The following is a 115,343-nucleotide window of genomic DNA, read 5'->3' on the forward strand; positions in this document are numbered from 1 at the left end:
CAGCCCGCCCCCTTGCGCATACCGCATGAAGACGTCGTACCGCAGGGATCACGACCCGTCACCACAGCCCGGACATCCCCGATTCAACCTGAGTAGAAGCCGGGAACCTGGAAGAGGCCGAAGATCTCGCTCGGCATGCCGCCCAGACGTCCTTGGACAACCGTGAGAACACTGCGAGGGGGACCCGACTCCCTGTAACCTTTTCGCGCGAGTGATAGCCAGGGGGGGGCCGATGCCAGCATCACCACTCGGCAGCGTTGCGGATTTGCTGCTTGCAGAGATTACTGACAACAACTCACCCGCGGCCACCCTGAGACTTCTCCAGGAGAACAGTGAGCGGCGGCTCGCCAAAGCCACCGTGACAGTCCTGCGCGATATTCTCGATCACATAACAAATTACGAATTTGATCACCCCGGGGAGAGCTTTACAGACGCATGCAAGGCGGCGCGTAGGCGCGTCCGCTCACACCCGGCAGGGAACAACGCTCCTGTGGTGGGTTTCATATCATTGATCTGTTTAAATGTGGTGCTCCTTGAGCGTCGCTTCAGATCGCCGGACATGGCAGAGCAACGAAGGGCCGACGGCTACTGTCGCTGGCTATTCCGCGCTGCGGGAGTCGGGCGGGCAATCGGATTGGTGTATGGCCCTGTCGGTAGCCGAACGGTTACCGCCGAAGAGGGGAGATACTGGTCACAGATTGACTTCTCTAGTCTTCGATACCACAAGGCTGGCACCACTTCTTTTATTCTGCGTGGTTTCTCGACGGTAGCGGACAATGAAGCCGGCTCCTACAGCCCGCTGGCCCTCAAATGTGTTCTGTTCCCGTGGAATAAGTTGGCGGCCATAACCAGAGCCACCGACCAGTACGCCCAGACCTACGGCCGGACGGCCGTCTCCCCAAGAGTCGTTAAGCCGAAAGCGTCTTCGGGGCAGTGGGTTATCATGCCGTTTCAGGACGGGCAAACACTGAGTGAGGTGATCGCGGATTTTGAGGCATCGCGTCCCAAAATGGCCGATAGGATAGCGATGGCCGAAGGTGTAGCACGTAAAATATCAACGGCTCTGCACAAGCTGGCCCGCGACACTGCCGTGGATGCTTCTGACCCAACAAGCCAGCACCTCGACCTGTCCCCAAGCAACCTGATCATCGACAATACCGGGACGGTCAATTTCATTGACCTGGGCGTCAACCACCTATACAGCCGCCAAGTCGGCATATCAGAGCATGATGATGCCGTATATATCGCTCCCGAGATAAAGAACCAGCGAAACGCGTCCGCCACGGCAGACGCCTATTCTCTCGGCATTATCCTCATCCAGATCCTCGCCGGGGCCCCGCCGCGGGACGGAAGGGTTCCCGAGATGATCTGGACAGCCAGTCCCAACCTGGGACGCCTGCTGGAAGACTTCATCGAGGAAAGACCGGAGAATCGCTTTCTACTCCTGCCGCAGCCTGATGGATTCAAGTTCGACGAACTGCTCACGCATATCGAATCCTACTTCAAGGTCGCGCGCAAGGAACCAGTAGCCAGTGAGGGGAAGTACATTTATGTGCTGGCACGGCTGGGACCGGCTTCTCGAGAGGCTCGGACCCAGTTTTCCCAATGGTGGCTCCGCCGACGTAACGGGAGCCAGGGGACGGCGCGATATGAATCATACCTGCTGTTCTTCTCTGCCCTTTCCACGCTCGGATGGTGGTTCATTGTCTCCAAGACCGCATTGGTGACCGTTTCCGATTTCGTGACCGGGCAGGCAGACGGTCTCCCTGACGGCTTGGAGTTGTACGCGAAGGCCATCGCGCTGTCCCAGGGGCTGGTGGCGTCCAAGTTCTATCAGACGATTCTGGCGCGCCTGACTACTCGCGGAATACCGGGCCTGCGGGCTCGATTTGCGGAAGTCGTCATGCGTAGCATGTCCGTAGTAGCAGTTCCCACCACAGCCCTGTCCACATTCTCCCCCAGATTTTACTGGGTATGGCCATGGACGTGCGCGGCCGGTGCCGTAGCGGTAGCATTGAGCAACTGGGCCACTTGGTATACCGCGAATCGAGTTCTCGTCGAAGCTGAATCTACGCTTTCCACCACGCCCGCCCATGATCGTCGTTTCGCGCGGGGCTACGAACAGTGGTGGTGGACTATGTTGCTCTACTCATTGATTATTACCATTATTGGCTGGGGTATCCAGATCCGAGTGCTGAAGGATCTACCGGCCTACGTATTCATACTCATAGCCATCACTGTCGGCGTGCACTACGGTTCCAAGTGTGCAGCCGCCGGCCCGGCAATTTGCGGAAGTATCGCCAGAGCCTTCTTTGCAGGGCAGCGGCTCGAGATCATCCGTCATCGCAGGGGAATGCCTTAGGGCTTGCCGGGTACTAAGTTGCGGCTTCGGGCTGCGGGACCACAGGATCGCGATCGAACACCGCGTGGGGCAGATCCTCCCGACGGAGATGTACCACTCCGGCCGTCCGGCAACGGTCAACGGGAGTTCGGCGGCTGGATCTGGCGTCACGACCTGGTGCCGCCCGGTCCGTCCGAGACCGAGGGCATGATCAGCCACGACGGGTCCGCGGTGCCGCGGTTCATCCGCGAGCACGGCATCCGGTTCCCGCCGTTCGGCCCCGAGCATCGCACCCATGCACCGCATCACCTCGCCGAGCTCGCCGCACCGACGTCCCTGGCCTGAACGCCGGGCGGCCGTGGTGAGAGACACCCCTTCCGTGCCGAAGCGCCGACTGTCCCGTCGTAGCGTCAGACGCGGGAGCCCGTCATGCGGATCGCGGCGATGTCGAACTGGAGGCGGACCTTCTCGCTGACCATGGCGCCGCCCTCGGCCAGCTTCTGGTTGTAGGACAGGCCCCATTCGAGGCGGTTGATGGTGGTCGTGCCGTCGAAGCCGACCCGCTCGTCGCCGAACGCGTCGGTGACATGGCCGATGTAGGTCAGCTCCAGGTCGACCGGGCGGGTGACGTTCTTGATGGTCAGGTCGCCGGTCATGCGGTAGACGTCGCTGTCCACGAGACGCACCTTCGTACTGACGAAACGCATCTGCGGATAGTTGCGGGCGTCCAGGAAGTCACGGCCGACCAGATGGGCGTCGCGCTGTTCCACGCCGGTGTCGACGGACCCCGTGGACAGCACGATCTCGGCGCGCGAGCGGGACGGGTCGCGGCCGTCGAAGTAGAGCCGGCTGTCGTACTCCAGGAAGGACCCGCGCACGGTGGTCACCAGGGCGTGGCGGACCGAGAAGCCGATACGGCTGTGCGCCGGGTCGATGATCCATTCCCCGGTGAGTGAGGACAGCGCGGGATCGAGCACGCCGGTCGGCGCGAACTGCTTTTGTCCCGGCCGGTGTTGGGGCTGGGAAGGAGTGGGGGCGATGGGGGCGGTGGGGGGAGCCGGGCGGCGCAGCGTCGACGCAGCACGGGTGAACAGGTTCATGATTCACGTACTTACGTCATGACAAGAACGACCGCAAGACTCCTTCGACACCCGCGCACACGGTCGTCACGAATTGCCCCAGGTACCGGCCTCCGACGGGCACCGGATGGACATCTCGTGGTCAGATGTAGCCTTCCCGCAGGGCATGGGCCACGGCGTGGGCGCGGTTGCGCAGGCGCATGCGTGTGGTCAGGCCGTGCATGACGTTCTTGACCGTGCGTTCGGAGTAGGACAGCTTGGCGGCGATCTCTGAGGTGTCGAACCCCTCGGCGACCAGCCGCAGCACGTCCACCTCACGCTGTGTCAGACCCGGGGCGTGGCCCGCACCGGTGCCGCCGGCCGCGGTGCGGTGCAGCGTGCCGACCTGGTTGATCAGCCTGCCCAGCAGATCGGCGGGCAGGTCGCCGTCGCCGCGGGCGGCCGCGCGGACGGCCTGTAGCAGACGGGGTGCGGTGGCCTCGTGCCGCCATACGACGGCGCCCACCCCGCACCCGATCACGTCGAGGAGCTCGGACTCCCGTAGCGACCGCACCACGAGCACCGCCCGCACGCCCTCGGTCCGCGCCAGTCGGCGCAGCCGGGTCAGCGCGGTCTCGTCCAGTACGTCGTCGACGAGCAGCACGACGATCCCGGGGGCCGGGTCGCCCTCCTCCCTGAGGTCGACCTCCGGGTACCGGCGCAACTGGCCGCGCACCCCTTCCCGCAGGATCGGGTCCGGGGCGTGCACCGCCACCGGTATGCGGCCGCCGGTCCCGTCCGGACCGGGGCGCGTGGTCCGTGAAGTGCTGAGCAAAGGCATTCCTCGATGTCCTTGTGCGCGCCGCCGTTGTGGGGTCGAGGGCGGGCGCGGTTTCCTCACCCTGCGGGGGAGGGCGGGGCAGGGGCAACCGTGGAACACCACGAGCAGGACCACGAGATCGGGGGTGGCGGAGAACCACGAAGGGGGGCGTTCTCGATGAGGGATACGGGGGCGTGGGTGCGGAAGGCACCGGACCGAGAACGCCGAGAATGTGGGGGCTCAGGGTGGTGAGCGCGCAGGGCGCGGGGCCGAGAAGGGGCGGGGCCTGATGGGCGGAGCGTGGGGTGGACCGTCGCGTGCGCACCGGGAGGCCGTCGGGCTGCTGGCGGCCGGGGTCGCGCGGGCCCGGGGCGGTACGGGTGGGCTGGTGCTGCTGCGGGGGGCCACCGGGACCGGGCGGACCACGGTGCTGGAGGCCGCCGCCGAGGACGCCGTCGCACACGGCATGCGGGTCCTGCGTGCCCGGTGCGCTCCCGGGGACCTCGCCGTCCCCTTCGCGGCGGCCCGCCAACTTCTGGGGCCCATACCGGAGTTCGAGGTGCCGTGCGGTGAGCGCGAGCGGACCGACCTGCTGTGGCGGGCGTTCTGCTCCGACGCCGACCGGGCGCCGCTGCTGATCGCCGTGGACGACGTCCATCTCGCCGACGGGCCCTCGTACCGCTGGCTGGTGGAGTTCGCCCGGCATGTCGACCGTTCACCGCGGCCGGTGCTGCTCGCCGTCACGGAACGCAGCCAGTACGACGTCGACCCACCCGCCCCGGGCTTCGCCCACACCCTCTCGCGGGCCCTCGTACAGACGTACACCCTCCCGCCGTTGACCGCGGAGACGACGGCCGCACTGGTCCACGAGCGCTTCCCGTCGGCGCCCCGAGCATGGACCGACCACTGCGCACGGGCCACCGCGGGCAACCCACTGCTGCTGCGGGCGCTGCTGGAGGATCTGGGGGCGCCGGAGCAGTCCGAGGAGCCGGAGGACCTGGGGGACTTCGGGGGGCCCGGCGAGTCGGAGGGCCTGGGGGACCCGCGGGGGACGGGGGAGTCGGACGACCCGGGGCCTGCGGACGGCGCCCCGGCCACCCGCCGTACCCACCCCACCCTCCCGGACACCTGCGCCGCCCTGTACCCCGGCGCCTACCTCGCCGCCGTCTCCTGGTGGCTCGACAGTGCGGGGCCCGGTACCGCCGAGGTCGCTCGGGTGCTTGCCGTGTTGGATGAGGGGTGGGACGGGCCGGCGGGCGGCGGCTCCGGCTGTCCGGTCGACGGACTGGCCGCGCTGCTGGCCGAGTTGGCAGGGGCCGATCCCGCGCGGGTCGCGGGGTGGCTCACCGCGATGACCGGACTGGGGGTGCTGCGGCTGGACCCGGACGGGCGGCCACGCTACGCCCACCCCCTCCTCCGGGACGCCGTGCTCACCGGCGTCCCCGCCGCCCGGCGCCGCGCCGCGCACCGTCAGGCCGCCGAGGCGATGGTCGAGCGCGGCGCCCCGACGGAGACGGTGGCCCGGCAACTCCTGCTGTCCGAAACGGTGGGCGCCGAGTGGGCGTCCGGCGTGCTTCAGGACGCCGCCTCCCTCGCCGTACGCGACGACCGTCCCGGCGACGCCGTCGCCTACCTGCGCCGGGCCCTGGACGAACCGTCGAGCGACGCGCGCCGACTGCGGCTGCTGACCGAACTCGGTTCCCTGGAGTACGCCGTCGAGGAGGCGCTGGCCGGGACCCTGCGGCTCGCCGAGGCGTTGCGACAGCCCGGCGCGGCGCACGACCGGGTGCGCGCGGCGGTGGCCCTGGGCACCGCGCTGGCCGGACTCGGCAAGGCGCGCGTGGCGGTCGACGTGCTGCGCGGGGTGGACGGCCATCTCACCGACCGCCCCGACCTGGTCCGCGCTCTCCAGACCGCCTCCGCTCTCCTGTCCGAACAGGACCAGGCGGTACGACAGGAGGTCTACCGCCGGCTGTCCGACACCGCCGAGCACTCGCCCGACCTGGTCGGCGCGGCCGGGCAGGCGCTGCTGGTCCGCCATGCCGCCGCGGCCGGCCTCGTCTCCGCCGAGGACGCGATGAAGCGCGTACGCGGCCTGCTGGCCGAGCCCGCCGACCCGCTGACCGAGCCCTTCCTGCTGGGCACGGCCGCGGTCGTCGCGCAGTGGGCCGACGAACTCGACGAGGCGGAACGGCTCGTGGAACGCGGCCTGGCCGGCCAACGCCCCGACCTGCTGCACCCCATGCACCACGCCCTGCTGATGACGAGGGCCGACATCGCCGCCGCCCGCGGCGACCACGCGTTCCTGCTCGCCGACCCGCGCACCCGCGCCCTCCTCGGGCCGGTGGCGACCGACCGCCACTCCCTCGCGTCCGCACCCGGCGACCTGGACGCCCCCGGCGATCACGCCCGCCGCGGACCGACGGAGCCCGGCCACCCCACCGCCGCGGCGCCCGGCCCCTCCAACCTCCACGCCCACACCCTCCTCGCCCTCGTCGAGACCGGCCGGCTCCCCGAGGCCGCCCGTCTCGCGGCCACCGTTGATCTCCAACACGCCTTGGACAACTGGGAGTTGAACCGCTTCCTGTATGCACGAGGCGTCTTCCGGGCCGCTGCCGGCGACCCGGCGGGCGCGCTGCACGACTTCCTGGAGTGCGGGCGCCGGCAGTCCGCCCGGGAGGTCGTCAGCCCGGTCGTCACCCCGTGGCGCACGGCCGCCGCCGAGTGCCGTATCGCCCTCGGCCGCCCCCGCGAGGCCCTCGTGCTCGCCGAGGAGGAGCTGCGCCTGGCCCGCGTCTGGGACACGCCGCGCACGACGGGCCGAGCGCTGCGTGTCCTCGCCGTGGCGACGGGCGGCCACCGAGGTGCGGAGCTCGCCGAGGAGGCCGTACGACTGCTGCGGTCGGCCCCGGCCGGTACGGAACTGGCGGCCGCGCTGATCGCACAGGGCCGGCTGCTGACCGCCGCCGGGGAGCGCGCGCGTGCCCGCGCGTGTCTGCGCGAGGCGGCGTCGCACGCCGAACGCCTGGGCGCCGTACGGCTGTTGTCGCTCGCGGAACAGGCCCTGCGCGAGGGCGGCGCCCGCCGTACCGCCACCGCCCGCACCGGCTCCGGCTCCCTCACCGACAGCGAGCGGCGGATCGCCGAACTCGCCGCGGACGGCCGTACCAACACCGAGATCGCCGCCCTGCTGCACCTCGCCCGGCGCACGGTGGAGACCCATCTCACCAGCACCTACAAGAAGTTGGGGATACGGCGGCGGGCCGAGCTGCGCGAGGCGATGAGCGGGGACTGACCCCCGGCACGGACACCCCTCCCGCGACTTTGCCAGCTCTTTACAACCTGCCCTGCCTCCGCCTCGTCTCTCCGCTCGATCCATCACACAGCCCGCGGCCGATCGACCACCGGCCGGGCGGACCGAACGAAAGAGAGAGACTCATGCGCCGAACTGGCCTCAGTGCCCTGGCACTTGCGTGCACCGCCGTGCTGGCGGGCGCCGTGCCCGCGTTCGCCGACGGGGGTGCCTCCCAGGCCCCCTCGCCCGTCCCCTCGGCCGCGACGCCCAGTGAGCGGCCGAGCGCCAGCACCGAACCCAGCGCCGTCCCGTCCAAGGTGCCGAGCACCGAGCCGACCCGGGCGCCGTCCGGGGACCAGGTCTCCGTCGTGCCGAGCGGTGCGCCCAACACCGGTGTGACGGAGCCGTCTTCGGGCTCCGGGGGCACGTGGATCGGCGGGGGTGCCGCCGCGGCCGTCGTCGTGGGCGGCGGCGCCGTCCTCCTCGTGCGCCGCCGGCGGGCGACCGGGGCATGAGGTCCCTCTCCGGGCGCGCCTTCGCCGCCGTGGCGCTCGCCGCGCTGCTCGTGGGCTGCGGCGGAGGCCAGGGGAGTACGGCCGCGGGACATCGGGCCGGTGCGACCCCTTCGTCACCTCCCGCCTCCTCGCACGCGCCTGCCGCCAGGTCGGTGTCCGCGGTGGGGCGATCGACCCCGGTCGGGCTCCGCATACCGGCCATCGGGGTCGACACCCCGGTGATGCGGCTGGGCCTGGCCGGCGACGGCACGGTGCAGGTGCCGCCGGTCCAGGCGCACGACCGCGCGGGCTGGTACCGCCACTCGCCGACGCCGGGCCAGACCGGTCCGTCGGTGATCCTGGGCCATGTCACGGTCGGCGCCTACGGGGACGGAGTCTTCCGGCGCCTGGGGGAACTGCGCCGGGGCGAGAAGGTCGAGGTGCGCCTGGAGAACGGCACCGATGCGGAGTTCGCCGTCACTGACGTACGGACCGTCGCCAAGGCCCACTTCCCGACGAAGGAGGTCTACGGCAACGTGAACCGGCCCGAGCTGCGGCTGATCACCTGCGGCGGAGCCCGCACCGGAGAGGGTTACCGGGACAACGTGATCGTCTTCGCGAGGCTGACCTCGGCGAGTCCTTGAGCGACGACTTCCCGAACCAGCCGAATCCCGGGCCGGCGGAACCGCGAGCCGCCGGTCCGGGCTCTTCCCCCACGCACCCCCCACGACCATGGAGAACGTTGAAACGCTCCCGCGAGAAGGCCGCGTCCGAGCTGTTCGCCGCCCTCTATCCGCGCCTCGCCGGCTGGTGCCGCCGGCTGGTCGACGACGACGAGACGGCCCATGAGATCGCCTCGGAGGCGTTCACCCGGCTGTGGGCCCGCTGGACCGCCGTCGCGGAACCGCGCGGCTTCCTCTACGTCACCGCGGCCAACCTCGTCCGCGACCACTGGCGCAAGCTGGAGCGCGAGCGGCGGGCGGTGCGCCGGGCGACGACGGAGGCGGCGGTGGCGCCCCACCCCGAGCAGGCGGACCCTTCGGTACGCCTCCTCGTCCAGTCCCTGCCCGAACGCCTGCGCGTCCCGATCCTTCTCCACTACTACGCTGACATGCCGATCCGGGAGGTGGCCGTGCTGACCGGACGCAAGGAAGGGACCGTCAAGGCCGACCTCCACGCGGCCCGCGAACTGCTCCGCGCCCACCTGAGGAGAAGCGTTGATCACACACTCTGACGAGGGCCCGGACCACGACCCCGAGGACCCCCTCACGGTCCTCCTCCGCCCCTCCGCCGACTACCTCGGCGCACCGCCCGGCCGCTACGAGGCGATCCGCCGCGGCGCCACCCGCCGCCGCCTCCTGAAGGCAGCGGCCGGCGCGGCCCTGACCTGCGGTATCGCGGCCCTGGCCATCCTCCCGCTACGCCTCTCGGCCACGGACACCCCCGGCACTCCGGCCGTCCCCATGGCCCCACCCCCGGCGAGCACCCCGTCAACACTCCCGTCCGAGCCACCCACGCCCCGCCCATCGGACCCGGTCCCCACGCCGGACGCCCGAACCACCGAACGGTCCGGCGCCCCGACCAAGGCCCCCAGCTCCGCCCCGCGGACGACCTCGCCCCTCCCCGAGACCCGCGCCCCGAGCCAGGCCCCGACGGCCTCCGCCTCGGTCACCCCGTCAGCTCTCCGGAACACCGCCGAGCCGACACCCGCAACGGGCACCGGACGCTAGGCAGCTCCGCTGCCGGTGCGGCGATGTGTGGTCGGTCGTCCGCGGCGCCGTCGTGGCTGGTCGCTACGCGGCGGAGCCGCACATGGGCCGATACCCGTTTTGAACGTGTTCAATTACGGGCGTAGGCTGACCCCCATGAGCGACAGAGCCGCCCTGCTGAAGGGCATCCGCGCCTGGCTGGTCCTCTTCGTCGTCTGTCTGGTGCTCAGCGGCGCCACGGCCTTCCCGCTGGTGCACGAACTGCGCTGGACCGAGGACCTGCTGGGTCACCTGCCGGCCCCGGACGCCCTGACGGACTGGATCGTGCGTGTCCGCCGCGGCCTCGACACCGCCGACACCGACTACCCCTTCCTCCTCTATGGCACGGACTGGCTCGCCTTCGCCCACCTCGTCATCGCGGTCGCCTTCTACGGCCCCTACCGCGACCCGGTCCGCAACATCTGGGTCGTCGAGTTCGCGATGATCGCCTGCGCCGGGATCATCCCGCTCGCGCTGATCTGCGGGCCGATCCGGGGCATTCCCTTCTGGTGGTCGGTGATCGACATGTCGTTCGGGGTGTTCGGGGTGATCCCGCTGTACGTCGTCCGGAAGAAGATCAAGCGGCTGGAGACCCTCACCACCCCGAACCCCGCCCCGGCACTCGCCGGTTGAGACCGGCGGCCGCTACGTGAGCGCGGAGAGCACGATCCGCTCGGCGACCTTGTTCATCGACGTGCCCTTGGCGTCGGTGGAGGTGACCGAGTAGACGAGGGTCCGCCGAAGGTCGCGGCTCCCGCCGACCGCCGTGCTGTAGCCGGGCCGGGCACCCGACTTGAACCAGTAGACGCGGCCATCGACCTCGAACCGCTGGAACCCGGCGCTGTACGTGGCCCCCTCGATGCCCGCCGGCACGGTGAACATCTCCTCCAGCTCCGGCCCGGGCGGCACGATCCGCCCCCCGAACAGCGCCGTCACCAGCCGCTCCAGATCGGCGGTCGTCGAGATCATGTCCCCGGCCGCCCAGCGGTCCGCCACGTTCCACTCGGTCACGTCGACGAGCCTCGTTGCCCCGTCGGCCCGAGTCACCGCCTGGTAGCCGTGGTTGTGCGGGCCGCGGATGCGGGGATCGGCGCCGGGGAAGTACGTGTCCCGCATGCCGGCCGGGCGCAGTACCAGACGCGCTGCCTCCTCGGCGTACGACCGCCCCGTCACCTTCTCGATCAGCAACCCCAGGATCGTGTAGTTGATGTTGAGGTAGTCCTGCTTCTCGCCCGGGCAGAACTCGGGCCCCTTGGCCACCGCCGAAGCCACCACCTGCCGCGGGGTGAGCGTGTCGAAGCGGTGCGCGTACTGCTCCTCGAAGGAGTCCCCCCAGCCGTCCCCCGCCTGGATGCCGCTGGTGTGGTTCAGCAACTGCCGTACGGTGATCGGCTTGAAGGCGGGGGTGAGCAGGCCGGGGAGATAGTGCTGGATGGGCGTGCCCAGGTCGACCTTGCCCTGGGCCGCCAGCTTCAGTACGGCCGCCGCCGTCACGACCTTCGTCGTCGAACCGGCCCGGAAGCGGGCGTCAGGGTCCGCGGCCCGCCCGCTCGCCAGATCGTGCACACCTGAACTCCCGCGCCAGACGCCGTCGGTGCCGCCGACCCTGACCAGCGCGGCAGTCGCGTCCGCGGCCGGGAGCCCGGCGATCGCTGCGCGCAGGGCATCGGCGTCGGGCGCGGAGGTGGTCCGCGCCGATGCCGTGACGACGGGTGCGGCGAGTGCGGGTGCGACCAGGGGGCCGGCGGTAAGGGCGAGGACGAGGGAGGCGGCGAGGACGGTCGAGGCGCGGGCGCGCATGGCTGCTCCTGAGGTGGTCCGGCGGATTCGTGATCATCCTCGGGCCGGGCGCGCCTACTGGAATCACCGGCGAGGAGGGCACCTGCCCCTGACCGTTCCCCGACAGCGCCCCTACGGGATACGGGCTCACGCCCCTGAGAGAACCGGCGTCAAAAACTGTTATCGACCCCGGCTTCACCCCGTCTCCCCTCGCATCCCCCATTCCCCTCACACCCGGGAGCCCCCACATGCCCCGCTCACACCGGGACCCCACTGTGACCTCCGACATAGCCAACAGCCCTGCTCGGGGTGAGAAGGTGCGTCTGTGCGGCAAGTGAGGGCAAAGAGGGCGTCCGGGATGGACGGGCAGCAGTGGCGCGGCACCATCGCGGCCGCGCAGGCCGGTGACCGGCAGGCGCTGGACGACCTGGTCGCGGGCTGGCTCCCGCTGGTCTACAACGTCGTCGGGCGCGCTCTGAACGGCCACGCCGACGTCGACGACGTCGTCCAGGAGACGATGCTGCGCGCCGTCGACAACCTCGGCTCGCTGCGCGACCCGGACAGCTTCCGGTCCTGGCTGATCGCGATCGCGATGCGCCAGATACGGGACCGGGCGCGCCGCAGGACCCCGCAGCAACTGGACGAGAGCGCCGCCCGCGAGGCCACCGACTTCGCCGAACTCACGGTGCTGCGGCTCCAGTTGGAGGGCCAGCGGCGCGAGGTCGCGGAGGCCGTGCGCTGGCTGGACGACGAGGACCGGCAGCTGCTGTCGCTGTGGTGGCTGGAGGTCGCGGGCGAGCTGACCAGGCGCGAGCTGGCGGCGGCCGTCGGCGTCAGCAGACAGCACGCCGCCGTCCGCGTCCAGCGTATGAAGGAACGCCTGGAGACCTCGCGCGGCATCGTGCGCGCCCTCGACGGCGCCTGCCCGGACCTGCGCGAGCTGACCGCCCGCTGGGACGGCGGCCCCGACTCGGTCTGGCGCAAGCGGCTGGCCCGGCACATCAGGGGCTGCGTCTACTGCGGCGACACCCGCGAGTCCGTCGTACCGGCCGAACGCCTGCTCGTCGGTATCGCCCTCGTCCCGCTCCCCGTCGGCTTCACCCTCTCCCTGGCCTTCGGGGGCAAGACGGCGGTGGCCGCGACGTCCGTCGGTTGGTCCACCAAGCTCCTGGGCGTCCTGGCCAAACCGGCGGTGGCGGTGACGGCGGGGGCGACGGTCGTGGCGGGCGGCGCGTACGTCGTCACGCAGACCCCCGGCACCCCACCACCGCACGCGGCCGTGACCCCGACAGCGGCGAGCACCCACCGAGCACCGCCGCCCAGGCCGTCCGCCTCCCCGTCGTCCTTCCCGTCCCCTTCCGCCACGAAGGAGAAGAAGGAGCTTTACGGCAGTGTGGTCGACGCCGTCGACACCGCACCGGATCCGAACACCCCGCCCGCCGCCCTCCCGCACCGCCCCGCGTCCGGCATCACCAGCACCGGTGGCGCGCACGCCACGATGAACCACCGCGGCGACAGTGTGACCCTCACCGGCCAGGGCTATGTGCTCGTTCGCTGGCAGATCTCCCCGCAGTACCGCTCCGGCAGCCTGGTCCCACCGTCCTGGACCGGCCTGAAGGGCAAGCTCTTCCACGTCGCCTCGGGCGGCGGCCGCCGCATGGACGACCCCGTCAGCACCACCGACACCACGGCGACCGGCATGGGCAGCACGACGACCGGCTACGACGTCCTGCCCTCCGGCACCCAACAGATGTGGCAGAACGAGTACTTCTACCTCGACGGCGGCGTCACCCTCACCGTCAACGAACGCGGCGCCGACTACGGCCTCAGCGTCTTTCCCACCACCTGGGACGCCGTCGAGAAGGACATCACCACCGGCCCCGCCGACGGCGCCAAGCGCTACGGCCTGGTCCGCGACACCGGCAAGGACGACACCCCGGTCCCGCAGTACGCCACCCGCACGACCCCGACCGACCCGGCGACGGTGGCTCAGCACTCGCGCCTGTAGCGGTCCTGTCCGGCCGCAACGTCGGTCCGAGGACGGTGAGTTCGTAGTGGACCCGGGGCCGTGAGCCGGTTCGGGCGTGCGGGGCTGTGGGTGGGAGAGGGAGCGGACGCGCAGGCGATCGCGCCCCGCTTGGAGTCCGCCGGTCCCGCGGCTAGCCGCTCTTGCGTATGTCGCAGAGGGTGTCGATGCGGTTGGTGGTGATCGCGTCGACGCCCAGGTCGATCAGGCGACGCATGGAGCGGCGGGTGTCGGGTGTCCAGGCGGAGAGGAGGTAGCCGTCGTGGTGGACCTGGGCCGCGAGGTCGTGGTCGACCAGGGAGAAGCGGTAGTTGAGCCAGCGGGGGCGTACCGCGTCCAGGAGGGCGGGGCGCGCGGGGGCCAGCGTGGTGCGGGTCAGCGCGATCTCCGCCGACGGGTCGGCCGCCCGCACGGCGAGCATCTCCTCGGCGCCCGCGCAGTAGTACACCCGGTCCTGCGCCCCGGCCGCGCGCACGGCGTCCACGACCCGCCCGGCCTCCCGCGCGGTCCGGGCGCCGGGCAGGTCGATCATCAGCCGGCTGCCGTGGGTCGCCGCCAGGGCCTCGACGAGGGTCGGCACCCCGCCGTCGGTGAGGCCGCGCACCTCCGCCGCCGACAGGGACCTCAGCGGCCGGTCGTGCCCCCACAGCCGCTTCAGCGTCTCGTCGTGCAGCAGCACGGGGACGCCGTCCTTCGTCAGTCGTACGTCGATCTCGACGGCGTCCGCGCCCAGGTCGAGCGCGGAGCGCAGCGAGCCGATCGTGTTCTCACGGACACGGTAGGGGTCGCCGCGATGGGCCACGGCGGTCACGTTCTGCATGGGCCCATTGTGGTGGGCCCGGGCGACGGTGGGGTGACTCAGGGGGCCAGCCACGTCGAGGTGTAGGTGTCGATCTCCTCGCGGATGCGGGCCTTGCCGGGCTCGTCGAGGAAGGACGCGTCCACCGCGTTCCCGGCGAGGGCGGCCAGGCCCCGTTCGTCGAGGTCGAGGAGACGGGCGGCGACCGCGTACTCGTTGTTGAGGTCGGTGCCGAACATCGGCGGGTCGTCGGAGTTGATCGTCACGAGGACGCCGGCCTTCACGAACTCCTTGATCGGGTGCTCGTCGAGGGTGCGGACCGCGCGGGTGGCGATGTTGGAGGTAGGGCAGACCTCCAGCGGGATGCGGTGCTCCGCGAGGTGGGCCAGCAGCTTCGGGTCCCGGGCGGAACTGGTCCCGTGCCCGATGCGCTCGGCGCGGAGGTGGGTGAGCGCGTCCCAGACCGTCTCGGGGCCCGTCGTCTCGCCGGCGTGCGGCACGGAGTGCAGGCCCGCGGCGATCGCCCGGTCGAAGTACGGCTTGAACTGCGGCCGCGGCACGCCGATCTCGGGACCGCCGAGCCCGAACGAGACGAGCCCTTCGGGGCGCAGCCGGTCGTCGGTCGCGAGCCGGGCCGTCTCCTCGGCCGACACCAGCCCGGCCTCGCCCGGGATGTCGAAGCACCAGCGCAGGACCGTCCCGAACTCCGCCTCCGCCGCCTTGCGGGCGTCCTCGATCGCGTCCATGAAGGCGCGCTCGTCGATGCCGCGGCGCGTGGAGGAGAACGGGGTGATCGTCAGCTCGGCGTAGCGGACCTGCTGCCGGGCCAGGTCGCGGGCCACCTCGTACGTCAGCAGGCGTACGTCCTCCGGGGTGCGGATGAGGTCCACGACCGAGAGGTACACGTCGATGAAGTGGGCGAAGTCCGTGAAGGTGAAGTAGTCGACCAGGGCCTCGGGGTCGGTGGGGACCTTGGAGTCGGGGTGGCGGGCGGCGAGTTCCGAGACGATGCGGGGGGAGGCCGAGCCGACGTGGTGGACGTGGAGCTCGGCTTTCGGCAGGCCGGCGATGAAGGTGTGCAGGTCGGTCAAGGGTTCCTCCCCGGGAGTGAGTCCAGAGCATCGTAAGCAGATCGCCCAGGAGCTCGGGGTGCGGTGTGGGTTGACGGGTGCTCAGGGCGTTGGTGGTGAGGTCAGGCCTAGGCTTTACCATGGGCTGACGATCGACTTAGGGGGACGGGGACGTGGTGGATCAGGCACATCCGGGTGGGGGCGCGGCGGACCGGGATCCTTGGGCGCCGCCCGAGCACAAGACCTCGTTGGACAAGGGGCACCAGTCCTCCCCGCAGGATCAGCCGCCGAACGTGCACGACCAGGCGACCGTGACCTCCGTGCCGCCCGAGGGGTTCGCCCCACCCGGAGTCGGCGCGCCCGGCTACGGCTACCCCGCCCCGGGCACGCCCCAGACTCCCGGCTACGGCACCCCCGGCTACCCCCCGCCCGGCGCGACCCCCGCCCCGAACGGCTGGGCCGAGTCCGCCGTGCCGCCTCCGCCGATGGCGCCCGGCGGTCCGGGCCCGCAGGGCGCCGGGATGCCGCCCGGTGGGTACGGCTACCCCGCCTACCCACAGGGGTACGGCTGGCCGGGTATGCAGGCGCCCCCGCAGAACGGGCTGGGCACCTCGGCGATGATCCTGGGCATCCTGTCCTGCTGTCTCTTCTGCATCTACGGCATCGTCTCCCTCGTCCTCGGCGTCCTGGCCGTCGTCCTGGGTGTGAAGGGAAAGCGGAAGGCCGACCGCGGTGAGGCCACCAACCGCGGTCAGGCGCAGGCGGGCTTCATCACGGGCATCGTCGGGATCGTCCTCGGCATCGCCACGATCGCCCTGATCGTCATCGCGATCGTGGTCGCCTCGCACGAGGAGGACACCGTGGACAACGGCCCGTCCTACAACTCGGCTCCGAGCGTGTCGGCCCCGCTGGTGGTCGAGGGCTGAACGGCCGGTCCCGGCCGACTCACCCCTCCCGCAACCGCTCCCGCGCCTCCATCAACGCGAACCCCAGCAGATTCGGCCCCCGCCACCGCTCCGGGTCCCCCGCAGCCTCTTCGGTCGCCGCGAGGCCGATGCCCCACACCCGGTCGACCGGGCTCGCCTCCACCAGCACCCGGTCCCCGGTGTTCAGCAGGAACTCCCGCAGCTCCGGGTGCGCGGCGAACTTGTGGACACTGCCCTCGACGACTGTCCCGAAGCGCTCGCGCTCCCAGGTCGCGTCGTCGAAGCCCCGCACCAGCCGCCCCGCCTTCTTGGCCTGTGAGGGGTGTGCGGCGGCGAGGATCCGGTGTTCGGCCTCCGCGTCGGAGAAGAGCCGAGCCTTGCCGGCCATCATCCAGTGCTCGGCCGTCCGGTACGTCACCCCGCCCACCGTGAACGGCGACGGCCACCACTGACTCAGACAGCTCGCCCCGATCCGCCCGCTCGGCAGCGGGCGGTGCCCCCAGAAGTGCAGATACTTCGGCCGTGCACCCTTGCGGACCGCGCTGACCAGCGCCTCCCGCGTGTCGATCTTCCCCGTGCCCTCGCCCATGCATCAGAGTCTCGCAGCCACCACTGACACTCCGTCCTCCCTTTTCGAGGCTCACTCGACACCTGGTCGACAGATTCCGTCGCGTAACCGAAAGGCAACAACGGAATCACTTGTAGGAGTGCCTTTGCTCTGTCAGGATCGGCACTCAAATCGAGCTGGAGCTACGCCACCCGCCCCCCGGAACCGCGGGGCGACGGCGGAGGAGAGCGACATGCAGAACCCGGGCACCGCCACCCCGGAACGATTCCCGGCGCAGGACCGCTTCGCGGACGGCGCGCAGTACATCGCGGGCCGCCTCACCAAGGGCACCTCGGGCCGTACCCACGCGGTCGTCGACCCGTCGACCGGCGAGGAGGTGTACACGTACGAGCTCGCCGGTACGGATGACGTGGATGCCGCCGTCGCGGCGGCTCGCGAGGCCTTCCCGGGCTGGGCGGGCCTCACGCCCGGCGAACGGTCGGACGCACTGCACCGCTTCGCCGCCGTGCTCGCCGACCGTGCCGAGGACTTCGCCCGCGCCGAGTCCCTGCAGTGCGGCAAGCCCCTGAAGCTGACGCGCGAGTTCGACGTCCCGGGGACCATCGACAACACCGCCTTCTTCGCGGGCGCGGCCCGGCATCTGCAGGGGCAGTCGGCCGGCGAGTACTCCGGGGACCACACCTCGTACGTCCGCCGCGAGCCCATCGGTGTCGTCGGCTCCATCGCGCCCTGGAACTACCCCCTCCAGATGGCCGCCTGGAAGATCCTCCCGGCGATCGCCGCGGGCAACACCATCGTGCTCAAGCCCGCCGAGCTGACGCCCCTGACCTCGCTGCTGTTCGCGCAGGCCGCCACCGACGCGGGGATCCCCGACGGTGTCATCAACATCGTCACCGGCACCGGGAAGGAAGCCGGTGAGCACCTCGTCGGCCATCCCGACGTGGCCATGACCTCCTTCACCGGGTCGACGGCGGTGGGCAAGCGGGTCGCCGAGATCGCGACCGCCACCGTCAAGAGGCTTCACCTGGAGCTCGGCGGCAAGGCGCCCTTCGTGGTCTTCGACGACGCCGACCTGGAGGCCGCCGCCAACGGCGCGGTCGCGGGCGCCCTCATCAACACCGGGCAGGACTGCACGGCCGCCACGCGCGCGTACGTACAGCGGCCCCTCTACGACGCGTTCGTCGAGAAGACGGCCGCCCTCATGGAGACCGTCCGGCTCGGCGACCCCTTCGCCGCCGGCATCGACCTCGGCCCGCTGATCTCGCACGTCCAGCGCGACCGGGTCGCAGGTTTCGTCGAGCGGGCGCGTGCCTACGCGCGCGTGGTGACCGGCGGCGAAGCGCCGAAGGGGGAGCTCGAGAACGGCGCGTACTACCGGCCGACGCTGGTCGCGGGCGCCGCCCAGGACAGCGAGATCGTCCAGTCCGAGATCTTCGGCCCGGTTCTGGTGGTCCTGCCCTTCGACAGTGACGATGAGGGAATCGGGCTCGCCAACGACACCCCGTACGGTCTCGCCGCGTCCGCCTGGAGCCGGGACGTCTACCGGGCGAACCGGGCCACGCGCGAGATCAAGGCGGGCTGTGTGTGGGTCAACGACCACATCCCGATCATCAGCGAGATGCCGCACGGCGGGTACAAGGCGTCCGGCTTCGGCAAGGACATGTCGGCGTACTCGTTCGAGGAGTACACCCAGATCAAGCATGTCATGTTCGACAACACCGCGGTGCCGAGGAAGGACTGGCACCGCACCATCTTCGGGGACCGCTAGCGACCACCGGCCGCCGACCACGGTCGGCTCGACCCTCCCGAAAGGGCATCACGAGCATGGAGCAGTACGAGCCCGAGCGCCTGTCACCGGTCGTGGCGGCCGCGATGCGGCGCAGCCTCACGAGCGGCCGGGCGGCGATGACCCGCCGGTCCCTGTTGCGCGCCTCCGCCGGCGGCGCGCTCGCCGTCGGCGGCCTCACGACGCTGAGCGGCTGCGGCATCCCCGCGGCCGGCAAGACGCAGGGCGGCCAGTCCGCCGACGACCACTCGGCCAAGGAGAAGGAGATCAACTTCTCCAACTGGCCCGAGTACATCGACGTGGACGACAGCGAGAAGCACCACCCGACGCTGGACCAGTTCCGCAAGCGGACCGGCATCTCGGTCAAGTACACCGAGGACATCAACGACAACGACGAGTTCTTCGGCAAGATCCAGCCGCAGCTCGCCGCGGGGCAGGACACCGGCCGAGACCTCATCGTCCTCACCGACTGGCTGGCCGCGCGCATGATCCGCCTCGGCTACGTCCAGAAACTGGACGCGTCCAACCTGCCGCACGCCTTCGCCAACCTCTCGGACCAGTTCCGCAGCCCCGACTGGGACCCGGGCCGTGCCTACTCGTACGTGTGGCAGGGCATCTCGACCGTCGTCGCGTACAACAAGAAGGCGCTCGACGGCGTCGAGGTGAAGTCGGTCTCCGACCTGCTCGACAACCCCAAGCTCAAGGGCCGGGTCGGCTTCCTGACCGAGATGCGCGACACGGTCGGCATGACCATGCTCGACATGGGCAAGGACCCGGCGAAGTTCACCGCCGACGACTACGACGCCGTCATCGCCCGCCTCCAGAAGGCCGTCGACAAGGGCCAGATCCGTCGCTTCACCGGCAACGACTACACGTCCGACCTCACCAAGGGCGACTTCGCCGCGTGTGTCGCCTGGGGCGGCGACATCGTCCAGCTGCAGGCGGACAACCCGGACGTCGGCTACGTCATCCCCGAGAGCGGCTACATGACGTCGACCGACAACATGCTGATCCCCAACAAGGCCCGTCACAAGGCGAACGCCGAGCGGCTCATCGACTACTACTACGAGCTCGAGCCGGCCGCCGAACTCGCCGCCTACATCAACTACGTGAGCCCGGTCGCGGGAGTGGTGCCCTACCTTGCCAAGATCGACAAAGAGGCGGCGACCAACCCGTTGATCGTCCCCGACAAGGCCATGCAGGCCAGGTCCCATGCCTTCCGCTCGCTGAGCTCGAAGGAAGAGACGGCCTACCAGCAGAAGTTCGCGAAGCTCACAGGGGCGTGACGAAGATGACGACGACAGACAGCAGCGGCGACGTCCGCCTCTCCGGTATCAGCAAGACGTACGACAACGGCTTCACCGCCGTGCAGCCGCTGGACCTGACCGTCCCGCAGGGCTCCTTCTTCGCCCTGCTCGGCGCCTCCGGCTGCGGCAAGACCACCACCCTGCGCATGATCGCCGGTCTGGAGGAGCCCACCATGGGCACCGTCCACCTCGGCGACCAGGAAGTGACCCACCTGCCGCCGTACAAGCGGCCGGTGAACACGGTCTTCCAGTCCTACGCCCTCTTCCCGCACCTCGACATCTTCGAGAACGTCGCCTTCGGTTTGCGCCGGCGCGGCATCAAGTCGGTGAAGAAGCAGGTCGAGGACATGCTGGAGCTCGTCCAGCTCGGCGAGCAGGCCCGCAAGAAGCCGCACCAGCTCTCCGGCGGCCAGCAGCAGCGCGTCGCGGTGGCCCGTGCCCTGATCAACACCCCCAAGGTGCTCCTTCTCGACGAGCCCCTCGGCGCCCTCGACCTCAAGCTGCGCCGCCAGATGCAGCTGGAGCTCAAGCGCATCCAGACCGAGGTCGGCATCACCTTCATCCATGTCACGCACGACCAGGAGGAGGCCATGACCATGGCCGACACGGTCGCCGTGATGAACGCGGGCCGCGTCGAGCAACTGGGTTCGCCCACCGACCTCTACGAGAACCCGAACACCACCTTCGTCGCCAACTTCCTCGGCACGTCGAACCTGATCGAGGCCGAGGTCGACACCAAGAACGGCGACGACATCGTCCTCAAGGCGGGCGGCGGCAAGCTCGTCCTGCCCGAGGCGCGATGTTCCGCCCCCACGTCGACTGGCGGCAAGGTCCTGGTCGGCGTACGCCCCGAGAAGATCTCCCTCACTCACGCGGATGACGCGGGCGAGATAGCCGAGGGCCGCAACCGCATCACCGGCAAGATCGCCGACTCCTCCTTCATAGGCGTCTCCACGCAGTACGTCATCGACAGCCCGGTCTGCCCCGAGTTCGAGGTCTACGCCCAGAACATCGACCGCGACGCCCGCCTGGTGCCCGGCGCCGACGTCGTCCTGCACTGGAACCCGGCCCACACCTTCGGCCTCGACGCGGCACAGGACATCGACGCCGGTGTCGCCGAGGTCGAGGAGGACGCCGCCTGATGGCCGCCGTCACCGAGGCGCCACCCCTGGCGCCCGCCCCCGAGACGAAGCCCCCGCGCAAGCGGGGCCGCCTGGTGCCGTACTGGCTCCTGCTCCCCGGCATCCTCTGGCTGATCATCTTCTTCGCCCTGCCGATGATCTACCAGGCCTCCACGTCCGTGCAGACGGGCTCCCTGGAGGAGGGCTACAAGGTCACCTGGCACTTCGCCACCTACTGGGACGCGCTGTCCGAGTACTGGCCGCAGTTCCTGCGCTCGGTCTTCTACGCCGCCGCGGCGACCGTGCTCTGTCTGCTGCTGGGGTATCCGCTGGCGTACCTGATCGCCTTCCGCGCGGGCCGCTGGCGGAACCTGATCATGATCCTGGTGATCGCGCCGTTCTTCACCAGCTTCCTGATCCGCACGCTGGCCTGGAAGACGATCCTCGCCGACAACGGTCCGGTCGTGCACACCCTGAACAACCTGCACATCCTCGACCTGACCAACTGGCTCGGCTGGACGGCCGGCGACCGCGTGCTGGCCACACCGCTCGCGGTGGTCTGCGGACTGACGTACAACTTCCTGCCGTTCATGATCCTGCCGCTCTACACCTCGCTGGAGCGCATCGACGGACGCCTGCACGAGGCGGCCGGCGACCTGTACGCGCGGCCGTTCACCACCTTCCGCAAGGTCACCTTCCCGCTGTCGATGCCCGGCGTGGTCTCCGGCACGCTGCTGACCTTCATCCCGGCGGCCGGCGACTACGTCAACGCGGACCTGCTCGGCTCGACGGACACCCGGATGGTCGGAAACGTCATCCAGACGCAGTTCCTGAGAATTCTGGACTATCCGACCGCCGCCGCCCTCTCCTTCATTCTCATGGCCGCGATCCTCATCATGGTCACTCTCTACATCCGCAGGTCCGGGACGGAGGATCTGGTTTAAATGGCCTTCGTCAACTGGCTCAAGCGCAATCTCGTCGTCATCGCGGGACTCCTGACGCTCGGGTATCTCCTGCTCCCGAACGTCGTCGTCACGGTGTTCTCCTTCAACAAACCGAAGGGCCGCTTCAACTACGAGTGGCAGCAGTTCTCGCTGGACGCCTGGAAACAGCCGTGCGGTGTCGCCGACATGTGCGGCTCGCTCTCCATCAGCCTGCAGATCGCGGTCTGGGCGACGATCGGCGCGACCGTCCTCGGCACGATGATCGCCTTCGCGCTGGTCCGCTACCGCTTCCGTGCCCGCGGCTCCGTGAACTCGCTGATCTTCCTGCCGATGGCGATGCCCGAGGTCGTCATGGCCGCCTCACTGCTCACCCTGTTCCTCAACATGGGCGCCCAGCTGGGCTTCTGGACGATCCTGATCGCCCACATCATGTTCTGCCTGAGCTTCGTCGTGACGGCGGTGAAGGCACGTGTGATGTCGATGGACCCCCGGCTGGAGCAGGCGGCGCAGGACCTCTACGCCGGCCCGGCGCAGACCTTCCTCCGGGTCACACTCCCGATCGCCGCTCCCGGAATCGCGGCGGGTGCGCTGCTCGCCTTCGCGCTCTCCTTCGACGATTTCATCATCACCAATTTCAACGCGGGCTCGACCGTCACCTTCCCCATGTTCGTCTGGGGTTCGGCACAGCGCGGAACGCCCGTTCAGATCAATGTCATCGGTACGGCCATGTTCCTGGTCGCCGTAGTGTTGGTCCTTTCCTCGATACTCATCGGAAATCGCCGCAACAAGCAAAAGGCGTAATCGCAAAGCCCCTGTAGGGAGTTGAAATCATGGCCCCGAGCGCCATGAACCGCTGGACAAAGTCTCTTTCCGACGCACAGCCGGTCCCGTACTGGCTCGAAGACCCCGGCAAGCCCCACCCCGAGCCCGCGCTCACCGGCGCCGAGACCTGCGACCTGCTGGTCGTCGGCGGCGGCTACAGCGGACTGTGGACCGCGCTGATCGCCAAGGAGCGCGACCCCGCACGGGATGTCGTCCTGCTGGAAGGCCGCGAGGTGGGCTGGGCCGCCTCCGGCCGCAACGGCGGCTTCTGCGCCGCCTCCCTCACCCACGGCCTGCCCAACGGCCTCGCCCGCTGGCCCGACGAGATCCACAGGCTCCAGGAGCTGGGCGCCCGCAACCTCGACGAGATCGAGAAGGCGGTCGCCCGGCACGACCTGGACTGCGAGTTCGAGCGCACCGGCGAGATCGACGTGGCGACCGAGACGTACCAGGCGTGGGAACTGCACGACTGGTACCAGGAGATGGAGCGCGAGGGCCTCGCCGAGGGCGTCGAGTTCCTGGACGCCGACGCGGTGCGGGAACAAGTCGACTCACCGACATTCCAGGCGGGCCTCCACGACCGCCGAGGCGTCGCCATGCTCAACCCCGCCAAGCTGGCCTGGGGTCTGAAGCGGGCGTGCCTCGCGCTCGGCGTCCGCATCCACGAGAACACCCCCGCCCTCACCCTCAGGCCCTACGGCGCCGGAATGGCCGTACGCACCCCGTACGGCTCGGTCCGCGCCCGCAAGGTCGCGCTCGGCACCAACATCTTCCCGAACCTGATCAAGCGCGTCCGGGCGTACACCGTCCCGGTCTACGACTACGCGCTGATGACCGAGCCGCTCAGCGCCGAGCAGCTGGCGTCGATCGGCTGGAAGAACCGCCAGGGGCTGGGTGATTCGGCGAACCAGTTCCACTACTTCCGGCTCTCCGCCGACAACCGCATCCTGTGGGGCGGTTACGACGCGGTCTACCAGTACGGCGGCCGGGTGCGCCGCGAGTACGACGACCGGCCGGAGACCTACGCCAAGCTCGCCGGGCACTTCTTCACCTGCTTCCCGCAGCTGGAGGGAGTGCGCTTCACGCACGCGTGGGGTGGCGCGATCGACACCTGCTCGCGCTTCTCGGCGTTCTTCGGCACCGCGCACCAGGGCAACGTGGCCTACGCGGCGGGCTACACGGGCCTCGGTGTCGGCGCCACCCGCTTCGGTGCCGAGGTGATGCTCGATCTGCTGGCGGGGGAGGCCACGGAACGCACCTCCCTCGAAATGGTCCGCAAGAAGCCGCTGCCCTTCCCGCCCGAACCCTTCGCCTGGACCGGCATCGCGCTCACCAAGTGGTCGCTCGCGCGCGCCGACTCGCACGGGGGCCGTCGCAACCTCTGGCTGCGGACGATGGACAGGCTCGGGCTCGGATTCGACAGTTAGCCGAAGCCGGCCGACCGGATGTGACCCAGTTCACTCCGAAGAGTGAACGAAACCCGCGTAATGCAGGCCGGGAGACCTCCGTCTCTCCCGTGACGCGACCAGCGTCCACGAGAGACAGGGGGTCTTCTCATGACTGGGGCCAAGACGGCGGTCGAGTGGCTGGCATCCGTTGCTCCGGATCCGGAGGCCAGCCGCCGGGAATGGGAGCGCAACCCCCTCGGGGTCGCGCTGCTGCCCGCCGGCAAGGCCTGGGACGTACTGATCCTGCCGGGCGAGCTCGGCTATCCCACGCTCGACATCCTCACCCGCATCCTCGACCGGCCGGGACCGGTCCTGGTCGACTTCGGGGACGCGCGCATGGGGTTCTTCGTGCCGCCCGGCACCGCGGCCGGCTGGCTCGGCACCGGCATCCGTACGGCCGGCGCCGGCACCTGGATCGTGGTGCCGTATCCGGGCCGCTCCACCGGCGGGGTCCGCTGGCTGGTCCCCCCGGACGGCTCGGGCACCCTCACCGACCCGGTGCTCCTCGAACTGGCCATGCACGAGGCGGCGGCGGTACTCGCGAGCGAGGAGGGCACATGACGGACGGCTGAGGGCCAGAGGTCTGAACGAATCCGCGCTCGCGTCGGCCACCCTTAAGGCCGACGCGGACCTGGTCCTCACTCTTGTGAGTGCGTCAGAAACAGCCACAGAGCGGTGAGCAGCACCGTGCACAGGCACCAGCTCGCGACCACGTCCAGCGGCCAGTGATAGCCGCGCTTGACCAGCCCGAAGCCGACCCCGGCATTGACCACGGCACAGAGGACGACCAGTTCACGGCGGGAGTACGCGGACCGGAGCCAGGGCAGGAGGAGCAGGGCCGCCGCTCCGTAGGCGACGGCGGCCGTCGCCGTGTGGCCGGAGGGGTAGTAGCCGGTGGCCGGGGGCATGGCAGGGGTGCCCGGCCGGGCGACCAGCTCCTTGATGGGCACCACCAGCGCCGGGACCAGGGCCATCAGGACGGCGGCCGCGAGCGGCGGCAGCCACCAGCGGTGCGTCCCGGCCGCACGGCCCCGCAGGCCGACGTAGACCAGGACGACGGCGAGGACAGGCACCGCGACCTGGATGCTGCCCAGGTCGGCGAGGAGTTCGGAGAAGCGGTCCGGGTGGACGAGCGCGCGGCTGACCCGCTCGTCGACGCGCACCAGCGGGCCGTCGGAGACGACCTGCCAGGTGATGACCGCGAAGAGAAGGGCCGGAAGCCCGAGGAGAAGGAAGAAGGAGGCCGGCCGCCCCGGAACAGGGGGGGTAGTTCCGAGGCGGCCGATCAGATCGGATCGACGCCCACCCCGGGGGGTTTGGGGCGGGCGACTGTCCGATCGGTGAGGAGATCCGGAGCCGGAAGCTCCGGGTGTGTGCGCGAGGGCACGACCAGGTCGTAGCTGGGGAGGCCACGGCCTGATGTCGCCCACAGTCCCCTGTGGGCGGGGTGTATCTCTCATCTGGGTAGAACCTACGGCAGTGGAGTGGCCGAAGACAGACGCATTCCCGTCCCTCCGTCCACCCCGCACACGTTCTTCACACAGCCTGTCCCTCGCCGTGCGAAACGGCTCAGATACGAGCGAAAGCCTGCTCGATGATGTCGAGGCCCTCGTTCAGGAGGTTCTCCCCGATGACCAGCGGGGGCAGGAAGCGGAGGACGTTGCCGTAGGTGCCACAGGTCAGGACCAGCAGGCCCTCCTGGTGGCAGGCCTTGGCGAGCGCGGCGGTCGCCTCCGGGTTCGGCTCCTTGGTCGTACGGTCCTTCACCAGCTCGATGGCGATCATCGCGCCACGGCCGCGGACGTCGCCGATGATGTCGAACTTCTCGGCGATGGCGGTGAGGCGGGCCTTCATGATCGCCTCGATGTTCTTCGCCCTGGCGTTGAGGTCGAGCTCCTTCATCGTCTCGATGGAGCCGAGCGCACCGGCGCAGGCGACCGGGTTGCCGCCGTAGGTGCCGCCCAGGCCGCCCGCGTGCGCGGCGTCCATGATCTCCGCGCGACCGGTGACGGCGGCCAGCGGCAGACCGCCGGCGATGCCCTTGGCAGTGGTGATCAGGTCCGGGACGATGCCCTCGTCCTCGCACGCGAACCACTGGCCGGTACGGCAGAACCCGGACTGGATCTCGTCGGCCACGAACACGATGCCGTTGTCCGCGGCGAACTTCCGAATGGCCGGGAGGAAGCCCTTCGCGGGCTCGATGAAGCCACCCTCGCCCAGCACCGGCTCGATGATGATCGCGGCCACGTTGTCCGGGCCGACCTGCTTGGTGATCTGGTCGATGGCCTGCGCGGCGGCCTCCGGACCGGCGTTCTCCGGACCGGTCGGCCAGCGGTAGCCGTACGCCACCGGCACCCGGTAGACCTCGGGCGCGAACGGCCCGAAGCCGTGCTTGTAGGGCATGTTCTTGGCCGTCAGCGCCATCGTCAGGTTCGTACGCCCGTGGTACCCGTGGTCGAAGACGACCACGGCCTGCCGCTTGGTGTACGCACGCGCGATCTTGACGGCGTTCTCGACGGCCTCGGCACCGCTGTTGAACAGGGCCGACTTCTTGGCGTGGTCACCCGGGGTGAGCTCGGCGAGGGCCTCGGCGACCTCCACGTAGCCCTCGTACGGGGTGACCATGAAACAGGTGTGGGTGAAGTCCGCGAGCTGCGCGGACGCCCGGCGTACGACGGCCTCGGCGGACGCGCCGACGGACGTCACGGCGATGCCGGAACCGAAGTCGATCAGACGGTTGCCGTCGACGTCCTCGATGATCCCGCCGCCCGCGCGCGCGGTGAACACGGGCAGCACGGAGCCCACGCCCTGCGCGACCGCGGCGATACGGCGGGCCTGCAACTCCTGCGACTTCGGGCCGGGGATGGCGGTGACGACGCGGCGCTCCTGAGGAAGTGCGCTCATGAGGGGCTCCTGGGGAATGCGGGGTTCTACGGATGGGCTTTTCGGACTCTTGCCTTCTTTTCTCGCAGGCTAGGGCCGGAGGCGGGGGGTGGGCATGCTCCATGTGGGCGGTGTCGCGAGACGGGATTGTCCGCGGTGGACATGGCGTCCGTGACGAGGCGCGGCCACGTACGCGGTGAACTCCCCGGGCGGGGCGTTAGATTGACCGCTGATGGTGGACGGAACGGCTGGTCAAGGGGCGAGGGCGATGGACAGCGACGGGACGCAGGACGCGCGGGGTACGCATGCGAATCCTGTGCCGCGTCCGGCGAGGCCGGCGGAGGTGCCGGCGATGCCGCCCAGGCCGAGGGAGGCGCCCCTGGTGCCGCCGCGGCAGGACGGGTCGGCGTTCCTCACCTGGCTGCGCACCCCCCGGCCGGAGGCGGCCCCCGGCATCTGGCGCTTCGGGTACCGGCCCCGGCCGACCGAGGCGCCCGAGGAGATCCCGACCAGGCAGCTGCTGAGCGGAGCGCTCATCGCGTTCCTGGTCGGCTGGCTCGTGTGGTCGCTCCTGCAGAACGGGTATCTGGGCGAGTGGTGGTGGCTGCCGTTCAAGCTGCTCGTCCCCGATTCCTGGCGCGGCACCAGCAGCGAGGTCGGCAACACCCTCCTCTACCAGGGGTATCAACTGCTGGTAGCCCTGGCCATCATGCTGACGGTCGGCAAGCTGGGCCGCTGGGGCGAGGTCTGGCGGCGTTTCGTGGTGCCTCTGGTGAAGCGCCCCGGGCCCCGGCAGGCGCCCGCGCCGGCGGCGGAGGAGGACCCCGCCCACTGGAACCAGCTCCGTGCCGCCGGTGCCCATGACGCCGCCGACCGGCTCACCTCGGCGGCACAGTCCGGACAGATGCGCGACGTCGACCACGCCCGCATCGCCCGCGCCTGGCAGGGGGTGCGTACCGGCCGGCACAGCCTTGCCGCCTTCACCGGTGCCGTGCTCAAGGACGGCGCCGCCGCCTGTCTGCATCCGTCCGGCGAGCGCGACCTGCCCGCCCGGCTGGCCCGGCACGATGTGATCACCGGCCAGGTACGGCTGGGCAGCACCGTCGACGATCCGCGCAACCCGTACGGCTATCGGGGCACCGGCCTCGGGCTCGGCCCCGAACTCCTGGGGACGTCGCTCGTCGCCGTCGGACCGGCCGGCTCCGGCAAGACCGGCTCGGTCGTACGGCCGCTGGCGGAGTCCCTGTGTCTGCAGGCCCTGGCCGGCCGGGCCGCGGTGGTGGTCGTCGGCACGCCGGGCGCCGGGCTCGGCCCCACCGACGCCTACGACGTCGTCGTACGCATCGGGAACCCGGAATCGGTCTACGACCTCGACCTGTACGGCGGCACCACGGACCCGGACGAGGCGGCGGCCGTGCTGGCCGAGGCCCTGGTCGGGGATCTCGCAGAACCGCACGCGGGCAGCGACAGCCGCCGCTCCACGACCGTGCTCGCCCAGCTGCTCGGACCGTTCCGCGCGGTGCACGGCCGCTGGCCCTCCGTACCGGAGCTCCGGCAGCTGCTCGACGGCGCGGCCGGACCGCTGGCCGCGCTGCGGCAGGCGCTGGAGGACTCCGGGCAGGAGTCGCTGCTGAGGGAACTCGACGCGCGAGATCGGCAGGCGGGGCACGGCGGCGACGTGGGCGGCATCCTCGCGGACCGCGTCGCACTGCTCGACCGGCCCGCCTTCGCCGGCTTCTTCGACACCTCCGGGCAGTCGAAACCCTTCTCCCTCAAGGCACTCGACCACCCGGTCCGCGTCCGCATCGACCTCCCCGAACGAGGTCACGCCGACGCCTCCCGCATGCTGGCCCGGCTGGTGCTGGCGCAGTTCACGGCGAGTGTGGCGGTGCGGGAGGACAGGTCGCTGTTCGCCTGTCTGGTCCTGGACGACGCCACGGGGGTCGTCACCCCGGAGGCGGTGCGCGGGATTCAGCGGCTGCGGTCGACGAACGCGGGGGCCGTGCTGACGCTGCGGACGCTGGACGACGTACCGAGGCCGTTGCGCGGTCCGTTGCTGGGGGCCACCGGGTGCCGTATGGCGCTGTCCGGGCTCACCCCCTGGGACGGGCAGGACTTTGCCGAGGTGTGGGGCAAGGAGTGGATCGAGGCGCGGGACGTCACCGACCGGCAGATCATCGCCGAGACCCCGGCCGGGAAGGCCCTGCACATGCTGCGCCGCGTGATCACCGGCAAGGCGCCGACGCAGCGGGCGGTGACCGTCCGGCAGGTCGAGCGTGAGCGGTGGTCGGCGTCCGAGCTGGCGCACGGGGTGCCGCCCGGGCATGCCGTGTTGTCGCTGACGAATGTGAAGGGTGAGCACGCGCCGCCGTTGCTGGTGGATCTGAGGGGATAGGGGGACAGGGGGGATAGAGGGGACAGGGCGGGACTTCACGGCGCGGGGTGACCGTACGGTGAGGCAGAATCGGCACAGGCCGTTCATACTCGGCGGCCAAAAGATCACAAGGTTCGCCCGATCTCCGCTGTCCTGACCTGAAGGCCTCATGCCCCCGACCCTCGCCTCGCTCGTCCACCACTCCGCGCTCAAGCTGACCGTGCGGGCGGGCGAGGACCGCCTGGACGTGCCCGTGCGCTGGGCGCATGTCAGCGAACTCGCCGATCCCGTGCCGTACATGGAGGGCGGGGAGCTGCTGCTGATCACCGCGCTGAAGCTGGACGCGGAGGATCCGGAGGCGATGCGGCGGTATGTGAAACGGCTGGTGGGCGCGGGGGTCGTCGGGCTCGGCTTCGCCGTCGGGGTCAACTACGAGGAGATCCCCGAGGCCCTCGTCGACGCGGCGCAGGAAGCGGGGCTGCCGCTGCTGGAGGTGCCGCGCCTGACGCCCTTCATCGCCATCAGCAAAGCGGTCTCGGCCGCCATCGCCGCCGACCAGTACCGCGCGGTCACGGCCGGCTTCGCCGCCCAGCGCGAACTGACCAAGCAGGCCATCGCCGAGGGGCCGGAGGGGCTCCTCTCCGCGCTCGCCTCACAGGTCGACGGCTGGGCGGCGCTCTACGACGCCTCGGGCGCCGTCGTCGCCACCGCGCCGGAGTGGGCGGGGCGGCGGGCCGCGCGGCTGACCGCGGACGTGGAGCGGCTGCGGGAGCGGCCGGCGCCGGCGTCCTCGGTGGTCGGCGGGCCCGAGAACGAAGATCGCGTAGAGCTGCATTCACTGGGGACCGGGCGGCGGGCGCGGGCCGCGCTGGCCGTGGGGACGGCCGCGGCGCTCGGTACGGCGGAGCGGTACGCGGTCCACTCGGCGATCGCGCTGCTGACGCTGACCACGGAACGGTCGCGGTCCCTGCAGGCCGCCGAGCAGCGGCTCGGGGCTGCGGTGCTGCGGATGCTGCTCGCCGGGGAGCCGGATCATGCGCGGGCCGTGGCGGGGGATCTGTACGGGGGGCTGCTGGACGCGCCGTTCCGGATGATCGTCGCCGAGGCGGCTTCGGCGGCGGGGCCCGTGCGGATGTCGGTGGACTCGCATGCGCCTGTGGCGGGCGGGAAGCCGGCCGCCGGCGCGGATCGTGATCCTCTCGCCTCGCTCGCCGAGATCGTGGACTCGGCCGGGGCGCGGGCGGGGGAGGCCGTGCTGGTCGTGCCCGAGGGGGACGGGGAAGGGGCGCGGCTGGTGGTGCTCGCGGCGGACGGGGGTGCGGCGGTCGCCGCGTGCGGGGAGTACGCGGCGGCGGTGGAGGCCGCGCGGGCCGGGGCGTCGGCGGGGGGCGGGGGTGACGAGGCGGAGCTGGTCGTGGGGGTCTCGGCGCCGGTCGGGCCGATCGCGGCCGCGGCGGCGTACAAGCAGGCCGAGCAGGCCCTGTCGGTGGCTCGGCGGCGGGGGCGGGTGTACGTGGAGCATGAGCAGTTGGCGGCGGGGTCTGTACTGCCGTTGCTGGCCGACGACGCGGTGAAGGCTTTTGCGGACGGGTTGCTGCGGCCGCTGTACGAGCACGACGCGACCGGGCGGGGGGATCTGGTGGCCTCGTTGCGGGCGTGGTTGTCGCGGCACGGGCAGTGGGATGCGGCGGCCGCGGATCTGGGGGTGCATCGGCACACCTTGCGGTATCGGATGCGGCGGGTGGAGGAGATTCTGGGGCGGAGCCTGGACGATCCGGATGTGCGGATGGAGCTTTGGCTGGCACTCAAGGCGACGTCGGCCGACTAGGCACCCGGTGCCGGCGCCGTCCTTGCCGGGGGCTGCCGCCCCAGACCCCCGCTTCGGCCTGAACGGCCTCGTCCGTGAACTCCCCCGGAGGGGGGCACCCCCAACGGGCTGGATTTCCCGAAGCCTGCCAAACAGGCGCCTTCAGTCGTGCGACTACTCCACCCCGGCCAAACACGCCCCCACCCCCACCCGCCTACCGTGGACCCGAAAGCCCTGCACACACCCCTACCGCCGAAGGGCCGGGACTCGCACATGACCTCCACCACCGCCTTCTGGCTCGCCGGCCGCCAGGCCACCGGCGAGGACACCTTCGACGTCAGCTCCCCGTGGGACGGCCGGCTCGTCGGCACGGTGAGCGTGCCGACGGACGCTCAGGTCGAGGAGGCCGTCGCCGCCGCCCACGCCGTACGGGACGAGTTCGCCGCCACCCCCGCGCACGTCCGCGCCGCCGCCCTCGACCACGTCAGCCGGCGTCTCGTCGAGCGCACCGAGGAGATCGCCCAGCTGATCTCCGCCGAGAACGGCAAGCCGATCAAGTGGGCCCGGGGCGAGGTCGGCCGTGCCGTGTCCGTGTTCCGGTTCGCCGCCGAAGAGGCTCGTCGGTTCAACGGCGGTGAGGCCCAGCGGCTCGACACCGACCTCGGCGGTCAGGGGCGCCTCGCCCTCACCCGGCGTTTCCCGAAGGGCGTCGTCCTCGGTATCGCGCCCTTCAACTTCCCGCTCAACCTGTGCGCCCACAAGATCGCGCCGGCGATCGCCGCCGGTGCGCCCATCATTCTCAAGCCGGCCCCGGCCACCCCGCTCTCCGGGCTCATCATCGGCGACCTCCTCGCCGAGACCGACCTCCCGGCCGGTTCCTGGAGCATCCTCCCGGTCGCCAACGACAAGATGTCCGCCCTCGTCCAGGACGAACGCCTGCCGGTCATCTCCTTCACCGGTTCCGAGAAGGTCGGCTACGCGATCATGGACTCGGTGCCGCGCAAGCACTGCACCCTGGAGCTGGGCGGGAACGGCGCCGCGGTCGTCCTCGGCGACTACGCCTCCGACGCCGACCTCGACTGGGCCGCCACCCGCATCGCCACCTTCTCCAACTACCAGGGCGGCCAGTCCTGCATCTCCGTGCAGCGGGTGATCGCGGACGCGTCGGTGTACGACCGGCTCCTGCCGCGTGTCGTCGCCGCCGTCGAGGCCCAGGTCACCGGGGACCCGGGTGACGACAAGACCGACGTCGGACCGCTGGTCAGTGAGGACGCCGCCAAGCGTGTCGAGTCGTGGGTGAAGGAGGCCGTCGAGGCCGGCGCCACGCTGCTCACCGGTGGCGACCGTGACGGCGCCTCCTACGCGCCGACCGTCCTGACCGACGTACCGGCCGACACCACCATCTCCTGCGAGGAGGTCTTCGGACCCGTCCTCACCGTGCAGAAGGTGGACGGCGAGGCGGCGGCCTTCGCCGCCGTCAACTCCTCCAAGTACGGCCTCCAGGCAGGCGTGTTCACGCACGACCTGCAGGTCGCGTTCCGGGCACATCGGGCGCTGGAGGTGGGCGGAGTGGTCATCGGCGACGTCCCCTCCTACCGCGCCGACCAGATGCCCTACGGCGGCGCCAAGCAGTCCGGTGTCGGCCGCGAGGGCGTGAAGTTCGCGATGGACGACTACACGTACGAGCGGGTGCTGGTGCTGACGGGGCTGGCGCTCTAGCCGCCCCCCTAGTAAACGACAATCGTTTTCAGTTAATCTACCCTTCTCGAAGAGGCCCGGCACCGATGCCTTCCGGTGCCGGGCCTCTTCACTGCGTCGGCCTCGTCCGGACCCTCAACCGGAGAAGCCGACGTGCGCGAGCCGCAGCGGGCCGCGCAGTCCGAGGTGTACGTCGTGCACGCCCTCGGCGACGATGTCGGCGGTGAGGGTGGTGTAGTGGTACGGGGAGGGCGTGGCGTCCTTCAGGTCCAGTACGGCCAGTACCACGCCGCCGTCCAGGGAGAACTCGACCGTGCCCTCGCCCGCGACCGTCACCCGCACCTCCGTGGCACCGTCCCCCAAGTCGCAGTCGCGGTAGATCAGTTCGGCCACCCGGTCCGGCTCCGGCGTCACCGCGTCGCCCGCCGCCTTCGTCCGGTCGACGATCGCGGCACCGCTCTGCTCGTCGAAGTCGGCCGCGTCCAGGCCGCGTCGGAGAACCGGGCGCGGGGCGTGGGACTCGCCGTCCAGCAGGATCGTCGTACGCAGGCGGACGTCCTCGCTGGAGGCGCCGACCAGGATGTCGTACGGGCCCGGCTCCAGGCGCCGGCCGCCCTGTGCCACGTCCCAGAACTCGAAGGCGGAGAGAGGGACTTCGTAGGAGAGGGTCGTCCTCTCGCCGGGAGTGAGAGTGGTGCGGCTGTGGGCGAGGAGTTCGCGGCGGGGGCGGGGGACCGTCGGTTCCACGGCGCGGGTGTAGAGCTGGGGGACCTCGTCGGCCGTGACGTCTCCGGTGTTCGTGACCGTGAAGGTCACGTACAGCGTGCCGCCCTCCACCCGTGTCGTCAGGTCGCCGTAGGAGAAGGCCGCGTACGACAGGCCGTGTCCGAACGGGAACAGGGGCGTGCCCTCGAAGTACAGATACGTCTGGCGGGCGCCGATCACGTCGTAGTCGAGGAGGTCGGGCAGATCGCCGTCGCTCTCGTACCAGGTCTGCGGGAGGCGGCCGGCGGGGGAGACCTCGCCGGACAGGACCCTCGCGAGCGCGGTGCCTGCCGCCTGGCCGCCGTGGGACGTCCACAGGACCGCCGGGAGTGCGGAGGTCCCGACGGTGTACGGGTAGGCCGAGACCAGCGCCAGGACCGTGCGCGGGTTCGCGGCGCGGGCCGCGCGCAGCAGGCGTTCCTGGTGGGCGGGGAGGCGGAGGGTCGTACGGTCCTCGGTCTCGCGGCCGTTGATGTGCGGGTCGTTGCCCGCCACGACCACGACCACGTCGGCCTGTGCGGCGACCCTGGCCACCGCCTCCTCGCCGCGCTCGGCGATGATCGGCGCGAAGATTTCCGGCTGCGCCTCGTGTTCCGGATTCACGTCGGCAACCTTCACTCCGTCGGCGGCGACAGAGACGTGGCGACCCGTACCGATGTGCCGGAGGAGGTGACCGTTCTCGTGGGGTTCCAGGCGGAAGGTCTCCTGGACGACCCATCCTCCGGGCTGGTCGGCGGAGGCGCGTACGTAACCGTCGTCGGCGACCGAGAGATAGCGGCCGTCTGGTGCGCGGAGGGTGAGGACGCCCCCGCCCCAGTCGATCAGGGCGAGCTCGGTGCCGGTCGGGTCGGTGGTCAGGGGCGGGAGGTCCGTGCGGCCGGCGAGCAGGGCCGGGTCCAACGCGCCCTCGGCGCCGCGTACCTGGTCGTCGGCGTCCACCGCGGGCACGTGGAGGAAGTCGCCCGACGACGTCCTCAGTCGGATACGGTCCACGCCCTCCGCGAACTCCACGCGCTCGGCGCCGAACTGCTCGTACAGGCCCTCCAGGGGAGTCGAGCGGTGGATCAACGTGCCGCTGTACCAGTCGAGTTTGCACTCGTCGGCCAGCAGGCCGACCACCGCGACACGGGTGTCGGGGGCGAGGGGCAGCACGCCGTCGTTCTTGAGGAGCACGATCGACTGCTCGGCGGCCTCCTGCGCGAGGGCGCGGTGGGCCGGGGTGTCGAAGTCGTGGATGCCCGCGTGCGGGTCGTAGCGCGGGTCGAACTCGCCGAGGCGGAAGCGAACGGAGAGCTGGCGGCGGACGGCGGTGTCGATGTCGGCCTCGGTCAACAGGCCTTGCTCGTACGCCTCCTTGACCCGCGCGACGATCTGCGAACTGTCGGTGCCGTGGTCGGTGAAGCTGTCGACGCCGGCGATCAGGGCGGCCGCCGTCGCCTCCTCGTGGGTGTCGTAGTAGTGCTCGTGATCGACCAGGTTGGAGGGTGCCCCGGCGTCCGAGCAGACCAGCAGATGCTCGTCCGTCCAGGCGCGCAGATGCTCGCGCAGGTACGGGGAGACGTGGTTGGGGCGGCCGTTGACCAGGTTGTACGCAGGCATCACCCCCGCCACCGAGCCCGCCTCGACCGTCTCGCGGAAGGCGCGCAGGTCGTACTCGTGCAGCACGCGCGGGCGGACCGAGCTGGACGAAGTCGCCCGGTCCGTCTCGTTGTTGTGGGCCAGCCAGTGCTTGAGGACCGGGGCCGTGCGCCAGTACGTGGGGTGGTCGCCGCGCAGGCCGCGGGTGTAGGCCGTGGCGATGGCGGAGGTGAGCTTCGGGTCCTCCGAGTAGCCCTCCTCGTTGCGGCCCCACAGGGGGTGGCGCAGGAGGTTCACCGTGGGGGACCAGACGTTGAGGCCGACGCGGTCGTCCTTCGCGTGCATGGCGCGGGTCTCCTTGGAGACGGCCTCGCCGACGCGGCGTACGAGATCCGTGTTCCAGGTGGCGCCGAGGCCGACCGCCTGCGGGAAGACGGTCGCCGGGCCCATCCAGGCCACGCCGTGCAGGGCCTCCTGGCCGGTGCGCCAGGCGGTGATGCCGAGGCGGTCGACGGCCGGCGCGTACTGGTGCAGGAAGGAGATCCTCTCGTCGAGCGTCAGCCGCTCCAGCAGGTCGTCGATGCGCTTCGCGAACGGCAGCTGCGGGTCGCGGAACGGCGGCGTGGGCGGCGTCTGTTCGGTCACGTGGGGATCCCCTTGCGATGGAGCGACGGAGCACTTTCGAAGCGCTTCGATGCTCATTCGACGGATGGGCGGGTGTCAAGAGACGGACACGGTTACTTCATGCGGCGCATAAGAACAGGTCGGGTGTGAGAGCCCGCAGGAATCTTGGAATCGACCCTTGTGCACCCCCAGGCGTTCACTTAACCTCACAGCAACATCGAAGCGCTTCGACTACGGATCCAGCCGGTATGCGTCGGAGGACCGCTTCAGCTCAGCACGTTCCACTCGAGACACCGCAGCCGACGGCCACCGCCGGGTGTCCTGGTGCGCCATGAAGGGTTGACGCAATGACGCCGAACGCCGCTTCCGCCTCTTCCGGACCGAGCCGGAGAAGCTTCCTCGCATCAACTGCCGTTGCCACGGCGGCGGTTGCGGGCGGGATACCGTTGCTTGCCGCCTGCGGGGGCTCGGAGAGCGGGTCGGGCGGGGGCACGACGTCCGGCAAGAACGCGAAGAAGATCCTCCCGGCCTATGTGGCCAGCAACGTGGTGACGCCGGACATCCCGTCGAAGAACGGCTCGGCGATGGGCTTCACCAGCAAGCTCGACGTCGCCACCCTCAAGACCTCGGTCCCGAAGAAGCTCGGCAAGGGCGGCAAGGTCACGATCATGTCGCCGTTCTGGGGCTCGCCGCCGAAGCAGAACAACCCCTACTACACGGGGATGAACAGCCTGATCGGAGTCGACGTCGAGTGGCGTAACCAGGACGGCAACACCTACGACCAGAAGCTCGGCGCGGTCCTCGCCTCCAGCGACATCCCTGACGTGGTGGTGATCCCCGGCTGGAACATGACCGGCCGGATACCGAGCGCCATCGCCGGCAAGTTCGCCGACCTCGGCCCCTATCTGACCGGGGACAAGATCAAGGAGTACCCGAACCTCGCGGCGATCCCCAGCGACGCCTGGCAGCGCTCCATCTTCGGCGGCAAGCTGATGGGCCTGCCGCAGCCCACCGAGCCCGCCGCGAACATCGTGCCTCTTTACCGCCGGGACATCTTCGACAAGGAGGGCTACGAGGTCCCGAAGTCCGCCGACGAGTTCATGGCCCTGTGCAAGGAGATCACCAACCCCAAGGCCAATCGGTGGGCCTGCGATGACATGAAGTGGACCGCGTTCAACAACTTCGGCGTGCTGGGGGGCGGGGAGAAACCGCTCGGCTGGAACCTGGTCGACGGCAAGCTGATCTACCGCATCGAGACTCCGGAGTACCTGGAAGCGCTGGAGTGGGCGCGCAAGCTGATGGCCGCCGGATACGTCCACCCCCAGTTCAAGCTGGGCAAGAGCCAGATCGGCGACCCGGCCCCCCTGTTCGCCAAGGGTGAGTTCCTGATCTGGAACAACAACATCGTCAACTGGTACGGGCAGCAGGCATCCCAGGCCACCCAGAACCCCGACTTCAGAGTCTGGGGCATGGACATCTGGAACCACGACGGCGGCAATCCGACGCTGTGGGCCGCGAACCCGGCCGGCATCTTCGCCTTCGTCAACAAGAAGGCGTCCGAGTCCGTCATCCGCGACACGCTGGCCGTCGCCAATGTCACCGCGGCGCCGTACGGCACCAAGGAGTGGATGATGACCAACTACGGCGTCGAGGGCACGCACTACACCATCAAGAACGGTGTGCCCGTCAAGAACGACAAGGGCAACAACGAGGTCGTCAACGCCTTCGTCATGGTCGCGAGCCCCGCCCCGACCTTCGCCCACCCCGACTACCCGGACATCACCCGGGCCATGGTCGAGTGGGAGCAGCGGATGGGCGCCTTCACCAAGAAGTCGACCTTCTGGGGCCTGCAGATCGCCGAGCCCAACCGCTACACCAATCTGGCCGACAACTTCGAGCAGCTCGAGGACGACATCATCCGCGGCCACAAGAAGATCAGCGACATGCAGCAGGCCGTCTCCGACTGGAAGAAGAAAGGCGGGGATCGGTTGCGTGACTGGTACAAGAAGCTTCTCGACGAGAACGGCTCGGCGGCGAGCTGACCAGGCTCTGAGGCAAGGAGAACAGCCGTGTCCCACAGCACGGTGCCTCGGAGCAGCGCCGAGGCCAGCACGCCGGTGAAGACCCCGGTGGCGTCCGCCGACCCCGCCGGCGCCCGGGAGGCACGACGAGGCCCGGACAAGCTGGGCTTCCGGCTCAGGTTCAGACGCGACCGCACCCTGATCCTCATGACGCTGCCGGCCATCGTGCTGCTCCTGGTCTTCAACTACCTGCCGATCCTCGGCAACGTGGTCGCCTTCCAGGACTACGACCCCTACGTCAGCGACAACGGCATCGTCGCCATGCTGCACAGCCCCTTCGCCGGCCTGGAGAACTTCCAGGAGATCTTCGGGGACTCCGCCTTCTGGAACGCCGTGCAGAACACATTCGTGCTGTTCTTCGTCCAGCTCGTGCTGTTCTTCCCGATCCCGATCCTGCTCGCGCTGCTCATCAACAGTGTGGTCCGGCCCCGGGTGCGGGCGGTCGCGCAGGCTGTGCTCTACCTGCCGCACTTCTTCTCCTGGGTGCTGGTCATCGCCGTCTTCCAGCAGATGTTCGGCGGTGCGGGCATGCTCTCCCAGCTGCTGCGCCAGCACGGGTACAACGGCATCGACATCATGACCGACCCGAACACCTTCCCCTTCCTGGTCACCGCGCAGAGCGTGTGGAAGGACGCCGGGTGGGGGATCATCGTCTTCCTTGCCGCGCTGGCCTCGGTCTCCCAGGACCTCTACGAAGCCGCCGCGATGGACGGCGCCGGCCGCTGGCGCCGCATGTGGCACGTCACGCTTCCCGCCCTGCGGCCGGTGATCGCTCTGCTTCTCGTACTGCGTGTCGGCGACGCCCTGACCGTCGGGTTCGAACAGATCCTGCTGCAACGTGACGCCGTCGGGCCGGGCGCCGGAGAGGTTCTCGACACCTTCGTGTGGTGGAACGGCGTGCACAACCAGGACTTCGGCTATGCGGCCGCCGCCGGTCTGATCAAGGGCGTGGTCAGCATCGGCCTGGTCCTTGCCGCGAACAAGGTGGCCCATCTCTTGGGCGAGCAGGGGGTTTACAAGAAGTGACCACCGTCGTCGACAAACCCGCGAGCAAACCGTTCCGGTGGGCCTCACCCGAGCGCCCGGCGTGGGAGGAGGAGCCGTCGAAGGCCGGCCTCGCGAGCAAGGGCCTGGTCCTGGCGTTCGCCTGTCTGGCGGTCCTGATCCCGCTGTGGATCGTGATCGTCACCAGCCTTTCGTCGCGCAAGACCATCGACGAGGCGGGCGGCCTGGTGATCGTGCCCAAGGGCCTCACCCTCATCGCCTACAGGGAGTTGCTCGGCGGCGGCCAGGTCACCCGGGCCATGGTCATCAGCATCCTCATCACCCTGGTCGGCACGCTGTTCTCGATGACGGTGTCCGTCCTGTGCGCCTACGGCCTGTCCCGCACCGGCTCGCTCGGGCACCGCTGGATCCTGATGACGCTGCTGGCGACCATGTTCTTCAGCGCGGGCCTCATCCCCACGTATCTGCTCGTGCAGTCCCTCGGGCTCACGGACACCTATCTCGCACTGATCCTTCCCAGTGCGATCAGCGTCTTCAACATCCTTGTGCTGCGCGGGTTCTTCATGGAGATCTCCCAGGAACTCATCGACAGCGCGCGCATCGACGGCGCCGGGGATCTCCGCATTCTCTGGACGATCGTCATGCCATTGTCCCGGGCCGTCCTCGCGGTGATCACGCTGTTCTATGCCGTGGGGTACTGGAGTGCCTGGTTCAACGCGTCGCTCTACCTGAACAACCAGGACATGATGCCGTTGCAGAACGTCATGATCCAGCTCGTCCAGCGGCAGCAGCAGCCGGTAGGCCTGGGACAGGCCATCAGGACCGGCCAATTGTCGGGGTTGGCCATTCAGATGGCGGTCATGGTGATGGCCCTGCTGCCGGTCGCCGTGCTGTCGCCGTTCGTGCAGCGGCACTTCAAGAAGGGCATGCTCACCGGCGCGATCAAGGGTTGATCCGACGCCTCCTTCTCCACTTGCCCCACGTTTCCAGAACGAGGTGTGTCATGCTCACGTCCCGTCCGAGCCGTCGGGTCGTTCTCGCCGGTACCGCGGCTGCTGCCGCTGTCACCGCCGTACCGTTTCTCCCCGGGCCCGCGCACGCCGCGGAGAGTGAAGCCGCCGCTCCCGCCTACCGCTGGCGCAACGCCGTCATCGGCGGTACCGGATTCGTCACCGGCGTTCTCTTCCACCCCTCCGTCCGCGGGCTCGCCTACGCCCGTACCGACATCGGCGGCGCCTACCGCTGGGACGACCGTGCCGCGCGCTGGACTCCGCTCACCGATCACCTCGGCTGGGACGACTGGAACCTTCTCGGGGTCGAGGCGATCGCTGTCGATCCCGTTCATCCAGACCGGCTCTACCTCGCCCTCGGCACCTACGCCCAGTCCTGGGCCGGGAACGGGGCCGTTCTGCGGTCCGATGACCGGGGTGCCACCTGGAGCCGCACCGACCTGAGCGTGAAGCTCGGGGCCAATGAGGACGGGCGGGGGGCCGGGGAGCGGTTGCTCGTCGATCCGCGGGACAGCGACACCCTGTGGCTCGGGACCCGGCATGACGGGCTGCTCAAGTCGACCGACAGGGGCGTCACTTGGGCAGCCGTCAGTGGCTTCCCGGCCGCATCCAGCGCCACCGGCCAGGGGGTGGTCTTCCTCGTCGCCGTCGGGCGGGCCGTGTACGCCGGGTGGGGTGACGGGGGCGGGACCTCGGCCAACCTGTTCCGGACCGCCGACGGGACGTCGTGGGAAGCCGTGCCCGGGCAGCCCGGCGGCACCTCCGCCAAGGTGCCGATCCGGGCCGCGTACGACTGCCTCGCCCGCGAGCTGTACGTGACGTACGCCGACGCGCCCGGACCCAACGGGCAGTCCGCCGGCGGTGTGCACAAGCTCGCCGTCCACACCGGCAAGTGGACCGAGGTCACGCCTGTGAAGCCTGGCGGGACCACAGGTGACGGCTCCGCCGACACCTTCGGGTACGGCGGGGTCGCCGTCGATGCCCGGCGGCCCGGCACGGTCGTGGTGTCCACCAACAACCGGTGGGCGGACGGGGACACGGTGTTCCGGACCACCGACGGCGGCCGTACATGGGCGCCCCTCAAGGACGCCGCTGACTTCGACGTGTCCGAGACCCCCTATCTCAAGTGGGGCGCCGATGCACCCAAGTTCGGCTGGTGGATCCAGGCCGTCGCCGTCGACCCGTACGACTCGAAGCACGTGGTGTACGGGACCGGCGCGACCCTCTACGGCACCCGGGATCTGACGCACTGGGCCCCGCAGATCCGCGGCCTGGAGGAGACCGCCGTACGCCGGCTGATCTCGCCCCCGGTCGGGGAGGCGCACCTGATCAGCGGGCTCGGGGACGTCGGCGTGATGTACCACGAGCGGCTCACCGCCTCGCCCTCCCGCGGCATGGCGACGAACCCCGTGTTCGGGTCGGCGACGGGACTCGCGCAGGCCGCGGGCAGGCCGGCGTATGTCGTGCGGACGGGGTGGGGCGACCACGGCAACGGGGCGTACTCGAACGACGGTGGGCGGACCTGGGCGCCCTTCGGGGGCCAGCCCGCCATCGCCAAGGATGCTCCGGGGCCGATCGCCGTCAACGCCGACGGCAGTGTGCTGCTGTGGTCCTTCGTGCACTGGGACGGCACCAAGTACGCCGCCCACCGGTCCGCCGACGGCGGGGCCACCTGGACCGAGATCTCCTCCTTCCCGAAGGGCGCCACGCCGGTCGCCGACCCGGCCGACCCGACGCTCTTCTACGCGTACGACACCGATACGGGAAAGGTACTCGCCAGCACTGACAGTGGCCTCTCCTTCACGGAGCGTGCGGGCGGGCTGCCCGCCGGGGACAGTCAGTTCGAGCTGGTCGCGGCGCCCGGCAGATCCGGTGACCTGTGGCTCTCCGGCAAGTGGAACGGGCTCTATCGGTCCACGGACGGCGGGGCTTCGTTCTCGAAGGTCGCCAGTTGCTGGGCCTCGTACACACTCGGCTTCGGCAAGGCGGCCGACGGTGCCGACTATCCGGCGGTCTACATGGTCGGCTCGACCGAGACCATCACCGCCGTGTACCGGTCCGACGACGGTGCGAAGAGCTGGGTGCGGATCAACGACGACCGGCATCAGTGGGGGTGGATCGGGGAGACCATCACCGGTGACCCGCGTGTGTACGGGCGGGTCTACCTCGCCACCAACGGGCGCGGCATCCAGTACGGGGAGCCGGTGTAATGCCGGACCTGGGCGACGCCACCCGCGGCCGCATCCTCTTCGGCGGCGACTACAACCCCGAGCAGTGGCCCGAGGAGACCTGGCACGAGGACGTCCGGCTGATGAAGGCCGCCCGCGTCAACTCCGTCACCCTCGGCGTCTTCTCCTGGGCCAAGCTCGAACCCCGGCCGGGGGAGCGGGAGTTCGGCTGGCTCGACACCCTCATGGACCTGATGCACGACAACGGCATCGGCGTCGTCCTCGCCACGCCCACCTCCTCGCCACCGCCCTGGCTGGGCCGCCTGCATCCCGAGACCCTGCCTCGCGACGAGGACGGCCGCACGGAGTGGTGGGGCGGGCGGCAACACTTCTCGCACTCCAGCGCCGTCTACCGCCGCTACGCCGCGGCCATCACCGAGGACCTCGCCGCCCGTTACGGCAGCCACCCCGCCCTCACCATGTGGCACATCAACAACGAGTACTGCACCTATGACTGGGGGGACGAGGCCGCCGTCCGCTTCCGGACCTGGTCGAGGGAGAAGTACGGCAGCCTCGACGCCCTCAACTCCGCCTGGGGCACCGCCTTCTGGAGCCAGCGCTACGGCGACTGGGCGGAGGTCCTGCCGCCGCGCCACGCGCACTATCTGAAGAACCCCGGTCAGGTGCTGGACTTCAAACGGTTCACCTCCGACATGCTCCTGGAGTGCTACGTCGCCGAGCGGGACATCGTCCGCCGGCACACCCCCTCCCACATCCCGGTGACCACCAACTTCATGCCGCTGTGGGTCGGTCAGGACGCCTGGCGGTGGGCCGAGGAGGAGGACGTCGTCTCCGTCGACCTCTACCCCGATCCGCGTGATCCGCTGGGTGCACAACACGCCGCTCTCGTGCAGGACATGACCCGCTCGCAGGCCCGTGGGCCCTGGATGCTCATGGAGCAGGCGGCGGGACCGGTGAACTGGCGAGGTGTGAACCACCCCAAACCCCGTGGCCTCAACCGGCTGTGGTCCCTGCAGGCCGTCGCCCGTGGCGCCGACGCCGTCTGCTACTTCCAGTGGCGGCAGTCGAGGCAGGGCGCCGAGAAGTTCCACTCGGGGATGGTCAGCCATGCGGGGGAGCAGGGGCGGACGTACCAGGAAGTGAAGCGGATCGGGGCCGAACTCGCCCGGATCGGCGCCGAGGTGACGGGCAGTCACTCCACCAACGACATCGCGATCCTCCACGACTGGCACTCCTGGTGGGCCGGCGCCCACGAAGGCCGCCTCTCCACCCGCGTCGACCACACCCAGGTCCTCACCGCCTGGCACCGCGCCCTCTGGCAGGCCCACCTCACCACCGACTTCGCCCACCCCGAGCACGACCTCACCGGCTACAAGCTGGTCGTCGTCCCGCAGTCGTACGCCCTCACGGACGCGGCGATCGACAACCTCCTCTCCTACGTCCGCGCCGGCGGCACCCTCGTCAGCGGCTTCCTGACCGGCATCGCCGACGAGGACGACCGGGTGCGCACCGGCGGCATGGACGCCCGGCTGCGCGAGCTGTTCGGCATCCGCACGCTGCACGAGTGGTGGCCGCTGGACGCGGACGAGAGCGTCGAGACCGACGGGTTCCTCGGGACCCTGTGGTCGGAGGAGATCGAGAAGGACGACGACGCCTCGGCGGAGGTCACCTACAAGGGCGGCGAACTCGACGGACTGCCCGCCGTGTTGCGCAAGGGTCGGGCCCGGTATCTCTCCACGCTTCCCGAGCCGGACGCCCTGCGCACCCTCCTCGCCGGGATCGCGGCCGAGGCCGGCGTCCGCCCCGTCCTGCGCGGGCTGCCCGACCAGGTCGAGGCGGTGCGCCGCGGCGATCTGCTGTTCGTGCTCAACCACGGGCGCGAGCCGGTGACCGTCGAGGTGCCGGGCGGTCGTCGTGATCTGTTGACGGGCGCGGTTGTCGCAGGCCAACTCACCCTCGACCGATACGGCGTGGTGGTGTTGCGCCCATGAACACCCCCGCGAACAGTCCGGCGAACGCCCCCGCGACCATCGTCCACGGAACCTGGGAACCCGCCCCCGCCGCCCGCTGGGAGGACGGCTTCCTGAGCGGCAACGGCCATCATGGCGCCCTCGTGTTCGGTGATCCGAACGACGAGCGGGTCGTCGTCACCCACCACACCCTCGTCCGCCCCAACGGCGGCGAGAACGCCCGTCCGCCCCGGCTCGCCGCTCAACTACCGCTGCTGCAGGACCGGTTGCTGGCCGGCGAACTGCATGCCGCCGAGACCTTCACCGACGGCCGCGACCTGCAGTGGGTGCAGCCCTTCCACCCCGCTTTTCAGGTACGGCTGCGCAGAGCGCCCGGCGAGGAGCCGCGCCGCTACCGCCGGTCCGTCGACTTCGCCACCGGCGTCGTGAAGGAGGTCTGCGAGGGCTGGAACAGCCGGGTCTTCGTCTCCCGCGCCGATGACGTGATCGTCCAGCACGTCACCGCCCCCGACCTCGACATCGCCCTCGACCACCGCCTGCCGAACGCCCCCACGGGCCTCGCCGTCGGCGACGGCGCCGTCCTCACCCCCGAGGGCGCCCTGCTCACCCTGCGCGTCCGCTACCCCGGCAGCGACACGGCGTACACCGGCCTGACGCTCGTCGCGGTCACCGGCGGCCGTACGGCACTCACACCCCCCGGCCTCAAGGTCACCGGCGCCGAGTCCGTGCTCCTCCTCACCCGCGTCCTGCGCCACACCGGCGAGCAGGACACTGCCCCCCACGGCCACGCCCTGCGCCAACTGGCCGCCGCGGGCGAGGAGTCGTACGACCGGCTGCTGGCCCGCCACACCACCCTCCACCGCACCGCCTACGAGCGGGTCACCCTCGACCTCGGCGCCGACCCCGCCCAACGCGCCCTCCCCGGCTCCGAGCTGCTGGAGAAGCACCCCGAGGACCCCGCCCTCCTGGAACGACTCTTCGCCGCCGGCCGCTACCACCTGCTCTCCGCGAGCGGCCTCAACCCGCCCCGTCTCACCGGTCTGTGGACCGGCGACTGGAATACCGCCTGGTCCGGCGCCTTCACCAACGACGCCAACCTCAACCTCCAGACGGCCTCCGCCGCGGCCGCCGCCCTCCCCGAAGTGACCGCCGCCCACGCCTCTCTGATCCACCGTCAACTCGTCGACTGGGCCGAGAACGCGCGTACGGTCTTCGGCGCTCGCGGAGTCCTCGCCCCGGCCCACACCGACGGCGAGTCCGGGCTGTCGTACCACTTCAGTCGCGAGTACCCGCTGCACCTGTGGACGGCCGGTGCCGACTGGCTGCTCAAGCCGCTCGTCGACCACGACGAGACCCGCGGCGAGCGCGATCCCCGTACGGCCGACGCGCTCGCCCAAGTCGCCCTGTTCTACGAGGACTTCCTCGGCCGGACGGACGGGGACGGACAGCTGGTCGTCGTCCCGTCCTACTCGCCCGAGAACCGTCCCGCGAACGCCGGTTGGGGCGTGATCAACGCGGCCATGGACCTCTCGGCCGCCCGGCACGCCCTGCTGACCGCCGCCGATCACCACCCGGACACGCCCGACGCGGACCGCTGGCGGGCGCTCGCCGACCGGCTGCCCCCACACCGGATCAACTCCGACGGCGCACTGGCCGAATGGGCCTGGCCCGGCCTCGACGACACCTACGACCACCGTCATCTCAGCCACCTGTACGGGGTCTGGCCGCTGGACGAGATCAACCCGTACGACACCCCGGACCTCGTGGTGGCCGCCCACCGCGCCCTCGAACTGCGCGGCGCCGAGAACGACTCGGCCCACGGTCATCTGCACCACGCCCTGGTCGCCGCCCGGCTGCGCGACGGCGAGCGGGTGGCGCACGCCCTCGGTCAGGTCCTCAAGGGCGACTTCTTCCACGACTCCCTGATGAGCGCCCACTACCCGGACCGCGACGTCTACAACGCCGACGCCGCGCACACCCTGCCCGCCGTGCTCGTCGAGATGCTCGTGCAGTCCACGCCCGACCGGCTGGTTCTGCTGCCCGCGCTCCCGGCGGCGTACTCCACCGGTCAACTCATCGGTGTCCGGACCCGGTTCGGGGCGGATGTCGACCTCACCTGGAGCCCGAGCCGGACGACGGTGGTGATCCGCCCCACCCGGACCCACCGCGTCGACCTCCGGACTTCCTCCGGCACACGACCGCTCGACCTCGTCGCCGGAGAAGACCACGTCCTCACCCTGGGGGCGTGGTAGCCACCCCCGCATTTCCCCCCACCCATGGAAGGGACACCATGGCAACACGCACGCTGAAGCAGAGGATCACCATGGCCGTGCTGGCACCGGCGATGGCCCTCGGCGCCACCGTCGGCCTCGCCTCCGCCCCCGCCTCGGCCGCCGTCTGGAGCTCCTGCGACCAGTGGGGCAACACGACCCTGAACGGCTACACCCTCTACAACAACATCTGGGGCTCCGGCGCCGGCGCCCAGTGCATCTGGGCCAACTCCGGCACCAACTGGGGCGTCAACGCCAACCACCCCAACACCGGCGGCATCAAGTCCTACCCCAACGCCAAGAAGGTGATCAACAAGTCGATCACCTCGCTCGGTTCGCTCTCCAGCGGCTACAACGTCTCCGTCCCGTCGTCCGGCGCGTACAACACGTCGTACGACATCTGGGACACCGGCTACAAGTACGAGATCATGCTCTGGATGAACAAGACCGGAGCCGTCGGCCCGCTCGGCACCTCACAGGGCAACCTCACGCTGGGCGGTCACACCTGGACCGTCTACAAGGGCAACAACGGCTCCAACGACGTGTTCTCGTTCGTCCGCACCTCCAACTCCAGCTCCGGCACGGTCAACGTCCTGCCGATCCTGAAGTGGATCAAGGACACCAAGGGCTGGTTCGGCAACGTGACCATCGGGGACTTCCAGTTCGGCTTCGAGATCACATCCTCGTCCGGCGGACTGGACTTCGTGGTCAACAGCGAGAGTGTCAGCAGCAGTTGACCGATCGGGGTGGGGTTTCATGGACCCATGCGAATCCCCACCCCCCTCCGTATCTCCGCCCTCGCGGCCACAGCGGTGCTCGCCCTGCCGGGCACCGCCACGGCCGCCCCCGCACCGGCCTCTCGGCTGCTGCCGGTCGCCTCCCTCGCCGCCGACCGACTCGCCACCGCCGACCTGGTGGCCGCCGCCAAGTGGGGCACCGACAGCCCCATCGACGACCCGGCCCGCGAACAACAGGTCCTCGACTCCGTAGCCGCCCAGGCCCAGCGGATCGGCGCCGACCCCGACGAGGTCCGCCGCGTCTTCCGCGACCAGATAGAGGCCAACAAGATCGTCCAGCGCGCCCTGTTCGCGGAATGGACGGCCCATCCCGAGCAAGCTCCCACCACCAAGCCCGACCTGAACGTCGTCCGCCAGACGATCAACCGCATCAACGCGGACCTGGTCCAGTCCCTGGCCGACACCACACCGCAGCGCACGGCCCGTACCTGCGGTCCCGAACTCGCCGTCGCGGTCATCGAGGTCCACCACGAGAAACACCCGGACCTGCTGCACACCGCGGCTCTGGCCCGCTCCTTGGTCTCCGTCTGCCGCAACTGACCCAAAGCATTCACAGCGTACGGCCGGTCCCGCGCCCCAAAGGGGTGCGGGACCGTATCGCTGTGCGGCTACCGCCGCGTGGGTGCGACCAGCCACGATGGCGCAGCAGCCGCCGAACGACCTACTCCATCACCCCAATGGGCAACCGCACCCCGTCCCGCAGGAACAGCGGAATCCGATCCAACGGCGCATCCACCGTCACGGCCGCCCCACCCTCATACGTCTCCCCGGTCCACGCGTCGGTCCAACTCGCCCCCGCCGGCAGATACGTCGTCCGAGCCGTCGCCCCAGCCGTCAACACCGGCGCCACCAACAGATCCCGCCCGAAGAGATAGGCGTCGTCGACCGACCAGGCCGCCTGATCCTCAGGAAACTCCAGGAACAGCGGCCGCATCACCGGCAATCCCTCCTCATGTGCCTCCCGCATGACCTCCAGCACATACGGCTTCAACCGCTCCCGCAGCCGCAGATACTTCTCCAGCACGCCGTACGCCTCCTCGCCGTACGACCACACCTCGTTCGGCCCCCCGGTCATCTTCGGACCGAGCGGCATCCCGGGGTCCCGGAACCCATGCAGCCGCATCAGCGGCGACAGCGCGCCGAACTGGAACCACCGGACCATGACCTCCTGATACGCCGGGTCGTCCGGGTCGCCCCCGTGGAAGCCGCCGATGTCCGTGTTCCACCAGGGGATCCCGGACAGCGCGGTGTTGAGTCCGGCCGCGATCTGCCGTCGCAGCGTCGGGAAGTCGGTACCGATGTCACCGGACCACAGCGCGGCACCGTAGCGCTGACTCCCCGCCCACGCCGACCGGTTGAGGGTGACGACCTCCTCGCCCTCGGCGCGCAGGCCCTCGTAGAAGGTGCGGGAGTTCTCGGCCGGGTAGATGTTGCCGACCTCCAGCCCCGGGCCCGCCCGGTACCGCAGGTTCTCCTGGAAGCCGGGCTTCAGCTCGGGCTCGCAGGCATCCAGCCAGAAGGCCGAAATGCCGTACGGCACAAGGTAGTTGTCCCGCACCTTCGACCACACGAACTCACGCGCGTCCGGGTTCGTCGCGTCGTAGAAGGCCACCTGGACCGTCGACGCGACCCCCTTGTCCGGCCAGTCGGCGTGCGCCATCGGACCGTACTGCGTGCCGATGAAGTAGCCGCGCTGCTCCATCACCGGGTGGTTCTCACTCAGCGGCGACACCGACGGCCACACGCTGACCACCAACTTGATGCCCAGCTCCTCCAGTTCACGGACCATCTCCGCCGGGTCGGGCCATTCGCCGAGGTCGAACTTCCACTCACCGAGGTGCGTCCAGTGGAAGAAGTCGCAGACGATCGCCGAGATCGGAAGGCCCCGGCGCTTGTACTCCCGTGCCACGGCGAGGAGTTCGTCCTGTGAGCGATACCGCAGCTTGCACTGCCAGAAGCCCGCCGCCCACTCCGGCAGCATCGGCGTACGGCCCGTCACCGCGCTGTAGCGGCGCTGCCCGTCGGCGGGGCTGCCTGCGGTGATCCAGTAGTCGATCTGCCGGGCCGAGTCGGCCACCCACCGAGTCCCGTTCCCCGCCAGCTCCACGCGGCCGATCGCCGGGTTGTTCCAGAGCAGGGTGTAGCCGCGGCTCGACGACAGCACCGGGATGCCGACCTCCGCGTTGCGCTGCACCAGGTCCAGGACCAGGCCCTTCTGGTCGAGGCGGCCGTGCTGGTGCTGGCCCAGGCCGAACAGCTTCTCGTCGTCGTAGGCGGCGAAGCGCTGCTCCAGGCGGTGGTGGCCGTTGCCGACGGCGGTGTACAGCCGTGACCCCGGCCACCAGAAGTGGGCGCGCTCCTCGGCCAGCACCTCGCTGCCGTCCTCCGTGCGCAGGAAGCGGATCAGGCCCTCGGCGTCGACCTCGACGGTGAGCGCGCCGACGGCCAACTGCCCTTCCCCGTCACCGATCTTGATACTGCTCTCGGTGGCCGGCGCCGTGTCGAGCAGGGCGCCCGGCAGCCCGTCGAGGACCGGGCCGCCGAGCCTGGCCCGCACCCGGACCGCGTCCGGCCCCCACGGCTCGATACGGAGCGTCTCCTGGCGGCCGCTCCACTCCAGCGCGCCGTCCCGCTCGCGGAAGGTGCCGACGGTGGGGGACGACTGGGCGAGGCTGACCTGTGGCTGGTTTTCGGCAGGCTGGTTCACGAAGGGTGCTCCCGAAAGGACATGAGGTGCCCCTCAGGGCACACGAAGAGCGGGGCCGGGAAGTGCGGGATCAGGAAGAGCGGGGTCAGGAAGTGCGGGAGGGCGCGGGTCCCGTGCTCGTCCGCACCGTCAACTCCGGTGCGATGAGCACGACGTCGTCCATACCGCGGCCGTCGAGCTTGGCGACCAGGTGTTCCACGGCGTACCGGCCCATCTCCTGCGCCGGGATGGCGACGGACGTCAGCCGCACCGAGGCCTGCACGGCGACCTGGTCCGGGCAGATCGCCACCACCGACACGTCCTCGGGCACGGCACGCCCCTGCTGGCGCAGCAGGGCCAGCAGCGGCTCCACCGCCGACTCGTTCTGCACGACGAACCCGGAGGTGCCCGGGCGCTCGTCGAGGATGCGGGCGAGTGTGACGGCCATCGCGTCGTACCCGCCCTCGCACGGCCGGTGCAGCAGCCGTACGCCCAGCTCCTGGGCGCGGGACCGGAGTCCGTCGAGCGTGCGCTCGGCGAAACCGGTGTGCCGTTCGTAGACGGCGGGCGCCTCTCCTATGACAGCGATGTCGCGGTGACCGAGCATCGCGAGGTGCTCCACGCACAGCGCACCCGTCGCCCTGAAGTCCAGGTCGACGCAGGTGAGTCCGGTCGTGTCGGCCGGCAACCCGATCAGAACCGACGGTTGATCCGTCCCGCGCAGCAACGGCAGCCGCTCGTCGTCGAGTTCGACGTCCATCAGGATCATCGCGTCGGCGAGCCCGCTGCCGGTCACCCGGCGCACCGCGTCCGGACCCTCCTCGCCGGTCAGCAGCAGGACGTCGTAGCCGTGCGTCCGGGCCGTCGTGGCCACCGCGATGGCGATCTCCATCATCACCGGCACATACATGTCGGTGCGCAGCGGGACCATCAGCGCGATGATGTTCGACCGGCTGCTGGCCAGCGCCCGCGCGCCCGCGTTCGGGTGGTAGCCCAGCTCGCGGATGGACTGCTCGACCCGCTGCCGGGTGGTCGTCGAGATGGACCGCTTGCCACTGAGGACATAACTCACCGTGCTCGCCGAGACTCCGGCGTGCTGGGCGACCTCGGCGAGGGTGACCATCCAGCTCTCCAAGCGGTGTGAAGCGCTTCGACAGTGCGCATGACGTACAGGGGCGGGTGTGAGGGTGGTTCGACACTAGCTCTGGCGAGGGCGGGTGTCCAGAGTCTGTCGAAGCGCTTCGACAGCTTTTCTCCTGCGGGGCGTGTATGAGGCTTGTTCGAAGGATCGTACGGGGATGTCCGCGCCGGCGAGGCAACCTCCGGCGGGTCGGCGGCCACTGAGGGGGCGTAGACGAACCGTCCCCCGGAAGGACCCCCCGATGCAACACCGCAGACCGCGCCTGTCCAAGAAGAGGAAGACCCTCCTCGCCTCCGCGGTCGCCCTCGCGGCAGCCGCCGGTGTCACCGTGGCGCAGGCCGGCGAGACCGACAAGAAGTGCACGGCCTTCGACACGATCACGCTCGGCAAGTACTACGTGAACAACAACCTCTGGAACCAGGACAAGGCCACCGGCTCCCAGTGCGTCTGGGACGACTCCCACTCGGGCTCGACGATCTCCTGGGGCACGAACTACTCCTGGGCCAACAGCGGCAAGGGCACCGACGCGGACGTGAAGTCGTACGCGAGCACGGTCCTCGGCTGGCACTGGGGCTGGAAGGTCGACAAGGCGAGCACCGGGCTGCCGATCCGCGTCGGCGACCGCAAGAAGGTGACCACCACCTGGGACTTCTCGGTCAGCTCGAACCCCGGGACCATCAACGTCTCGTACGACCTCTGGCTGCACGCCAAGAACAACGCGGACTGGCAGGACCAGCCCACCGACGAGATCATGATCTGGCTCAACCGCCAGGGTGGCGCGGGCCCGCTCGGCACCAAGTACGGCAGCGTCAGCCTGGGCGGTTCGATGTGGGACATCTACCAGGGCAACATCGGCTGGAACGTCTACTCCTTCGTCCGCCGCACCAACACCACCAAGGCGACCCTCGACCTGGACGGCTTCACCCAGGCACTCGTTCGGCGCAAGCTGCTCAGCAACGACAAATACCTCTCCGGCATCGAGTCCGGCACCGAGGTTTTCAAGGACACGGGGCGTCTGGACACCAGGACGTACTCCGTCAACATCGGCTGAACGGCTGCACGAAGGGTGGTGAGGGCGCCCGGGATCGGGTACATACGATCGGGTAGCACCCGTCGGTAACCCATTACGGTCCAAGATCCCGATTCGCGGCGAGGTGAGCCTCATGTCCGCCAGCCCCACAGACTCCGCTGGACGTCCTACTGTCTCCGAACGTGAGGCCCGCGAGGTCGCGGAGGCGGCCCGGGAACAGGAGTGGCGCAAGCCCAGCTTCGCCAAGGAATTGTTCCTCGGCCGCTTCCGGCTCGACCTGGTCCACCCGCACCCCACTCCGCCCACGGAGGACGTCCAGCGCGGCGAGGAGTTCCTCGCCAAGCTCCGCGACTTCTGCGAGACGAAGGTCGACGGGGCGCTGATCGAGCGCGAGGCCCGCATCCCCGACGAGGTCGTCAACGGCCTCAAGGAGATCGGCGCCCTCGGCATGAAGATCGACACCAAGTACGGTGGCCTCGGCCTCACCCAGGTGTACTACAACAAGGCCCTCGCGCTGGCCGGTTCGGCCTGCCCGGCGATCGGTGTGCTGCTGTCGGCCCACCAGTCGATCGGCGTACCGCAGCCGCTGAAGCTGTTCGGCACGCAGGAGCAGAAGGAGCAGTTCCTGCCGAGGTGCGCCCGCACCGACATCAGCGCGTTCCTGCTGACCGAGCCGGACGTCGGTTCGGACCCGGCCCGCCTCGCGACATCGGCCGTACCCGACGGGGACGACTACGTCCTCGACGGGGTGAAGCTGTGGACCACCAACGGCGTCGTCGCCGACCTGCTGGTCGTGATGGCGCGGGTGCCCAAGAGCGAGGGCCACAGGGGCGGCATCACCGCCTTCGTCGTCGAGACCAACTCGCCCGGCATCACCGTCGAGAACCGCAACGCCTTCATGGGCCTGCGCGGTATCGAGAACGGCGTCACCCGCTTCCACCAGGTCCGGGTCCCGGCGGTGAACCGCATCGGCCCCGAGGGCGCCGGTCTCAAGATCGCGCTCACCACCCTCAACACCGGCCGGCTCTCCCTCCCCGCCTCCTGCGTGGCCGCGGGCAAGTGGTGCCTGAAGATCGCCCGTGAGTGGTCGGCGGCGCGCGAGCAGTGGGGCAAGCCGATCGCCCACCACGAGGCCGTCGGTGCGAAGATCTCCTTCATCGCGGCGACGACGTTCGCACTGGAGGCCGTACTGGATCTTTCGAGCCAGATGGCCGACGAGAACCGCAACGACATCCGCATCGAGGGCGCGCTCGCCAAGCTCTACGCCTCCGAGATGGGCTGGCTGATCGCCGACGAGCTGGTCCAGATCCGCGGCGGCCGCGGCTTCGAGACGGCGGCCTCCCTCGCCGCCCGCGGGGAACGCGCGGTCCCGGCCGAGCAGGTCCTGCGCGACCTCCGTATCAACCGCATCTTCGAGGGCTCGACGGAGATCATGCACCTCCTGATCGCCCGCGAGGCGGTGGATGCGCACCTGTCGGTCGCCGGCGACCTGATCGACCCCGAGAAGTCCCTCCAGGACAAGGCGAAGGCGGGCGCCAACGCGGGCGTCTTCTATGCCAAGTGGCTCCCGAAGCTGGTCGCGGGACCGGGTCAACTCCCGGTCTCCTACGGAGAGTTCAAGCACCAGGTCGACCTCTCGCCGCATCTGCGCTTCGTCGAACGCCACTCCCGCAAGCTCGCCCGCTCCACCTTCTACGCCATGTCCCGCTGGCAGGGAAAGATGGAGACCAAGCAGGGTTTCCTGGGCCGCATCGTCGACATCGGCGCCGAACTGTTCGCGATGAGCGCGGCCTGCGTCCGTGCCGAACTCCTGCGCAGCCAGGGTGAGCACGGCCGCGAGGCCTACCAGCTCGCCGACGTCTTCTGCCGCCAGGCCCGCATCCGCGTCGAGGAGCTCTTCAACCGGCTGTGGACCAACACGGACGACCTCGACCGCAAGCTCGTCAAGGGCGTCATGTCGGGCACGTACGCATGGCTGGAGGAGGGCATCGTCGATCCGTCGGGCGAGGGCCCGTGGATCGCGGACGCGACACCGGGGCCCTCGGAGAAGGAGAACGTGCACCGGCCGATCGGGTGAGCGACAGATGACGGTGCGTTCCCCCCGGATCCCCCCGAGGGGGGGACGCGCTGTCCTCACACACCGTCCTTACGGCCACAATGGAGGGATGAGCGACAGTCCAGCCCCCCTCGCCGACCCGCATCTCGTCTACGACCCCGTGGCGGGCAGCGGTCCCAAGGACGTGGTGATCCTCGGCTCCACCGGGTCGATCGGCACCCAGGCCATCGACCTCGTGCTGCGCAACCCCGACCGCTTCCGGGTCACCGCGCTCTCCGCCAACGGCGGCCGGGTCGCCCTCCTCGCCGAGCAGGCGCACCGGCTCCGGGTACGGACCGTCGCGGTCGCCCGCGAGGACGTCGTACCGCAGCTGCGCGAGGCGCTGAGCGGCCTCTACGGCGCAGGGGAGCCGCTCCCCGAGATCCTGGCCGGCCACGACGCGGCGACCCGGCTCGCCGCCTCCGACTGCCACACCGTCCTGAACGGCATCACCGGCTCCATCGGCCTCGCCCCGACCCTCGCCGCCCTGGAGGCGGGGCGCACCCTCGCGCTCGCCAACAAGGAGTCGCTCATCGTCGGCGGCCCGCTGGTCAAGGCGCTCGCCAAGCCGGGGCAGATCATCCCGGTCGACTCGGAGCACGCGGCGCTGTTCCAGGCGCTCGCGGCCGGTACGAGGGCGGACGTACGGAAGCTGGTGGTGACGGCGTCCGGCGGTCCGTTCCGCGGTCGTACGAAGGCGGAGCTGGCGCATGTGACGGTCGAGGACGCCCTCGCGCACCCCACCTGGGCCATGGGCCCGGTGATCACGATCAACTCGGCGACCTTGGTCAACAAGGGGCTGGAGGTGATCGAGGCGCACCTTCTGTATGACATTCCCTTCAGCCGCATTGAGGTGGTCGTACACCCTCAGTCGTATGTCCACTCGATGATTGAGTTCACGGACGGATCGACGATCGCCCAGGCGACGCCCCCCGACATGCGGGGGCCGATCGCCATCGGCCTCGGCTGGCCCGAGCGCGTCCCGGACGCGGCACCGGCCTTCGACTGGAGCAAGGCGTCTACATGGGAGTTCTTCCCGCTCGACAATGACGCGTTCCCGTCGGTCGACCTCGCGAGGCACGTGGGGGAGCTCGCGGGCACCGCCCCGGCGGTGTTCAATGCGGCCAACGAGGAGTGCGTGGAGGCGTTCCGCACCGGCGCGCTGCCCTTCAACGGGATCATGGAGACCGTCACGCGGGTGGTCGAGGAGCACGGCACTCCGCGTACGGGAACCTCCCTCACCGTGTCGGACGTCCTCGAAGCGGAGACCTGGGCGAGGGCCCGGGCCCGCGAACTGACAGCGCAGACGACGACGGCGACCGCGGAGGCGCGTGCATGACGACCTTGATGATGATCCTCGGCATAGTCGTCTTCGCCTTCGGCCTGCTGGTCTCGATCGCGTGGCACGAGCTGGGGCACCTGTCCACGGCCAAGCTCTTCGGCATCCGCGTGCCCCAGTACATGGTCGGCTTCGGGCCGACGATCTGGTCGCGGAAGAAGGGCGACACCGAGTACGGGTTCAAGGCCATCCCGTTCGGCGGCTACATCCGCATGATCGGCATGTTCCCGCCGGGACCCGACGGCAGGCTCGAGGCCCGCTCCACCTCCCCCTGGCGGGGCATGATCGAGGACGCCCGCTCGGCGGCCTTCGAGGAGCTGAAGCCGGGCGACGAGACCCGCCTCTTCTACACCCGGGCCCCGTGGAAGCGGGTCATCGTGATGTTCGCGGGCCCCTTCATGAACCTGATCCTGGCCGTGGCGCTGTTCCTCACGGTCCTGATGGGCTTCGGCATCTCCCAGCAGACGACGACGGTCAGCTCGGTCTCGCAGTGTGTGATCGCGCAGAGCCAGAACCGGGACACCTGCAAGAAGAGCGACCCGGCGTCGCCGGCCGCGGCGGCGGGCCTGAAGGCCGGCGACAAGATCGTCTCCTTCGACGGTGTCAGGACGGACGACTGGAACAGGCTCTCCGACCTGATCCGCTCCACCCCCGGCAAGTCGGTCCCGATCATCGTCGACCGCAAGGGCAAGGAGGTCACCCTCCACGCCACGATCGCCACCAACCAGGTCGCCAAGAAGGACTCCAGCGGCCAGATCGTCCAGGGGCAGTACGTCAAGGCCGGCTTCCTCGGCTTCAGCGCGGCCACCGGCATCGTCCAGCAGAACTTCGGCGAGTCGGTGACGTGGATGGGTGACCGGGTCGGCGACGCCGTCGACTCCATCGCGAGCCTGCCCGGCAAGATCCCCGGCCTCTGGGACGCGGCCTTCGGAGACGGCAAGCGGGCGCCCGACTCCCCGATGGGCGTGGTCGGCGCGGCCCGAGTGGGCGGCGAGATCTTCACCCTGGACATCCCGGCCACCCAGCAGTTGGCGATGTTCGTCATGCTGGTCGCCGGCTTCAACCTCTCCCTGTTCCTCTTCAACATGCTCCCGCTGCTCCCTCTGGACGGCGGCCACATCGCGGGCGCCCTGTGGGAGTCCCTGAGGCGCAGCGTGGCAAAGGTCCTCCGCCGCCCGGACCCCGGCCCGTTCGACGTGGCGAAGCTGATGCCAGTCGCCTATGTGGTGGCCGGGATCTTCGTCTGCTTCACCCTCCTCGTCCTTGTGGCGGACGTGGTTAACCCGGTGAAAATCACCTAGTCACCAGGAGTTCGCGGCGGCCCGGGACCCTTGGTTCCGGGCCGCCTCCTTATGGGTGGGGTGATGAGTGGGATGTGCTCGGGCCTGTGTGCGTGCCGTAATCTCGAAGCCTGGAGCCCGTTGTTCCGGGACCGGACCTTGATCCACGACTTGGGGTTGCACAGCAGATGACTGCGATTTCTCTCGGCATGCCGTCCGTTCCGACCAAGATCGCCGAACGGCGCAAGAGCCGGCAGATCCAGGTCGGGTCCGTGGCGGTGGGCGGCGACGCCCCGGTGTCCGTGCAGTCGATGACCACGACCCGTACCTCCGACATCGGCGCGACGCTCCAGCAGATCGCCGAGCTGACGGCCTCCGGCTGCCAGATCGTGCGCGTGGCCTGCCCCACGCAGGACGACGCGGACGCGCTCGCGACCATCGCCAAGAAGTCCCAGATCCCGGTCATCGCCGACATCCACTTCCAGCCCAAGTACGTCTTCGCGGCCATCGAGGCCGGCTGCGCGGCCGTCCGCGTCAACCCCGGCAACATCAAGCAGTTCGACGACAAGGTCAAGGAGATCGCGCGGGCCGCCAAGGACCACGGCACGCCGATCCGCATCGGGGTCAACGCCGGTTCGCTCGACAGGCGCCTGCTGCAGAAGTACGGCAAGGCCACCCCGGAGGCCCTCGTCGAGAGCGCCCTGTGGGAGGCGTCCCTCTTCGAGGAGCACGACTTCCGGGACATCAAGATCTCCGTCAAGCACAACGACCCGGTCGTGATGATCGAGGCGTACCGGCAGCTCGCCGCCCAGTGCGAGTACCCGCTGCACCTCGGCGTGACCGAGGCCGGCCCGGCGTTCCAGGGCACGATCAAGTCGGCCGTCGCCTTCGGTGCCCTCCTCTCCCAGGGCATCGGCGACACCATCCGCGTCTCCCTCTCGGCCCCGCCGGTCGAGGAGGTCAAGGTCGGCAACCAGATCCTGGAGTCCCTGAACCTCAAGCAGCGCGGTCTGGAGATCGTCTCCTGCCCGTCCTGCGGCCGCGCCCAGGTCGACGTCTACAAGCTCGCCGAGGAGGTCACGGCGGGTCTGACCGGCATGGAGGTCCCGCTCCGCGTCGCCGTCATGGGCTGTGTCGTCAACGGCCCGGGCGAGGCCCGCGAGGCCGACCTCGGCGTCGCCTCCGGCAACGGCAAGGGCCAGATCTTCGTCAAGGGCGAGGTCATCAAGACGGTCCCCGAGTCCAAGATCGTCGAAACCCTCATCGAGGAGGCCATGAAGCTGGCCGAGCAGATGGAAGCGGCCGGCGTGACCTCGGGCGAGCCGTCGGTGTCGGTCGCCGACTGAGACGTCGTATCGAACGGGCGGGGCCGAACGGTCCCGCCCTCGCCGTCCCTGCGTGAGCAGCCGGAATCCCGGCTGCCGTACCGGCGGTGACACGGTCCACCTGCCCGTCGCGGAAGGCGACCGCGTCCACGGCGTGCGCGGGCGTGAACCGGATCGGTGACTCCTGGTCCCCGTGATCGCCGTGCTCCGCCTCGAAGGTCTCCACGTCACCGGCACCCGGACCCGTGACGGAGACCAGGAACGGCCGCGCCCCGTCGGCACCGTCCGTGTCCGCGCGCCAGAGGGACAGGACCACTCACACCGCACAACCTAATCCCTTGACAGCTCCGATGTATGGCGGGAAGTTATGGGCCGCACCGGCACTCTAGTCCCGAACTAAACGTACGCGCCCCGCATACATCGGATGACCAAGGTGACCGTATGAGACGCCGCAGACTCCGCAATCCCCGTGGGCTCCTCGCCCTCTGGACCGCACTCGTCGCCCTGCTCCTCGCCACCGCCCCCGTCGCCCACGCGAAGGCGACGACCTTCACGAAGACGACGACCATCACGAAGGCGACCGCCTCCGCCCATCCGTCCCGCCAGACCACCCTCCGCAACGCCACCGCCGGGATGTTCCTGCACTGGGGCATGTTCACCGCCCCCAAGCATCTCGACTGTGCCTCCTGGGAGAAGGACGTCACCGATGGGGGGTGGGATCCGGACTACTGGGTCGACGAGGCCCGCAAGATCCGGGCCGGCTACATCGTGCTCGCCACCTTCCACTCCCGCCTCGGCTACGCCCGCCCCTGGCCGTCGAAGATCCCCGGTTCGTGCTCGACGAAGCGCGACATCCTCGGTGAACTCATCGACGCGGCCGCCAAGAAGGGCCTCAAGGTCATCCTCTACATGACCGACGACCCCAAGTGGCACGACGAGCAGGGCGTCGAGACCCTCGACTCCGCCGAGTTCTCCGCCTACAAGGGCCACGACGTCGACCTCACCACCCGCGAGGGGTTCGGAGAGTTCTCGTACGACAACTTCTTCGAGGTCATGCACAACTACCCGAAGCTGTCCGGCTTCTGGATCGACAACGACAACGAGTACTGGGAACAGCACCAGCTGTACGAGCAGATACGGCAGCTGCGCCCCGACATGACCCTGAGCAACAACAACGAGGACACCCCGATCATGGACATGGTGTCCCATGAGCAGAAGGTCGGCATGACCCCGCCGTACGACCAGCCGTCGGCGATCTGGACCCCCATGCCGCGCCTCACCGAGTCCTGCTACAAGGTCCCCGACACGGGCAGTTGGTGGTACGACGGCCAGGACCGCCCGGTGTCCACCGGTCTCAACGTCGACCGCTACATCGCCAACGCCGGCAACTCCATCCTCTCCCTCGCCGACTTCACCGCCATGGTGAACGGCCGCTTCCCGCCCCAGCAGGAGAAGTTCCTCGACCTGATGAAGGACTACCTCCCGCCCATCTGGCAGTCCCTGCACGGGGTTCACGGCGGCGGCTTCATGTACGGCGGTATGCAGCCGGGCAGTTGGAACGACGGGGCGTACGGATACATCACCGTCAGCCGCGCCCATCCCGCCACCACCCAGTACGTCCACGTCACCACCCGGCCCACCACCGGCGACCAGGTCCGCATCCGTGACAACGGGTACCGCGTCGACAGGATCACCGACCTCCGCACCGGCCGGCGCCTCCGCTTCGACCAGGGCGACGGGACCCTCACCATCAAGGGCATCGCCGACTGGGACCCGTACGACACCGTCTTCAAGGTGCGCACCGCGACCAAGCGGGAGGGCGTCTACCCCGTTGGCACGGTCACGGCCTCCGAACCCGCTCTCACCGACGGTGACTTCACCACGTACACCGACAACAAGGGTGTCCTGCCCGCCAGTTACACCCTCGACCTCGGCCATGTCCGCAGGGCCGCCTATCTCGGGATCAACCAGCGCGAGTGGTCGCCCACGTACAACAGGGAGACCTTCGGAAGGAAAGAGGACTCCGCGCGGATCAAGGACTACACGGTGTCCGTGAGTGATGACGGGACGACGTGGAGTCAGGTGCGGGCCGGGGTGCTGGAGAGCGCGCGGGGCATCCGCTTCATCGACCTGCCCGACCGCCTCCGCACCCGCCACCTCCGGCTCGACGTCCCCACCACCTGGTCCGCGCCCACCGTGCCCGCGTTCTACCAACAGCTGCGGATCGACGAGATACAGGTCGGTTACGGCCACCCCACGAGCCACGGCTGACGCACGGGTCCTGCCGCGTCGCCGCACGGGGCGGCGCGGCACAAATTCGGCAGGTACAGTGCGGAGATCAGCAGAACCTCAGGGTGAGGGCCCGCACGTGTTGACGCAGACCACCTCACGGGTGCTCGAACCGAGCGACCTGGACGCCGCGCTCGCCGTCCTCGACCGCGAGCCGGTCGTGAACGCCTTCGTGACGTCCCGGGTCCAGGTCGCGGGCCTCGACCCGTGGCGGCTCGGCGGCGAGATGTGGGGCTTCTACGAGGAGGGCATGCTGACCTCCCTCTGCTACGCCGGCGCCAACCTGGTCCCCATCTGCGCCACCCCGCGCGCCGTCCGCGCCTTCGCCGACCGGGCCCGGCGCGCGGGCCGCCGCTGTTCCTCCATCGTCGGCCCCGCCGAACCCACCACCCAGCTCTGGCGCCTTCTCGAACCCAGCTGGGGCCCCGCCCGCGAGGTCCGCTCCCACCAGCCCCTCATGGTCACCGACCGCATGCCCGACACCGTCGCCGCGGACCCGTACGTCCGCCGCATCCGCAAGGACGAGATGGAAACGATCATGCCGGCGTGCGTGGCGATGTTCACCGAGGAGGTGGGCGTCTCGCCACTGGCGGGAGACGGGGGGCTGTTGTACCAGGCCAGGGTCGCCGAACTCGTCGGCTCCGGCCGCTCCTTCGCCCGCGTCGACGAACACGGCAAGGTCGTCTTCAAGGCGGAGATCGGCGCGGCGACCTCGCAGGCCTGCCAGATCCAGGGCGTCTGGGTGGCCCCCGAGTACCGGGGGAGGGGAGTGGCGGCACCGGGGATGGCGGCGGTCCTGCGGTACGCACTGGCCGACATCGCGCCGGTGGTGAGCCTGTACGTCAACGACTTCAACACCCCGGCGAGGCGGACCTACCGCAGGGTGGGCTTCCAAGAGGTGGGCGCGTTCATGAGCGTTCTGTTCTAGATGCCCCTGGGGGGCGCGGGGCCGTATCGGTATGCGGCCACCGCCGCGTGGGCGCGACAAGCCCCCACCAGCCTGCACCTGAGCGACAACCCCCGCTCCCCTGTACTCTCCCCCCATGCGTCTTCCCGGTCACGGTCACCGCCGCCACCCCGACGACATCGTGATCAGCCCGCTGGACTTGTCGGCCCACGTCGACGAAGCCCTCGCCGTCCAAGCCCTCGCCTTCGGCCTGGGCGCAGACGAGATCGCCGTCCGCCGCCAGATCGTCCTCCGCCACATGACCTACCCCGGCGCAAGAGCCCTCGGCGCAATCGCCGGAGGCCATCTCGTGGGGTTCGTGTACGGCATGCCCAACGACCGCACCCACTGGTGGTCCACCGTCGTGGAGCCCTACCTCCGCGCCCAGGGCCACGACGAATGGCTGGACGACTCCTTCGTGATCACCGAGCTGCACGTCCACCCCCATCACCAGAACCACGGCATCGGCCGCTCCCTGATCACCACCATCACCGACGACGCGACCGAACCCCGCTCGATCCTCTCCGCGATCGACACCGACAGCCCCGCCCGCGGCCTCTACCGCTCCCTCGGCTACCAGGACCTGGCTCGCCAGGTCCTCTTCCCCAGCGCCCCGAAGCCGTACGCCGTGATGGGCGCCCCTCTGCCGCTCCGCCGTCGTTAACCGATTTCCACCGGCACAGCGACCCCGGCTAACCTCCTTGCCATCACCGTTTCCCGGCAGGAGTACGAGAACCATGGCCAACGCACCGGTCCAGCGCATGTCCCAGTTGATGGCGAAGACGCTGCGCGACGACCCGGCGGACGCCGAGGTCCTCAGCCACAAGCTCCTCGTCCGCGCCGGCTATGTCCGCCGTACGGCGGCCGGCATCTGGTCGTGGCTGCCCCTCGGCAAGAAGGTCCTCGCCAACGTCGAGCGCATCGTCCGTGAGGAGATGGACGCGATCGGCGCCCAGGAGGTGCTGCTCCCCGCGCTGCTGCCGAGGGAGCCGTACGAGGCGACCGGCCGCTGGGACGAGTACGGCGCCGAGCTGTTCCGGCTCCAGGACCGCAAGGGCGGCGACTACCTCCTCGGCCCCACCCACGAGGAGATCTTCACCCTCCTCGTGAAGGACCAGGCGTCCTCCTACAAGGACCTGCCGGTCATCCTCTACCAGATCCAGCACAAGTACCGTGACGAGGCCCGCCCGCGGGCCGGCATCCTGCGCGGCCGTGAGTTCCTGATGAAGGACTCGTACTCCTTCGACACCGCGGACGAGGGCCTGGCCCAGTCCTACGCCCTGCACCGCCAGGCCTACCAGCGTGTCTTCGAGCGCCTCGGCCTCGACTACCGCATCTGCGCCGCCACCGCGGGCGCGATGGGCGGCTCCAAGTCGGAGGAGTTCCTCGCCCCGGCCGAGGCCGGCGAGGACACCTTCGCGGACTGCCCCAACTGCGACTTCGCGGCCAACACCGAGGCGATCACGTACGAGTTGAAGCCGGTGGACGCCGAGGGCGTGCCCGCGCTGGAGGAGATCCCGACCCCCGACACCCCGACCATCGAGACCCTCGCCGCCCACCTCGGCGTCGAGGCCTCCGACACCCTCAAGAACCTCCTCGTGAAGGTCGACGGCGAGATCGTCGCCGTGGGTGTGCCGGGCGACCGTGAGGTCGACATGGGCAAGGTGGAGGCGCACTTCGCGCCGGCCGTCGTCGAGATGGTCACCGAGGGCGACTTCGCCGGCCGCCCGGACCTGGTCCGCGGCTACGTCGGTCCGCAGGGCCTGGGCGAGAAGGTCAAGTACATCGCCGACCCCCGCGTGGCCCCCGGCACCGCCTGGATCACCGGCGCCAACAAGGCGCACACGCACGCCAAGAACGTCGTCGCGGGCCGTGACTTCGAGGTCGACGAGTACGTCGACGTCGTCGTCGTGCAGGAGGGCGACCCGTGCCCCAAGTGCGGCACCGGCCTCAAGCTGGACCGCGCCATCGAGATCGGCCACATCTTCCAGCTCGGCCGCAAGTACGCGGACGCGCTGAAGCTCGACGTCCTCGGCCAGAACGGCAAGCCGGTCCGGGTCACCATGGGCTCCTACGGCATCGGCGTCTCCCGCGCCGTCGCCGCCCTCGCCGAGCAGACCGCCGACGAGCAGGGCCTGTGCTGGCCGGCCGAGGTCGCCCCGGCCGATGTGCATGTGGTCGCCGCGGGCAAGGCCCTCCAGACGGAACTGGCCCTGGAGGTCTCCGAGAAGCTGCGCACGGCCGGCCTGCGCGTCCTGGTCGACGACCGCGCCGGTGTCTCGCCGGGCGTGAAGTTCACCGACTCCGAGCTCATCGGCGTACCGAAGATCCTGGTCGCGGGCCGGCGCGCCGCCGAGGGTGTCCTGGAGCTCAAGGACCGTAGGACCGGCGAGCGCGAGGAGCTGACGGTGGACGAGGCGATCGCCCGCCTGGCCTCGTAAAGGAAGTCCTCAGAAAGGTCTCGGGGCGCGTAAAGGCGTCTCACAGACTTCTCTCAGGGCCGTACCCGACCGTAGTGGGTGACAGAGAGTCACCAGGGAGGGAACGGCCATGACAAGCAGGGAACGAGGTGCTGTCGCCGCGGTCCGCAGAGGAGCGCGGCGCACCGCGGCGACAGCCGCGGCGGTCACACTGGCTGCCGCCGCCGGAGTGTTCGCGCTGATCGGCGCGATGGACACGGACACCAGCGCCGCGTCCTCGACGACGAGCAGCAGCACGGGGTCCAGCAGCACGGGGTCCAGCAGCACCGGGTCCGGCAGCACCGGGTCCGGCAGCAGCGACAACAGCGGTACGAGTTCGTCCTCGTCGTCGAGCGACACGTCCTCGTCGGACAGCTCGTCGTCGAGCAGCAGCAGCAGCAGCTCCTCCGACAACTCCTCCAACTCCTGGTCCTCCTCGAGCGGCCTCACCTCCTCCTCCGGCGGCTCCGCCGACTCCACCTCGGGGGCGTCGTGATGAGCACCGCACTGAAGCCCCGCACCACGGCGGCCACCGAGTGGCGCGCTCTCGGCACCACGGTCCGCCTGGTCGTCACCGACCCGGCCCTGCTGGAGTCCTGCGACCTGCTCCTCGCCCGGCACCTCGCCGAGGTCGACGCGGCCTGCAGCCGCTTCCGCACCGACTCCGAACTCGCCGCCCTCGACCACAGCGGGGGCCGCCCGGTCCGGGTCAGCCCCCTGCTCGCCGAGGCCCTCGCGGTCGCCCTGCACGCGGCCGAGACGACCGACGGCGCCGTCGACCCCACGGTCGGCTCGGCGATGGACGCGATCGGCTACGACCGCGACTTCACGCTGGTCCAGGAGGACGACCGCCCGGTCCGCCTCACCGTGAAGCGCGCCCCCGGCTGGCGCACGGTCCACCTCGACCGCGGGACGGGCACGGTCACCGTCCCGACCGGAGTCCGCCTGGACCTCGGCGCCACGGCGAAGGCCTGGGCCGCCGACAAGGCGGCGGCCATGCTCGCGGCGGCAGCGGGCTGCGGAGTGCTGGTGAGCCTCGGCGGCGACACGGCCGTGGCGGGGGAGCCGCCGGCCGACGGCTGGCAGATCCGCGTCCAGGACATCACCGGCCCGGTCGACGAAACGCCCACCGAGGGCCCCCACGCCACGGTCGGCCTCCACAGCGGAGGCCTCGCCACATCGGGCACGGCGGCCCGCAACTGGCGCCGCGGCGATCACACCCTCCACCACATCATCGACCCCCACACGGGCCTGCCGGTCCGCACCCCGTGGCGCACGGTGTCGGTGGCGGCCTCGACCTGCGCCGAGGCCAACGCGGCGACGACAGCGGCCCTGGTGAAGGGGGCGGGCGCGGAGCGCTGGCTGACGAGGACGGGCCTTCCGGCGAGGCTGGTGAGCCAGGAAGGCCTGGTCATCACCACCCCGGGCTGGCCCATCACCCTCAGGGGCGCGACCGGCCCCCACCGGGGGGCAGCCGCATGACAAGCGAAACCCTCTGGTACGCCAACCGAGCCACCGGTGCCGTCTGCCTCGTCCTCTTCACGGTCGTCGTCCTCCTCGGCATAGCGGTAAAACTCCGCGCCAAGCTCCCCGGCCTCCCCCGCTTCGGCACGGTCAGTCTCCACCGCACCCTCTCCCTCTCGGCGACGGCCTTCCTGGCCCTGCACATCGCACTCGCGGTGATCGACAGCTATGTCGACATCACCGTCGTGGACGTCCTGATCCCCTTCGTCTCCGACTACCAGCCCCTCTGGCTGGGCCTCGGCACAGTCGCCCTCGACCTGATGCTGGCGGTACTGATCACCAGCCTGCTCCGGGACCGCCTCGGCCACCGCACCTGGCGCGCCCTGCACTGGCTGGCCTACGCCTCCTGGCCGGTCGCCCTGATCCACGGCATCGGCATCGGCACGGACACCGGCACCGACTGGATGACCTGGCTGACCATCGCCTGCACGGCCACCGTCCTGGCCGCCGGAGGCATCCGCGTGGCCCACTCCGCCCGCGCGGCCCGCCGCACCCCCGCCGCCCTTCTCCGCACCGCCGAGGGAGCCCGCTCATGACCGCCACCTTCACCGACCTGTACATGCCCCCGCGCCTGCTCGCTCCCGGCGGCACCCCGGCCGACCTGCCCACCCACGAACAGCGTTACGGCCCACTGCCGTACGACGATCCGGCCGCCCTTCTGAGATCCGTGGCCGCGTCCGGCCTGGCCGGCCGAGGCGGAGCGGCGTTCCCGGTGCACCGTAAGCTCGCCGCGGTCGCCGAGGCGGGCCGCCGCACGGGCCGCGCCCCCGTGGTCGTCGCGAACGGCGCCGAGGGCGAGCCGGCGAGCCGCAAGGACAAGACGCTCCTCGCGCTCTCCCCCCACCTGGTCCTGGACGGCATCCAGGTCGCCGCACGGGCGGTCGGCGCGACCGAGGCGTACCTCGCGGTCGAGGAGGGCGTGTCCTACCTGGAGTCGGTGGCGGCCCACCGCAAGGACCCGATCACGATCCGGGTCGTACGGCTCCCGAGGCGTTTCCTCTCCGGCCAGGCATCAGCCCTCGCGCAGTTCGTCGGCGGGGGAGCCGCCCTTCCCACCCACCAGAACCCGCCCGTCCGGGAACGCGGGGTCCGCAAGGCCCCCACCCTCGTCCAGAACGTCGAGACCCTGGCCCACCTGGCCCTGATCGCCCGCTACGGCTCCGACTGGTTCCGTACGGCCGGCACCCCGACCCAGCCGGGCAGCGCCCTGTGCACGGTCCATGTGCGGGGATACCAACCCCGGGTGGTGGAAGCGCCGTTCGGCATGCCGCTGTCCCGGATCGTGCCGATCGACGAGACATCCGCGGTCCTCCTCGGCGGCTACCACGGCACCTGGCTCCCGGCGACCGAGGCGGCCCAACTCCCCCTGGACGCAACGACCATGGGCGCCGGCGTCCTGGCGGCCCTCCCCACCACCCACTGCGGGCTCACCGAGACCGCCCGAGTCCTGCGCTACCTGGCCCTCCAGTCGGCAGGCCAGTGCGGCCCCTGTCTCAACGGCCTCCCGCGCATGGCCGCGGCCTTCCAGACCCTGGCCACCCCCGGCCCCCAGGGCACGACCCGCACCGACATCTCCCGCTGGGCAGGCCTGGTCGAGGGCCGCGGCGCCTGCCACCACCCCGACGGCACGATCCGCCTGGTCCGCAGCGCGCTCACCACCTTCACCACCGAACTGGACGCCCACGCAAGGGGGTTGTGCACCGCGACCGACCGCACCCCCCTGCTCCCCGTCCCCCAGGAGAACTGACATGGACCAGCGCATCGACATCGACTGGACGGCTTGCCAGGGCCACGGTTTGTGCGCCGAACTCCTACCGGACCACATCACGCTGGACGAGTGGGGGTACCCGCTCGTCGACGGCACCCCGCTCCCGGCCCGCACGGTCAAACGAGCCCGCAGGGCAGCGGCCGACTGTCCGGTCCTTGCCTTGAAACTCACGGCGCGGTGACTGCTTTTCACGGGCCGCGGGACTGTATCGATGCGCGGCTGCCGCCGCGTGGGCGCGACCAGCCCCCACCCACCCGCGGCTCGCACACCACCCGCACCCACCCCGAACCGCCCTAGACCTCCGCCCAGAAATCCATAGGCACCCGCCCCCGAATCCGACCCCCCTCATCAGTTCTTCGAGGCGGCGGTGAACCTGCGCCGCACCCTCGAAGCGGGCATCACCACGGTCCGCGACGCGGCGGGCGCCGACCTGGGCGTCAAACAGGCGGTCGAGGACGGCCCCGTCGCCGGCCCCCGCGTCCAGATCTCCATCGGCCTGATCAGCCAGACCGGCGGCCACGGCGACAACTGGATGCCCTCCGGCAACTGCGCCGGCCTCGCGGTCCCGCACCCGGGCCGCCCACCGGCGATCGCCGACGGCCCCGACGAGATGCGCCGCACGGCCCGCACACTGCTGCGAGCCGGCGCCGAGGTCCTGAAGGTCTGCACGACAGGCGGAGTCCTGTCTCCCCGGGACGCCCCCGGACACAGCCAGTTCACCCCACCCGAACTGGACGTCCTGGTCGCCGAGGCCACCGCCCAGGGCCGCTATGTCATGGCCCACGCCCAGGGCGCCGCGGGCATCAAGAACGCGGTCCGAGCCGGAGTCCGCTCCATCGAACACGGCATCCACCCGGACGACGAGGCGATCGACCTCATGCTCCGGCACGACACCTGGCTGGTCCCCACCCTCATCGCCCCGGTCGCGGTGATCCGCGCGGCCGAGTCCGGCGTCCAGCTCCCCGACGCCATGGTCCGCAAGGCGAGAGAGGTCTCCGAGGTCCACGCGGACTCCGTCCGCCGGGCGGCAGAGGCGGGCGTCCGCATCGCCATGGGCACGGACAGCGGCATCGGCCTCCACGGCACCAACCTGGACGAACTCGCACTGATGGGGGCCTGCGGGATGACTCCGGGCGAGGTGCTGGCGGCGACCACGTCATCGGCGGCGAGATTGCTCGGCTACGACGATCTGGGAGTCCTGGAACCGGGCCGCAGAGCCGACTTGGTGCTGGTGGAGGGCGACGCATACGACCTCACAGCACTGCCTTCGCAGGTGACGGAGGTCTGGAAGGACGGAACGCAGGTGGTTGTACGGAAGTAGGAGGGCCTAAAGCCACCCGGCGAATTCCAGCAACAGCTCCGCGTCCTTCGGCCGCCCCACCCGGAGGGCCCGCACCCCGGACTCCACGGCCCGGAACAACGTCCACCCCCGCAGCCGCTCCTGATCCACGTCCAGTGACTCGGCAAGTCTCTTGATCCGCCGCCGAGTTGTCGCCGCCCCGCTCGGCGAGGCGATCAGGTCCTCCACCCGGTCGCGCACCAGCCGAGCCAGATCGAACGCGCACTCACCCACCACGGGATCGGGTCCGACCGCCAACCACGGCATCCGCTCCCCGGCCAGCACCTTGCTCTGCCGAAACGTCCCGTGCAGCAACCGAGACTCCGGCGGCGCAGCCAACAACTCCTCGCGCGCGGTCAACGCCGCGTCGACCAACCCGGCCACTTCGCCGAAGGCAGCCGCCCGCATGGCACCGGCCTGCCGCCCGGTCCGCTCACCCACGGTCTCGAAGACATGCCCACCCGGCGGCTCCACCCACAACCGCCGCAACGTCCCCGCGGCCTCCAGCAACGCCTTCGCCTCCGGCAACGACCGCACCGAGACATCCGGATGCAGCCGCTCCAGCAACAGCACGCCCTCCGCGACCGGCCCGTCGAGCAACTGCACGGCGCCCAGCCCACCCCAGTGCGACAGCGCGGCCCGCTCACTCTCCGGCCGGGCCCGCCGCGGCGCCAGCTTCAGCACGGCAGGGGTGCCGTCGGGCCGCCGTACCAGCACCACCAGGCTGCTCCGCCCGCCCGGCACCTGCACCCGCTCCACGGTCAACTCGCGTAGCTCGACGGCGTGGTGCGCCGCCTCCGGCAGCTTCTCCAACCACTCGTCACCGTCCGGAGCGCTCTCGCCGAGCGCCCTCACCAGACGCTGCGGCGGTTCGAAAGCCATGCGCGAGTCGTTCCCTTCGAGTACGTGTTACGCGGTCGGCGTCGCCGAGGCCGAGCCGGTGGCCGCCCGCTCCGCGAGCCCAGGGAAGGCTACGCTCTCCCCGCTCCAGCGCACCGCCCGCACCGCCGCCTCCCGCAGCGCCTCGGCCGCCGAACGCCGCCGCTCGCCCCCGGTCGCCCGCACCACGTCGGAGTACACGCCGGCCACCCGGTCCTCCAGCTGCGCCGCGAGCCGCACGGCCGCGGCCGAGTCCGGCACCGGGAACGGCAGCGCGTACGCCGCCGCCGCGGCCACCGGCGTGCCGCCCAGATCCCGGATCTCGCGCGCGAGCGCGTCACGCCGGGCGCGGTGGGCGTCGTAGGCCGAACGCGCCTCGGTACGACGGCCCTCGCGGATGCGTCCGCCGACGACGCCGTAGCCGTAGACGGCCGCGTGCTCGGCGGCCAGCGCCTCCTGGAGCGCCGTCAGCCCCTGCTTCCCGCTCGCCTTCTCGCTCACCTGGCGCCCTCCGTCAGCAGATACGCGTGCACCGCCCCGGCCGCCGCCACGGAGGCCAGCAGCCGCGCCAGCTCGCCCGGCGCGTCGACCAGTGCCGCCGTACGCCGGTCGGCGAGGGCCCGTTCGGCGGCGGCGAGGTCGGCGAGGGCGTCCTTCTCGGTCACCGGGGCGGTGGCGGAAGCCGACGGTGACGGCGAGGCCGACGGTGACTCAGAAGCCGTGGCACCGCTCTTCCCGACGGTCCCCCCGAACGCCTCCGCATGCCGCACGACCTCCGCCCGCAGCGACCGCACCCGCGCCGCCACCGCCGGATGCGCGGCGATCACGGCGTCGTAGCGCTCCACCAGCCCCGCGCTGTCCCGTGCGGCACGGGCGCGCACCTTCTCGGCGATCGACGGACTGCCACTGGTGCTCCCGTCGGACTCTCCGGAACCACTGGAACAGCCCGCCAACAGGGCGGCTCCGGCTGCGCCGGCGAGCAGGGATCTTCTCCGCGGCCCCGAGAGGGCGCGCGAGGGTGGGGTGTACGGCACGGCGGACGTCCTCGGGGAACTCGTACGAACACACGGGCGGGAAGACCAGCCCGCCGCTGATCACGGTACCCGCGTGTACCTGGAAGTCATGTCACCGGCTCGATCACCCGCCCACGGACCGCGGCCACCCGAGCTGCCGGGCGGCGGCAACCCACTGGACAGCAACACACCCCACGACCCGATACCCTTTGACCAGACACGCGACCATCCCACAACAGCACACGCGGCCGAGGAGTCACCCGGATGAGCACCACCCAGAGCGAGAGGCTGCGAGAGCTCCTGGAACCGCTCGTCAGCTCCCAGGGCCTGGATCTCGAAGAGATCGCAGTGGACTCCGTCGGCCGGAAGCGGGTGCTGCGCGTCGTCGTCGACTCGGACCACGGCGCCGATCTGGACGCCATCGCCGATGTGAGCCGCGCGCTCTCGGCGAAGCTCGACGACACGGACGCGATGGGCGAGGGGGAGTACACCCTCGAGGTCGGTACCCCCGGCGCGGAGCGCCTCCTGAAGGAGCACCGGCACTACGTGCGTGCCGTGGACCGGCTGGTGAAGTTCCAACTGGCCGAGGACGGCGAACTGGTGGCCAGGATCATCGGGGTCGACGACGAGGGTGTCGATCTGGAGGTGCCGGGCGTCAAGGGGCGCAAGCCCACCAGCCGCCGACTCGCCTTCGCCGACATCGACAAGGCGCGCGTGCAGGTCGAGTTCAACCGCAAGGACAACGAGAAGTCCGATCAGAAGGAAGAGGAGGCGTAGCCGTGGACATCGACATGAGTGCCCTGCGGGGCTTGGTACGGGAGAAGGAGATCTCCTTCGACCTGTTGGTCGAGGCGATCGAGTCGGCCCTCCTCATCGCCTACCACCGCACCGAGGGAAGCCACCGCCACGCGCGCGTGCGCCTCGACCGGGAGACCGGGCACGTGGTCGTGTGGGCGAAGGAAGACCCCGAGGATCTCGAAGAGGGCCAGGAGCCCCGCGAGTTCGACGACACCCCGTCCGACTTCGGCCGTATCGCCGCCACCACCGCCAAGCAGGTCATCCTGCAGCGGCTGCGCGACGCCGAGGACGACGCGACCCTCGGCGAGTACGCGGGGCGCGAGGGCGACATCGTCATGGGCGTGGTCCAGCAGGGCCGCGACCCGAAGAACGTGCTCGTCGACATCGGCAAGCTGGAGGCCATCCTGCCGGTGCAGGAGCAGGTCCCCGGTGAGACCTACCCGCACGGCATGCGCCTTCGGTCGTACGTCGTACGCGTGGCGAGGGGCGTCCGCGGTCCGTCCGTGACCCTGTCGCGCACGCATCCCGCTCTGGTGAAGAAGCTCTTCGCCCTGGAGGTGCCGGAGATCGCCGACGGGTCGGTGGAGATCGCGGCCATCGCCCGTGAGGCCGGTCACCGCACCAAGATCGCCGTCCGGTCCACCCGTTCGGGCCTGAATGCCAAGGGCGCCTGCATCGGCCCCATGGGCGGGCGGGTGCGCAACGTGATGGGCGAGCTGAACGGCGAGAAGATCGACATCGTCGACTGGTCGGACGACCCGGCCGAGATGGTGGCGAACGCGCTCTCCCCGGCCCGGGTCTCCAAGGTGGAGGTCGTCGACCTCGCCGCCCGCTCCGCGCGCGTGACCGTGCCGGACTACCAGCTGTCGCTGGCGATCGGCAAGGAAGGGCAGAACGCCCGGCTCGCGGCCCGGCTGACCGGCTGGCGGATCGACATCCGTCCGGACACCGAGCAGACCGAGGACCAGAGCGGGGACCAGCGCGGGGACCAGCGCGGGGAATAGATCCAAGCCGCGCGGCGCTCAGATCACGTCAGGTTACCGCGCCGCAACTGTTCGAAGCCTGCCCCAAAGGGGTGAGGTCGGTTCGGGGAGGTAGACTTAGGAGTGTCTGGCCGGACACGCGACCGCGTATGCCCTGAACGCACCTGTGTGGGGTGCCGGGAGCGAGCCGCCAAGACTGATCTGCTGCGGATCGTGGCGATCAAGGACGAGTGCGTCCCTGATCCTCGCGGTACGCTGCCCGGCCGGGGTGCGTATGTACACCCCGCCCTGGTCTGTCTCGACCAGGCGGTACGCCGCCGGGCGTTCACGCGGGCGCTGCGCGCCCCGGGAGCGCTCGACATTAAGGCGTTGCGCCAGTACGTCGAGCAGTCAGAGAGTTGCTGAGCAGGCAACACCGTAAGAAGCGTCGCGCGGAACCGCCGTGCGGCCCAGGTACCCCGCGAGTTGGAAGTAGGTCGAGATTGCGATGAGCACTCGATGAGCACGCGATGAGTACGCCCATGAAGTAGCGACGGTCCGGACGCAACCCGGACCTAAAAGGAGCGAAGTGGCTAAGGTCCGGGTATACGAACTCGCCAAGGAGTTCGGTGTGGAGAGCAAGGTCGTCATGGCCAAGCTCCAGGAACTCGGTGAATTCGTCCGTTCGGCGTCTTCGACCATCGAAGCGCCCGTCGTCCGCAAACTGACGGACGCCCTCCAGCAGGGCAACGGAGGCGGCAAGCCCGCCCCCGCACGCAAGGCTGCCCCGGCTCGTCCGGCAGCCCCCTCTCCCGCGCAGGCTGGGGGCCCCTCCCACGCCAATAAGGCAGTGGGGGACCGTCCGGCCGCCCCGCGCCCGCCGGCCCCCAAGCCGGCCGCCGCCGAGAAGCCGGCGGCTTCCGCCGCGCCGGCCGCTCCCGGCCCCCGTCCCACCCCGGGCCCGAAGCCCGCGCCGCGGCCCGCCCCGGCGTCCCCGGCTCCGACCACGCCCGAGTTCACGGCACCGCCGTCGGCTCCCGCCGCACCCGCCGCTTCGCAGGGCCAGGGACAGGGCTCCGGCCCGCGTCCGGGCGCCCCGCGTCCGGCCGGCCAGGCACCGCGTCCGGGCGCGCCCCGTCCGGGTGGTCCCGGTCAGGGCGGCCAGGGTCGCGGTGACCGTGGCGAGCGTCCCGGCGGTCAGCGTCCGGGTGGCCAGGCGCCGCGTCCCGGTGCCCGTCCGGCCGGTCCCCGTCCGGGCAACAACCCCTTCACCTCCGGCGGCTCCACCGGCATGGCGCGCCCGCAGGCGCCCCGTCCGGGCGGTGCCCCTCGTCCCGGCGGCCCGGGTGGCCCCGGTGGCGCCCCGCGTCCGCAGGGCGCCGGTCAGGGCGGTCCCCGTCCCCAGGGCGCGGCGGGCGGTCCCCGTCCGCAGGCTCCGGGCGGCGCGCGTCCGTCCCCGGGCGGCATGCCCCGTCCGCAGGGCGGCGGTCCCCGTCCCGGCGGCGGCCCCGGCGGCCCGCGTCCCAACCCCGGCATGATGCCGCAGCGTCCCGCTGCGGGCCCGCGTCCCGGCGGCGGTGGCCCCGGCGGCCGCGGTCCCGGCGGCGGCGGTCGTCCCGGTGGCGGTGGCGGCGGTCGTCCCGGCGGCGGTGGCGGCGGCTTCGCCCGTCCCGGCGGCGGTGGCGGCGGCGGCTTCGCCGGTCGTCCCGGCGGTCCCGGCGGCGGTGGCGGCGGTTTCGCCGGTCGTCCCGGTGGTCCCGGTGCTGGTGCCGGCGGCGGTGGCCGTCCCGGCTTCGGCGGTCGTCCCGGTGGTCCGGGCGGTCGTGGTGGCACGCAGGGCGCCTTCGGTCGTCCCGGCGGTCCCGCGCGTCGCGGTCGCAAGTCGAAGCGGCAGAGGCGCCAGGAGTACGAGGCCATGCAGGCCCCGTCGGTCGGCGGCGTGATGCTGCCTCGCGGCAACGGCGAAGCCATTCGCCTGTCGCGCGGTGCCTCCCTCACCGACTTCGCGGAGAAGATCAACGCCAACCCGGCGTCCCTCGTCGCGGTCATGATGAACCTCGGCGAGATGGTCACGGCCACGCAGTCCGTCTCCGACGAGACGCTGCAACTCCTCGCCGACGAGATGAACTACACGGTTCAGATCGTCAGCCCCGAGGAGGAGGACCGTGAGCTGCTCGAGTCCTTCGACATCGAGTTCGGCGAGGACGAGGGCGGCGAGGAGGACCTCGTGGTCCGTCCGCCGGTCGTCACCGTCATGGGTCACGTCGACCACGGAAAGACCCGACTGCTCGACGCCATCCGCAAGACGAACGTCATCGCGGGCGAGGCCGGCGGCATCACCCAGCACATCGGTGCCTACCAGGTCGCCACCGAGGTCAACGACGAAGAGCGCAAGATCACCTTCATCGACACCCCGGGTCACGAGGCGTTCACCGCCATGCGTGCCCGTGGTGCGAAGTCGACCGACATCGCGATCCTGGTCGTCGCGGCCAACGACGGCGTCATGCCGCAGACGGTCGAGGCGCTCAACCACGCCAAGGCGGCCGACGTCCCGATCGTCGTCGCGGTCAACAAGATCGACGTCGAGGGTGCCGACCCGACCAAGGTGCGCGGTCAGCTCACCGAGTACGGGCTGGTGGCCGAGGAGTACGGCGGCGACACCATGTTCGTCGACATCTCCGCCAAGCAGGGTCTGCACATCGACTCCCTGCTGGAGGCCGTGGTCCTCACCGCGGACGCCTCGCTCGACCTGCGGGCCAACCCGAACCAGGACGCGCAGGGCATCTCGATCGAGTCCCGGCTCGACCGCGGCCGCGGTGCCGTCTCCACGGTCCTCGTCCAGCGAGGCACGCTGCGGGTCGGCGACACGATGGTCGTGGGCGACGCCTACGGCCGCGTGCGCGCCATGCTCGACGACAACGGCAACAACGTCGCCGAGGCCGGCCCGTCGACGCCGGTCCAGGTCCTGGGCCTGACCAACGTCCCGGGTGCGGGCGACAACTTCCTGGTGGTCGACGAGGACCGTACGGCCCGTCAGATCGCCGAGAAGCGCGCCGCCCGTGAGCGCAACGCCGCGTTCGCCAAGCGCACGCGTCGTGTCTCCCTCGAGGACCTGGACAAGGTGCTCAAGGCCGGCGAGGTCCAGCAGCTCAACCTCATCATCAAGGGTGACGCTTCCGGTTCCGTCGAGGCGCTCGAGTCGTCCCTGCTCCAGCTGGACGTCGGCGAAGAGGTCGACATCCGCGTCCTGCACCGCGGCGTCGGTGCGGTCACGGAGTCGGACATCGACCTGGCGATGGGCTCGGACGCCATCGTGATCGGCTTCAACGTCCGTGCGGCAGGCCGCGCGGCGCAGATGGCCGAGCGCGAGGGCGTGGACGTCCGCTACTACTCGGTGATCTACCAGGCCATCGAGGAGATCGAGGCGGCCCTCAAGGGCATGCTCAAGCCGGAGTACGAAGAGGTCGAGCTCGGTACGGCGGAGATCCGCGAGGTCTTCAAGTCGTCCAAGCTGGGCAACATCGCGGGTGTTCTCATCCGCTCCGGCGAGGTCAAGCGCAACACCAAGGCGCGCCTGGTCCGCGACGGCAAGGTCATCGCGGAGAACCTCAACATCGAGGGTCTGCGTCGCTTCAAGGACGACGTCACCGAGATCCGCGAAGGGTTCGAGGGCGGTATCAACCTCGGCAACTTCAACGACATCAAGGTCGACGACGTCATCGCGACGTACGAGATGCGCGAGAAGCCGCGCGTCTGACCGTCGTAGCACGCGATCGGGGCCGGTCGGCGGAAGCGAATTTCCGTCGATCGGCCCCGGCCGTTGCGTGTACGGTTCCCGTATCGGCGTCGAAGCGTGGCGCCCGTACCCCGAACCGGCGGGATATCCGGACACACACATGTATGTGGGGACGCTGTCCTTCGACCTGCTTCTCGGCGATGTCCACTCGCTGAAGGAGAAACGCTCTCTCGTCCGTCCGATCGTGGCCGAGCTCCAGCGCAAGTACGCGGTGAGCGCGGCGGAGACGGGCAACCAGAACCTCCATCGCCGGGCCGAGATCGGGCTCGCGATGGTCTCCGGGGACACGGGACACCTCACCGACGTACTGGACCGCTGCGAGCGCCTGGTCGCCGTGCGGCCCGAGGTGGAACTGCTCTCGGTTCGACGCAGGCTCCACAGCGACGAAGACTGAACACGCAAGACAGTTACTAAGGAGACGGACCAGTGGCCGACAACGCGCGTGCCAAGAGGCTGGCGGACCTCATCCGAGAGGTGGTGGCCCAGAAGCTGCAGCGCGGGATCAAGGACCCGCGGCTCGGCTCGCACGTCACCATCACGGACACCCGGGTCACCGGGGACCTGAGGGAGGCGACCGTCTTCTACACCGTGTACGGGGACGACGAGGAGCGGGCCGCGGCGGCCGCCGGGCTGGAGAGCGCCAAGGGCGTGCTCCGCAGCGCGGTCGGTGCGGCGGCGGGCGTGAAGTTCACGCCGACGCTGACGTTCGTGGCCGACGCCCTGCCGGACACGGCCAAGACCATCGAGGACCTCCTGGACAAGGCCCGCCAGTCCGACGCGAAGGTGCGTGAGGTCTCGGCGGGCGCCGCCTACGCCGGTGAGGCGGACCCGTACAAGAAGCCGGGTGAAGACGAGGACGACACCGCCGAATGACCCAGAAGAACCAGACGCCCGACGGGCTTGTCATCGTCGACAAGCCGTCGGGCTTCACTTCGCACGACGTGGTCGCCAAGATGCGCGGCATCGCCCGGACGCGGCGCGTCGGGCACGCGGGCACCCTCGACCCGATGGCGACGGGCGTGCTCGTCCTCGGCGTCGAGAAGGCGACCAAGCTCCTCGGTCACCTGGCGCTGACCGAGAAGGAGTACGTGGGCACGATCCGCCTCGGGCAGACGACCCTGACCGACGACGCGGAGGGCGAGATCACGGGGTCGGCAGACGCCTCGAAGGTCACCCGGGACGCGATCGACGCCGGGATCGCCAAGCTGAGCGGCGACATCATGCAGGTGCCGTCCAAGGTCAGCGCCATCAAGATCGACGGCGTGCGCTCGTACAAGCGGGCCCGCGAGGGCGAGGAGTTCGAGATCCCGGCCAGGCCGGTCACCGTCTCGTCCTTCGCGGTGTACGACGTCCGGGACGCGGTCGCCGAGGACGGCACCCCCGTGCTCGACCTGGTCGTCTCGGTGGTCTGCTCCTCCGGCACCTACATCCGGGCCCTCGCCCGCGACCTGGGTGCGGACCTCGGCGTCGGCGGCCACCTCACCGCACTCCGCCGCACCCGCGTCGGCCCGTACCGGCTGGACGCGGCGAAGACGCTGGACCAGTTGCAGCAGGACCTCACCGTCATGCCGATCGCCGAGGCGGCGTCGGCGGCCTTCCCACGCTGGCAGGTGGACGCCAGGCGAGCCCGCCTGCTGACCAACGGCGTACGCCTGGAGATGCCCGACGAGTACGCGTCCGGCGGCCCGGTCGCCGTCTTCGACCCCGAGGGCCGCTTCCTGGCCCTGGTCGAGGCGCAGAAGGGCAAGGCGAAGAGCCTGGCCGTCTTCGCATGACGTCGCGCACGGGTTCCCCGAGGCTGCCCGACCGTGGAGCGGCGATCACGGGGTTGCGCCGCCGCTCCACGGTCCCCCCTCGGTTCCCCCACCCCTAGGGTGTATCCACCGACCCCCGCATGTTCACCCGCCCGGGCAGGCGCTCGGAGTGAAGCGGGGGAGCGGAAGGGGGCGCGTTCACCGCGCGATCTGTCCTGCTGATCACCACGCGCCTAACGTCGAGGACAGGGCACAGGTGTACGGCGGGGAGGTTCGCCATGGCGGGACGAGGCCCGCGGGACGGGGACGGACGCGGGGCGACGGACGGAGCTCATGGGACGGGGGACGGGGGCTCCGCTGGTGCGGCCGCCGCGCTGGTTCGGATCCGCGATCTCGCCGGGCGGCTGAGGGGCACCGGTTTCGTCGCCGACCACCACGGCACGGTGATCACCAGCCACGAGGCCGTCGACGGTCTGCCCAGGCTGGTGTTGCACGCCGAGGGGGACCGCAGTTGTCTGGTGACCGCGGACGCGGTGACCCCCTTGCCGGAGCTGGACCTGGCCCTCGTACGGACCGAGGGCCTCGGTGTCGAGCCGCTGCCCGTCACCGTCCGGGACCGTGTCGAGACCGGGACCTATGTCCGCCTGGCCGCCGGGTGCTGGCGGGAGGCACGTGTGCTCGGGACGGCGTCCGTGACCTACGCGGCGACGGACCGCTTCCGGCTCCTCGACGACGCTCTGGAGCTGGCGATCGGCACGGCGGGGCAGGACGCGTTGCGGCTCGGCGGCGGGGCGGCCGGGGGGCCGGTGCTGGACGCCGGGACCGGCGCGGTCGTCGCCGTCCTGGGGACGGCCCTGCAGTCCGGCCACCGGGACACCGGTTACGCCGTCCCCCTGCGCCCCGACTCCAGTGCCCCGCTCACCGAACTGCTCACCCGGAACGCGGCGACGGTCCCCGCCTACGGAGCCGACCTCAACCTGGCCGGGGTGCTGGAGCTGACGGGCACATCGGTGGGGCAGGACGGGCCGCCGGGGGCGCTCGCGGGGTGTGTGGGGCGGGCCGGTGCCGGGGGCGCGGCGGCGGACAGCGGTGGGCCGGCCGCCGTGCAGTGCGTCGAACGGGCCTCCGTGGCAAGGGAGTTCGCCGCGTTCGACAAGGGACCGGCGGTCGTCCTCGCCCTGGTGGGGGACCCCGGCAGCGGTCGTACGACCGAACTCGCGGCCCTCGCCGCCCGCCGTCACCGCGGCGCGGAACCGGCTCCCACGCTGTGGCTGCGCGGAGCCGATCTGCGCGACGACGACACCTCGGTCGCCGACGCGGCACACAGGGCACTGAGCCGGGCCGCGCGGATCGTCGCGGCGTCCGAGTCCGGCCGCGTGATTGACCTCGGGGACCTCGGCCCGGACCGCCTGGCACAGGTCGCCGAGGCCGCCGGCCGCCCCCTGCTGCTCCTCCTGGACGGCCCCGAGGAGATGCCCCCGGTCCTGGCCCACCGCCTGCGCGAGTGGACCGAGGGCACGGCGGGCTGGCTGCGGGAGACGGGGGCGCGGCTGGTGGTGGCGTGCCGCGCGGAGTACTGGGAGGTGGCGGGAGCGGAGTTCCCGTACGAACTGCTCCACGGCGACGAGCGCGGGGCCGGAGCCGCGCACCGTTTCCCTCCGTGCGCGCACCTGGGTGACCTCACCGGCGACGAGGCCCGCGAGGCCCGTGCCCGCTACCGCGTCCCCGAAGACACCCTCGCGGGCCCGGACGCCCGCCACCCCCTCACACTCCGCCTCCTCTCCGAGGTCCGCGCCGCCCTGCCCGACACCCCGCACGCCCGAATCGACCGCGACGACGTCTTCTCGGCCCACCTCGACCTCATGTGCCTGCGCGTCGCCGTCCGCCTCGCCGCCGAGAACGGCCTCCGCGGCACCGCCGTCCGCCGCCTCGCGGCCCGGGTCTCCGGGCAGATCCACGAGGCCGCCCGCCGCAGCCTCGGCCCCGGCCAGGGCGAGCTGGACCGGGCGTCGTTCGAGGCGGTGTTCCCGTGGGGCCAGGCCCCGAGACGGCTCGGCGGCGGCACCGGCTGGGCGTCCGCGGTCCTCACCGAGGGCCTCCTCGTCCCCGCCGGCACCGGCTACCGCTTCGCCCACGAGGAACTCGCCGACTGGATCCAGGGCATGCACCTCGACCTCGACGAGGCCCTGCACGCCCTGGTCCGCCTCCGCACCCCCTCCGACACCGACCGTCCCCTCCCCGTGCCGCACCACCGCATCGGCCCCGTCGTCCAGGCCCTGCTGCTCCTCGCCCGCCAGCAAGGCACCGGTCGACTCGCCGCTCGCCTGGACGAGTTGACGCAGGTCCTGGAAGGGGACCCGCACTCCTGGTGGGCCGCCCACCTCCTCGCCGGGACCCTGCTCCGCGTCCCGGACGCGACGCCGTACCTGGATGTACTGCGTCGACTGGCCGAGGGCCTGGTGACGTCGGCAGGGCGGCAGCACACCCGCACCCCCGCGCAGGACACCTTCACTCCCATCTTCTGGACCGCCCTCGCGCTCCCGGACGCCGAGCGCTTCGACCTCCTCCGTGTCCTCGTTCTCACCGACGGCCCCCCGGACCCGACGACCACCGCTCCCCGCTTCCTCGACACCGCCTCCCGCCTCCTCGCCGCCGACCCCACCGCCGTACAACCCCTCCTCACCCACTGGTTCGAGGACGACCGCCCGCTGCCCGCCACCCCCCACGCGAGCGTCGCCGAGGCCGCACAGGCCCTGCTGCACACCCATCGGCACCTCGCCCTGGACGACCTGACCGAGGTGCTCGTCGCGTGTGCGCACCGCAGGGCGGACGAACTCCTCGCCGTGCTGGCCGAGGACGAGCCGTCGGCGGTGTGCCGGGCCGTGGACCGGTGGGCGCACGACGAGCGGCCCGCGCGCCGGGTCGCGGCGGTGGCCTACGGACTCCGTGCCGCGCCCCATGTCCGCACCGACGCCGACCGCGAACTCCTCCGCTACACCGCCCTCGCCCTCCTCGCCCGCCCCGCCGACTGCACCCTGCACGGCGGCGCGCTCGCTCTCCTCGTCCGCGATCCACGCGCCCGCGCCCGTCATCTCCCGCAGGCGCTACGGCACTTCGCGGCCTGTGACCCGTACTTCCCGCCGGGCGCGCTGGTCGCCGCCCTGGCCACCCACCCGGAGCCGGTCCTGGCCGCCTTCCGGGAGCGGCTCAGGCGCCCGGACGCCGGGGACGCGCTGCGGACGCTCGCCGACGTCACCACGCCGCCGCTGGCCCGCCGGGTCGCCGCCCTGGTGCAGGAGGCCGTCGAGCGGCGCCCGGAGTCCGCCGCCGACGTGGCCGCGTACGTCGACCGGCGCCTCGACCAGGGGCCGGGGGCGCGTGCCGCACTGCTTCCGCTGGTGACCGGGCTGTTGGACGGCGGTCCGGAGGAGGTGCGGGCCGCGCTCGCCGCGGTACTCGCCGCGCCCGGCTCCAACCCCCTGCGCCACGAGCTCCTGGAGTTCCTCCTGACGCACGAAGAGGCACCGGGCGTACTCGACGCGCTCCTCCACGCCACCGCCCGCCACGAGGGCGACGACGCCCGGGACCTCGTCCATCGGACCGGGCTGCTGCTCGTCCGGACCCCGGAGGGCGCCGGCCGCTTCGACCGCGGTCTGGTCGACCTGGGGCGGCAGGTCCCCGGGTTCGCCGCCCGGATGGCCGGCTGGCTGACCGACGCCCCGCAGGTGTGGGCGGCCGTGGTGGGCCCCAGCGCCCGCCGCATGATCGAGAACCTGGCGGGCGTACGCGTGCCCGCCTGAGCCGGTCCCGTCACGTGCGTCGGGTCACAGGCCCCATGCCGATGCGGGCGGGACGGGCCCGGCATGGCACCCTTAGACCTGCGTAACAGGTCGGTAGATACGGACACGGGTTCGAGGAGCGGTCACAGTGCAGCGCTGGCGTGGCTTGGAGGACATCCCCGAGGACTGGGGGCGCAGCGTCGTCACCATCGGTTCCTACGACGGGGTCCACCGCGGGCACCAGCTGATCATCCGGCATGCCGTGGACCGCGCCCGTGAGCTGGGCGTCCCGTCCGTGGTCGTCACCTTCGACCCGCACCCCAGCGAGGTCGTCCGCCCCGGCAGCCACCCGCCCCTGCTCGCCCCGCACCACCGCCGCGCGGAACTGATGGCGGAGCTGGGCGTGGACGCGGTCCTGATCCTCCCCTTCACCACCGAGTTCTCGAAGCTGTCGCCCGCCGACTTCGTCGTCAAGGTGCTGGTCGACAAGCTGCACGCCAAGGCGGTCGTCGAGGGCCCCAACTTCCGCTTCGGCCACAGGGCCGCGGGGAACGTCGACTTCCTCGTCGAGCAGGGCAAGGTGTACGACTTCGAGGTCGAGGTCGTCGACCTGTACGTGAGCGGAGACGCCGGGGGCGGCGAGCCCTTCTCGTCCACGCTCACCCGGCGCCTGGTCGCCGAGGGGGACGTCGAGGGAGCCGCCGAGATCCTGGGGCGCCCGCACCGCGTGGAGGGCGTGGTCGTACGGGGCGCCCAGCGCGGCCGTGAGCTCGGCTTCCCGACCGCCAACGTGGAGACCCTGCCGCACACCGCCATCCCGGCCGACGGCGTCTACGCCGGCTGGCTGCACGTCCAGGGCGAGGCGATGCCGGCCGCGATCTCCGTCGGCACCAATCCGCAGTTCGACGGCACCGAGCGCACGGTGGAGGCGTACGCGATCGACCGAGTCGGCCTCGACCTGTACGGGCTGCACGTGGCCGTCGACTTCCTCGCCTACGTCCGTGGCCAGGCGAAGTTCGACTCCCTGGAGGCCCTGCTGGAGCAGATGGCCGAGGACGTGAAGCGCTGCCGGCAGCTGGTGGCGGACGCCGCCGAGTAGCCGTTTCCACGGCTGTTTCCACGGCAGTTTCTACGGCTGTTGCTACGACGCCGAAGGGCGCCGGTGCCTTCGAGGCACCGGCGCCCTTCGCTCGTGCCGGACTACTGCTGGGTCCAGCCGGGCGGTACCGAGCCCTGCTGCGGGTCCTGCGGCGGCGCCGGCTGCTGCTGCCAGCCCTGGCCCGGAGCGGGCTGCTGACCCCAGCCCTGGCCCGGCTGCGGGGCGCCGCCGGGCTGGGCGTGCGGCTGCTGGGGCTGCTGCTGCGGGTACCCCTGCTGCTGCGGGTACTGCATGTGCGGGTTGCCGAAGCCCTGCTGGGTACGGGCGATGTCCTCGGCGATGATGGCCGCGAGGTCGAAGTAGGCCTCGCGGGTCTTGGGACGCATCATGTCGAGGTCCACCTCGGCACCGGCCGCGAGGTGCTCGTCGAAAGGCACCACGACGACCGCGCGGCAGCGGGTCTCGAAGTGCGCGACGATGTCCTCCACCTTGATCATCTTGCCCGTCTCGCGGACCCCGGAGATCACGGTGACCGAGCGCTGGACGAGGTCGGCGAAGCCGTTCGCCGACAGCCAGTCGAGCGTGGTCGAGGCGCTGCTCGCACCATCCACCGAAGGCGTGGAGATGATGATCAACTGGTCGGCCAGGTCCAGCACTCCGCGCATCGCGCTGTAGAGCAGACCGGTGCCCGAGTCGGTGAGGATGATCGGGTACTGCCGGCCGAGCACCTCCAGCGCGCTGCGGTAGTCCTGGTCGTTGAAGGTGGTGGAGACCGCCGGGTCCACGTCGTTGGCGATGATCTCGAGGCCCGAGGGCGCCTGCGAGGTGAAGCGGCGGATGTCCATGTAGCTGTTCAGCCGCGGGATCTCCTGGACCAGGTCGCGGATGGTGGCGCCCGTCTCGCGCCGCACCCGTCGGCCGAGGGTGCCGGCGTCCGGGTTGGCGTCGATCGCCAGGATCTTGTCCTGCCGCTCGGTGGCGAGGGTGGCGCCCAGCGACATGGTCGTCGTGGTCTTGCCGACCCCGCCCTTGAGGCTGATCACCGCGATCCGGTAGCAGGACATCACCGGCGTACGGATCAGCCCCAACTTCCGCTGCCGCTCCGCCTCTTCCTTCTTGGCGCCGAGCTTGAAGCGCGACGGGCCCTGGTTGTTCTTGCGGGCCTTCGGCTGGTTGCGCAGCAGACGGTCAGAGGACAGCTCCACGGCGGCGTTGTAGCCGAGCGGGGTGCCGGGGGCGGCCTGCTGCTGCGGGGAAGCACCGGGTCCGGCCTGGGGGCCGGGCGGCGCGGTCCAGCCCTGGTTGCCCTGGGCGGCCGGGTTGCCGTAGGGCGTGGGCGGCTGCTGCGCCTGAGGCGCCTGCGGCTGGGCCGGGGGCTGCGGCTGACCTGCCTGGGGCGGGTAGCCGTAGCCGGCCTGCGGCGGGGCCGGGGGCTGGGGGTAGCCGTACCCGGCCGGGGGCTGGGGCTGGCCGGGCTGCACCGGCGGCTGGCCCGGCTGGGGCTGGCCTGCCTGGGGGGCCTGCTGCGGGTAGCCGTAGCCGCCCTGCTGGGGATGCGGAGGCTGGGGGGCCGCCTGACGGGGGTCGACCGGGGCGGGCGGCTGTGCGCCCTGCGCCGGGTGACCGGGCTGACCGGCGGCCGGGCCGAAACCGCCCTGGGCGGGCGGCTGTTGGCCGGGCTGTCCGGGGTGCGCGGGGGGCTGGCCGGGGGCCTGGGGGTAGCCGTATCCGGCGGCGGGGGGCTGTCCCGGCTGGGGCTGGCCGGCCTGGGCCGGGATCTGAGGATCGCCGTATCCGGCCGGGGGCTGGGGCTGTCCGGGCTGGGGCTGGCCTGCCTGGGGGGCCTGCTGCGGGTAGCCGTAGGCGCCGGCCTGTGGGGCCGGCTGTCCGGGCTGCACCGGGGGCTGGCCCGGCTGGGGCTGGCCCGGATGCTGCGGGTAGCCATAGGCGCCCGCCTGAGCGTCGGGCTGCCCGGGATGCCGCGTGGGGTCCGCGGGGACGAAGCCCTGCGGCAGCGGGGGGAGTCCGGGGGCGCCCTGGGGCGGCACGGGAGGCTGCCCGGCCTGCGGGGAGACATGCGGCGGCTGACCCTGGTCCGGGGTCTGGCCCTGGGGCGCGGCCGGGTGCGCGGGCGCCACCGGCGTCGGGGAGCCGGCCGCCTCCGCGGCTGCCGTCGTCAGACCGGCCTCGGCGTCCTCCTGCGCGGGGGAACCGGTGTCGGACCCGGCGGCCTCGGACTCGTCGCCCTCGGCGAGGGCGGAGGCGCCGGCCTCGGACTCGTCGCCGAGCGTCGCAGTCGGCTCTTCGGCGTCGTCCCCGCCGAAGAGACGGGCCGCCTCGGCGTCGGCGGCCGCGTGGTCGAGCTCCGGCTCCTGAGACGGCTCGGGAGCGGCTGTGGGGACGCCGGCGGCCGGGGTGGCGGTCGCGGCAGGGGTGCCTGCCGCGGGAGTTGCGCTCGCCGACGGAGTCCCGGCGGCCGGGGTGGCCGTAGCGGACGAGTCGCCCTGCGCGTCCTCGTCGACCGGGCGCAGCACGGGGAAGCCGGGCGCGGCGGAGGGCTGGGCGGGTGCCGGCTGCTGCGGGGCGGCCGGAGGCGCGGCCGGGGCGTGCTGCTGCGGGACGGCGGGCGGCTGGGCAGGCGTCTGCTGCTGGGGCGGGGCGGGCGGCGCCGGAGGCTGCACCTGGGGCGCGAAGCCACCCGAGGTGTCCTGGCCCGGCTGCTGCGGGTAGCCGTACGCGCCCGGCGCCGCGGGGGCCGGGCCCGGCGCGGGCTGCTGGCCCTGCGGGTACCCGTAGCCACCCGGAGCCCCGCCCTGGGCCGGTGCGGGAGGCGCCGGGGCGGGAGGCTGGGGCTGGGCGGGTGGCTGCGGTGCCGTGCCCGGGGGCCCGGTGGGCGAGCCGACGGGCGGGCCGGTCGGGGGTGGGGGCGAGGGGGTGTCCTGCGCTGCGCCCCCGGCGGCACCGGTGCTCTGTGCGTACCAGGCGGGAGGCGTGTAGACGATTTCGAACTCGCCGGTGAGATCCACCTCGTGATCGTCCCCGTCCGAGGAAGGGCTCCCGCCGTTGTACTCGGACCGATCCCTGTTCACTGCTTGCCTCCTGGTCAGCCACTGCTGCTGAGCTGGTCGTCGTCGCGGTCGGGCGGACCGAGTGGCGAGTCCCACGCGACTGCGACCGTCACCGCACCACCAGAAGCCTAATCACTCACATGGCGGGACGGAAAAGCCCCCATGGCCCGGAGAACAAAGCCCCCAGGGGTCCCTGAGGACAAGGTTCCCAGGGTCCGGAGGACAAAGCTCCGTGTGCGGGGACGGAACGTCCCACGGGCGGGGGTCAATTGGAATCCCATCGGCGTCCCGTTGTGTCCCGCCCGTGGCCGACGACACCTCAGTCCATCCGACGGGCCACACCGAGCAGCCCCGTCTCCGCGTCGGTGGGTTCGGTCATGACGAACTGCTGGTGCTTACGGGTGCACCACATGGCGACGCCGTCGTGCAGCGTCGGCAGATGCTGGAGCTGGTCCTCCGGAATGCCCAGAACATCCCGTACGACTTCGGTCTCGTACGGCGAGATGCGCTGGATGCCGACCAGATGAGCCTGCGACAGCCAGCGCGGCGCGTGCTCGCTGACGAAGGGCAGCACCGTCACCACGGCCTGCCAGGGCACCGAGGTCACGCGCCCGCGCGGCGGGCGGATACCGCAGTCTCGGATCAGCACGACCGGACTCGACACGGACGGGCCCTGCGCGGGCACCCGGCCCACCGGATAGACGGTGACGCACTGCTGGCCACCGCCCGCCGCCTGCGCCAACTGCTGCCAGGCCTGCGGACGTCCGGTCTCCACACCCACGCGCGCACCCGTCGCGGCGGCGCGCAGCGCCAGCACCTGGGCGAGCCAGAGGCCGCCCACGAGCACGACGTCGAAGGAGGTCGGCCGGGACAGTCCGAGCACGGCCGGCTGCCCGTCCCCGTCCGCGCCGATGAGCACACCGTCGTCGCCGATCGGCATGCTGATCGCCGCGAGCTCGTCGGCGGTGACGACATGACGGTTGCGGCGCGGGCCGCGCAGCCCGAACCCCGGGCTGAAGATGCGCCGTTGCTGCTGCGGGGGCTCCGGCTGCCCGATGATCGGAATCATGCCGGTGTCGGTCGGGGAGGCCACATGGGCCGGCGTCGTACGGCCGGGGGTGCGGCCCTGCTGTCCCGGGGGCATGGTCGGTGCGGGCTGGGACATCAGTAGGTACCTCCGAGCGGCAGAGTGGCGAGGGCGCCGGGGACCTGCTCCCGGTCGAGCCGGACGAGACCGACCTTCGAGGCACTCGCGGCCCGCTCCAACTCCCGCCCCACCTGGCCGAGTTCGTCGTCGCCGCGGGCGGTCACCCGGATGTGCCCGGTGAGCGAGACACCACGGTTGCCGGCCTTGCTCAGGGTCATGCTGAACGTCGTCGCGAGCACCGGCAGCGAGGTGAACCGCGTCACCAGCTCGGGCAGCGCGACCCCGCCGTGGCCCAACTGCGGCCAGCGCGACACCCAGTACGTCGTGTGGTACCGGTCGTCGACCCGCCAGCTCTTCACCGACTCGACCGTACGGCGCGGGGTCCGACCGTCCTGCGCGGTGCGCTGCTGGTTGGCGCGCGGGTTGAGGCAGCTGGAGGTCGCCAGCGCCTGCATCAGCTCGGTCTCGTCCAGGATGGTCGCCTTGAACCCGGCGCCGGCCAGCCGGCTCGACAGCTGGTCCGCGACCCGCAACAGCGCCTTCTGCGACCCGGGAACGCCGTCCCCGCGCGCCTTGACCGCCTCCGGGCACAGCTCCGGGTCGAGCTTGAGCGCGACCCAGGTGAGCCGCAGCGCGGGCGAACCGACCTGCGCCTGCAGGGGACCGTAGGACCGCGCGGCCAGCGACTGCGCGGGCAGATGCGGCGCCGGCGCCGGCTGAGTGTGCTGCACGACCTGCACGGAGGCGAGCCGGATGCCGTCGACCTCCAGGGCGTCCTGGACGAGCTTGAGCGGCAGTTGCCGATGGGCGGCCGCGGGGCGCAGCGGCTCGTCCGCCGGCTGCACGAAGAGCACGGCGGTGAGGAAGGTCCCGTCGCCGATCATGCCGATCTGGCGGTTGTCACGGGAGACGAAGGCGTACGTCCGCAGGGCCGAGTCGCACTCCACGACCGGGGCCAGCATCGCCTCCGTCCCCGGCGGCACGGGCAACTTGGCGTCGCGCCGCCGCTGACGCAGGGCGCGCGTGGTCTCCCACCACTCGGGCAACGGCCGCCGACCGCGCCGTAGAACGGCCAGGAGCAGCAGCAACACGGCCACCACACCGGCCGGAACCAGCAGCCAGGACACATCGGCGGCCCAGGCGGCCACCATGACCGCCGCCGCCAGCTCCACCAGGATGAGCTGCTGCAGCCGTACCGGACCCAGACCGCCGGGCCGGGGCAGTGTGCGCGGAGAGGCGGCGACGGGAGCGGCCGACGCGGGCGGCGTCGTACGTCTGCCGCTCGGACCTCCCTGTTGCTGCGGTGCGCGGCGTCCGCGCCGAGTACTCGTAGCGCTGCTCATCCCCCGGGACATCCCTTTCGCGAATTCAGGTGGCCGCTCATGGCCGCTCTCTGGGCCTGCGCCCACACCATCCGTGTGGGCGGCTCACGGTACCCGCTGCGGAACGTCACGCGACACACGGGACACCGAAACCCCAGGTGGCCACCCTGTCACGGACCGGCCCCGCATGGTGAAGCGCTGTCGTGAAGCTCTGTGAAGATGCGGGGTCGGCCGCCCACCTGATGAACCGTGACCCTGGGACGCAGGGCATAGTAGGGGCCTGCGTGGCCGAAGAGGCCCGAACGAGCGGTACGACGAGCGGTATCAAACGGGAGAAACGGGGATCACGGGGATCATGGCAAAGCGTCAGGACGAGCTCGCCGCCTACAACTTCGCTCGCAAGCGCACGGTCGCGGCGTTCCTGGCGCCGTCGCCGGGCGGCTCGGAGGAGGGCGCACCGCGCCCGATCAAGACGGTGACACCCAGTCTGGCGCTGGGCGTCGTCCTGGTGGTGGGCTTCATCGCCTGGGGCGTGATCAAGCCCTCGGCCCCGCAGGGCTGGGACACCCCCGGCCAGTACATCATCGTCGACAGCGACTCCACGACGCGCTACGTCGTCCTCGACGACAAGACGTCGAGCGGCAAGAAGGTCCCGACGCTGCACCCCGTCCTCAACTACGCCTCCGCCAAGCTCCTTCTGGACAAGGGCAAGGGCAGCGTCCTGGAGGTCTCCGGCAAGGAGATCGACAAGAGCGGCATCGCCCACGGCGCGACCCTCGGCATCCCGTACGCCCCCGACCGGCTGCCCTCCGCGAGCGACGCGGAGAAGTCGAAGACGTGGGCGGTGTGCGAGCGCCCGGCGGCGGGCTCGGGCAACAACCCCGACGGCAACATCGACCGCGCGGTGTTCGTCATGGACGCCCCCGACGCCAAGTCGCTGGGCGGCGCGGGCGCGGTCGACCCCAGTGAGGCGCTGTACGTCAAGGACACCAAGACGGGCGCGGAATACCTGGTCGACGGCCAGGGAAACCGTTTCCTGCTGGGCGCACCGGGACTTGACGACACGACCATGGCGCAGCTGCGCTCCGCCGTCATCGGCCAGCAGGCCGAGCCGCAGCCGGTGAGCCAGGAGTGGCTCGCCACCCTCAACCCCGGCCAGGCCATCACCTTCCCGGCCATCACCGGCGCGGGCTCTCCGACCTCGGTCAAGGGACTGCCCGCCGCGGCGAGCACGGTGGGCCAGGTGCTGGAGTCGACGGACGCGCAGGGCCGGCAGTTCTACGTCGTCCTCAAGGATAAGGTCGCCTCGGTCTCGCCCTTCGTGGCCGCCCTCCTCGAGCAGTCGCCGGACGCTCAGGGCAGCGGGGCCGCCAAGGTCGCCCCCAACGTCATCATCCAGGCCAACGGCGGTACGGCGGACAGGTTCTACGGGGACAAGGGCTGGCCGGAGATCGTCCCGAAGCAGGCCAACCCGGCGGCGTCGGGGGCGGAAGCGGCCCGCACCACGTCGTGCAGCGTCTACAAGGGCACGCTCGGCGCGGACAAGAAGCCGCAACTGGCGGCGTGGGCGGGAACGGCGTACCCGAAGAAGGTCATCGCGGACTCGCTGAGCGCGTACGTCTCTTCGGGCTCGGGCCTGCTGTTCCAGGAGGTCACGGGTTCGGCGAGCGGCGGCGGTGCGTGGTACCTGCTGACGGACACGGGGCTGCGCTACTCGCTCCCGTCGAACAACGACAGTACGGCGAAGGGCAGTTCGGCCTCGTCCGCGTCCTCCGCCTCGGGCTCGTCGGGTTCGTCGGCGTCGGAGACGGACAAGGCGCGTACGCGCCTGGGATACGAGGACGTGTCGACGCCGGCGATCGTGCCGCAGACGTGGGCGACATTCATCCCGAAGGGGCCCACTCTGGACACGGGCAGCGCGAGCCAGGAACAGAGCCAGTGAGCGGTCGACGGGCTTCGGGCGCACTCGACGGGCTTGTGGGGGGTGCAGTCAACGGGCTTGTGGGTAAGGACACTTGAGGCATGCGACGACGCATGGACCCCGCACGGGTCACGAGATGATCGCTCAAGTGTGTGAGCCGTGTAACTGATTGGTCCTGCCTGTGGATGAGTGACAGGCTGGCGATAGAGTGTTTGCAGCGCTCAACGGTGCGAAGCTTCTCCGGGCACCAGGCAGGGTTTCCCGGGATGTGAATCAACGACGACATGGGGGAAGGTCAACATGGCCGGCCAGTTCCGGGTAACCGAGGACGAACTCACCAAGCTCTCCGGCGACATCAACACCGCCAACGGTCAACTGCAGAGCGAGATCCGCCGTCTGAACGGCGTCATCGAGCAGATCGCCGGCGGCTGGAAGGGCCAGGCGGCCACGTCCTACCACCAGTTGCAGGAGCGCTGGAACGCGGACGCGAAGAAGATGAGCGACATCCTCAACGACATCAAGGAAGCCGTGGACTCCACGCGGAGCAACTACACCGCGTCGGAAGAGGAGCAGAACTCCCAGATCAGCAAGATCATGTCGGACTTCGGCTGAGCCGTCCGCTCTCGAAGCACGTCATCAACTCACTGACTTCCCACGACTTTTCCTGAATCTTCCTGAAAGGGAACGACGATGTCGATCCTCGTCAATTACGCAACCATCACCAACGCGTCCACGGACGTGAAGTCGACGGCCGGCCGTATCAAGCAGCAGCTCGACGACCTCGAGGCCGCGGTCAAGCGCGTCGCCGCCACCTGGGAGGGCGAGGCGCAGGAGGGCTACCAGCGCAAGCAGCGCGAGTGGGACCAGACCGCGCAGGACCTGCACAACACCCTGCTGAAGATCTCGACGGCGCTGCAGAGCGCGGCCGAGAGCTACCAGGCCACGGAGAAGAGCAACGCCGCGACCTGGGGCTGAGCCCGTCGGCGCGCCGAGGGACCTGAGGGACCTGAGATGAAGAGAATCGGCCCAGCCGACGCCACGGTGTCGGCTGGGCCGAGCTCTGCTTCGGGGTCGTACACAGCAAATTCGGCACATCTTCACCCTCGTCACCATCAACATGACTTCGTCCACATCAAGGAAGCCCGGGGGGCCTGAACATGAGGGGCCTGGACGTGAAGGGCCAGAGAGCCCGTTCGCGTGGCCGCAAGAGCCGTATCGGTGGAACCCGCGCACTGCAGCGGGTTCTTGGCGTGCTCGCGGTGACTGGGTTGTGCATGACGTCGGCGCCGGTGGCGCTGGCGGATTCGGGCGGTCATGGGGCGGGGTCGGGCGACCGTCCGGTCGACTTCGGCCTGGCGGACAGCTCGGAGTGCGTCTTCGGCGGGAACGTCATCAAGTCGACGCCGTGGTCGCTGCAGCGGGTCCTCCTGGACCAGCTGTGGGCGCAGGCGACGGGCAAGGGCGTGACGGTCGCGGTGATCGACACGGGCGTGGACAGCTCGAACCCGCAGCTGAGCGGGGCGATGGCCGGGAGCGGCAAGTCGTATGTCGACGGAGCCGCGAACAAGGACATCGAGGGACACGGCACCCGGGTGGCGGGCATCATCGCGGCGCGCCCGCTGAAGGGCACGGGCTTCGAGGGCATCGCTCCGGACGCCAAGATCCTTTCCCTCCGCTACACGGGCGGGGAGAACAAGCAGGGCAACTCGAAGACCATGTCGGAGGCCATCTCTTCTGCGGTGGCCCAGGGCGCGAAGATCATCAACATCTCGTCGGACACGTCGGACAAGGAAGACAACGACACTCTCCGCAACGCCGTTGCTGCGGCGGTGAACTCGGGCGCCCTGATCATCGCGGCCGCCGGCAACGACGGAGCGGACGGCAACACCGACAAGACGTACCCCGCTTCCTACCCGGGCGTCCTGGCGGTGGCAGCCTCCGACCGCAACGACGAGCGCGCGTACTTCTCCCAGTCCGGCGACTTCGTGGACGTAGCGGCTCCGGGCGTCGACATGGTCTCGACGGTCCCGAAGAAGGGCCAGTGCACAGCGGACGGGACGAGCTTCGCGGCGCCGTATGTGGCGGGTGTGGCGGCCCTGTTGAAGGAGAAGCACTCGGGCTGGACGGCGGCCCAGATCGCGACGCGGATCGAGGAGACGGCACAGCGCCCGAGCCGCGGCCCCAACCAGTTCATCGGCTGGGGAGTCGTTGATCCGGTAGCCGCTCTGACGGATGACTCGACACCGGCCTCAAGCCCGTCACCGGATCCGGTGACGAAGGCGGGGTCTGGCAATGTCGTGCCCATGGCGGTGACTATGGGGGAGACCGAGGCGGAGAAGGACCGCCGGGTCGCCATCTACGTCCTGGGCACCGGGCTGGCGCTGGTCCTCGTGGTTGCGGGGAGCGGCGTGGCTGTGCGGGACTGGCGGAGCCGGCGGGGCGGGCGAGTTGGGCGGGTTGGGCGGGTTGGGCGATGACTTTGGCGTCTAGCGGTGCTGCTAGCGGCGCTGCGAAGTTTTGGAACAGGGGAGAGGACAACGGGGTATGAGCAACGGGATGCGGGTTGATCTGAGCGCGCTGGATGAGGTCATCCGGAAGCTCAATGGGCTTCTCTCGGACATGGATCAGGCCAATACGAAGGCCAAGTACGAGACGGATATTCCGAGCAAGGCCTTTGGTAGCGCTGAGTTTCTGGAGTCCAACGCGCTTCACGAGGCCCACCAAAAGCAGAAGGCCAGGATCGAGAAAATGATCACTGACCTGCACAAGCTGATCGATGACTTCGGTACCAGCACCTCGAAGGTCAGGGACAAGTACAGCAACCAGGAGCATGCGAACGCGCAGGGCGTGAGCGCGGCTCCCAAGGGCTCGTCGGCCTACTAAGCGGTTCAGCGACCGGTCACTGACGGAGGGGATGTTCGGAGATGTACGGCGAGTACTACGTGAGCCCGGAGCAGATCAAGGCTCAGCAAGAGGCAGAGAAGCAGCGGATCAAGGACAAGCACGACGAGAAGCTTGAATCACTCCCCGATGGCGGCATGGGGGGACCTGACCGCAGCCAAATCGACACGCACTTCATGTCGATGGGAATTCCCAAGCTGCACTCCATGATCCTTGACGCGGATCCCAACCGGATCTATGAGGTCAGCCAGCACTGGAAGTCTGTCCATAACATCCTGTCCGGCGGCGATGGTGACGGCAAGACCGGCGGCGTGGACTCGGTTTCGTCGAAGGACAGCGTCGCGGGGATGATGCAGAGCGCCGTCGAGAACGTCCTTGAGCACTGGGAGGGCGACGCGGCCGAAGCGTTCCGCAAGAAGGCCAACGAGATCATGGGGAACGTTCGCACAACGGCTGCATGGGCCAACCACTATGGGGAGGTGATGCATTCTGTCCAGAACGATCTGCGGAATTCCATCACCAAGATGCGAGAAGTCAAAGAGCCGTCTGGTTGGGATCGGGCTTGGGACAAACTCACAGATGACAACCGCAGTGATAAGCAACTGCTGGAAGACATCAACAAGGGCGTGAGTACAGATGCTGCCCGTCAGGCGAACGCAGACTCTTTGTCGAAGGGCAAGGAAGAGCAGCTGAAGGGGGTGGCAATCATGGAGCAGTTGGCGGTCAACTACAAGGCTTATACGAAGACAGGGTTCCGGGAAGACGACCCGAGGGACCCCTTCCCAGCCCCGAACCCACAAACGCCGATGCCTGCCCCCATTCCCATGCCGTCTGCTGGCAGCTCGCGCCCAAGCAGCGTAAGCAGTACGACCAAGCCCTGGAGTGCCGGGACGACGACGAGCATCAAGCCGACGCCCACCACGCCTACTACACCCACCATGCCCCGTGAACCGGGCATCACCGGGGGCACGCAGCTTCCGGCGGCCAGGACGAACGTGGACAGTATCTCCCCAGGCCTGAACGGAACTGGTCCTAGCACAGGCGTCGGCGGAGCCAGCGTTGGCGGTGGCAGCTTCGGCACTGGCGCAGCCACGAGCCCGAGTATCGGAGCCCCCGGTGGAGCAGCTGGTCTCGCGGCCGGCTCTGCTGGAGGCATCGGAGCCGTAGGCGGCCGCGGTGGTATTGCCGGTGGTGGGGCAGCAGCTGGTCGCGGTGCTGCGGGCCGAGCCGGTACTGGGGGCATGGGCGGACTCGGCGCAGCTGGGCGAGGCGGTGCCAGTGCTGGCGGTCGTGGAGCCCTCGCGAGGGCCCGTGGCGGTGTAGTCGGGGCGGCAAAGGGTGTCGCTGGCAAGGGCGCTGGCGGCGGCGCAGGCTTGCATGGCAGCCGGGGCGGAACGCAGCGCGGAGGTATGGCAGGAGCAGCCGGAGCAGCTGGCAAGGGCCGACGGTCTGAGGACGAGAACAGCAGGGGCGACCGTCCCGACTATCTGGTCGAGGACGAAGAGACCTGGATCTCAGAAGAAGACCGTAACCGGAACGTCCCGCGAACCATCGAGTAAGCCCACAAGAGCGGGCCAGAGAGAAGTCTCGTGTGCCCATGTATAGGGCTGGAGCATCCAGCCACAGTTGAGTGAGGAGCAGGGAGTTGGGTTTCAAGCGAGTCTGGTCCACGACAGGTGTCGTGGCATTGACGGGAGCCTTGCTCCTCACATCGGCCCCACTTGCGTCGGCGGATCAAGTCCGAGATGCTCAGTGGCCGCTTACTGTGTACGGCGCAGAAAAAGTCTGGAAGACCTCGCAAGGGGCAGGTGTCACTGTTGCCGTGATCGACACAGGTGTCGATGCCAGTCAACCGGATCTGACTGGTCAGATCCTGCCGGGTAGGGACTTCAGCGGAGCAGGCGACCCTCATCAGGATGACAACGGGCACGGGACTGCTATGGCTAGCCTCATCGCCGGTCACGGCCATGGGGTGAATAATTCCTCTGGAATCATGGGTCTCGCACCGAAGGCGAAAATTCTGCCGATTCGAACTGAGGGAAGCAAAGACAAGCTTGTTACGAATCAATGGGTCGCTGGAGTTCGTTACGCGGTGGCGGAGGGTGCCTCGGTAATTAACTTGTCACTCAACGATGATTCCGCTTATCCCGGCTCAAAAGCCGCCGATGCGATCGAATATGCGCAGGCACACGACGTGGTGGTTGTAGCGAGTACGGGCAACGACGGAGGTACAGTCAATTATCCGGCTGCTCTCCCAGGCGTGGTAGCTGTCTCCGCCGTGGACGAGGGGCTTACGCCCTGGTCCCACTCAAACACTGGGAACGTAACCGTCGCAGCGCCTGGGGTGGATCTCGCACAGGCTGACCCGACCACCAAGAGCGGTTACTCGGTGGCAAATGGAACTTCAGGCTCTGCCGCCTACGTTTCCGCCATCGTCGCCCTTCTCCGCTCCAAGTACCCCGACCTGACCGCAGGCCAGATCATCAACCGCCTGGTCAAGTCGGCGTCGTTCCTGAACAACACAGGTAAGACGGCCCCGGACAAGGAACTCGGCTACGGCATCGCCCGCCCAGGCTCTGCGTTGACGATGGACATCCCCGCGGGCCCCAAGCAGGGCCCCCTCGCGCAAGCGTCGCCGTCCACGTCTACGCAGTCCGGCTCCGCCTCCGGCAACGAGAGCACGAGCCAGGCGGCGAAGGAAAAGAGCAAGTCGTCCTCCAACGGCATCCTCCTCATCGCCGGCATCGCAGGCGCCGTAATCATCATCGCGATCATCTTCGCCGTGATCCGCAGCCGCCGAAACCGCGGCAACGGCGGTCCTGGCCCCGGCGGCGGCACACCCCCGCACGGCACGGGCTACCCGCCCCAGCCCCCGACGGGGTACCAGCAGCCGTACCCCAACACCCCGCCCAACCAGGGCTACTCGACACCTCCGGGCCAGGCTCCCCAGCAGCCCAACCCCTACGCCCAACAGCCGCCGTACCAAGGGCAGTAGAGGTCAGCAGAACCTGCACCGTGCATGTTGACCATCGCAGTCCTCCCCCCCGCGCGCCAACGGCGCAGCAAATCGTCCCGGAAGCGAGAACGGAAGCAACTCCATGGGCGCCATCGTCCTCCTCGTCGGAGTTATCGGCCTCGGAGTCGTGATTGCGGCTGTCACCGTCTACGCCGTAACCCGTAGTCGTCGTACCTCGATGAACAGCGGTCTTGCGGACGGCGCATACCCGCAGTACGTGGGCTATCCGCCGCGGCAACCGATGCCTTTCGCCCAGCAGTCGTATCCAACCTCCGCCCCCAATCAGGGCTACGGATACCCCGGTTCTTCGGCACAGCTCCCGCAACACCCCAATCCGTACGCTCAACAGCCTCCGTACCAAGGCTAGTAGGGGGAGAGCGCACCTTGGGCAGCATCGAAGACGTCGCAGGCTTCCGACGGGTAAAACGACGGCGGAGCGAGCCATCCAAGGAGTGAGCAAGTGCAGGTATGTTGTCGAAGATGCTCAGATGATCAGTGAGCTGCCTGGGCGTATGGCATCCGGAACCAAGCGGGGAGAAACGGGTCAATGGGGGACCACTTCAAAACAGACATCGGGCAACTCGAACAGTTCCTGACAGACCTGGAGAGATGCGTCGATGAGCTGAACGAGGCTCGGTCCGCCCTCGACCACGTGCGCGCCGACCAGATCGGCACCGCGAGGCTCGATGAGGCCTGTGACAAGTTTCAAGACGAATGGAAATACGGGGCAGACAAGACCAAGAAAATGATTGACGCGATCAAAGAGGGCGTGAAGGCCAACAAGAAGGGCTACGAAGAGGTCGAGGAAGCCTTGGAGAAGGCCCTCAGGCAGATCGCGGATCAGAGCACCTCCGGTGCTGCCGGGGGTGGTCGGTAATGGCAGCGAACCCGTACCCCAACATCGGCTGGAACCCCGTACCCGGCGTCCCCGCCGAAGTCCTTAAGCTACAGCAGAAGGTGGCCGCAGCGGCGACGGCGCTGGAGAACACGCATCGGCAGTTGACAAAGCTCACTGGTGAGAGCAGCTATTGGGAGGGCGACGCGGCGGAGAAGTTCCGCGAGTCCCTCGATGGCGACCTGCCGAAGTACATCAAGGACGCTGCCTCTTCCCTTCGTGGCGCAGCGACCCAACTGGACAAGTGGGAAGGCCAGCTCACCTCCAACCGGGAGCTGGCGAAGAAGTACGACGACGCGGCGGCCGAGAAGAAGACCGCGGTCGGCAAGGCCAAGAGCGCGTACGACCAGGCGGCCCAGCATCCGGACCTAAAGCTCGCTGGCCAGACATTCCCCTCGCAGGAGGAAGCTGACGCCGCAACTGTTCGACTGCGCTCCGCGGAGCGCGAGTTGGACGAGGCGAATACGGCTCTCACCAAAGCGAACAACGAGTACGACTCGCTCAATCGCAAGGTCACGGAGCTGGAAACCGAGCACGCTGGCGATGCTGAAATCATCGCCAAGGCTCTGGAAGGCTCAGCTAAGAAGGCCCCGGACGAGCCTGGATTTTGGGACAAGGTCGGCGACATCCTCAAGTCGGTCGGCGATTTCCTGGTTGAGAATGCGGGCACCATCGGGGCTATCGCCGGTCTACTCGCTCTCTTTCCGACTCCGCTTGCCCCGCTTTTCGCCGGCATTGCGATTGCTGCCAGCGCGGTGGACCTGGCCAGTAACTTCTCCGATCCGGACTTCCGGAATGCTCTTCTCCCTGGGGGCGACAAGTTCGGTTGGAACATGGATACCTTCTCTGCTTGGGCCACCGTCGGTGGCGATTTCATTGGTATGGTGCCTGGCGGCAGGGCGCTGAGTTCGGCGGCCCGCGAAATCCGCGGTGGGCTGACTGAGGCAGTGGATATGGGCGTCAACGTCACGAGCCGCGAGGTCGGCACCGAGTTCGTTCGGGAAGTCGGCCACGTGCTACGCACAGCCCCGACAACCGCTGCTGCAGAGGCGTGGCATGCAGCAGGAGAGAGCGTCTCTGGATCGGCCAAACTCATGACTGACATCAGTGTGAACGGCCTCAGCGTCGTCGCGAACTTCATGCCGGAGGAAGGGACGCCGGGCAATGTCGCGACAGGCATCAACGCCGGAGGCGGAGTCTGGGCCGGGACGGACATCGTGCGGTCCCTACTGGCCGCAGGGTAGCCGAAGCGAGAGGTGGACAAAGCGTGACCAATAGCGCAGCCCCGTCGGGCTCCGCCGCAAGCAGTACCGCCAAGCCCGTTTTCTGGTATGGAATTCCGCACGGCTACGCGAAGCTGGACCTGAATCCACCGCGCGAGCGCATAGAGGAACTCGCCCGTGAGCTAAACATGCTGCCCGCAGATCAGCGGGCGCAGGCCTCGCAGGTTCTGCAGTTCTATGCGGGTATGGTCAGCGCGCTCAATGCGCAGAACGTGCATTTGTGCGCCGCCGGTTACCACCCAGATGACGACGACACCATCGTGACGTCCATCCTCACGATCGCGACTGTCGCGACATCTGGCCATAACGCAAAGCTGGTGATTGCCAGCTTCGCTGCGTCAGCCGCCGACGACCCGGATTCCGGGGTGCGCCCGATCGAACTGCCATGTGGCCTCGGCTATCTAGCGGAGGAGAAGAAGCGCGCCATTGCGCCGGGCATGGACCCCAGCAATCCCCAAGGCCCCCTCTACGGCGACGTATGGCAGGGGACGGTTGCTGTCACTGGATCGGGCACGCCCGACATCATTCTGGTCCAGTTGGTGACACCCGCTCCCCACCTCGCGGACGTGTATCGGGACATCCTCCTAGGAGTTGCCCATACGCTGACGTTCACAGATCCGACTGAGCCGGTGCCGGAGCGGGACGAGCCGCGAGCGGGCTCAGCCGAGGCGGCCATGCGCAACGACTTCGGATAAGGAGGGAGCCCGTTCATGGAAAATCCGCCCAAGGCGCCCGACATTGCGCAGGTCCTCAAACACAACCGCGCCCTCCGACACCGGCATATTGCCGTGCGTCTCGCACTTGCCGTGAGCCTGTTCGCTGTGCCGATCGCGGCGCGCCTGGCCGGCTGGGATGCTGCCTTGCCCATGTTCGGCATCCCTGCCTGCCTGTTCGTGCTTACCTTCCTTGTTCTCAGGCTGGGCTACGGGTCGCGGCTCAAGGTGTGCGAGAAGGTGCTGCACACCTATCCCCTGGAGTACCGCACCCGAGTGTCCAAGAAGGACACGGAGTGGAAGTATCTCGGCGATGTGCACACCGTTCGACTGTCGGTGCGTGGTCAGCATGGCGCCCCATCTCTTCGCGCGATCAACGCCTCGACGATGCGCCGCTGGCCGAAGGAGGCCGAGAAGGGTGGTGCCTGGTTCGCCGGTGACCTGGCCTTTGGCGGCGTCGTGATCGTCCCGGAAAGCAACGACATGCTCTTCGTGCAGCCCGCGGACTGGGAGAAGTACGAGCAGGAGCGCGCCCAGGCCGACTCGCAGCGCAGGGCCCTTGCCGAACAGGCAGGTATTTCCCGGCTGTTGGAGAAGGAGCCGAGGATCTTGGTACACGGCTGATGCGTGTATTCGGATGGGTGTGCGGCGGCATTCTCGCCCTCGTGGCCGCCTTTTGGTGTGTCACCGCGACCGCCGACCTCGCCCTCTCCGCAGGGCTCTACGGCACCCCTGGCACGTACAAGGTGGACACCTGCGTCGACACCAGCAACACCCGCAGGAACTCCGACTACGACTGCTACGGGGACTTCACGCCGGACGGTGGCACCGTCCGCGATGCCGTCTACGTGCACCTCAAGGACACCGGGCATGACTACCCGGATGGCACCAAGTTGGACGTGCGTCAGGGGCTTTGGCCCCAGACGATTCAGCGGACCGGTTTTTGGGGCGTCGTTGGCGAACTGTGGCAGGTCGCTGTCTGCGTGGCAGTCCTCGCGGGTCTTGGTTACCAAGCGGTCAAGCCACGCGGAGCATCCCAGCGTCGGGAAGCTCGCCGCCGGGAGCCCTCGGGTCGTCAGAAGGCGGCCGGCCGCATGGTCTATGCCGTCGTGGTCGCGATCTCTGTGGGCATCCTGAGCTGGATCGCCATGGCTGCGGAGTCGACCTCCTAGACGCAGGCAAATTCCGCGAGAACACGGAGCCAGCGTGATCACTGACGAGAATCCTGCGAGGCCATACCGACACTATCTTCGGGTGCCAGCGGCCGGGTGATTGCCTACGAGTACGGATGGTTGACGGCCGACCGCGCGGCCTACGCGGCAACGATCTCGCACCAAACGCACTTGCCGCGGTTCCCGTTTCTGGTCAGCGACTGCCAGCCCCAGACGTCGGCGCAGGCCCGGACCAGCGCGAGACCGCGGCCGTCCTCCGAGTCGACCAAGTCGGTCAGCCTCGAAGGCGGTGCAGGCGGCTGAGGGTCGGCGTCCCAGGCGCCAATGCGCAGCACACCGTCACTCCAGCGCAGACGCAGAGCGGCAGGCCCATTGGTGTGGCGAACGGCGTTGGAGACTAGCTCTGTCGCGAGGAGTTCTGCGGTGTCGACCATGGTGATCAAGCAGTGCATCGTGAGGATCAGGCGCACGGTCCGGCGGCAGACGGTGACGGCGCGTGGGTCGTTCGGGATGTGGAGGGAGTACTCCCAGGGCTCGGTTTCGGGCATGACTGAACTCCTATCGAGCAGGGGGGTGTTGGACATTCGTGAGGGAGCGGCGGGCGGTGGCAGTGCCGCGTCCGTCATGGCAGGACGGAGCGGTGCGCTTCCGGTGACCCCGAGTTCCGCTGTGTGTGCATCGCGTCACTGACGGTAGAGCCACAATTTGGGACCGTGCAAGTCGTTGCCGTAATCTGACCCTCGAACGAGGCACTGTCCTAGGGCAGTTGGGGGCCAGGAGGAAGTCATGGCGCGCAGGAAACAGCCCACCGCGCGACAGGAACGTCTCGGTGCTGAGCTGCGAAAACTGCGCGAGGCTGCAGGGCTCAAGGGGCGCGAAGCCGCTGCACTGCTAGGAACCGACTCGGCTCAGATGAGTCAGATCGAGTTCGGTACGGCAGGGGTGAGCGGGGAACGCGTACGAAGGCTTGCCGCTCACTACGCCTGCACGGATGCTGAGCTGATCGCGGCCCTGGTCGCTATGGCGACCGACCGGACGAGTGGCTGGTGGGAAAAGTACCAAGGACTGCTGCCGACGTCGTTTCTGGACATCGCCGAGTTGGAGCACCACGCCACTTACCGTTTCGACGTCGAGTTCCTGCACGTCCCTGGCCTCTTCCAGACAGAGGACTACGCCCGCGGCATCTTCTCCTACCGCGTCCCTGAACTCCCCGAGGAAGAGCTTGCGTTGAGGGTCAGGCACCGCATGGATCGAAAGGTGATCATCACGGGCCCTACCTCCATCCCGTATGAGGCGGTCATCCACGAAGCGGCTCTGCGCATCAGAGTTGGCAATCGAGCCGCCGCGCAAACCCAGCTCGCCCGCATCCTGGAACTTTCCGAAGCAGACCACGTCACCGTGCGGGTCGTCCCCTTCGATCTGGACGACTTCGGCGGAGCGTGGAGCGGCATGGCGTACGCGGGTGGAGCCGTACCGAAACTGGACACGGCGCTGCGCGACACTGCTCATGGCACGGCCTTCATCGACTCCGAGGCCCAACTCACTGCTTTTCGAACGCTCTTCCGTAAGGTGGAGGCTGTATCGCTCGAGCCAGCGCGTTCGCGTGACTTCATCCACAGGTTGGCGAAGGAACTATGAGGCGAGCCGTGACCACCCCCGAGAACTGGCAGAAGTCGTCCTTCTCCGGCGGCGCCGACGGCAACAACTGCGTAGAGATAGCGAACCTCCACACCCGAGTCGCGATACGCGACTCAAAGGCCCCGGCCCGAGGCGCGCTCTCTTTCCCGGTCGGAACTTTCATGGCGTTCATTGGCGACCTCAAGGCAGGCACAGTTCATGGCGCCGAAGGCCTGTAGCGCGTTGATGCTCAGCTGGCTCGACCGCACATGACCATCAGCCCTACTCGTGTTCCTGACGCCGGTAAGGGCTGCCGCCCCGAGTTCCTGACTCACCTGGGATCGAGCGGAGTGATCCCAGTACCCGCGTAAGACTCGGGGACGACGTTCTCAGGGACTGTATGGTGCCGCAAGCGCGGGCGTCGGAACCCCCGATGCGAGTAACAAAGGCCGGCCGGAGCGCATCGCATGCGCCACGGGTCTCGACGCCATCGACTGGCGGCGCATCGGCGCAGCGTTGGAACAAGCGAAGCTACCCGGCAGGAAGAAGCCGGATGTGATGTATGCCTGGGTGGCGCTGTCTGCCGCGAAGCACGGGAGCGCGGTCATTTTCATCAGCGACTCGAAGGACATGCAGGCGTACCTCGACTACTCGACCTCGGCGACGTGCATGTCGAATCGGTGTGAGGGGCGCCCTCTCGGCACCCCACCGTTCGCCTAGGCGCTGCAGGTCGACGTTCTGGTACACCGGGGCGGCACCAAGATGCACTACGCAATGGAGAACACCAAGTGAGTCAGCCGGAATTGACGCCGCTCCCGTCCGCCACAACCCATCCTCGGCCCGGCTTCCTCGGCCGGGCTCTCGGGGTTCTGTTCTTCGGTCTCGCCCTCGCGGCCTTCTGGTTCGGCCTCCACAACGCAGCCCTCGCCACCGGTCTCGCCGGTAGGCACGGCATTCTGGCCGTGGACCGGTGCTGGGTTGAAGGGGGACACCGTCACTCCAAGGGCACCTCGGTGTGCGGAGGGACCTTCCGGTCCGATGACGGCAAGGTTGTTGACGACCAGGCGAGCGCCTGGGTGGAAGTGAAGCCGGGCAGCAAGGTCTCCGTTCGGAAGGCCGGTGACTGGTACGTGCAGGTTGGATTCGTCGAGACAGTCCGGTGGCTCTCGTTGTTCTTCCTCGGTTTGATTGTGTTGGCCTTCGGCATGGTCTTCGCCGCCACCGGCAGGTTCCCGCGGAGTGGAAGGCAAGTCGTCCTGATCACTCGGGCGGCATCGGAAACGCGGGTGGGTGTCGTGCGAAAGTGGATGGTCCGAGGAGGGCTTTTCGGTGTCGGCGCCTGTCTTCTGGTGATGTTGTCCTTCCGGCTTCACGGGTGATGGGGGAGCCCGCAACACGGCTGGATCCTCGTAGCTCTTCCCCGGCTCGGGGAACGTCCCACGGGGGACGGTGAGCCAGCCAGAACCCCGCTCCGGTGGCGGACCTTGCCGTGTCAGTGGCGTTCCGGGCGGCACCGTAGGCCTCGGCGACGCCCACCGAGCCATGAAACGTAGGCGGGCCCGGCCGAACTGCGGGCCCACCCAGCCCTGCCGGCGTCACGCGAAGAACGCCACCACCCAGCTCACCACCAGCCCCACCACCCCCACCCCGGCCACCACCAGGCACACCCGGAACAACCCATGGCTCTCCGAGCGCCCGTACGGGAACCCCGTCACCGCGGCGAAGACGCCTGCGGAGAGGGCGATCAGGGCGCCGAAGGCCCAGGCGCAGCCCACCGCGATGGCATAGAGCCAGCCCTTGTCCAGCTGGTAGCTGGTGTCGCTGGACTTGCGGGCGTCGATGACGTGGCCCTTCTGATAGAGGGCGTCGCTCCTGAGTTCCGCGTTGAGGTCCTTCGCCGAGCCGTTGTCGGCCGCGAAGGTGCCGTAGCACCACCTGGTCTTGGTCTTCTTCCGCGAACTGCTCGACGAACTCCGGTACTTGTACTCGATCGAGCAGTTGTCGACGGTGAGCTTGCCCGGCGTCGACGCCGCGTAGCGGACGGGGCCGAGGTAGGCGCCCAGGGCGAGGAGGACTACGCCTACCAGGATCAGGCCCGCGCCGATGAGGCGGCCGAGGCCGGTTCGGTCTCCCTGCGCGGCTGCGTTCGGCGTGGCATTCCCGTGTACTTGGGTCATTGTGGGTTCCTCAGAACTCGGACATCAGAAGAGCGACGGATACGGCGTCACGCGACAAGTGCGCAGACCAGTGCCGTGAGAGCACCGATCACGAAAAGGCCGCCCAGCGTGGGCCCCAGCACCTTCCGAGCCGGCAGGCCCTGCCAAGAGGTCGCGAGGCCGGGGCCGTTGCGGGTGCCGAAGCCCGTCAGGAGGCAGAAGGCGCCGAAGGTGAGGAGGGAAAGGCAGAAGGCGAGAATGGCGATGTCTTTTCCGGGGGCCCGGTCCTCGGGGAGTTCGAAGGTGTCGTCCGCCTGTACGACTCCGATTTTCGCGCCGCTGTCCAAACGCGACGACGTTTCCACCGTCACGTCTTTGTACGTGGCTCCACCATGCTGTGCCGTCCAGGTCCCCGTGCAGCTGAACTTGAGTTCCGTCGTTCGCCTGTGCGTACCGTAGTGGGTTTTCGTGTGCGCTTCACATGAAGAAACGGTGAGGGTTCCGTCCGTGCCCTCGCCGGCGAGTTCGCCGCGGAGCTCCGGAACCGTCACCGCGGCGACGATGGCGGCCAGAAGGATCAGTCCCAGGCCGAGCAGCCTTCCCACCCACAGGGTCCCTGTGCTGCCGTAACTCGGCCGTGTCGTAACCACTGTTGACGTCCCCCTGCGAACTTGACGATCTCTTGACTGTCGGGCTGGCTGAGCCGTGCGCGAGGAGTCTAAGGTATCGGCCTGTCGTCCAATATGAACTGCAGCAAACGGAGTCCGGGGGAGCAGTGGAGTTCGGCACCTTTGACGTCGACACGTCGATACTGAAGAAACAGGGAGAGAACTTCGCCGAGCTCGGGGGTGATTTCTCGAAAGCCTCCAAGAAGCTTCAGGATGATCTCGACGGCCTGGGTGAGCCGTGGGCGGACGCGGACTTCGGGGATATCTTCGGCCAGGTCTACACGCCGATTCGCGACGGAATCTTCACGTCGATGGACAGCCTCGCGAAACGGCTCTCACAGATCGGCCACAACCTGGAAGACATGGCCCGCAATTACGACGACTCGGACGCGTCGAACAGTGGCCGGTTGAACGGGATGATCAGCGAAGTCGGCAAGGTCTAGGACCTAAGAACTCCAGCACATAACGGGGCTTTCGCATGGCGCTCACACTGCCCGACGAACTCGTCTGGGTGCTCGACCTCCTCGGCTACTCCTGGCCCGAGGCCGACGAGGACGCACTGCACCAGGTCGCCGAGACCTGGCGTACTTTCGGCAATCAACTCGAACAGATCGAGACGACCGGTGAGGGGTACGCCCGTACCGTCGTCGCGAGCAATGTCGGCACGGCCGTCGACGGCTTCAGCAAGGCCTGGGGTGCGTACACCGGCTCGAACGGCGAGGACAGATACCTCCCCGACGCCAGGACCGCCTGCGAGGTGATCGCCCTCGCCTTCGACGCGGCGGCCATCGCGGTCCTCACGGCCAAGCTGGCCGTGATCGCCCAACTCATCGCCCTGGCAGTGGAGATCATCGCGGCGCAGGCCTCCGCCCCGTTCACCTTCGGACTCTCCGAGGTCGGCGCGCTCGGCGCGACCCAGGCCACACGGGTGATCGTCCGCGAGATCCTGAACAAGCTCAAGCAGGAGGTCATGCGGGCGGTCACCAAGGCCATGGAGCACGCCACCATGGACGCCCTGAAGAAGATCGCCAAGGAGCAGCTCGAGAAGATCACCAAGGAGAAGGTCAAGCAGTTCGCCAAGGACAAGATCAAGGAAGAGGCCAAGCAGTTCGTCCAGGAGAAGGTCGTCGACGCGGCCAAGGACAAGGCCAAGGACGCCGCGATCGGCATGGCCCAGAACATCGGCCGGCAGAGCATCGAGACCTACTTCGACGAGCGCTCCGGCATCGACTTCGGCGAGACGGCGGGCGTCGCCAAGGACGCGGCCGGTGAGTATGTGGACGGCCTCAAGAACGAGGTCACGGGTGGTGAGGGGTCGACCCTCGCCGGCTACACCGACGTGCAGGGGCACGTGGACGGCGCCGTCGACGCCGCGACCGAGAAGGTCACCGGGGCGGTCGGGGACCGCGTACAGCAGGGTGTGGACGCGGTGTCCGGGCACAGCGGTCAGGGCGGGGAGTCCTCCGACGCTGCCTCCGGGTCCAACTCCACTGCCTCGGACTCCGGTTCGTCCTCGGACTCCGGTTCATCGAGCGGAATGAGCGGAACGAGCGGCTCGAGCGGTACGACCACGCAGGCGTCCCACGCCAACAGGCCGACCGCTGCCGCCTCCTCCGGCTCGCGCTCCGGTTCCTCGCACGGTGGCGGGAACGCGCAGGACTGGGCTCGCAGCGAGTTCGGGTGAGTCCGGACTCCCCACCGCCTTTCGCCGACCTCACCCCCAACACCCGTAACCAGGAAGGACGTACGCACCCATGACCGCGGACCGGGAGATCCAGGACGAGGAACTCATGGGAATCGCCCAGGACCCCGAACAGGCCCTGCGGCTGCGCCGCTCCCTGCGCACCATCGCGGGCGCGACCTCGCTCGACCCGGCCCTGCGCGACATGGCGCGCTCGGTGCTGAGCGGCGACGTCGACGTCAAGGACGCCTTCCAGGACCCGCGTTACACCGAGGCCGTCTTCCAGCGGCTCCATGAGATGCGGCGGGCGGCCGACGACCAGACGTACGCCGAACGGCAGCAGTCCAAGGCGCAGTTCGGCGAGTGGGACGCACGGCAGCAGGCCGATCTGGACCGCGAGCGTGCGGAGCGGGACGCGCCGGTGTACGGGGTGAACGAGCGGGGCGGGCGGGGGGCACACCGTTGACCACGCCTGCGCGTTGGTCGACCGGCCTCGTCCTGATCGGGGTCCTGTTCGGCTCGGCATCCTCCGTGGCTCAGGCGACGCCGGTGCGTCATTCCGCCGCGTACGGCGCGGTGTCGGCCTCATACGGTGCCGCGGCGGTGCCCCGGACCGGTGTGGGCAAGGGCAGCGGTGGCAAGAGCCGCGGCGGTTACCGGAGTTCGCATGGTGGTGGCTACTCCTACCGCGGTAGCCACGGAAGTTCGTACTCCCGGCACGGGAAGATGCCGCTCTGGCAGGCGTTCCTGGTCCTGTTCCTTTTCGGCGGCCTCGCCGTCTGGGGCATCGTGAAGTTCGTGCGCAGGCTCCGGGACCTCCTCAAGAGCGCGAGCGCCTGACAATCGATCGGGACTTGTCCCCAGGGTGAGAGCGTCGGTTACTCTGTGCGCCTCGAACTCATGAGTGAGTAACAGCAACGGGGGTTGCCTTATGCGCTTTGGGGTGTCTTTGCCATGCCCTGAAGGGGACTTGGGCCGGTCGGGAAGAGGCCGAAGAGGCCGAACAGGTCCGGGAACAGGCCCGGGACGAGGCCGTAGCCATGGCGTCTGACTTCTCCCGGCTGATGAAGCAGGACTTCTCCGATCTCGAAGCCGCGGCCAAGGCCTGGCGTGAGCTGTCGACGACCATGGACTCCCTCACCGACCGCCATCGCCGGCAGGTCACCGGCCCCCTGCACGCGTCCTGGAAGGGCGACGACGCCGACGCGGCCCTCTTCTACCTGGAGGACGTCGAGTCGCGGATCGGTGTGGTCGAGACGGAGGCGATGGCCGTCGCCGAGGTTCTGGACACCACGAAGTTCTGGATGGAGGCGGCCCAGACGGACCTCCGCAACGCGGTGCGGCGGGCCGAGGAGGACCACTTCGAGGTCGACGGCGACGGCTGGGTCAGTGACCCGACCACCACCGGCCTGCCCCACCAGGACCCCGACGCGCGGCAGATCGTCGCGGACCGCGACGCCCTGCTCGGCGAGCACCGCGCGGCCATCGACACGGCTCTGGCCGACGCGCGGAAGGCGAGCGACGACGGCGCGAAGGCCCTCGCGGAGCTCGACGGAGACATCCTCACCGACCCGCTCAGCCATGACGCGGCGTCGGAGTCCGCCCAGGACGTGAAGAACGCGATGAAGGCCATCGGCGTACAGGGCCCGCAGATCCCCGAGGACGACCCGAAGGCCGCCGCCGAGTGGTGGAAGGCGCTGAGCCCCGAGGAGCGGCAGACCTACACCACGCTCTATCCGAAGGAGATCGGCGCCACCGACGGCCTGCCGACGGACGTACGCGACGACGCCAATCGCACCGCGCTCGGCCAGGAACTCAATCTGATCCAGGAGGGCAGTTGGGACGAAGGGTTCCCGGACGACAGTGATGAGGAGGTCAACAAGCGTCTGAGCAACCTGTTGGTGCTCAACGAGCAGCTCGAAAAGGCGGACGGCGCGCCCAAGGGCAAGGAGCTGTACCTCCTCGGCTACGACTCCAAGGACGACGGACGGGCCATCGTCGCCATGGGCAACCCGGACACCGCCGACAACGTGGGCGTCCAGGTCCCGGGCACCGCCACCACCATGGAGTCCACAGGCGGACAACTGGGGCGCCTCAGCAAGCTGCAGGAGTCCGCGCAGGACGCCGATCCGACATCGAGCACCGCCATGGTCTATTGGCTGGGCTACGACGCCCCCGAAGTCCCGGTCACCGAGGCGGGCAATCTCTCTGTCGCCGGCACCGGCCGGGCGGAGGACGGTGCTCAGGACCTGAGGGACTTCACGCACGGCCTGCGTGCCTCCCACGAAGGCGAGAGGGCGAACCTCACCGTGCTCGGCCACAGTTACGGATCGACCACGGTAGGAGCGGCGGCGGCCGGAAACGGCGGTCTGGACGCGGACAACATCTCGGTGGTCGGCAGCCCGGGCATGACCGTGGACAGAGCGGACGACCTCAATATCGACCCCAGCCACGTGTATGTGGGCCTGGCCGAGGACGACCCCATCCGGGACGCCCAGGACCTGACCCTCGGGCACAACGTGACGTCCTCCTACTTCGGTGCCACCCGCTTCGAAACCGACACGAGTGGCCACAGCGGGTATTGGGACCAGGACAGCGAGAGCCTCGCCAACCAGGGGCGGATCATCGCCGGCCGTCAGCCGAGCGCATACGACGGCCCAACCGAGGTCCCGGCCCAGCCACCCGGCCACCTGTGATCAGCGCCGGCTGCCCAGTGGCCCTGTCCGTTCCCCCCACCAGTGAGACCGATGCGCCGTAGAACCGCCCTCAGAGTCACCCTGGCACTCACCGCCATCCTCTGTACCGGAGCCTGCATGTCCCAGCAGACCAGCGAAATCAACAAACCTCTCCCCCGCAAGAGCCGATCGGACTCGCTGCGATGGGCCGAGGACTACGTCTCGACCATGGCCCGATACGCGGACGTCGAGATCGCCGATGAGCCCGCGCCGAGGAAGCACTTCGACGCCTGCGTGGGCAAGAACGACGAAGTGCCCGAGGACGGGCGGTACACGCTGACCTACACCGGCTACGCCAAGCTCCCCGAGGCGGAGCACATCGCCGCGGTGCGCAAGCTCCGAGCGGCTCTGGAGGAGCACGGGGTCCGCATCACGAGCTACACCGAGCGCCCCGCCACGCCTGAAGCCGTGATGTACGGCAAGAGCGACAAGGAGGGTTACTCGCTCATCGCGGACTCGGTGAATCCCGCCGGCACTCTTCGGCTCTCCGTCTCGACTCCTTGCTTCCTCCCTCCCGGAGCCGAGCAGCAGCAATTCTGAGTCAGCAGGAGCATTTCCAACCCCGAGAGGAAGCCGACGTGTCCCAGCGCACCGATGTCGACCCGGCCGAGCTCCGCGCCTCCGCCGGGGCGTGCGACGGCATCGCCCGCACCATGAAGGGCCCCGCGGACAAGGCCGTCAAGGAGGCCGGAACGGCGGGTGGTTCGCTCACGGGCTGGTCGATGGGTTCCGCCCTGACCGAACTCGCCACGAGCTGGAAGCCCGCGCTCGACGGTCTGCACGCCCGCATCCAGGCCGGCGGTGACAACCTCAGGTCCTCGGCCGACGGCCACGAGTGGAACGACGAGCGGGTCTCCCAGGACTTCGAGAAGACCGGCACGGATACGGCCACGCAGGCCACGCCCGGTGTGATGCCGGCGGTGCTGCGCCCGAGCGCGGGGGAGCCCCATCGGGTCAGTGGTTCCGGTGCGGCCCCACTGGACCCCCGCGCTTCGTACGGCACCAACATGCCGACGTACGACGAGACCGCCGGCACCCATCCCACGCCCGGCACGAACGACTTCGGCTGACGAAGACCCCGGCGCACGAAGATACGAACGCCGTTCCGGTGACGACTACAGGGGCCTCCCGCTCGGTCTCGCCGAACCACAGCTGGGGGACCTGCCGTTGGATGGGGTGCAGTGGCTCCTCGTCACGGACCAGGGGCCACCGGACTGGGGGAGGGGGCCGGTGTCCACTGAGACGTCACGAGTGACCGCGCTTGTTGCCGACGAGGTAGGCGATGCCCCAGGCGGCGGCTGCGGCGAGCACGAGGCTGACCGGGCCTGACCAGTCGACCCCGCCGTCGCCGTTGTGCCACCAGGCCTTGGCCGGAAAGAAGGGCTCGGCTTCCAGCAGGGTCTTGAGAGCCATGAACGACTCTTCCTTGGCGATGATGCCTGGGATGGCGTTGGCCCACCCGAAGAAGGCACCGAGCGCGGCGATGACGGCCCCACCGATCCGGGCACCGCTACTGCCGCCACCCACCTTGCCGATCAAGGCGCCGACGATCGCTCCGCTGAGGAGCGCGTAGGCCAGGTAGATGGTGATGGACGCGGCGACGCTCCAGCCTTCGGCCATGAACACGACGACACCACTGAAGACCAGCGAGATGACGAACGAGACAAGGAACCCGAGGAGGACCGCACCCACGGGATTCCCGCTCGCCACCGGCCCCTGCCCGAAGGGCTGCCCCTGGAACGGCGGCCCGGGCTGCATCGGGTACGGCGCCTGCCCCGGGAAGGGCGCCGGTCCGCCGTACACCGGAGGCTGACCGGGAACGGGCGCGGGCCCGCCGTACACCGGAGGCTGCTGAGGGCCGGGCGGCGGTCCGAATCCCGGTGCCTGCTGCTGCGGCGGGGCGGGAGGCGGCGCGGGCCGGCTGTACGGGTTCGCGGCGTTCTGCGGAGGCTGCGCAGGTGGCGGCGGTGGTTGGAAGGGCGGCTGGCTCATGATTCCCCGTGGAGTCAATGGACTTGGGTGGCAGGAGCAGCAAATTATCAGGGAGATCAGGAGGGGGGTGGTGGAGCCGGAGCGGGGGGCGTGAAGGGTGGAGCTTACGGAAAGCGGCCGTCGGGGGAGACGAGGTCCCAGGTGCTGTCCTGGAAGTCGTAGGGACCGAGTGCGATCTGCCACACCTCGCCCTCCAGGGCAGCGGGGTCGATCTCCTGACACCACTTCCGCAGAATCCTGCCGTGGTCCTGCCGATCCGCACGGCTGGGATAGAAGGATCTACGGTGTTCGTCGAAGAGGCGCACCATGGTGAAGAACTGGGCGAGGCTGCTCCCGGCGAGTACGGTGTCCGGCCCCCGCGTGGTGTCGCGCAGGACTCGACCGGTCCTCCCGTCGAGCAGCAGACGTGAATGCATCCACGTCCCCAGGGGGAAGAACGGGCCCTCGGTACCAGGCGTACTGTTCTGCGCCGTGTCCGGCCAGGGGACTTGACGCAGAACATCGCCGGGAGGGCTGTCCGTGTCGAGATGCAGGAACCCGCTCACAGCAGGTAGACCGATGTCGATGAGGAAGCGTCGTGCCGCGTCGTTCTCCAGCTGATCGGGCACGTCCGATACGGTCAGCCGGTGACAGGTACCCGCTCCGAAACCTTCCTCGAGCCAGAGCCTGCCTGACGATTCCCCCCTCGCCGCAGCGCGTGCCCGGGGTGGGAGTTCCGGCGTGGCCAGTGTGGAATGTGCTTCCACCAGTGGTTCGGGCAGCCACGGGTCGGGACGAGGATCAAGCTCGCCATCGACTGAAACAGCGAACAGGCCGCCGCTGCCGGCCAGAATCCATGTGCCCTCGACGAAGACCGCGTGTGTGACGGAGGCGGGGACACGAGGCGGGGGCGGAGGGCCCTCTTCTTCGACGTCCCAGCCCGGGGGAGAGTGCGTCGCGAACACGGCTGACAGGCCCTCGGGGGCCCGATCGTCGAAGAGCCAGTCGGCTTCGTCCAACGACTCCTGGACGACGGTCGCCTCACCGACCGGCTCTCCGGTGGCAACCGCCCACTCCCGCGTCACGTATGAGAAGTCAGGCAGTGCTGCCTTGTCTGTGGTGGTGTCTCGTACCGTGACGACGCGCGGCCCGTACGTGTGATCCTCTTTCAGGGCCAACTCGTCCACCCGCCCCGCTTCATGAGCGTATGTGCCGAACACCCCGCTGGGGCGCCAGCGCGACCACACCGTTCGCCATGGCAACGGCACACCGCTGTCGACGAGTTGCTGAGCCAACTCGACCCGTCCGCTGCTCAGCGCGGCGTGGTGCAGCCATGACACCCACTCACCTTGACTGCCGGGCTGGACACCCTGGGCTTCGAGGGCACGGATATCGGCCGCGACACTCCCCAGCGGTACGCCGTCCGGGTAGGCAAGCCTCAGACCTTCCCACAACGAAGGCGCCTCACAGCGTGCCAGCAACCACCCCTGCGAAAGGAGCCGCTCCAGGGATCCGGCCAGGGCGGCATGAACAGGCAGGGTCTTCGCGGCGTACGCGTCCACCTCTGCGGTTGCGACCGGCGGCACCCCGGAGTTCGACCGGCGGATATGCGCGACCAGCGATTCCGTGATCCGAGTCTGTTGTCCATCGCTGAAGCTGTGCGATCGGAGCCAGTGACGACGTGCGGCCGGGTGGCGAAAACCAACTCTTGGGCGGGTCGTGGAGAGATCCTGGACCGTCAAGAGGTGCGGGCTGTCCAGCGCGATGCTCTTCAGTTCGATCTCGGTCGGCTGCTCCTGGGACGGGGCCGTGGCCGCGGAGAGGAAGCGCCAGACCGAGAGGTCGACCGTTGGCAGTTCAGAGAGGGCCAGAGCGTGGACGACACGCGAAGTCGTGCCGTTGTCGGGAGGCCGTTGCCCGGTGTCGGCGACATCGTGCTGATGGAGGGAAACGCTCGCGCTCCCGCGTGGCGGGTCGCCGAGCAGCAGAGGGTCCCACTCGAGAGCGATGCGTATGCGGGCTTTCGGGGCCCAGGTCAGTCTCGATACCAGCGTGTGTGCGATCCGGAAAGGCTCGGAAGAGTTCGCCAGGACGCCGGCCCACTGCACGTTGGACAGGAAGATTACATGCTCGCCTTGCAGGGCTGTGCGGAGTAGGTCTCGTCCCCAACGCCGGCCAGAAGATACGACATTGCCGCCGGTGTCCCTCACGATGCTTTGTGCCACCGAGTCCGCCGACACGCCCATGCATTCCACGAGAATCGAGCCGTCGATGCTGGCGGCCATCTCTCTGACGAGATCGGACTTTCCCGAGCCGGCCGGGCCGGAAATTACGAGCAGATTGTTGCTCCTGATGCGGGAGCCCAGCCACTCCTGGATTACTTCCCGGGTTTCCGAGCTGATAGCCATGGCATGCCTCCCTCTGCTCTCCGTCTCAGTCTTGGAACCCTACTTCATGAAAGGTGGCCACCGTATGCCAGGTCTGTCCAGATGTCGCGCAGCCTGTCCACGTACGCCTGCGAATCGTCACCCTGAGCGGAGACCGCGGCATCCTTCATCTCATTGACCTCGGCGCCGTGACCGGCTGCGCGCATCTCTTGTTCGCCCTCTATTTGCCCTCTGCGGAAGGCGGTCCCGTAGTGGATCTTCACATCCTTGGGGAGATGGTCGCCCAGGAATGAGGAACAGTCGGTTCCCAGAGCCGGACCACAGGGTTCACGCTCTGTGTAGAAGCTGACGAGTTGGATCTTCTGACCGTCCGGTCTCTGGGCGTTCACTGCCTCGACGTAATCCAGGATGTGAGGCTCGGAATGGACGCCTTCGGCCCAGTCGCGGCCCATGGAGAGCGAACTGTCCGAGACGTAGGTGGTCTGTTGGGTGGAGGGATCGAAGACTTCGACGGTTGCATAGTTCCGCCGAGACCAGTCCCCCTTGTTGTCGAGCAGGGCCTTGAAGTCCTCTGCGCCCAGTGCCTTCCTCAGTGCAGGGCGATCCGATACGGATTGCCCACTGTGGTAGAGAACGCCGGCAGAAGGGGTTCCCTTCCTCTCCATTCTCTTTGAGAGGTTGTCCCGCCCCTTCTCCTGTCGTTCCCTCTTGTCAGATCCTTCCTCGTGGTCGAGAGGGCGGACATTCGGGTCGTTCGGGTTCTGCACGGACGGGTCGAGGGAGCCCACTCCGAGTTCGGAATGGAACTTCAGGGAAAGACGGCTGATGGCCGCCACCACGGCCCCTTGCTGGCCCTCCGGGAGGTCACGGAAAGGCGGATTTCTGAGCGTATCGATAAGGGTCTGTTTGTTTATCCCGTTCAGTTGTCCCGGCGGGCCGCACTGGCGCAGGAGGTCGCGCAGCTGATCCGTGTTCCCCCACTCCGACAGGTCGTTGTACAAGCGGTCCAGGTCGACCGTGTGCACGTCGTGGGTGTCGCGGAGACACGCCTGGGATTGCTCGGGAAGCATCCCGTGTTCTTGATGATCGGCTTTTTGCGCCGAAGGGTCTTTCTGAGAGTCGGGTCCTGCACCTGGTTCCTGTGGCGCGTGATGCTCCGTGTCGCTCGGGGCGGGCGGTACATGGGTGGGAGTCTCAGGCGCTGTCGAGGCCGGCTGCGGGTTCGAGTCGGGAGACTGGCGGGGAGCGTCCCGATCGGTCGTCGGGCCCTCGGGTGAGGCATGAGAGGGAGACGGGACGGCGTCGTCCGTGACCGCGTGGGTGCCGGTGGGGTCGGAATCGGTGGTCGCCTGTGGAACCCTCGGCTCAGATGCCTGATCACTCGTGTCGGGGGCGGGAGCGTCGGTCCGAACGGCCCGAGGTGTGTTGGCCACTTCCTCGTCGCCCTCGGGACGGACCGCGTCCTGGTTGCCTCCGCTCTCGTTCTCGCTATGGGGCGCATCCTCCTCGGTCGACGCATGGTCCGGGGAGTCGTCCGAGGTATCCGACTGAGCGACCTGGTGGTCCTGGTCTCCCTCTCCCGAGTCGTCCGTCTCCTGCTGGGACGTAGTGCCTTCCTCTTCAGGCGACTTCGTGTCCTGCTGGGGGGAGTGGGTTTCCTCGGGGGAGCCGTTCGGGTCCTGCCCCTCATACGACGCGTTCGGCGCCTGTTGGGAGGCTTCGGCGCCCTCCGGAGCCGTGTCCGCCCCCTCTTGGGAGGTGTCGGTTCCCTTCTCGGGTGTGTCCGTTCCGTGCGGGGACGCCTCGTTCGTCCCCTGTGCGGAGCCGGTGGTGTCCTGGGCATGCGGCTGACTGGTGTCGATCGGGTTCCGATCGGCATCCAACGGTATGTGCCAGACGTGCGCCGCCTGGTCGATGTGCAGCGGCTGGCTGCTGACCTGCCCGCTCTGCGTGTCGACCCAGACGATGTTGCCGTTGTGGTTGACG

The 115,343-nt window shown here is 69.6% G+C and carries 97 protein-coding genes (1 of these 97 running past the window's edge); 73 read left to right on the top strand and 24 right to left on the bottom strand.

The annotated features are described in order from the left end of the window. The first annotated feature begins 232 nt into the window (after positions 1–232). Complete coding sequence (locus tag ACWC09_RS15500; RefSeq protein ID WP_450851043.1) at positions 233–2,362, top strand: protein kinase domain-containing protein; 2,130 nt, start codon at positions 233–235, stop codon at positions 2,360–2,362. A 186-nt stretch (positions 2,363–2,548) separates the two neighbouring features. Next, positions 2,549–2,686 (top strand): hypothetical protein, encoded by a 138-nt coding sequence (locus ACWC09_RS15505; protein WP_450851044.1) that lies wholly within the window; start codon positions 2,549–2,551, stop codon positions 2,684–2,686. A 65-nt stretch (positions 2,687–2,751) separates the two neighbouring features. On the opposite strand, the gene ACWC09_RS15510 is transcribed toward ACWC09_RS15505, so the two are convergent. After that, a complete protein-coding gene (locus ACWC09_RS15510) occupies positions 2,752–3,441 on the bottom strand; it encodes a YceI family protein (protein ID WP_450851045.1) in 690 nt (229 codons plus the stop codon). 121 nt (positions 3,442–3,562) lie between these two features. Then, positions 3,563–4,240: a helix-turn-helix transcriptional regulator gene (locus tag ACWC09_RS15515; RefSeq protein WP_450851046.1), complete on the bottom strand. Its 678-nt coding sequence runs from the start codon at positions 4,238–4,240 to the stop codon at positions 3,563–3,565. A gap of 268 nt (positions 4,241–4,508) precedes the next feature. Between ACWC09_RS15515 and ACWC09_RS15520 the strand changes: the two genes are divergently transcribed. The 6 genes from ACWC09_RS15520 to ACWC09_RS15545 all read left to right on the top strand — a co-directional run bounded on the left by ACWC09_RS15520 (position 4,509) and on the right by ACWC09_RS15545 (position 10,389). Beyond that, complete coding sequence (locus ACWC09_RS15520) at positions 4,509–7,514, top strand: LuxR C-terminal-related transcriptional regulator (RefSeq protein ID WP_450851047.1); 3,006 nt, start codon at positions 4,509–4,511, stop codon at positions 7,512–7,514. A gap of 143 nt (positions 7,515–7,657) precedes the next feature. Beyond that, positions 7,658–8,029 carry a sortase-dependent protein gene (locus ACWC09_RS15525; RefSeq protein ID WP_450851048.1) on the top strand — a complete coding sequence of 124 codons (372 nt, stop codon included), beginning with the start codon at positions 7,658–7,660 and terminating at the stop codon, positions 8,027–8,029. Next, positions 8,026–8,652, top strand: a complete 627-nt coding sequence (locus ACWC09_RS15530; RefSeq protein ID WP_450851049.1) for a class F sortase — start codon at positions 8,026–8,028, stop codon at positions 8,650–8,652. The genes ACWC09_RS15525 and ACWC09_RS15530 overlap by 4 nt, the downstream gene beginning before the upstream one ends. Positions 8,653–8,750: 98 nt before the next feature. Continuing rightward, entirely contained in the window at positions 8,751–9,242 is a 492-nt protein-coding gene (locus tag ACWC09_RS15535) for an RNA polymerase sigma factor (protein WP_450851050.1), read from the top strand. Next, positions 9,226–9,738: a hypothetical protein gene (locus tag ACWC09_RS15540; protein WP_450851051.1), complete on the top strand. Its 513-nt coding sequence runs from the start codon at positions 9,226–9,228 to the stop codon at positions 9,736–9,738. The genes ACWC09_RS15535 and ACWC09_RS15540 overlap by 17 nt, the downstream gene beginning before the upstream one ends. Before the next feature lie 135 nt (positions 9,739–9,873). Beyond that, entirely contained in the window at positions 9,874–10,389 is a 516-nt protein-coding gene (locus tag ACWC09_RS15545; RefSeq protein WP_450851052.1) for a hypothetical protein, read from the top strand. A gap of 12 nt (positions 10,390–10,401) precedes the next feature. Here ACWC09_RS15545 and ACWC09_RS15550 read toward each other — a convergent pair whose 3' ends face one another. After that, positions 10,402–11,556 (bottom strand): serine hydrolase domain-containing protein, encoded by a 1,155-nt coding sequence (locus ACWC09_RS15550; RefSeq protein ID WP_450851053.1) that lies wholly within the window; start codon positions 11,554–11,556, stop codon positions 10,402–10,404. Between the two features lie 337 nt (positions 11,557–11,893). Here ACWC09_RS15550 and ACWC09_RS15555 point away from each other — a divergent pair, with 337 nt between their 5' ends. After that, positions 11,894–13,543 carry an RNA polymerase sigma factor gene (locus ACWC09_RS15555; RefSeq protein WP_450851054.1) on the top strand — a complete coding sequence of 550 codons (1,650 nt, stop codon included), beginning with the start codon at positions 11,894–11,896 and terminating at the stop codon, positions 13,541–13,543. 151 nt (positions 13,544–13,694) lie between these two features. Here ACWC09_RS15555 and ACWC09_RS15560 read toward each other — a convergent pair whose 3' ends face one another. Further along, entirely contained in the window at positions 13,695–14,381 is a 687-nt protein-coding gene (locus ACWC09_RS15560) for a glycerophosphodiester phosphodiesterase (RefSeq protein ID WP_450851055.1), read from the bottom strand. Between the two features lie 38 nt (positions 14,382–14,419). Continuing rightward, entirely contained in the window at positions 14,420–15,493 is a 1,074-nt protein-coding gene (locus tag ACWC09_RS15565; protein WP_450851155.1) for an adenosine deaminase, read from the bottom strand. Between the two features lie 110 nt (positions 15,494–15,603). Between ACWC09_RS15565 and ACWC09_RS15570 the strand changes: the two genes are divergently transcribed. Further along, positions 15,604–16,356 (top strand): DUF4190 domain-containing protein, encoded by a 753-nt coding sequence (locus ACWC09_RS15570; RefSeq protein ID WP_450851056.1) that lies wholly within the window; start codon positions 15,604–15,606, stop codon positions 16,354–16,356. 19 nt (positions 16,357–16,375) lie between these two features. Here the strand turns inward: ACWC09_RS15570 and ACWC09_RS15575 are convergent, their stop codons facing one another. Continuing rightward, complete coding sequence (locus ACWC09_RS15575) at positions 16,376–16,945, bottom strand: NADAR family protein (RefSeq protein ID WP_450851057.1); 570 nt, start codon at positions 16,943–16,945, stop codon at positions 16,376–16,378. Positions 16,946–17,156: 211 nt separating this feature from the next. Here ACWC09_RS15575 and ACWC09_RS15580 point away from each other — a divergent pair, with 211 nt between their 5' ends. The 7 genes from ACWC09_RS15580 to ACWC09_RS15610 all read left to right on the top strand — a co-directional run bounded on the left by ACWC09_RS15580 (position 17,157) and on the right by ACWC09_RS15610 (position 24,913). Next, positions 17,157–18,692 carry a gamma-aminobutyraldehyde dehydrogenase gene (locus ACWC09_RS15580; RefSeq protein WP_450851058.1) on the top strand — a complete coding sequence of 512 codons (1,536 nt, stop codon included), beginning with the start codon at positions 17,157–17,159 and terminating at the stop codon, positions 18,690–18,692. Between the two features lie 56 nt (positions 18,693–18,748). Next, on the top strand, positions 18,749–19,996 hold the full coding sequence (locus tag ACWC09_RS15585) for an ABC transporter substrate-binding protein (protein ID WP_450851059.1): 1,248 nt from the start codon (positions 18,749–18,751) through the stop codon (positions 19,994–19,996). Positions 19,997–20,001: 5 nt separating this feature from the next. Then, positions 20,002–21,159 carry an ABC transporter ATP-binding protein gene (locus ACWC09_RS15590; RefSeq protein ID WP_450851060.1) on the top strand — a complete coding sequence of 386 codons (1,158 nt, stop codon included), beginning with the start codon at positions 20,002–20,004 and terminating at the stop codon, positions 21,157–21,159. Next, positions 21,159–22,082 (top strand): ABC transporter permease, encoded by a 924-nt coding sequence (locus ACWC09_RS15595; protein ID WP_450851061.1) that lies wholly within the window; start codon positions 21,159–21,161, stop codon positions 22,080–22,082. The genes ACWC09_RS15590 and ACWC09_RS15595 overlap by 1 nt, the downstream gene beginning before the upstream one ends. After that, entirely contained in the window at positions 22,083–22,883 is an 801-nt protein-coding gene (locus ACWC09_RS15600) for an ABC transporter permease (protein WP_450851062.1), read from the top strand. A 29-nt stretch (positions 22,884–22,912) separates the two neighbouring features. Further along, positions 22,913–24,331 (top strand): NAD(P)/FAD-dependent oxidoreductase, encoded by a 1,419-nt coding sequence (locus tag ACWC09_RS15605; RefSeq protein ID WP_450851063.1) that lies wholly within the window; start codon positions 22,913–22,915, stop codon positions 24,329–24,331. A 129-nt stretch (positions 24,332–24,460) separates the two neighbouring features. Continuing rightward, entirely contained in the window at positions 24,461–24,913 is a 453-nt protein-coding gene (locus ACWC09_RS15610) for a hypothetical protein (protein ID WP_450851064.1), read from the top strand. Positions 24,914–24,990: 77 nt separating this feature from the next. On the opposite strand, the gene ACWC09_RS15615 is transcribed toward ACWC09_RS15610, so the two are convergent. Continuing rightward, positions 24,991–25,782: a phosphatase PAP2 family protein gene (locus ACWC09_RS15615; RefSeq protein WP_450851156.1), complete on the bottom strand. Its 792-nt coding sequence runs from the start codon at positions 25,780–25,782 to the stop codon at positions 24,991–24,993. A 139-nt stretch (positions 25,783–25,921) separates the two neighbouring features. Then, positions 25,922–27,256, bottom strand: a complete 1,335-nt coding sequence (gene gabT, locus ACWC09_RS15620; RefSeq protein ID WP_450851065.1) for a 4-aminobutyrate--2-oxoglutarate transaminase — start codon at positions 27,254–27,256, stop codon at positions 25,922–25,924. A gap of 247 nt (positions 27,257–27,503) precedes the next feature. Between gabT and ACWC09_RS15625 the strand changes: the two genes are divergently transcribed. The 3 genes from ACWC09_RS15625 to ACWC09_RS15635 all read left to right on the top strand — a co-directional run bounded on the left by ACWC09_RS15625 (position 27,504) and on the right by ACWC09_RS15635 (position 33,135). Beyond that, positions 27,504–29,630 carry an ATP-binding protein gene (locus ACWC09_RS15625; protein WP_450851066.1) on the top strand — a complete coding sequence of 709 codons (2,127 nt, stop codon included), beginning with the start codon at positions 27,504–27,506 and terminating at the stop codon, positions 29,628–29,630. Between the two features lie 148 nt (positions 29,631–29,778). Continuing rightward, positions 29,779–31,437 (top strand): PucR family transcriptional regulator, encoded by a 1,659-nt coding sequence (locus ACWC09_RS15630; RefSeq protein WP_450851067.1) that lies wholly within the window; start codon positions 29,779–29,781, stop codon positions 31,435–31,437. A gap of 252 nt (positions 31,438–31,689) precedes the next feature. After that, positions 31,690–33,135 carry an aldehyde dehydrogenase family protein gene (locus tag ACWC09_RS15635; RefSeq protein WP_450851068.1) on the top strand — a complete coding sequence of 482 codons (1,446 nt, stop codon included), beginning with the start codon at positions 31,690–31,692 and terminating at the stop codon, positions 33,133–33,135. Positions 33,136–33,249: 114 nt separating this feature from the next. Here ACWC09_RS15635 and ACWC09_RS15640 read toward each other — a convergent pair whose 3' ends face one another. Then, positions 33,250–36,102: a glycoside hydrolase family 3 C-terminal domain-containing protein gene (locus ACWC09_RS15640; protein WP_450851069.1), complete on the bottom strand. Its 2,853-nt coding sequence runs from the start codon at positions 36,100–36,102 to the stop codon at positions 33,250–33,252. 326 nt (positions 36,103–36,428) lie between these two features. On the opposite strand from ACWC09_RS15640, the gene ACWC09_RS15645 reads away from it, so the two are divergent. Genes ACWC09_RS15645 through ACWC09_RS15680 form a run of 8 tightly spaced genes read left to right on the top strand, consistent with a single transcriptional unit; the run spans position 36,429 to position 47,943 of the window. Further along, positions 36,429–38,123 (top strand): extracellular solute-binding protein, encoded by a 1,695-nt coding sequence (locus tag ACWC09_RS15645; protein WP_450851070.1) that lies wholly within the window; start codon positions 36,429–36,431, stop codon positions 38,121–38,123. A 27-nt stretch (positions 38,124–38,150) separates the two neighbouring features. Beyond that, positions 38,151–39,188 (top strand): ABC transporter permease, encoded by a 1,038-nt coding sequence (locus ACWC09_RS15650; RefSeq protein ID WP_450851071.1) that lies wholly within the window; start codon positions 38,151–38,153, stop codon positions 39,186–39,188. Then, entirely contained in the window at positions 39,185–40,120 is a 936-nt protein-coding gene (locus tag ACWC09_RS15655) for a carbohydrate ABC transporter permease (protein WP_450851072.1), read from the top strand. The genes ACWC09_RS15650 and ACWC09_RS15655 overlap by 4 nt, the downstream gene beginning before the upstream one ends. Before the next feature lie 50 nt (positions 40,121–40,170). Then, positions 40,171–42,387, top strand: coding sequence for a 1,4-beta-glucanase (locus ACWC09_RS15660; RefSeq protein WP_450851073.1), 2,217 nt, complete (start codon positions 40,171–40,173; stop codon positions 42,385–42,387). Further along, positions 42,387–44,357 (top strand): beta-galactosidase, encoded by a 1,971-nt coding sequence (locus ACWC09_RS15665; RefSeq protein ID WP_450851074.1) that lies wholly within the window; start codon positions 42,387–42,389, stop codon positions 44,355–44,357. Before ACWC09_RS15660 ends, ACWC09_RS15665 begins: the two co-directional genes overlap by 1 nt. After that, positions 44,354–46,588, top strand: a complete 2,235-nt coding sequence (locus ACWC09_RS15670; protein ID WP_450851075.1) for a glycosyl hydrolase family 95 catalytic domain-containing protein — start codon at positions 44,354–44,356, stop codon at positions 46,586–46,588. The genes ACWC09_RS15665 and ACWC09_RS15670 overlap by 4 nt, the downstream gene beginning before the upstream one ends. A 38-nt stretch (positions 46,589–46,626) precedes the next feature. Beyond that, positions 46,627–47,343 (top strand): glycoside hydrolase family 12 protein, encoded by a 717-nt coding sequence (locus ACWC09_RS15675; protein ID WP_450851076.1) that lies wholly within the window; start codon positions 46,627–46,629, stop codon positions 47,341–47,343. A gap of 27 nt (positions 47,344–47,370) precedes the next feature. After that, positions 47,371–47,943: a chorismate mutase gene (locus ACWC09_RS15680; protein ID WP_450851077.1), complete on the top strand. Its 573-nt coding sequence runs from the start codon at positions 47,371–47,373 to the stop codon at positions 47,941–47,943. A gap of 121 nt (positions 47,944–48,064) precedes the next feature. Here the strand turns inward: ACWC09_RS15680 and ACWC09_RS15685 are convergent, their stop codons facing one another. Together ACWC09_RS15685 and ACWC09_RS15690 are read right to left on the bottom strand one after the other, a co-directional pair. Continuing rightward, entirely contained in the window at positions 48,065–50,110 is a 2,046-nt protein-coding gene (locus tag ACWC09_RS15685; protein WP_450851078.1) for a glycoside hydrolase family 31 protein, read from the bottom strand. A gap of 85 nt (positions 50,111–50,195) precedes the next feature. Then, positions 50,196–51,212 (bottom strand): LacI family DNA-binding transcriptional regulator, encoded by a 1,017-nt coding sequence (locus tag ACWC09_RS15690; RefSeq protein ID WP_450851079.1) that lies wholly within the window; start codon positions 51,210–51,212, stop codon positions 50,196–50,198. Positions 51,213–51,471: 259 nt separating this feature from the next. Between ACWC09_RS15690 and ACWC09_RS15695 the strand changes: the two genes are divergently transcribed. The 9 genes from ACWC09_RS15695 to ACWC09_RS15735 all read left to right on the top strand — a co-directional run bounded on the left by ACWC09_RS15695 (position 51,472) and on the right by ACWC09_RS15735 (position 63,975). Further along, positions 51,472–52,281, top strand: coding sequence for a GH12 family glycosyl hydrolase domain-containing protein (locus ACWC09_RS15695; RefSeq protein ID WP_450851080.1), 810 nt, complete (start codon positions 51,472–51,474; stop codon positions 52,279–52,281). 112 nt (positions 52,282–52,393) lie between these two features. After that, positions 52,394–54,337 (top strand): acyl-CoA dehydrogenase family protein, encoded by a 1,944-nt coding sequence (locus ACWC09_RS15700; RefSeq protein ID WP_450851081.1) that lies wholly within the window; start codon positions 52,394–52,396, stop codon positions 54,335–54,337. 88 nt (positions 54,338–54,425) lie between these two features. Beyond that, the gene (gene dxr, locus ACWC09_RS15705) at positions 54,426–55,694 is read left to right on the top strand and encodes a 1-deoxy-D-xylulose-5-phosphate reductoisomerase (RefSeq protein WP_450851082.1); all 1,269 of its coding nucleotides are present in this window, start codon (positions 54,426–54,428) and stop codon (positions 55,692–55,694) included. A gap of 8 nt (positions 55,695–55,702) precedes the next feature. Next, positions 55,703–56,995 carry a M50 family metallopeptidase gene (locus ACWC09_RS15710; protein WP_450851157.1) on the top strand — a complete coding sequence of 431 codons (1,293 nt, stop codon included), beginning with the start codon at positions 55,703–55,705 and terminating at the stop codon, positions 56,993–56,995. 167 nt (positions 56,996–57,162) lie between these two features. Further along, positions 57,163–58,320 (top strand): flavodoxin-dependent (E)-4-hydroxy-3-methylbut-2-enyl-diphosphate synthase, encoded by a 1,158-nt coding sequence (gene ispG / locus ACWC09_RS15715; RefSeq protein WP_450851083.1) that lies wholly within the window; start codon positions 57,163–57,165, stop codon positions 58,318–58,320. A 420-nt stretch (positions 58,321–58,740) separates the two neighbouring features. Beyond that, the gene (locus ACWC09_RS15720; protein ID WP_450851084.1) at positions 58,741–60,570 is read left to right on the top strand and encodes an alpha-L-fucosidase; all 1,830 of its coding nucleotides are present in this window, start codon (positions 58,741–58,743) and stop codon (positions 60,568–60,570) included. A 97-nt stretch (positions 60,571–60,667) separates the two neighbouring features. Next, complete coding sequence (locus tag ACWC09_RS15725; RefSeq protein WP_450851085.1) at positions 60,668–61,516, top strand: GNAT family N-acetyltransferase; 849 nt, start codon at positions 60,668–60,670, stop codon at positions 61,514–61,516. A 115-nt stretch (positions 61,517–61,631) separates the two neighbouring features. Next, positions 61,632–62,198 carry a GNAT family N-acetyltransferase gene (locus tag ACWC09_RS15730; RefSeq protein ID WP_450851086.1) on the top strand — a complete coding sequence of 189 codons (567 nt, stop codon included), beginning with the start codon at positions 61,632–61,634 and terminating at the stop codon, positions 62,196–62,198. Between the two features lie 73 nt (positions 62,199–62,271). Then, the gene (locus ACWC09_RS15735; protein WP_450851087.1) at positions 62,272–63,975 is read left to right on the top strand and encodes a proline--tRNA ligase; all 1,704 of its coding nucleotides are present in this window, start codon (positions 62,272–62,274) and stop codon (positions 63,973–63,975) included. Between the two features lie 9 nt (positions 63,976–63,984). Here the strand turns inward: ACWC09_RS15735 and ACWC09_RS15740 are convergent, their stop codons facing one another. Then, positions 63,985–64,443 (bottom strand): hypothetical protein, encoded by a 459-nt coding sequence (locus ACWC09_RS15740; protein ID WP_450851088.1) that lies wholly within the window; start codon positions 64,441–64,443, stop codon positions 63,985–63,987. A gap of 45 nt (positions 64,444–64,488) precedes the next feature. On the opposite strand from ACWC09_RS15740, the gene ACWC09_RS15745 reads away from it, so the two are divergent. The 5 genes from ACWC09_RS15745 (at position 64,489) to ACWC09_RS15765 (ending at position 68,606) form a co-directional block, all read left to right on the top strand. Then, positions 64,489–65,475 (top strand): FAD:protein FMN transferase, encoded by a 987-nt coding sequence (locus tag ACWC09_RS15745; protein ID WP_450851089.1) that lies wholly within the window; start codon positions 64,489–64,491, stop codon positions 65,473–65,475. Beyond that, on the top strand, positions 65,472–66,053 hold the full coding sequence (locus ACWC09_RS15750; RefSeq protein WP_450851090.1) for a ferric reductase-like transmembrane domain-containing protein: 582 nt from the start codon (positions 65,472–65,474) through the stop codon (positions 66,051–66,053). Before ACWC09_RS15745 ends, ACWC09_RS15750 begins: the two co-directional genes overlap by 4 nt. Then, the gene (locus ACWC09_RS15755) at positions 66,050–67,264 is read left to right on the top strand and encodes an NADH-ubiquinone oxidoreductase-F iron-sulfur binding region domain-containing protein (protein WP_450851091.1); all 1,215 of its coding nucleotides are present in this window, start codon (positions 66,050–66,052) and stop codon (positions 67,262–67,264) included. Before ACWC09_RS15750 ends, ACWC09_RS15755 begins: the two co-directional genes overlap by 4 nt. A gap of 1 nt (position 67,265) precedes the next feature. Next, entirely contained in the window at positions 67,266–67,466 is a 201-nt protein-coding gene (locus tag ACWC09_RS15760; RefSeq protein WP_450851092.1) for a ferredoxin, read from the top strand. Between the two features lie 186 nt (positions 67,467–67,652). Beyond that, positions 67,653–68,606, top strand: a complete 954-nt coding sequence (locus ACWC09_RS15765; protein ID WP_450851093.1) for a metal-dependent hydrolase family protein — start codon at positions 67,653–67,655, stop codon at positions 68,604–68,606. A gap of 6 nt (positions 68,607–68,612) precedes the next feature. Here the strand turns inward: ACWC09_RS15765 and ACWC09_RS15770 are convergent, their stop codons facing one another. Genes ACWC09_RS15770 through ACWC09_RS15780 form a run of 3 tightly spaced genes read right to left on the bottom strand, consistent with a single transcriptional unit; the run spans position 68,613 to position 70,537 of the window. Continuing rightward, entirely contained in the window at positions 68,613–69,506 is an 894-nt protein-coding gene (locus ACWC09_RS15770; protein WP_450851094.1) for an aminoglycoside phosphotransferase family protein, read from the bottom strand. Positions 69,507–69,533: 27 nt separating this feature from the next. Further along, a complete protein-coding gene (locus tag ACWC09_RS15775; protein ID WP_450851095.1) occupies positions 69,534–70,004 on the bottom strand; it encodes a ferritin-like domain-containing protein in 471 nt (156 codons plus the stop codon). Then, complete coding sequence (locus ACWC09_RS15780; RefSeq protein WP_450851096.1) at positions 70,001–70,537, bottom strand: hypothetical protein; 537 nt, start codon at positions 70,535–70,537, stop codon at positions 70,001–70,003. The genes ACWC09_RS15775 and ACWC09_RS15780 overlap by 4 nt, the downstream gene beginning before the upstream one ends. A 243-nt stretch (positions 70,538–70,780) precedes the next feature. On the opposite strand from ACWC09_RS15780, the gene rimP reads away from it, so the two are divergent. The 9 genes from rimP to ACWC09_RS15825 all read left to right on the top strand — a co-directional run bounded on the left by rimP (position 70,781) and on the right by ACWC09_RS15825 (position 82,704). Beyond that, positions 70,781–71,293 carry a ribosome maturation factor RimP gene (gene rimP, locus ACWC09_RS15785; RefSeq protein WP_450851097.1) on the top strand — a complete coding sequence of 171 codons (513 nt, stop codon included), beginning with the start codon at positions 70,781–70,783 and terminating at the stop codon, positions 71,291–71,293. Between the two features lie 2 nt (positions 71,294–71,295). Then, complete coding sequence (nusA, locus tag ACWC09_RS15790; RefSeq protein ID WP_450851098.1) at positions 71,296–72,318, top strand: transcription termination factor NusA; 1,023 nt, start codon at positions 71,296–71,298, stop codon at positions 72,316–72,318. 102 nt (positions 72,319–72,420) lie between these two features. Continuing rightward, the gene (locus ACWC09_RS15795) at positions 72,421–72,702 is read left to right on the top strand and encodes a YlxR family protein (RefSeq protein WP_450851099.1); all 282 of its coding nucleotides are present in this window, start codon (positions 72,421–72,423) and stop codon (positions 72,700–72,702) included. A gap of 163 nt (positions 72,703–72,865) precedes the next feature. Next, entirely contained in the window at positions 72,866–76,033 is a 3,168-nt protein-coding gene (gene infB / locus ACWC09_RS15800; RefSeq protein ID WP_450851100.1) for a translation initiation factor IF-2, read from the top strand. Positions 76,034–76,172: 139 nt separating this feature from the next. Continuing rightward, positions 76,173–76,466: a DUF503 domain-containing protein gene (locus ACWC09_RS15805; protein WP_450851101.1), complete on the top strand. Its 294-nt coding sequence runs from the start codon at positions 76,173–76,175 to the stop codon at positions 76,464–76,466. A 32-nt stretch (positions 76,467–76,498) separates the two neighbouring features. Beyond that, on the top strand, positions 76,499–76,945 hold the full coding sequence (gene rbfA, locus ACWC09_RS15810) for a 30S ribosome-binding factor RbfA (protein WP_450851102.1): 447 nt from the start codon (positions 76,499–76,501) through the stop codon (positions 76,943–76,945). Continuing rightward, entirely contained in the window at positions 76,942–77,847 is a 906-nt protein-coding gene (truB, locus tag ACWC09_RS15815; RefSeq protein WP_450851103.1) for a tRNA pseudouridine(55) synthase TruB, read from the top strand. The genes rbfA and truB overlap by 4 nt, the downstream gene beginning before the upstream one ends. A gap of 257 nt (positions 77,848–78,104) precedes the next feature. Next, complete coding sequence (locus ACWC09_RS15820) at positions 78,105–81,626, top strand: trypsin-like peptidase domain-containing protein (RefSeq protein ID WP_450851104.1); 3,522 nt, start codon at positions 78,105–78,107, stop codon at positions 81,624–81,626. Positions 81,627–81,753: 127 nt separating this feature from the next. Next, entirely contained in the window at positions 81,754–82,704 is a 951-nt protein-coding gene (locus ACWC09_RS15825; protein ID WP_450851105.1) for a bifunctional riboflavin kinase/FAD synthetase, read from the top strand. A 101-nt stretch (positions 82,705–82,805) separates the two neighbouring features. Here the strand turns inward: ACWC09_RS15825 and ACWC09_RS15830 are convergent, their stop codons facing one another. From ACWC09_RS15830 to eccE, 3 genes are all read right to left on the bottom strand, one after another. After that, positions 82,806–85,793 (bottom strand): SCO5717 family growth-regulating ATPase, encoded by a 2,988-nt coding sequence (locus tag ACWC09_RS15830; RefSeq protein WP_450851106.1) that lies wholly within the window; start codon positions 85,791–85,793, stop codon positions 82,806–82,808. Between the two features lie 298 nt (positions 85,794–86,091). Continuing rightward, the gene (locus tag ACWC09_RS15835; RefSeq protein WP_450851107.1) at positions 86,092–86,937 is read right to left on the bottom strand and encodes a hypothetical protein; all 846 of its coding nucleotides are present in this window, start codon (positions 86,935–86,937) and stop codon (positions 86,092–86,094) included. After that, positions 86,937–88,262 (bottom strand): type VII secretion protein EccE, encoded by a 1,326-nt coding sequence (gene eccE, locus ACWC09_RS15840; protein ID WP_450851108.1) that lies wholly within the window; start codon positions 88,260–88,262, stop codon positions 86,937–86,939. Before eccE ends, ACWC09_RS15835 begins: the two co-directional genes overlap by 1 nt. Positions 88,263–88,596: 334 nt before the next feature. On the opposite strand from eccE, the gene eccB reads away from it, so the two are divergent. The 12 genes from eccB to ACWC09_RS15900 all read left to right on the top strand — a co-directional run bounded on the left by eccB (position 88,597) and on the right by ACWC09_RS15900 (position 100,142). Continuing rightward, on the top strand, positions 88,597–90,183 hold the full coding sequence (gene eccB, locus ACWC09_RS15845) for a type VII secretion protein EccB (protein ID WP_450851109.1): 1,587 nt from the start codon (positions 88,597–88,599) through the stop codon (positions 90,181–90,183). A gap of 279 nt (positions 90,184–90,462) precedes the next feature. After that, positions 90,463–90,774, top strand: a complete 312-nt coding sequence (locus tag ACWC09_RS15850) for a WXG100 family type VII secretion target (RefSeq protein ID WP_356353483.1) — start codon at positions 90,463–90,465, stop codon at positions 90,772–90,774. Positions 90,775–90,852: 78 nt separating this feature from the next. Beyond that, entirely contained in the window at positions 90,853–91,137 is a 285-nt protein-coding gene (locus tag ACWC09_RS15855; RefSeq protein WP_356353484.1) for a WXG100 family type VII secretion target, read from the top strand. Between the two features lie 299 nt (positions 91,138–91,436). Then, a complete protein-coding gene (gene mycP, locus ACWC09_RS15860; protein ID WP_450851110.1) occupies positions 91,437–92,639 on the top strand; it encodes a type VII secretion-associated serine protease mycosin in 1,203 nt (400 codons plus the stop codon). 67 nt (positions 92,640–92,706) lie between these two features. After that, positions 92,707–93,045, top strand: coding sequence for a hypothetical protein (locus ACWC09_RS15865; RefSeq protein WP_450851111.1), 339 nt, complete (start codon positions 92,707–92,709; stop codon positions 93,043–93,045). Positions 93,046–93,086: 41 nt separating this feature from the next. After that, complete coding sequence (locus ACWC09_RS15870) at positions 93,087–94,622, top strand: WXG100 family type VII secretion target (RefSeq protein WP_450851112.1); 1,536 nt, start codon at positions 93,087–93,089, stop codon at positions 94,620–94,622. A gap of 206 nt (positions 94,623–94,828) precedes the next feature. After that, positions 94,829–96,058, top strand: coding sequence for a S8 family serine peptidase (locus ACWC09_RS15875; RefSeq protein ID WP_450851113.1), 1,230 nt, complete (start codon positions 94,829–94,831; stop codon positions 96,056–96,058). Between the two features lie 568 nt (positions 96,059–96,626). Then, positions 96,627–96,956 (top strand): hypothetical protein, encoded by a 330-nt coding sequence (locus tag ACWC09_RS15880; RefSeq protein ID WP_450851114.1) that lies wholly within the window; start codon positions 96,627–96,629, stop codon positions 96,954–96,956. After that, the gene (locus ACWC09_RS15885; RefSeq protein ID WP_450851115.1) at positions 96,956–98,218 is read left to right on the top strand and encodes a putative T7SS-secreted protein; all 1,263 of its coding nucleotides are present in this window, start codon (positions 96,956–96,958) and stop codon (positions 98,216–98,218) included. The genes ACWC09_RS15880 and ACWC09_RS15885 overlap by 1 nt, the downstream gene beginning before the upstream one ends. Positions 98,219–98,241: 23 nt before the next feature. After that, complete coding sequence (locus ACWC09_RS15890; RefSeq protein WP_450851116.1) at positions 98,242–98,952, top strand: hypothetical protein; 711 nt, start codon at positions 98,242–98,244, stop codon at positions 98,950–98,952. A 15-nt stretch (positions 98,953–98,967) separates the two neighbouring features. Continuing rightward, positions 98,968–99,594: a hypothetical protein gene (locus tag ACWC09_RS15895; protein ID WP_450851117.1), complete on the top strand. Its 627-nt coding sequence runs from the start codon at positions 98,968–98,970 to the stop codon at positions 99,592–99,594. Then, entirely contained in the window at positions 99,594–100,142 is a 549-nt protein-coding gene (locus tag ACWC09_RS15900; RefSeq protein ID WP_450851118.1) for a hypothetical protein, read from the top strand. The genes ACWC09_RS15895 and ACWC09_RS15900 overlap by 1 nt, the downstream gene beginning before the upstream one ends. A gap of 140 nt (positions 100,143–100,282) precedes the next feature. On the opposite strand, the gene ACWC09_RS15905 is transcribed toward ACWC09_RS15900, so the two are convergent. Further along, positions 100,283–100,690, bottom strand: a complete 408-nt coding sequence (locus tag ACWC09_RS15905) for an ATP-binding protein (protein ID WP_450851119.1) — start codon at positions 100,688–100,690, stop codon at positions 100,283–100,285. 238 nt (positions 100,691–100,928) lie between these two features. Here ACWC09_RS15905 and ACWC09_RS15910 point away from each other — a divergent pair, with 238 nt between their 5' ends. The 3 genes from ACWC09_RS15910 to ACWC09_RS15920 all read left to right on the top strand — a co-directional run bounded on the left by ACWC09_RS15910 (position 100,929) and on the right by ACWC09_RS15920 (position 103,138). Further along, a complete protein-coding gene (locus ACWC09_RS15910; RefSeq protein ID WP_450851120.1) occupies positions 100,929–101,780 on the top strand; it encodes a helix-turn-helix domain-containing protein in 852 nt (283 codons plus the stop codon). Positions 101,781–101,788: 8 nt separating this feature from the next. Continuing rightward, positions 101,789–101,998: a DUF397 domain-containing protein gene (locus ACWC09_RS15915; protein ID WP_450851121.1), complete on the top strand. Its 210-nt coding sequence runs from the start codon at positions 101,789–101,791 to the stop codon at positions 101,996–101,998. 549 nt (positions 101,999–102,547) lie between these two features. Next, the gene (locus tag ACWC09_RS15920) at positions 102,548–103,138 is read left to right on the top strand and encodes a hypothetical protein (RefSeq protein ID WP_450851122.1); all 591 of its coding nucleotides are present in this window, start codon (positions 102,548–102,550) and stop codon (positions 103,136–103,138) included. 216 nt (positions 103,139–103,354) lie between these two features. Here the strand turns inward: ACWC09_RS15920 and ACWC09_RS15925 are convergent, their stop codons facing one another. Continuing rightward, on the bottom strand, positions 103,355–103,936 hold the full coding sequence (locus tag ACWC09_RS15925) for a hypothetical protein (RefSeq protein ID WP_450851123.1): 582 nt from the start codon (positions 103,934–103,936) through the stop codon (positions 103,355–103,357). Between the two features lie 47 nt (positions 103,937–103,983). Beyond that, positions 103,984–104,520, bottom strand: a complete 537-nt coding sequence (locus ACWC09_RS15930; protein WP_450851124.1) for a hypothetical protein — start codon at positions 104,518–104,520, stop codon at positions 103,984–103,986. A gap of 170 nt (positions 104,521–104,690) precedes the next feature. On the opposite strand from ACWC09_RS15930, the gene ACWC09_RS15935 reads away from it, so the two are divergent. From ACWC09_RS15935 to ACWC09_RS15965, 7 genes are all read left to right on the top strand, one after another. Continuing rightward, positions 104,691–105,026, top strand: coding sequence for a hypothetical protein (locus tag ACWC09_RS15935; RefSeq protein ID WP_450851125.1), 336 nt, complete (start codon positions 104,691–104,693; stop codon positions 105,024–105,026). 35 nt (positions 105,027–105,061) lie between these two features. Beyond that, entirely contained in the window at positions 105,062–106,267 is a 1,206-nt protein-coding gene (locus tag ACWC09_RS15940) for a WXG100-like domain-containing protein (protein WP_450851126.1), read from the top strand. A 70-nt stretch (positions 106,268–106,337) separates the two neighbouring features. Continuing rightward, positions 106,338–106,730 carry a hypothetical protein gene (locus ACWC09_RS15945; RefSeq protein ID WP_450851127.1) on the top strand — a complete coding sequence of 131 codons (393 nt, stop codon included), beginning with the start codon at positions 106,338–106,340 and terminating at the stop codon, positions 106,728–106,730. Next, positions 106,727–107,104, top strand: coding sequence for a hypothetical protein (locus ACWC09_RS15950; RefSeq protein WP_450851128.1), 378 nt, complete (start codon positions 106,727–106,729; stop codon positions 107,102–107,104). The genes ACWC09_RS15945 and ACWC09_RS15950 overlap by 4 nt, the downstream gene beginning before the upstream one ends. A gap of 200 nt (positions 107,105–107,304) precedes the next feature. Then, positions 107,305–108,960, top strand: coding sequence for an alpha/beta hydrolase (locus tag ACWC09_RS15955; RefSeq protein ID WP_450851129.1), 1,656 nt, complete (start codon positions 107,305–107,307; stop codon positions 108,958–108,960). Between the two features lie 117 nt (positions 108,961–109,077). Next, entirely contained in the window at positions 109,078–109,539 is a 462-nt protein-coding gene (locus tag ACWC09_RS15960) for a hypothetical protein (RefSeq protein ID WP_450851130.1), read from the top strand. A 38-nt stretch (positions 109,540–109,577) separates the two neighbouring features. Then, complete coding sequence (locus tag ACWC09_RS15965) at positions 109,578–110,069, top strand: WXG100 family type VII secretion target (RefSeq protein WP_450851131.1); 492 nt, start codon at positions 109,578–109,580, stop codon at positions 110,067–110,069. Positions 110,070–110,244: 175 nt separating this feature from the next. On the opposite strand, the gene ACWC09_RS15970 is transcribed toward ACWC09_RS15965, so the two are convergent. The 3 genes from ACWC09_RS15970 to ACWC09_RS15980 all read right to left on the bottom strand — a co-directional run. Next, positions 110,245–110,757: a hypothetical protein gene (locus ACWC09_RS15970; RefSeq protein ID WP_450851132.1), complete on the bottom strand. Its 513-nt coding sequence runs from the start codon at positions 110,755–110,757 to the stop codon at positions 110,245–110,247. Positions 110,758–111,095: 338 nt separating this feature from the next. After that, positions 111,096–113,378 (bottom strand): SUKH-4 family immunity protein, encoded by a 2,283-nt coding sequence (locus ACWC09_RS15975; RefSeq protein WP_450851133.1) that lies wholly within the window; start codon positions 113,376–113,378, stop codon positions 111,096–111,098. A gap of 44 nt (positions 113,379–113,422) precedes the next feature. Further along, on the bottom strand, positions 113,423–115,343 hold the final stretch of the coding sequence (locus tag ACWC09_RS15980; protein WP_450851134.1) for a toxin glutamine deamidase domain-containing protein. 3,335 nt of this gene lie beyond the right edge of the window; only the last 1,921 of its 5,256 coding nucleotides appear in the window; its start codon lies beyond the right edge, outside the window — the gene reads right to left on this strand; its stop codon occupies positions 113,423–113,425.

The sequence above is a fragment of the Streptomyces sp. NPDC001617 genome, assembly GCF_053596855.1.

Coding starts and splice junctions, on each gene's coding strand:
- ACWC09_RS15770 (WP_450851094.1), bottom strand. CDS start 69,506: ATGGCTTTCGAACCGCCGCAGCGTCTGGTGAGGGCGCTCGGCGAGAGC.
- ACWC09_RS15970 (WP_450851132.1), bottom strand. CDS start 110,757: ATGCAGCCCGGGCCGCCGTTCCAGGGGCAGCCCTTCGGGCAGGGGCCG.
- ACWC09_RS15885 (WP_450851115.1), top strand. CDS start 96,956: ATGGCAGCGAACCCGTACCCCAACATCGGCTGGAACCCCGTACCCGGC.
- ACWC09_RS15675 (WP_450851076.1), top strand. CDS start 46,627: ATGGCAACACGCACGCTGAAGCAGAGGATCACCATGGCCGTGCTGGCA.
- ACWC09_RS15940 (WP_450851126.1), top strand. CDS start 105,062: ATGGCGCTCACACTGCCCGACGAACTCGTCTGGGTGCTCGACCTCCTC.
- ACWC09_RS15530 (WP_450851049.1), top strand. CDS start 8,026: ATGAGGTCCCTCTCCGGGCGCGCCTTCGCCGCCGTGGCGCTCGCCGCG.
- eccB (WP_450851109.1), top strand. CDS start 88,597: ATGGCAAAGCGTCAGGACGAGCTCGCCGCCTACAACTTCGCTCGCAAG.
- ACWC09_RS15700 (WP_450851081.1), top strand. CDS start 52,394: ATGTCCGCCAGCCCCACAGACTCCGCTGGACGTCCTACTGTCTCCGAA.
- ACWC09_RS15600 (WP_450851062.1), top strand. CDS start 22,083: ATGGCCTTCGTCAACTGGCTCAAGCGCAATCTCGTCGTCATCGCGGGA.
- ACWC09_RS15900 (WP_450851118.1), top strand. CDS start 99,594: ATGCGTGTATTCGGATGGGTGTGCGGCGGCATTCTCGCCCTCGTGGCC.
- ACWC09_RS15525 (WP_450851048.1), top strand. CDS start 7,658: ATGCGCCGAACTGGCCTCAGTGCCCTGGCACTTGCGTGCACCGCCGTG.
- ACWC09_RS15635 (WP_450851068.1), top strand. CDS start 31,690: ATGACCTCCACCACCGCCTTCTGGCTCGCCGGCCGCCAGGCCACCGGC.
- ACWC09_RS15805 (WP_450851101.1), top strand. CDS start 76,173: ATGTATGTGGGGACGCTGTCCTTCGACCTGCTTCTCGGCGATGTCCAC.
- ACWC09_RS15755 (WP_450851091.1), top strand. CDS start 66,050: ATGACCGCCACCTTCACCGACCTGTACATGCCCCCGCGCCTGCTCGCT.
- ACWC09_RS15910 (WP_450851120.1), top strand. CDS start 100,929: ATGGCGCGCAGGAAACAGCCCACCGCGCGACAGGAACGTCTCGGTGCT.
- ACWC09_RS15510 (WP_450851045.1), bottom strand. CDS start 3,441: ATGAACCTGTTCACCCGTGCTGCGTCGACGCTGCGCCGCCCGGCTCCC.
- ACWC09_RS15680 (WP_450851077.1), top strand. CDS start 47,371: ATGCGAATCCCCACCCCCCTCCGTATCTCCGCCCTCGCGGCCACAGCG.
- ACWC09_RS15955 (WP_450851129.1), top strand. CDS start 107,305: ATGGCGTCTGACTTCTCCCGGCTGATGAAGCAGGACTTCTCCGATCTC.
- ACWC09_RS15710 (WP_450851157.1), top strand. CDS start 55,703: ATGATGATCCTCGGCATAGTCGTCTTCGCCTTCGGCCTGCTGGTCTCG.
- mycP (WP_450851110.1), top strand. CDS start 91,437: ATGACGTCGGCGCCGGTGGCGCTGGCGGATTCGGGCGGTCATGGGGCG.
- ACWC09_RS15595 (WP_450851061.1), top strand. CDS start 21,159: ATGGCCGCCGTCACCGAGGCGCCACCCCTGGCGCCCGCCCCCGAGACG.
- ACWC09_RS15960 (WP_450851130.1), top strand. CDS start 109,078: ATGTCCCAGCAGACCAGCGAAATCAACAAACCTCTCCCCCGCAAGAGC.
- ACWC09_RS15945 (WP_450851127.1), top strand. CDS start 106,338: ATGACCGCGGACCGGGAGATCCAGGACGAGGAACTCATGGGAATCGCC.
- rimP (WP_450851097.1), top strand. CDS start 70,781: ATGAGCACCACCCAGAGCGAGAGGCTGCGAGAGCTCCTGGAACCGCTC.
- ACWC09_RS15645 (WP_450851070.1), top strand. CDS start 36,429: ATGACGCCGAACGCCGCTTCCGCCTCTTCCGGACCGAGCCGGAGAAGC.
- ACWC09_RS15610 (WP_450851064.1), top strand. CDS start 24,461: ATGACTGGGGCCAAGACGGCGGTCGAGTGGCTGGCATCCGTTGCTCCG.
- ACWC09_RS15520 (WP_450851047.1), top strand. CDS start 4,509: ATGGGCGGAGCGTGGGGTGGACCGTCGCGTGCGCACCGGGAGGCCGTC.
- ACWC09_RS15585 (WP_450851059.1), top strand. CDS start 18,749: ATGGAGCAGTACGAGCCCGAGCGCCTGTCACCGGTCGTGGCGGCCGCG.
- ACWC09_RS15665 (WP_450851074.1), top strand. CDS start 42,387: ATGCCGGACCTGGGCGACGCCACCCGCGGCCGCATCCTCTTCGGCGGC.
- ACWC09_RS15605 (WP_450851063.1), top strand. CDS start 22,913: ATGGCCCCGAGCGCCATGAACCGCTGGACAAAGTCTCTTTCCGACGCA.
- ACWC09_RS15590 (WP_450851060.1), top strand. CDS start 20,002: ATGACGACGACAGACAGCAGCGGCGACGTCCGCCTCTCCGGTATCAGC.
- ACWC09_RS15560 (WP_450851055.1), bottom strand. CDS start 14,381: ATGCAGAACGTGACCGCCGTGGCCCATCGCGGCGACCCCTACCGTGTC.
- ACWC09_RS15575 (WP_450851057.1), bottom strand. CDS start 16,945: ATGGGCGAGGGCACGGGGAAGATCGACACGCGGGAGGCGCTGGTCAGC.
- ACWC09_RS15880 (WP_450851114.1), top strand. CDS start 96,627: ATGGGGGACCACTTCAAAACAGACATCGGGCAACTCGAACAGTTCCTG.
- ACWC09_RS15690 (WP_450851079.1), bottom strand. CDS start 51,212: ATGGTCACCCTCGCCGAGGTCGCCCAGCACGCCGGAGTCTCGGCGAGC.
- ACWC09_RS15555 (WP_450851054.1), top strand. CDS start 11,894: ATGGACGGGCAGCAGTGGCGCGGCACCATCGCGGCCGCGCAGGCCGGT.
- ACWC09_RS15905 (WP_450851119.1), bottom strand. CDS start 100,690: ATGCCCGAAACCGAGCCCTGGGAGTACTCCCTCCACATCCCGAACGAC.
- ACWC09_RS15745 (WP_450851089.1), top strand. CDS start 64,489: ATGAGCACCGCACTGAAGCCCCGCACCACGGCGGCCACCGAGTGGCGC.
- ACWC09_RS15865 (WP_450851111.1), top strand. CDS start 92,707: ATGAGCAACGGGATGCGGGTTGATCTGAGCGCGCTGGATGAGGTCATC.
- ACWC09_RS15545 (WP_450851052.1), top strand. CDS start 9,874: ATGAGCGACAGAGCCGCCCTGCTGAAGGGCATCCGCGCCTGGCTGGTC.
- eccE (WP_450851108.1), bottom strand. CDS start 88,262: ATGAGCAGCGCTACGAGTACTCGGCGCGGACGCCGCGCACCGCAGCAA.
- ACWC09_RS15835 (WP_450851107.1), bottom strand. CDS start 86,937: ATGTCCCAGCCCGCACCGACCATGCCCCCGGGACAGCAGGGCCGCACC.
- ACWC09_RS15720 (WP_450851084.1), top strand. CDS start 58,741: ATGAGACGCCGCAGACTCCGCAATCCCCGTGGGCTCCTCGCCCTCTGG.
- ACWC09_RS15735 (WP_450851087.1), top strand. CDS start 62,272: ATGGCCAACGCACCGGTCCAGCGCATGTCCCAGTTGATGGCGAAGACG.
- ACWC09_RS15505 (WP_450851044.1), top strand. CDS start 2,549: ATGATCAGCCACGACGGGTCCGCGGTGCCGCGGTTCATCCGCGAGCAC.
- ACWC09_RS15870 (WP_450851112.1), top strand. CDS start 93,087: ATGTACGGCGAGTACTACGTGAGCCCGGAGCAGATCAAGGCTCAGCAA.
- ACWC09_RS15515 (WP_450851046.1), bottom strand. CDS start 4,240: ATGCCTTTGCTCAGCACTTCACGGACCACGCGCCCCGGTCCGGACGGG.
- ACWC09_RS15695 (WP_450851080.1), top strand. CDS start 51,472: ATGCAACACCGCAGACCGCGCCTGTCCAAGAAGAGGAAGACCCTCCTC.
- ACWC09_RS15730 (WP_450851086.1), top strand. CDS start 61,632: ATGCGTCTTCCCGGTCACGGTCACCGCCGCCACCCCGACGACATCGTG.
- ACWC09_RS15550 (WP_450851053.1), bottom strand. CDS start 11,556: ATGCGCGCCCGCGCCTCGACCGTCCTCGCCGCCTCCCTCGTCCTCGCC.
- gabT (WP_450851065.1), bottom strand. CDS start 27,256: ATGAGCGCACTTCCTCAGGAGCGCCGCGTCGTCACCGCCATCCCCGGC.
- ACWC09_RS15895 (WP_450851117.1), top strand. CDS start 98,968: ATGGAAAATCCGCCCAAGGCGCCCGACATTGCGCAGGTCCTCAAACAC.
- dxr (WP_450851082.1), top strand. CDS start 54,426: ATGAGCGACAGTCCAGCCCCCCTCGCCGACCCGCATCTCGTCTACGAC.
- ACWC09_RS15750 (WP_450851090.1), top strand. CDS start 65,472: ATGACAAGCGAAACCCTCTGGTACGCCAACCGAGCCACCGGTGCCGTC.
- ACWC09_RS15760 (WP_450851092.1), top strand. CDS start 67,266: ATGGACCAGCGCATCGACATCGACTGGACGGCTTGCCAGGGCCACGGT.
- ACWC09_RS15660 (WP_450851073.1), top strand. CDS start 40,171: ATGCTCACGTCCCGTCCGAGCCGTCGGGTCGTTCTCGCCGGTACCGCG.
- ACWC09_RS15850 (WP_356353483.1), top strand. CDS start 90,463: ATGGCCGGCCAGTTCCGGGTAACCGAGGACGAACTCACCAAGCTCTCC.
- truB (WP_450851103.1), top strand. CDS start 76,942: ATGACCCAGAAGAACCAGACGCCCGACGGGCTTGTCATCGTCGACAAG.
- ACWC09_RS15625 (WP_450851066.1), top strand. CDS start 27,504: ATGGACAGCGACGGGACGCAGGACGCGCGGGGTACGCATGCGAATCCT.
- ACWC09_RS15855 (WP_356353484.1), top strand. CDS start 90,853: ATGTCGATCCTCGTCAATTACGCAACCATCACCAACGCGTCCACGGAC.
- ACWC09_RS15500 (WP_450851043.1), top strand. CDS start 233: ATGCCAGCATCACCACTCGGCAGCGTTGCGGATTTGCTGCTTGCAGAG.
- ispG (WP_450851083.1), top strand. CDS start 57,163: ATGACTGCGATTTCTCTCGGCATGCCGTCCGTTCCGACCAAGATCGCC.
- ACWC09_RS15820 (WP_450851104.1), top strand. CDS start 78,105: ATGGCGGGACGAGGCCCGCGGGACGGGGACGGACGCGGGGCGACGGAC.
- ACWC09_RS15670 (WP_450851075.1), top strand. CDS start 44,354: ATGAACACCCCCGCGAACAGTCCGGCGAACGCCCCCGCGACCATCGTC.
- ACWC09_RS15630 (WP_450851067.1), top strand. CDS start 29,779: ATGCCCCCGACCCTCGCCTCGCTCGTCCACCACTCCGCGCTCAAGCTG.
- ACWC09_RS15925 (WP_450851123.1), bottom strand. CDS start 103,936: ATGACCCAAGTACACGGGAATGCCACGCCGAACGCAGCCGCGCAGGGA.
- ACWC09_RS15975 (WP_450851133.1), bottom strand. CDS start 113,378: ATGGCTATCAGCTCGGAAACCCGGGAAGTAATCCAGGAGTGGCTGGGC.
- ACWC09_RS15580 (WP_450851058.1), top strand. CDS start 17,157: ATGCAGAACCCGGGCACCGCCACCCCGGAACGATTCCCGGCGCAGGAC.